General features: G+C 50.6%; 91 protein-coding genes, 1 tRNA gene and 2 pseudogenes (2 of these 94 only partly in view). 52 read left to right on the forward strand and 42 right to left on the reverse strand.

Going from position 1 to position 115343, the window contains the following annotated elements:
- The 4 genes from EKK48_20400 to EKK48_20415 all read left to right on the forward strand — a co-directional run.
- Positions 1 to 54 carry the 3' portion of a translation initiation factor IF-2 gene (locus tag EKK48_20400; protein ID RTL38798.1) on the forward strand. It extends 2595 nt beyond the left edge of the window, so the window shows 54 of its 2649 coding nt (coding positions 2596-2649); its start codon lies off the left edge, out of view; the stop codon is at positions 52 to 54.
- Between the two features lie 66 nt (positions 55 to 120).
- Positions 121 to 474 (forward strand): 30S ribosome-binding factor RbfA, encoded by a 354-nt coding sequence (gene rbfA, locus EKK48_20405; GenBank protein RTL38799.1) that lies wholly within the window; start codon positions 121 to 123, stop codon positions 472 to 474.
- Between the two features lie 22 nt (positions 475 to 496).
- Positions 497 to 1423: a tRNA pseudouridine(55) synthase TruB gene (gene truB / locus EKK48_20410; protein ID RTL38800.1), complete on the forward strand. Its 927-nt coding sequence runs from the start codon at positions 497 to 499 to the stop codon at positions 1421 to 1423.
- Positions 1404 to 1979, forward strand: coding sequence for a CPBP family intramembrane metalloprotease (locus EKK48_20415; GenBank protein RTL38801.1), 576 nt, complete (start codon positions 1404 to 1406; stop codon positions 1977 to 1979). Before truB ends, EKK48_20415 begins: the two co-directional genes overlap by 20 nt.
- Positions 1980 to 2258: 279 nt before the next feature.
- Here EKK48_20415 and EKK48_20420 read toward each other — a convergent pair.
- Positions 2259 to 2531, reverse strand: a pseudogene (locus EKK48_20420) (HU family DNA-binding protein).
- 196 nt (positions 2532 to 2727) lie between these two features.
- Here EKK48_20420 and mnmE point away from each other — a divergent pair.
- The 4 genes from mnmE (at position 2728) to EKK48_20440 (ending at position 7299) form a co-directional block, all read left to right on the forward strand.
- Complete coding sequence (gene mnmE, locus EKK48_20425; GenBank protein RTL38802.1) at positions 2728 to 4113, forward strand: tRNA uridine-5-carboxymethylaminomethyl(34) synthesis GTPase MnmE; 1386 nt, start codon at positions 2728 to 2730, stop codon at positions 4111 to 4113.
- A gap of 8 nt (positions 4114 to 4121) precedes the next feature.
- Positions 4122 to 4583 carry a hypothetical protein gene (locus EKK48_20430; protein RTL38803.1) on the forward strand — a complete coding sequence of 154 codons (462 nt, stop codon included), beginning with the start codon at positions 4122 to 4124 and terminating at the stop codon, positions 4581 to 4583.
- A 26-nt stretch (positions 4584 to 4609) separates the two neighbouring features.
- Complete coding sequence (thrS, locus tag EKK48_20435; GenBank protein ID RTL38804.1) at positions 4610 to 6598, forward strand: threonine--tRNA ligase; 1989 nt, start codon at positions 4610 to 4612, stop codon at positions 6596 to 6598.
- A gap of 92 nt (positions 6599 to 6690) precedes the next feature.
- On the forward strand, positions 6691 to 7299 hold the full coding sequence (locus EKK48_20440) for a hypothetical protein (protein ID RTL38805.1): 609 nt from the start codon (positions 6691 to 6693) through the stop codon (positions 7297 to 7299).
- 63 nt (positions 7300 to 7362) lie between these two features.
- On the opposite strand, the gene EKK48_20445 is transcribed toward EKK48_20440, so the two are convergent.
- From EKK48_20445 to EKK48_20460, 4 genes are all read right to left on the reverse strand, one after another.
- Complete coding sequence (locus EKK48_20445) at positions 7363 to 8394, reverse strand: tetratricopeptide repeat protein (protein RTL38806.1); 1032 nt, start codon at positions 8392 to 8394, stop codon at positions 7363 to 7365.
- 104 nt (positions 8395 to 8498) lie between these two features.
- Positions 8499 to 9425 (reverse strand): amidohydrolase, encoded by a 927-nt coding sequence (locus EKK48_20450; protein ID RTL38807.1) that lies wholly within the window; start codon positions 9423 to 9425, stop codon positions 8499 to 8501.
- Positions 9426 to 9467: 42 nt separating this feature from the next.
- Positions 9468 to 10358 (reverse strand): HEAT repeat domain-containing protein, encoded by an 891-nt coding sequence (locus tag EKK48_20455; GenBank protein RTL38808.1) that lies wholly within the window; start codon positions 10356 to 10358, stop codon positions 9468 to 9470.
- Between the two features lie 65 nt (positions 10359 to 10423).
- Positions 10424 to 11098, reverse strand: a complete 675-nt coding sequence (locus EKK48_20460; GenBank protein ID RTL38809.1) for a tetratricopeptide repeat protein — start codon at positions 11096 to 11098, stop codon at positions 10424 to 10426.
- A 441-nt stretch (positions 11099 to 11539) separates the two neighbouring features.
- Here EKK48_20460 and EKK48_20465 point away from each other — a divergent pair, with 441 nt between their 5' ends.
- Positions 11540 to 12094 (forward strand): hypothetical protein, encoded by a 555-nt coding sequence (locus tag EKK48_20465; protein RTL38810.1) that lies wholly within the window; start codon positions 11540 to 11542, stop codon positions 12092 to 12094.
- A 28-nt stretch (positions 12095 to 12122) separates the two neighbouring features.
- On the opposite strand, the gene EKK48_20470 is transcribed toward EKK48_20465, so the two are convergent.
- The gene (locus EKK48_20470) at positions 12123 to 13235 is read right to left on the reverse strand and encodes a serine/threonine-protein phosphatase (protein RTL38811.1); all 1113 of its coding nucleotides are present in this window, start codon (positions 13233 to 13235) and stop codon (positions 12123 to 12125) included.
- Between the two features lie 206 nt (positions 13236 to 13441).
- Here EKK48_20470 and EKK48_20475 point away from each other — a divergent pair, with 206 nt between their 5' ends.
- From EKK48_20475 to mtnC, 4 genes are read left to right on the forward strand one after another with little or no spacing between them, the layout of a single operon-like run.
- Entirely contained in the window at positions 13442 to 17302 is a 3861-nt protein-coding gene (locus tag EKK48_20475; protein ID RTL38812.1) for a hypothetical protein, read from the forward strand.
- Between the two features lie 53 nt (positions 17303 to 17355).
- A complete protein-coding gene (gene mtnB, locus EKK48_20480) occupies positions 17356 to 18018 on the forward strand; it encodes a methylthioribulose 1-phosphate dehydratase (GenBank protein ID RTL38813.1) in 663 nt (220 codons plus the stop codon).
- The gene (locus tag EKK48_20485; GenBank protein RTL38814.1) at positions 18018 to 18599 is read left to right on the forward strand and encodes a cupin domain-containing protein; all 582 of its coding nucleotides are present in this window, start codon (positions 18018 to 18020) and stop codon (positions 18597 to 18599) included. The genes mtnB and EKK48_20485 overlap by 1 nt, the downstream gene beginning before the upstream one ends.
- The gene (gene mtnC / locus EKK48_20490) at positions 18596 to 19441 is read left to right on the forward strand and encodes an acireductone synthase (GenBank protein RTL38815.1); all 846 of its coding nucleotides are present in this window, start codon (positions 18596 to 18598) and stop codon (positions 19439 to 19441) included. Before EKK48_20485 ends, mtnC begins: the two co-directional genes overlap by 4 nt.
- On the opposite strand, the gene EKK48_20495 is transcribed toward mtnC, so the two are convergent.
- Complete coding sequence (locus tag EKK48_20495) at positions 19420 to 20658, reverse strand: serine/threonine protein kinase (GenBank protein ID RTL38816.1); 1239 nt, start codon at positions 20656 to 20658, stop codon at positions 19420 to 19422. The two genes, mtnC and EKK48_20495, sit on opposite strands and share 22 nt — an antisense overlap.
- Before the next feature lie 376 nt (positions 20659 to 21034).
- Between EKK48_20495 and EKK48_20500 the strand changes: the two genes are divergently transcribed.
- Both EKK48_20500 and EKK48_20505 read left to right on the forward strand, forming a co-directional pair.
- A complete protein-coding gene (locus EKK48_20500) occupies positions 21035 to 22198 on the forward strand; it encodes a hypothetical protein (GenBank protein ID RTL38817.1) in 1164 nt (387 codons plus the stop codon).
- On the forward strand, positions 22198 to 23637 hold the full coding sequence (locus EKK48_20505) for an MBOAT family protein (protein RTL38818.1): 1440 nt from the start codon (positions 22198 to 22200) through the stop codon (positions 23635 to 23637). The genes EKK48_20500 and EKK48_20505 overlap by 1 nt, the downstream gene beginning before the upstream one ends.
- Positions 23638 to 23737: 100 nt before the next feature.
- Here the strand turns inward: EKK48_20505 and EKK48_20510 are convergent, their stop codons facing one another.
- The 3 genes and pseudogenes from EKK48_20510 to EKK48_20520 all read right to left on the reverse strand — a co-directional run bounded on the left by EKK48_20510 (position 23738) and on the right by EKK48_20520 (position 26020).
- On the reverse strand, positions 23738 to 24016 hold the full coding sequence (locus tag EKK48_20510; protein ID RTL38819.1) for a hypothetical protein: 279 nt from the start codon (positions 24014 to 24016) through the stop codon (positions 23738 to 23740).
- A gap of 52 nt (positions 24017 to 24068) precedes the next feature.
- Positions 24069 to 25541 carry an FAD-binding oxidoreductase gene (locus EKK48_20515; GenBank protein RTL38820.1) on the reverse strand — a complete coding sequence of 491 codons (1473 nt, stop codon included), beginning with the start codon at positions 25539 to 25541 and terminating at the stop codon, positions 24069 to 24071.
- Positions 25542 to 25627: 86 nt separating this feature from the next.
- Positions 25628 to 26020, reverse strand: a pseudogene (locus EKK48_20520) (hypothetical protein).
- Positions 26021 to 26312: 292 nt separating this feature from the next.
- Here EKK48_20520 and EKK48_20525 point away from each other — a divergent pair.
- From EKK48_20525 to EKK48_20540, 4 genes are all read left to right on the forward strand, one after another.
- A complete protein-coding gene (locus EKK48_20525; protein RTL38821.1) occupies positions 26313 to 27341 on the forward strand; it encodes a hypothetical protein in 1029 nt (342 codons plus the stop codon).
- Positions 27342 to 27393: 52 nt separating this feature from the next.
- On the forward strand, positions 27394 to 28578 hold the full coding sequence (locus EKK48_20530) for a 1-deoxy-D-xylulose-5-phosphate reductoisomerase (protein RTL38822.1): 1185 nt from the start codon (positions 27394 to 27396) through the stop codon (positions 28576 to 28578).
- Positions 28579 to 28605: 27 nt separating this feature from the next.
- Complete coding sequence (locus tag EKK48_20535; GenBank protein RTL38823.1) at positions 28606 to 29247, forward strand: uracil phosphoribosyltransferase; 642 nt, start codon at positions 28606 to 28608, stop codon at positions 29245 to 29247.
- 157 nt (positions 29248 to 29404) lie between these two features.
- Positions 29405 to 31102 carry a hypothetical protein gene (locus tag EKK48_20540; GenBank protein ID RTL38824.1) on the forward strand — a complete coding sequence of 566 codons (1698 nt, stop codon included), beginning with the start codon at positions 29405 to 29407 and terminating at the stop codon, positions 31100 to 31102.
- A 44-nt stretch (positions 31103 to 31146) separates the two neighbouring features.
- On the opposite strand, the gene EKK48_20545 is transcribed toward EKK48_20540, so the two are convergent.
- Positions 31147 to 31410, reverse strand: a complete 264-nt coding sequence (locus EKK48_20545; GenBank protein RTL38825.1) for a hypothetical protein — start codon at positions 31408 to 31410, stop codon at positions 31147 to 31149.
- 275 nt (positions 31411 to 31685) lie between these two features.
- Positions 31686 to 31895, reverse strand: coding sequence for a dodecin domain-containing protein (locus EKK48_20550; GenBank protein RTL38826.1), 210 nt, complete (start codon positions 31893 to 31895; stop codon positions 31686 to 31688).
- 414 nt (positions 31896 to 32309) lie between these two features.
- Between EKK48_20550 and EKK48_20555 the strand changes: the two genes are divergently transcribed.
- Positions 32310 to 32921: a hypothetical protein gene (locus tag EKK48_20555; protein RTL38827.1), complete on the forward strand. Its 612-nt coding sequence runs from the start codon at positions 32310 to 32312 to the stop codon at positions 32919 to 32921.
- Positions 32922 to 33173: 252 nt separating this feature from the next.
- A complete protein-coding gene (locus EKK48_20560; GenBank protein ID RTL38828.1) occupies positions 33174 to 34376 on the forward strand; it encodes a DUF1574 domain-containing protein in 1203 nt (400 codons plus the stop codon).
- 106 nt (positions 34377 to 34482) lie between these two features.
- Here the strand turns inward: EKK48_20560 and EKK48_20565 are convergent, their stop codons facing one another.
- From EKK48_20565 to EKK48_20615, 11 genes are all read right to left on the reverse strand, one after another.
- Positions 34483 to 35703, reverse strand: a complete 1221-nt coding sequence (locus EKK48_20565; GenBank protein ID RTL38829.1) for a butyryl-CoA dehydrogenase — start codon at positions 35701 to 35703, stop codon at positions 34483 to 34485.
- Positions 35704 to 35745: 42 nt separating this feature from the next.
- Entirely contained in the window at positions 35746 to 37317 is a 1572-nt protein-coding gene (locus tag EKK48_20570; GenBank protein ID RTL38830.1) for an aldehyde dehydrogenase family protein, read from the reverse strand.
- A 45-nt stretch (positions 37318 to 37362) separates the two neighbouring features.
- The gene (locus EKK48_20575) at positions 37363 to 38661 is read right to left on the reverse strand and encodes an aminotransferase class III-fold pyridoxal phosphate-dependent enzyme (protein RTL38831.1); all 1299 of its coding nucleotides are present in this window, start codon (positions 38659 to 38661) and stop codon (positions 37363 to 37365) included.
- 280 nt (positions 38662 to 38941) lie between these two features.
- Entirely contained in the window at positions 38942 to 41371 is a 2430-nt protein-coding gene (gene lon / locus EKK48_20580; GenBank protein ID RTL38832.1) for an endopeptidase La, read from the reverse strand.
- Between the two features lie 156 nt (positions 41372 to 41527).
- Positions 41528 to 42823 (reverse strand): ATP-dependent protease ATP-binding subunit ClpX, encoded by a 1296-nt coding sequence (gene clpX / locus EKK48_20585; protein ID RTL38833.1) that lies wholly within the window; start codon positions 42821 to 42823, stop codon positions 41528 to 41530.
- A gap of 75 nt (positions 42824 to 42898) precedes the next feature.
- On the reverse strand, positions 42899 to 43507 hold the full coding sequence (clpP, locus tag EKK48_20590; protein RTL38895.1) for an ATP-dependent Clp endopeptidase proteolytic subunit ClpP: 609 nt from the start codon (positions 43505 to 43507) through the stop codon (positions 42899 to 42901).
- 252 nt (positions 43508 to 43759) lie between these two features.
- A complete protein-coding gene (gene tig / locus EKK48_20595; protein RTL38834.1) occupies positions 43760 to 45163 on the reverse strand; it encodes a trigger factor in 1404 nt (467 codons plus the stop codon).
- A gap of 156 nt (positions 45164 to 45319) precedes the next feature.
- The gene (locus tag EKK48_20600; GenBank protein ID RTL38835.1) at positions 45320 to 46042 is read right to left on the reverse strand and encodes a hypothetical protein; all 723 of its coding nucleotides are present in this window, start codon (positions 46040 to 46042) and stop codon (positions 45320 to 45322) included.
- A 114-nt stretch (positions 46043 to 46156) separates the two neighbouring features.
- Positions 46157 to 46231: transfer RNA gene (locus tag EKK48_20605), tRNA-Gly, on the reverse strand.
- 119 nt (positions 46232 to 46350) lie between these two features.
- Positions 46351 to 47334: a Gfo/Idh/MocA family oxidoreductase gene (locus EKK48_20610; GenBank protein ID RTL38836.1), complete on the reverse strand. Its 984-nt coding sequence runs from the start codon at positions 47332 to 47334 to the stop codon at positions 46351 to 46353.
- A 3-nt stretch (positions 47335 to 47337) separates the two neighbouring features.
- The gene (locus EKK48_20615; GenBank protein ID RTL38837.1) at positions 47338 to 47619 is read right to left on the reverse strand and encodes an HU family DNA-binding protein; all 282 of its coding nucleotides are present in this window, start codon (positions 47617 to 47619) and stop codon (positions 47338 to 47340) included.
- A 261-nt stretch (positions 47620 to 47880) separates the two neighbouring features.
- On the opposite strand from EKK48_20615, the gene alr reads away from it, so the two are divergent.
- The 14 genes from alr to EKK48_20685 all read left to right on the forward strand — a co-directional run bounded on the left by alr (position 47881) and on the right by EKK48_20685 (position 71648).
- On the forward strand, positions 47881 to 49074 hold the full coding sequence (gene alr, locus EKK48_20620; GenBank protein RTL38838.1) for an alanine racemase: 1194 nt from the start codon (positions 47881 to 47883) through the stop codon (positions 49072 to 49074).
- Complete coding sequence (nadD, locus tag EKK48_20625) at positions 49046 to 49720, forward strand: nicotinate (nicotinamide) nucleotide adenylyltransferase (protein RTL38839.1); 675 nt, start codon at positions 49046 to 49048, stop codon at positions 49718 to 49720. Before alr ends, nadD begins: the two co-directional genes overlap by 29 nt.
- Positions 49721 to 50011: 291 nt before the next feature.
- Positions 50012 to 59164: a hypothetical protein gene (locus tag EKK48_20630; protein RTL38840.1), complete on the forward strand. Its 9153-nt coding sequence runs from the start codon at positions 50012 to 50014 to the stop codon at positions 59162 to 59164.
- Positions 59161 to 60339 (forward strand): leucine-rich repeat domain-containing protein, encoded by a 1179-nt coding sequence (locus tag EKK48_20635; protein ID RTL38841.1) that lies wholly within the window; start codon positions 59161 to 59163, stop codon positions 60337 to 60339. The genes EKK48_20630 and EKK48_20635 overlap by 4 nt, the downstream gene beginning before the upstream one ends.
- Positions 60340 to 60444: 105 nt before the next feature.
- Positions 60445 to 62751 carry a hypothetical protein gene (locus EKK48_20640; GenBank protein RTL38842.1) on the forward strand — a complete coding sequence of 769 codons (2307 nt, stop codon included), beginning with the start codon at positions 60445 to 60447 and terminating at the stop codon, positions 62749 to 62751.
- A gap of 7 nt (positions 62752 to 62758) precedes the next feature.
- A complete protein-coding gene (locus EKK48_20645; protein ID RTL38843.1) occupies positions 62759 to 63433 on the forward strand; it encodes an HD domain-containing protein in 675 nt (224 codons plus the stop codon).
- Between the two features lie 172 nt (positions 63434 to 63605).
- On the forward strand, positions 63606 to 64769 hold the full coding sequence (locus tag EKK48_20650) for an 8-amino-7-oxononanoate synthase (GenBank protein RTL38844.1): 1164 nt from the start codon (positions 63606 to 63608) through the stop codon (positions 64767 to 64769).
- Complete coding sequence (locus EKK48_20655) at positions 64762 to 65457, forward strand: alpha/beta hydrolase (protein ID RTL38845.1); 696 nt, start codon at positions 64762 to 64764, stop codon at positions 65455 to 65457. The genes EKK48_20650 and EKK48_20655 overlap by 8 nt, the downstream gene beginning before the upstream one ends.
- Positions 65412 to 66323, forward strand: coding sequence for a methyltransferase domain-containing protein (locus EKK48_20660; GenBank protein RTL38846.1), 912 nt, complete (start codon positions 65412 to 65414; stop codon positions 66321 to 66323). The genes EKK48_20655 and EKK48_20660 overlap by 46 nt, the downstream gene beginning before the upstream one ends.
- Positions 66320 to 66994, forward strand: a complete 675-nt coding sequence (gene bioD / locus EKK48_20665; protein ID RTL38847.1) for a dethiobiotin synthase — start codon at positions 66320 to 66322, stop codon at positions 66992 to 66994. The genes EKK48_20660 and bioD overlap by 4 nt, the downstream gene beginning before the upstream one ends.
- Positions 66987 to 68273, forward strand: coding sequence for an adenosylmethionine--8-amino-7-oxononanoate transaminase (gene bioA, locus EKK48_20670; GenBank protein RTL38848.1), 1287 nt, complete (start codon positions 66987 to 66989; stop codon positions 68271 to 68273). Before bioD ends, bioA begins: the two co-directional genes overlap by 8 nt.
- Positions 68274 to 68296: 23 nt before the next feature.
- Positions 68297 to 69316 carry a biotin synthase BioB gene (bioB, locus tag EKK48_20675; GenBank protein ID RTL38849.1) on the forward strand — a complete coding sequence of 340 codons (1020 nt, stop codon included), beginning with the start codon at positions 68297 to 68299 and terminating at the stop codon, positions 69314 to 69316.
- A gap of 26 nt (positions 69317 to 69342) precedes the next feature.
- The gene (locus EKK48_20680; GenBank protein RTL38850.1) at positions 69343 to 70320 is read left to right on the forward strand and encodes a hypothetical protein; all 978 of its coding nucleotides are present in this window, start codon (positions 69343 to 69345) and stop codon (positions 70318 to 70320) included.
- Between the two features lie 110 nt (positions 70321 to 70430).
- Positions 70431 to 71648, forward strand: a complete 1218-nt coding sequence (locus tag EKK48_20685) for a tetratricopeptide repeat protein (protein RTL38851.1) — start codon at positions 70431 to 70433, stop codon at positions 71646 to 71648.
- Between the two features lies 1 nt (position 71649).
- Here EKK48_20685 and EKK48_20690 read toward each other — a convergent pair whose 3' ends face one another.
- A complete protein-coding gene (locus EKK48_20690; GenBank protein ID RTL38852.1) occupies positions 71650 to 72261 on the reverse strand; it encodes a hypothetical protein in 612 nt (203 codons plus the stop codon).
- 170 nt (positions 72262 to 72431) lie between these two features.
- On the opposite strand from EKK48_20690, the gene EKK48_20695 reads away from it, so the two are divergent.
- Positions 72432 to 73769 (forward strand): ATP-binding protein, encoded by a 1338-nt coding sequence (locus tag EKK48_20695; protein RTL38853.1) that lies wholly within the window; start codon positions 72432 to 72434, stop codon positions 73767 to 73769.
- Positions 73770 to 73778: 9 nt separating this feature from the next.
- Positions 73779 to 75242 carry a TonB family protein gene (locus EKK48_20700; protein ID RTL38854.1) on the forward strand — a complete coding sequence of 488 codons (1464 nt, stop codon included), beginning with the start codon at positions 73779 to 73781 and terminating at the stop codon, positions 75240 to 75242.
- 17 nt (positions 75243 to 75259) lie between these two features.
- On the opposite strand, the gene EKK48_20705 is transcribed toward EKK48_20700, so the two are convergent.
- Genes EKK48_20705 through ssb form a run of 3 tightly spaced genes read right to left on the reverse strand, consistent with a single transcriptional unit; the run spans position 75260 to position 77446 of the window.
- The gene (locus EKK48_20705; GenBank protein ID RTL38855.1) at positions 75260 to 75463 is read right to left on the reverse strand and encodes a hypothetical protein; all 204 of its coding nucleotides are present in this window, start codon (positions 75461 to 75463) and stop codon (positions 75260 to 75262) included.
- Between the two features lie 4 nt (positions 75464 to 75467).
- The gene (locus EKK48_20710) at positions 75468 to 77081 is read right to left on the reverse strand and encodes a Na+/galactose cotransporter (protein ID RTL38856.1); all 1614 of its coding nucleotides are present in this window, start codon (positions 77079 to 77081) and stop codon (positions 75468 to 75470) included.
- 23 nt (positions 77082 to 77104) lie between these two features.
- The gene (gene ssb / locus EKK48_20715) at positions 77105 to 77446 is read right to left on the reverse strand and encodes a single-stranded DNA-binding protein (protein RTL38857.1); all 342 of its coding nucleotides are present in this window, start codon (positions 77444 to 77446) and stop codon (positions 77105 to 77107) included.
- A gap of 132 nt (positions 77447 to 77578) precedes the next feature.
- Here ssb and EKK48_20720 point away from each other — a divergent pair, with 132 nt between their 5' ends.
- Entirely contained in the window at positions 77579 to 78184 is a 606-nt protein-coding gene (locus tag EKK48_20720) for a hypothetical protein (GenBank protein RTL38858.1), read from the forward strand.
- Positions 78185 to 78268: 84 nt separating this feature from the next.
- On the opposite strand, the gene EKK48_20725 is transcribed toward EKK48_20720, so the two are convergent.
- Positions 78269 to 78856: a response regulator transcription factor gene (locus tag EKK48_20725; protein ID RTL38859.1), complete on the reverse strand. Its 588-nt coding sequence runs from the start codon at positions 78854 to 78856 to the stop codon at positions 78269 to 78271.
- Positions 78857 to 79088: 232 nt separating this feature from the next.
- On the opposite strand from EKK48_20725, the gene EKK48_20730 reads away from it, so the two are divergent.
- The 3 genes from EKK48_20730 (at position 79089) to EKK48_20740 (ending at position 82663) form a co-directional block, all read left to right on the forward strand.
- The gene (locus EKK48_20730; protein RTL38860.1) at positions 79089 to 79451 is read left to right on the forward strand and encodes an FKBP-type peptidyl-prolyl cis-trans isomerase; all 363 of its coding nucleotides are present in this window, start codon (positions 79089 to 79091) and stop codon (positions 79449 to 79451) included.
- Positions 79452 to 79958: 507 nt separating this feature from the next.
- Positions 79959 to 81017: a ligase-associated DNA damage response exonuclease gene (locus EKK48_20735; protein RTL38861.1), complete on the forward strand. Its 1059-nt coding sequence runs from the start codon at positions 79959 to 79961 to the stop codon at positions 81015 to 81017.
- The gene (locus tag EKK48_20740; GenBank protein RTL38862.1) at positions 81014 to 82663 is read left to right on the forward strand and encodes an ATP-dependent DNA ligase; all 1650 of its coding nucleotides are present in this window, start codon (positions 81014 to 81016) and stop codon (positions 82661 to 82663) included. The genes EKK48_20735 and EKK48_20740 overlap by 4 nt, the downstream gene beginning before the upstream one ends.
- Here EKK48_20740 and EKK48_20745 read toward each other — a convergent pair.
- From EKK48_20745 to EKK48_20780, 8 genes are all read right to left on the reverse strand, one after another.
- Positions 82648 to 85773, reverse strand: coding sequence for an efflux RND transporter permease subunit (locus EKK48_20745; GenBank protein RTL38863.1), 3126 nt, complete (start codon positions 85771 to 85773; stop codon positions 82648 to 82650). The two genes, EKK48_20740 and EKK48_20745, sit on opposite strands and share 16 nt — an antisense overlap.
- Positions 85773 to 88883 (reverse strand): efflux RND transporter permease subunit, encoded by a 3111-nt coding sequence (locus EKK48_20750; protein RTL38864.1) that lies wholly within the window; start codon positions 88881 to 88883, stop codon positions 85773 to 85775. Before EKK48_20750 ends, EKK48_20745 begins: the two co-directional genes overlap by 1 nt.
- 2 nt (positions 88884 to 88885) lie before the next feature.
- Positions 88886 to 90301, reverse strand: coding sequence for an efflux RND transporter periplasmic adaptor subunit (locus EKK48_20755; GenBank protein ID RTL38865.1), 1416 nt, complete (start codon positions 90299 to 90301; stop codon positions 88886 to 88888).
- Entirely contained in the window at positions 90301 to 90786 is a 486-nt protein-coding gene (locus EKK48_20760; GenBank protein ID RTL38866.1) for a MarR family transcriptional regulator, read from the reverse strand. The genes EKK48_20755 and EKK48_20760 overlap by 1 nt, the downstream gene beginning before the upstream one ends.
- Before the next feature lie 295 nt (positions 90787 to 91081).
- The gene (locus tag EKK48_20765; GenBank protein RTL38867.1) at positions 91082 to 91738 is read right to left on the reverse strand and encodes a TetR/AcrR family transcriptional regulator; all 657 of its coding nucleotides are present in this window, start codon (positions 91736 to 91738) and stop codon (positions 91082 to 91084) included.
- A gap of 482 nt (positions 91739 to 92220) precedes the next feature.
- Positions 92221 to 92910: a GGDEF domain-containing protein gene (locus EKK48_20770; GenBank protein ID RTL38868.1), complete on the reverse strand. Its 690-nt coding sequence runs from the start codon at positions 92908 to 92910 to the stop codon at positions 92221 to 92223.
- A 266-nt stretch (positions 92911 to 93176) separates the two neighbouring features.
- Positions 93177 to 94562: a hypothetical protein gene (locus tag EKK48_20775; GenBank protein RTL38869.1), complete on the reverse strand. Its 1386-nt coding sequence runs from the start codon at positions 94560 to 94562 to the stop codon at positions 93177 to 93179.
- A gap of 29 nt (positions 94563 to 94591) precedes the next feature.
- Positions 94592 to 95287: a tetratricopeptide repeat protein gene (locus tag EKK48_20780; GenBank protein RTL38870.1), complete on the reverse strand. Its 696-nt coding sequence runs from the start codon at positions 95285 to 95287 to the stop codon at positions 94592 to 94594.
- Positions 95288 to 95587: 300 nt separating this feature from the next.
- On the opposite strand from EKK48_20780, the gene clpB reads away from it, so the two are divergent.
- Positions 95588 to 98224, forward strand: a complete 2637-nt coding sequence (gene clpB, locus EKK48_20785; protein ID RTL38871.1) for an ATP-dependent chaperone ClpB — start codon at positions 95588 to 95590, stop codon at positions 98222 to 98224.
- 98 nt (positions 98225 to 98322) lie between these two features.
- On the opposite strand, the gene EKK48_20790 is transcribed toward clpB, so the two are convergent.
- Both EKK48_20790 and EKK48_20795 read right to left on the reverse strand, forming a co-directional pair.
- Positions 98323 to 98952 carry a carboxypeptidase regulatory-like domain-containing protein gene (locus tag EKK48_20790; GenBank protein ID RTL38872.1) on the reverse strand — a complete coding sequence of 210 codons (630 nt, stop codon included), beginning with the start codon at positions 98950 to 98952 and terminating at the stop codon, positions 98323 to 98325.
- Complete coding sequence (locus EKK48_20795; GenBank protein RTL38873.1) at positions 98949 to 100088, reverse strand: hypothetical protein; 1140 nt, start codon at positions 100086 to 100088, stop codon at positions 98949 to 98951. Before EKK48_20795 ends, EKK48_20790 begins: the two co-directional genes overlap by 4 nt.
- Before the next feature lie 104 nt (positions 100089 to 100192).
- On the opposite strand from EKK48_20795, the gene dusB reads away from it, so the two are divergent.
- Positions 100193 to 101308 carry a tRNA dihydrouridine synthase DusB gene (dusB, locus tag EKK48_20800; protein ID RTL38874.1) on the forward strand — a complete coding sequence of 372 codons (1116 nt, stop codon included), beginning with the start codon at positions 100193 to 100195 and terminating at the stop codon, positions 101306 to 101308.
- A gap of 320 nt (positions 101309 to 101628) precedes the next feature.
- Here dusB and EKK48_20805 read toward each other — a convergent pair whose 3' ends face one another.
- Positions 101629 to 101889, reverse strand: a complete 261-nt coding sequence (locus tag EKK48_20805; protein RTL38875.1) for a DNA-directed RNA polymerase subunit omega — start codon at positions 101887 to 101889, stop codon at positions 101629 to 101631.
- Positions 101828 to 102460, reverse strand: coding sequence for a guanylate kinase (locus tag EKK48_20810; protein RTL38896.1), 633 nt, complete (start codon positions 102458 to 102460; stop codon positions 101828 to 101830). The genes EKK48_20805 and EKK48_20810 overlap by 62 nt, the downstream gene beginning before the upstream one ends.
- A gap of 289 nt (positions 102461 to 102749) precedes the next feature.
- Here EKK48_20810 and EKK48_20815 point away from each other — a divergent pair, with 289 nt between their 5' ends.
- The gene (locus EKK48_20815) at positions 102750 to 104582 is read left to right on the forward strand and encodes a fibronectin/fibrinogen-binding protein (GenBank protein RTL38876.1); all 1833 of its coding nucleotides are present in this window, start codon (positions 102750 to 102752) and stop codon (positions 104580 to 104582) included.
- Positions 104583 to 104664: 82 nt separating this feature from the next.
- A complete protein-coding gene (locus tag EKK48_20820) occupies positions 104665 to 105660 on the forward strand; it encodes an NADPH:quinone reductase (protein ID RTL38877.1) in 996 nt (331 codons plus the stop codon).
- An 80-nt stretch (positions 105661 to 105740) separates the two neighbouring features.
- Here EKK48_20820 and EKK48_20825 read toward each other — a convergent pair whose 3' ends face one another.
- Positions 105741 to 106934, reverse strand: a complete 1194-nt coding sequence (locus tag EKK48_20825) for a hypothetical protein (protein RTL38878.1) — start codon at positions 106932 to 106934, stop codon at positions 105741 to 105743.
- Positions 106935 to 107159: 225 nt separating this feature from the next.
- On the opposite strand from EKK48_20825, the gene lexA reads away from it, so the two are divergent.
- On the forward strand, positions 107160 to 107864 hold the full coding sequence (lexA, locus tag EKK48_20830; protein RTL38879.1) for a transcriptional repressor LexA: 705 nt from the start codon (positions 107160 to 107162) through the stop codon (positions 107862 to 107864).
- 30 nt (positions 107865 to 107894) lie between these two features.
- On the opposite strand, the gene rocF is transcribed toward lexA, so the two are convergent.
- The gene (gene rocF, locus EKK48_20835; protein ID RTL38880.1) at positions 107895 to 108884 is read right to left on the reverse strand and encodes an arginase; all 990 of its coding nucleotides are present in this window, start codon (positions 108882 to 108884) and stop codon (positions 107895 to 107897) included.
- A 265-nt stretch (positions 108885 to 109149) separates the two neighbouring features.
- Here rocF and EKK48_20840 point away from each other — a divergent pair, with 265 nt between their 5' ends.
- The 6 genes in view from EKK48_20840 to EKK48_20865 are tightly spaced (at most 60 nt apart) and all read left to right on the forward strand, a layout consistent with a single transcriptional unit that may run on beyond the window.
- On the forward strand, positions 109150 to 109512 hold the full coding sequence (locus tag EKK48_20840) for a hypothetical protein (protein ID RTL38881.1): 363 nt from the start codon (positions 109150 to 109152) through the stop codon (positions 109510 to 109512).
- Positions 109513 to 109572: 60 nt separating this feature from the next.
- A complete protein-coding gene (locus EKK48_20845) occupies positions 109573 to 111477 on the forward strand; it encodes an AarF/ABC1/UbiB kinase family protein (GenBank protein ID RTL38882.1) in 1905 nt (634 codons plus the stop codon).
- A 3-nt stretch (positions 111478 to 111480) separates the two neighbouring features.
- Entirely contained in the window at positions 111481 to 112242 is a 762-nt protein-coding gene (locus EKK48_20850; GenBank protein ID RTL38883.1) for a Stp1/IreP family PP2C-type Ser/Thr phosphatase, read from the forward strand.
- A 6-nt stretch (positions 112243 to 112248) separates the two neighbouring features.
- Positions 112249 to 112752, forward strand: a complete 504-nt coding sequence (locus EKK48_20855; GenBank protein RTL38884.1) for an FHA domain-containing protein — start codon at positions 112249 to 112251, stop codon at positions 112750 to 112752.
- Between the two features lie 2 nt (positions 112753 to 112754).
- Entirely contained in the window at positions 112755 to 114740 is a 1986-nt protein-coding gene (locus tag EKK48_20860) for a 6-bladed beta-propeller (protein RTL38885.1), read from the forward strand.
- Positions 114737 to 115343, forward strand: partial view of a septum formation inhibitor Maf gene (locus tag EKK48_20865; protein RTL38886.1) — the 5' portion only. It continues 26 nt past the right edge of the window; the window shows 607 of its 633 coding nt (coding positions 1-607); its start codon is at positions 114737 to 114739; its stop codon lies off the right edge, out of view. The genes EKK48_20860 and EKK48_20865 overlap by 4 nt, the downstream gene beginning before the upstream one ends.

The raw sequence follows: 115343 nt of genomic DNA on the forward strand, positions 1-115343 counted from the left end.
GACAAAATCAACGCCTACGTCATTCAAGAATCCAAGGGCGAGATCACTCGTTAACTGAGTCGTGGTCTCAACTAAGCCTGGACTTTGTTGTCCAGCAAAATATCGCGGGAGGATTCTACTATGTCTACTCAACGGGCACTAAGAGTTTCCCAGTCAATCAAACGCGAACTCTCCGACATGATTCGCCGCGACCTGCAAGACGAGCGCATCAGCGGTCTCGTTTCTATTACCGACGTGGAATGTACTCAAGACTGCAGATCAGCCAGAGTATTCATTTCCATTTTTGGTGATGAAGAGGTTCGCGCGAAAACCATGGAAGCTCTCAACGCAAAAGTCGGTTTCATCCGCGGCGAATTATGTCGCCGGCTGGGACTGAGATTTGCTCCGGAGCTTCATCTCAAACTCGATGACTCGCTTGAACGCGGATCAAAAGTGACAGACTTGCTTGGCAAGATTTCGCGCGGTGAAGTTTAACGCAATCGCGAAAATTTGAAACGTGGCTGAGCAGAAAAAACCTTTTGGATTCATCAACGTCCATAAACCGACCGGGATCACTTCGCATGATGTGATCAACAAGCTGCGTCGCCTGCTCAACATCAAACAAATCGGACACGGCGGCACGCTCGATCCGCTCGCTGAAGGCGTCTTGCCTGTAGCAGCCGGAGCAGCGTGCCGCTTGCTACGCTTTCTGCCTCAAGACAAAACCTACGTAGCAGAAATACTGCTGGGGCTGAAAACAACCACTGATGATATCGAAGGCGATACCATTCGGTCGGACGACATCAGCACAATTACAAACGAGCAAATCGAAACCGCGCTCAAACAGTTCCATGGTGAGATCGATCAGGTGCCGCCCAACTACAGTGCCATACACGTAGACGGCAAGAGAGCCTACGATCTGGCACGAGCCGGCAACACAACGCTTGAAATAAAGCCGCGCCGCGTCAGCATCACCAGCCTGGAAGTGCTGAAGATTGAACTGCCCATAGTTAAGGTGAGAATTTCATGTTCCAGCGGCACCTACATCCGTTCGATTGCTCGAGATCTGGGTGAGACACTGGGATGCGGCGCGACGCTGAAGACTCTTTTGCGGGAGCAAGCAGGACTTTTCAGACTGGAAACGTCACTGACACTGGACGCTATTGCCGACAGAAGAAATTCAATTGACAGCGTCGTCACCGAACCGGTATCTATATTGAGTCAAACCAATTACTTCAATGTCTTGAAGGTAAGCAGCGAAATCGCAAAAAAGTTCTGTATGGGGCAAATCATTCCGATCAAACAATTCGACGGCGTTCATCTGGATCCGACAAAACGAGTTTTGATCGTACACGAGGGACAACTACTTGCTCTTTGCAATATATCTGACGACGAGTTACTCAAACCTGAAGTTGTAATTGCAGATGGACAGCATAAAAATTGACCGAGCCACCCTGGTCATATTCAATTCATTCTGCGAAGGCGGTCTACTTTTGCTCGCCACACTCTGGTGTTTCAACAGGGGCGTCAATCTGAGCGATGCATTGAAACCGGACTGGCTCGGAGTTTCATTGGGGGTTGGCGCGGGAGCAATAACGGCGTTGAGCGGGTTCTTATCGCTATTTCTAGCCGGCAAAACTGACAAAAATTCCAGTATCTATGAGCTACGAACACTTGTCTACAACCACATTGCGCCACTTTTTTCCCAATTGACTCTTGTGGACATATTGCTTATCGCAGCCTCGACCGGGTTTTGCGAGGAAATTTTCTTCCGCGGCGTTTTGCAGTCTGAACTGGGAATACTCGGGGCAAGCCTGCTTTTCGGCATGATCCACTGCGCTTCGCTTGTAATGCTGCCTTATGCAATGTGGACATTCGTTGCCGGAGTTTTTCTTGGCTACCTCTATCTCTGGACCGGCTCGTTGTGGGCACCAATCTGGGCGCACGCAATCAACAACTTCATCGTCATTGCTTATTTCAAATTCCGCAAACAGCAGTGAAATCGTATTGAAGATTCTCATGCAGCATCTCATCAGCAGACACAAAAAAGGCAGCAATTAAGCTGCCTTTTTCATATCCATATTAGATTTCGAGCCTCAAAAGATATACAGCAGAGCTGCCAGTCGCCTTTAGCGGCGACCTTTCTTCTTAGCTGATTTCTTCGCCGGTGCTGCTTTTTTCTTAGCTGCTGCTTTTGGTTTAGCGGCAGCTGCTTTTTTAGGAGCAGCGCTGGCTGATGCGGTCACAGCTTTAGGCAATGCAGCTTGTTTTGCTCTGCCATCGACAATGTCCTTCAATTCCTGACCAGCTCTGAAAACAGGCACACGTGCTGCTTCGATGCGGAGTTTTTGTTTTGGATTTTGTGGATTGACGCCAGTACGAGCTTGACGTTGTCTGCGTTCGAAAGTGCCAAATCCAACTAGGGTTACCCGGTCGCCTTTTGCAAGTGCTGCAGTCAGAGTGTGAAGCAGCGCGCCAACGGAGTTTTGAACATCTACTTTGGTTTGTCCGGTAGCTTTTGCAATTGAGTTAACTAATTCTGCTTTGTTCATGCGTTTTTTCCTAACGAAAAGGAGTAGAGAAAGCCGGTAGTGAAGCCCAAAAAACAATTGAGTGATACTACCACCGCATCGAGATCTTATTCAAGTAGTTACGCACTCAAAAAGTTTGTTCAATTTCGCCCGGCGAAAACAAAGCGAATGCCGCAATTGTGCTAGATTCAAGGCTTCTGCAAAAGACAAACGTGACATGAATTCGGAAGAAACTATCGCTGCAATTTCAACTGCACCGGGAACGGGTGCTATCGCAATTGTAAGAATGACGGGTCCGCAAGCCTGGACCATCACGGGAAAAATTTTCTGCTCAAAAAAGAACAAACCGCTCCTGGACTCATTTAAAAGTCACAGTGCAATCCACGGTTTTATCAGGGATGAAAGAACCGACCAGATTGTCGACGAAGTGGTGGTCATTCCTTACAAGGGACCAAATTCTTACACAGGAGAAGACCTGGTTGAAATCAATTGCCACGGAGGGCAGATTGTCACGAGTGAAATCCTGTCACTTTGCCTGGCCAATGGTGCAAGGCTGGCCAGGCAGGGAGAATTTACGCAACGTGCGTATTTGAATGGACGAATGGATCTCACACAAGCGGAAGCAGTTCTGGATGTCATTCAGGCTAAAACCGGGTTGCAGAGCAGGTTTGCAGTTTCCGCCCTTAAAGGCGAGTTAGGCGGTCAGATTGAAAAAGTACGAGTCAGTCTGGTTGAACTTCTTTCGCGAATTGTGGCCGGATTGGATTTTCCAGATGAAGTTGGCGACCTGCCCCTGGACGATCTGGAAAAAATCGTGCAAGAGGCGGTCAGTGAACTGAAGGTGCTTTTGAACACCGCACGCTCCGGACGATTTTTGCGAGAAGGGGTTCGGGTTGCTATAGCCGGCAAACCGAACGCAGGCAAATCGAGTTTGCTCAATCAGCTGCTCAAATTCGAAAGAGCCATAGTCACAGACGTACCCGGCACGACGCGAGACTCGCTGGAAGAACTGCTGGACATAAACGGCATTCCGGTCTTATTGATAGACACTGCAGGAATTCGCTCTACCGAAGATCAAGTTGAACAAATTGGCATCGAACGCACGCGAAAAGCAATCGCACAATCAGATCTCGTCCTCTTGGTTACCGACGTGCTCACAGGCTGGACTGAAGATGACCAGCTCGTGCTGGACATCGTAGATGACCGCCCCCACATCACTCTGGCCAATAAAGTAGATGCGCAGCCGAATTTTCAGGTTTCAGACCTATATAAAAGCAATGCTCAATGCCTTGGAAGAACTGCCATATCTGCTAAAACTGGCAGTGGCATCGAGACGCTCAATGAAATAATCGAAAAGTGGGTCTTCAATGATCAGCAGTTAAAAGATGCTGGAGGCTCATTGAATGCCCGACAGGGCGAACTTTGCGAGCGGGCCTTGCGTTCCCTTGCCCTCGTACAGGAAACGGCAGAGAACGACATGCCCCAGGATTGTCTGGCTACAGATTTAAAAATGGCCATCGACAGCCTTTACGAAATGAGCGGGGAAATGGTTTCAGAAGCGATAATAACGAACGTTTTCGCCAAGTTTTGCATAGGGAAATAATCTCGCTCATGGCAGTCCTCACTTCGGAAGATCAAGACTACAAAACCAGCCTGCGCATCGTGCCAGGCGACGCTAAGCTGATTCAAAATCAGATGTGGCAGCGTTATTCCCTGCATCTTCACAGCGGCGAATATGAAATCAAACTCGGCGGCAAATCATCAGGCTCGATGGAGAAGGATAGCTGTCTTTTCTGTCGCAAACCCAAAGATGAGATTCAGGACCTGATTGACAAACTGCGGCAGCTGGTAGATTTTGACCGCGACAAATTGCTTTTCGAGCCCGCAGAGCCTTCATTTGAGCTTTCAATCGCCCGATCCGGCGTTACAGGTATAAAAGTGGAAGTCTGGCTCGATCCTGGAAATGCTAAGACTGGTATCTATCGCTGGGATGGCGTCGGCATCAGGTTTTACACGCTGCAAGAGCATCTCATCTCATTTTTGAAGGAACTTGAGGACGAGTTTGCCTGTTAAAATGGGCTCCTTACGGCAGTTTGTCGATGCCGGCATCGAAAGGAGTAACTATGTCGCAGGTAGAAACGAAACAAGGGGAGATTACTGTAAACCTACCGGATGGGTCGCAAAAGACCATTCCACAGGGTTCTACAGGAGCAGATCTGGCCAAATCGATTGCCCAGGGTCTGTTTAAGAAAGCGGTCGGGCTGCAAATCAACGGTGAAACCCGGGACCTCTACACCCCACTCACAGACGGCGACACAGTCAAGATCCTCAAGGCTGACGATAGTGATTCAGTAGAACTGCTGCGTCACTCGACCGCTCACGTCATGGCACAAGCCGTACAAAAGCTTTTCCCGCAAGCCAAGATCGCCATTGGACCGACTATTGAAGACGGCTTCTATTACGATTTTGAAATTCCGGGTCATACCCTCTCAACTGATGATCTTTCCAAGATTGAAGCTGAGATGACTGCTATTGCCAACTCGAATCAAACGATCGAACGATACGCGATTCCTGACGTCGATAAGCAGCTTTCCGAATTCAAGACACAAGGCGAAAAGTTCAAAGCTGAACTTCTCGAAGAGCACAAAGATCACAATCCAACTCTGTACTTGATGAAAGACAAAGACGGAAAGACGATCTGGAACGACCTGTGTCGCGGGCCTCACTTGCCCAATACCGGCGTGATCAAGAACTTCAAACTCTTGAAGGTCTCTGGATCTTATTGGCGCGGTGATGAGAAGAAGGATCATCTGCAGCGCATTTATGCCACAGCTTTCTGGACTAAAGACGATCTCAATGCTTACTTGCTCCGCCTTGAAGAAGCAGAAAAGCGCGACCACAGAAGATTATCGAAACAACTGGATCTTTTCTCGACTCATGAAGAAGTCGGACCAGGTCTCGTCTTCTGGCATCCCAACCTTGCCACCGTGCGCAATACCATTGAGGATTTCTGGAGAGCAGAGCATCGCAAACGCGGATACGACTTCGTCTATACACCGCACATCGCCAGCGAAGAGCTGTACAAGATAAGCGGTCACCTGGAAAGCTACGGCGAAAATATGTACTCGGCGATGGATATCGACGGTCAGCCTTACCGCGCCAAACCGATGAATTGCCCGGGTCATATCATGATCTACAAGTCCAAGCTGAGAAGCTACCGAGACCTGCCACTGCGTTTTGCGGAGCTGGGAACGGTATATCGCTACGAGCGTTCAGGTGTGCTGCACGGCATGCTGCGTGTGCGCGGATTTACACAAGACGACTCGCACATCTTCTGCACGCCGGATCAATTGGAAAGCGAAATTAACGGCATTCTCGATTTGATCGACACTCTTATGACCACTTTCGGATACACATACAAAGCGTATCTGGCCACTCGCCCGGCCGACAGCAAACTGGGCACAGACGAAGAGTGGACTTTCGCGACCAACGCGCTCGAAGCGGCGATGAAAAAACGCAACCTCAAGTACGAAGTCGACGAAGGTGGCGGCGCCTTCTACGCACCGAAAATCGACATCAAGTTGTTTGATGCGATTGGACGTGAATGGCAGGGTCCAACCGTTCAGGTCGACTTGAATCTGCCTACCCGCTTTGACGTCAACTTCGTTGGAGAGGACGGCAATCGCCACAAAGTAATCATGGTGCACAGAGCTGTTCTAGGTTCAATGGAGCGCTTCTGCGGCGGCTTGATTGAGCACTACGCCGGAGTCTTCCCTGTGTGGCTGGCGCCTACACAGGTAACTATCTTGCCGATTGCAGACCGTCATGCAGAGCGCGCAGCCATGATTGCAAAAGAGTTGAAAGGCGACGACATTCGCGTTCATCTCGACGAACGCTCCGAGACACTCAAATATCGCATCCGCGAAGCGCAAGTGCAGCAGGTGCCGTATATGCTTGTTATCGGCGACAGCGAAGTAGCAACCGGTCAGGTGGCTGTAAGACACCGAAGACTGGATGACCTCGGCGCCATGCCGCTTGAAGATTTCATCAAGCGACTGAGAGCCGAGATCAAAACCAAAGAACACTAGGCTCGAACAGAAAAGCGCTCTCGTGAGAGGGCGCTTTTCGTATCGTAGGTCGAGTCCCGTCGACTCTCATTACATACCCAGAAGAGCAGGAAATGAACAAAACGCTATTATCTGCATTGGCAATTTCAATGACCATTCAACTGCCCAGCCAGGCAAAGCTTTTCGAGAAGGATGCCAACGGTGGAACGCATGTCAACTTGCCATTCATTCACGTCGACAAGACGTACGATGCACACGGCAATAAAAGAGTGAAAGTGCGCGCTCCTTTCGTGAAAGTAGACAATCCCGACGGTGACAACAACGTGCGTGTCTCTGCACCATTCACCAAAGTCGGGCATGACGGACCAAATTCAACACAAGTAAAAGCTCCTTTCACAAAAGTGAACAAGCGCGCCGACGGCACCACAACAGTAAAGGCGCCGTTCACCAAAACCACTGAGCAAGCCAATGGTGTCACTACGGTTAAGGCACCGTTCACCAAAGTCACTCAAAATCCAGATGGCTCCTCAACAGTGAAGGCGCCTTTTACCAAAACAACCAAACATGCCGATGGAACAACTACGGTAAAAGCGCCATTCACGAAAACCACGCAGCATGCCGATGAAACAACAACGGTGAAAGCACCTGCCACAAAAACTACGCAGCACGCAAATACAAAAACAACAACGACGACAACCGTGAAAGCTACTACGACCAAATAGTTGCGCCAAATTTCACAGACCCTGGCAGGGCTCAAATTTTACGCGTGCACATTTTATACGCGCTCAAATTCGGCCGCGCGCGTTCTTTACAAGATTGGCAGCGAACAAGAATATGCGGTCTCGCTTCCAAAATACGAAGAGCGAAGCCATCGAAATCGAGACGGGAATCAATGGGGATGAAATCGCGGATCTGGACTGAGTTTGCGATGACACCGGTCTGTCAGCGATAGACTTTTCCAACTGCACCGATTCTTGAATTCGACCTTCGGCTCGCAGCAATTGCACATAACAAGCGCGAGTCTCAGCAACTTTTTGACTGTCTGCTCCAAAAAGTTTCGTGCGAATTGCCAGAGCCTGTTTCACAGCGATCTCGGCATCACTGTAACGTCGGATCTTGGTATAGAGAGCCGCTAGTTTCGTCATCGGACTTCCATAACCTTGCGGCAACTGCAGGGTTTTAGCCAGTTCAATAGATTTCAAATAACAACTTTCTGCCTTCGAGTTTTCGTCTTCTTTTTCGTAAAGATCACCCAAATTCGCATAGATATCGGAAGCTAACTCACTTCGCGAACCTACAAGGGACTCCCTCAAATTTTTTGCTGCCAGAAAAATAGGTTCGGCTCTCGCGTATTGCCTGGACTCAATATAGGCGCCGGCAAGTAATTCCATCGAAAATCCGGGATGAATAGAGGGACTTGGCAAGAACGATATATGCCTATAAATAGCAGCCGCCAGATTCAAATTTCCACAACGAGCAGCCGATAGAGCCGTTAAATCAACTAGCAAATAGGCAGAAACAGTTGTTGAAATCGCAATCACACTGAAACGATAAGCATCCCGCAGTCGACCCAGGGGCTTGCAACTATTGTGCAGAGCCTCAATCTGAACCTGCACCTCTGATTTAGGTCGCCTGGCACGCCAGATTCGATAGCTGATCAAGGAGAGATAGAAGGCGAACTCAAAAGCAACCGCGCCTAAAAGAGTCGGCGTTGGACAGGCTGAAGCGTAAATGCTCAGATAACCGAGAAAAACGATATTAAGCGCATTGAGGGCGACCTGCATGAGAAAATCCAGATCGCAATTTTTGGCAACCAAATTTCAACTCCAAAAACGCAGGCGCCGACTGCCCGTCAAGGAGGATTATGGGCCCTGCACTGACGAATTCAAGCCTCAAAGGAGGTAGGTCAGTGGGGATTCCCCTAACCCAGCTTCAATAACCGCTGGGCATTCTCATAGCAGATCTGGGCTTTCACGCTTTCGCTGACCGGAGCGTTTTCTATAAATTCCGAAGCTATTCTGGCGTCTTCAAACGGATAATCCGTTGAGAACAAAACGTTTTCCGAACCAAGTGCTTCCAATGCACACAACAAGGGCGCGTTATCACAAACACCAGATGTGGTGACAACAAAATTGTCCTTGAGATACTGCGACAACAACTTGTTGAGACTTCTCGGTTGCTTACTTATCTTCCAGCGACTGTCCAATCTCCACAACAGAAATGGCAAGGTTTCGCCCATGTGACCGAGGATGACTTTCAGTTCGGGCAACCGATCGAACAACCCGCTGACAATCAAACGAAGAGCATGCGTGGCAGTTTCTACCGTCCATCCCCACGTCGCTCCAACCAGAACAGGATAGTCCTTGTACATGTGCGGTTCATCGAATGAACTGGCTGGGTGCAAGTAAACAGGCACACCCAGTTCAACTACCGCCTCCCAGAACGGAAAATATTTCTCGTGATCTAAATAAACCCCGTTGGTGTGCCCATTGATCATCGCCCCCTTGAAACCAAGTTCCCTGACACAGCGGGACAATTCGGCGGTCGCTGCAACAGGGTCATGCATGGCGAGATGTGCAAAGCCGGCAAAGCGCGACGGAAACTTCTGGATCTGAGCACACAAAAAGTCGTTCGCTTCCGTCGCCATCCTGATTGCAACCGCGGCATCCTTCTCAACTTGCAATCCCGGCGACGTCTGCGACAACACACAAACATCTATTCCAGTCTCGTTCATCATCTCGATTCGCAAGTCAGCGAAATCGGGCAGCCGACGCTCGAACTCCTGGTAGGATTTCGCGTCCATCATCTTGGCGACATCGCCTTCATACAGGTCGAATCCAGGAGCCATGAAGTGTTCTTCAAGAGCTATTTTTCTTATTGTTCGCCCCTCCTACTTTTTGTTCTTGATTTTATCAATTGCCGCTCTAGCTTCGAAACTAATCAGTGGGTCGTCTTTGACCGCTGCCTTCAAAGCGGGCAAGGCTTCGCGAGCGTCAGGACCGATTTCTCCCAAACCACTTGCCGCCATCGCTCTAACGTGTTCATTGTTATCTTTCAAAAGTGCAATCAGCTTGGGCACGGCACCGACCGCCTCAGAACCAGCTCCGCCTATAGACTTTGCCGCAGCTCCCCGTGCAGAATCGATTTCATCGCTTAGCAATTCGGTCAGCGCAGGCACATCTTTTGGCGAACAGGGAATTTGCTCGAGTCCGCAGGCAGCGGCTTCCCGCATCTCCTTTCCGCCGGTCTTGATGGATTCTATAAGTACCGGCACAGCCGACTTTGCATCGACACCAAAACTAGCTAAAGCACGAGCCGCCAATTGCCGCACAACAGGTTCAGAATCACCTTGAACAGTAGCGATTAGAACAGGCACAGCCTGCTCTGGCTGCTTGCCTATGTTCCCCAGGGCTGAAGCAGCATATGTCCGTTCATAACCACCATCAGCACTCTGCAGGAAAGCAATTATTGCAGGAATTGCCGGTGCGGCATCCGGACCGATGTGGCCAAGAGCGTTGCAAGTCTCGCCCTTTACATTTGCGGACGTGTCGTTTTGCAAAACTGCAATCAAAGCGGGCACCGCGTCTTTTGCCACAGCTCCCATTTCACTCAAATGGTAGGCAGCACTTTTACGGTCTGAGTCATCCCGACTCGACAAACCCTTAATCGCCGCTTGAACATCCGCAGCGCGAAACTGCTCTGCATTTGCAGCGCAACTCAGACCCAAACTTAACAGCATCGACAGCGAAAGGGCGATTTTCGCGCCTCTCTTTGCGTACATAGCCAGACCCCCTTATTGGTAGAACATCTGTTTAACGGGCGACAGAAAAAAAATAGGACGAGAGGTTACTTAGCGCAAACAGCCATTTTGTGGCGCACCCGTTCGACATTGCGAGCCAGAGTGGCAATCATCGGTCCACTCCCGATTCGCTGCTTCTCGGCCAGTGTTGCTTGCTTGAAATAATCCATAGCTTCAGGATACGCTTCCCGCTTCTCATAAGCTTCTCCAATCAGAAGCAGGGTGATTGGAATGTCGCGAGATTTCGGATCGACTCTTTTTCTAATTGCCAGGAGTCGTTTCAAATAAGGAATCGTGTCGTAGCAAGCGCCGGCAGCGCAGGTGACACGTACAACGTCGTTGAGAGGCTGAATCAGTTCGGGGGAATCTTTTCCATATTTAGCTTCTTTCCATCGCAATACTCGCATGAATAGTGGTCTGGCTTCATCAAACTTACGTTGCCGGAGATAGACTTGCCCGAGTGTTTCGGCACTTTCAATGATACGAACATCGTTATCTTTCATAGAACGAGTATCAACAAGCGCTTTCCTGGCCAGTCGCTCAGCCAAGGAAAAGTCGTTCGCCTTAAAAGCCGCTTGAGCGGCGACGCTATCTTTCTGCCAGAGCGCTGAAATCTGCTCCGCAGAAAGTTTGTGGGGCGAGTGCGTCTTACCTTCTGAAGCATCTGCAGGACTCTGAACAAGCATCAGGACCAGCAAGATGTAACAGGAACGGCGAATCATTTCTCTTTCTTCTCTTCCAGATTCAACGAGTCCGTGAGCGAACAATTGATTGCCTCAAGGCATCAGCGATTCCACTAAACCGATTCACCGGCTCGAATTTGGTGTGTGCTAAACCGACGTAACTGTCAGCTGCACCATAATACACCAGCCATGAGTTTCTCGAGCACAAACAGATCGAGTGTCGGTCCGCTTATCCATTCCATTGTGACTGGTTCGGTACACACTGTCTTGTAGGTTGCCCATGCCTTTTTACCTGCTAGCTCTGTTTTGTCTGCTGCCTGTTACATACAATGCTAAGATCTCACCGGATCTTCACGCCAACAATATAACTCGTCGAACGGTCTGAGACTGCTCCAGCGTAGAGTCGATCATTCCCGATGGCGCCAAGAATATGACGAGAAGACACCACCACTTCCGGTGCAATAACTGAGCGTTACCACAATGAAAAATAGCGACCCGATCTATGAAAGAAGCAACACTGGCGCAGCCCTGGCCGAAGGGGTGGTCAGCCTGTGGCTGATCATCACGGCAACAATATTGGCAATTGGCCTTCTTGTTAATACCGGAATGTCCACATTTTATAAAGAGAAGCTTGGCTTCGTAACAAATCAGGTTGCTGTCTCGCTGGCGGCTCAAAGCGATCCAGCTCAGGCCGAAGAACAGGCCAAGTCCATGACCAAGGCTCTCTTTAACGAGATGGGAATGTCGTTCAAGGACTGCATCGTCAAAGTCAAAGCGGAATCGATCGATTCTCAACCAGCCGTCGGCGTTACCGTGACGATCAAGGGACTGCCTTTGATGCTCATCGGCGAGTCCAACATCTTTCCAATCGGTATCGATCTCACCGACAAAACTGTTGTTTTGCTGCGCGCAAGAGCTCCAGATGCCTATTTGTGGATGTCGCGCACCCCCAGCCTCTCTTCATACGGCATCCCCCTCTATCGCCTTCCGCCCGGCGGAGCAAACGGGTTTGGTGTACCGGTCATTGCCAGGTAAGACACATTGTGATGTTAATGGAGAGCAGTCAAACTTCGGCTGTAGAAGCCATAGAGCGTGCGAGTCCGATCGCTCGCGTCTGAACGCTCAATTTTGGACCAGGCCAGCGAACAATGAACATGCTTGCATCATCTTCATAAGGAATCAATGGGTTCGTGAGCTGAGAATTGATCTCGAGCGGCGAACTGCCGTTCATCGCGGCTTTCTTTAGCAACTCGTCGAGCCCGCTTTTCCACATTCTGTTCTCATAGATTCCATCAGTCATCATTATGGCGGTATCACCCGGATGCAGTTGAAGTTTGCTGTTTAGCGTACCAAGCTCTCCATATCTAAAATACCGACCGCCCATCAACGGCGCACCACTTTCCAGTTCGACGACTGTTCCATCAGGATGCAGAACATAGGCTTCGCTGCCAGCCCCAGCATGTTCAAGCAAGCCTGTTTTGGGATCTAACATGAGATGACTGACCGAAAAGGTCTTCTCGTATGGATAGACAGTCTCGTCAATCACAGCCAGCCCATCGCTGGCCATCTCGTTAGAGGGGACTGCCAGCTTTTCCGTCAGATGGTTTGCCTCCAGCGCAGCGTGGGTTTTGACTGATTGAAAGGCTGCCGGCAATCCATGATTTTCAACGTCGCCCAGGATGTAATGAATCTTTCCATCGGCTCTTACCACCTTCATAAAATCGCCGCTGGGACCGGAAGGCACAACCGCACGTGAGAATGTAATCTGTTCAACATCACCACCAGTCGGCTCAATTAGTGCGGCTGCACTTTCAAACCGTTGCTGAAGCGCCTTCAAAGCTGCTCCCCCATCGCTCGATGCTGACGCAACCGCCACATCTGCCTGAGTTAGTGGATCCAATATCATAAGTTGCTTTGAGGAGGCGATTGAAGGTACCATCTTTGGCGCAGCCGTTGTAGCCAGCCATTCTTTAACTATCGCATTAGATGCGGCCGCGCTCTCTTCTACCAGCGCACTCCCCCCTCGAGCCAGCTCACCGACTTCTTCTGCAAGAGCAAGATAGTTGGGCATAGCCAGATCCTCGTTGTCCGACAGTTTCGTGGAAAGACTCTCCAGAATACTGCCAGCCAAGAGTGGCTGACTTGTGGCAATCGACATTCGTTTATCGACAACCATATTTGGTACCCCCTAGAGAATTGGCGGCGCGATCAACACACTGCTCGGCACCACATATGATACCAGCTCAAAAATACAGGGAAATAGGTGCGACACCAGCCCGGGTAGTCAAGCGCCACCCCCCGGCGGGGGCACGCCGGGGTTGAGAATCGGGCGGCACGGGTACAAAGGAACAGAACCTCAGGTAACCCCAAAAGCGCAGTTCCATGTCAAAGAACCTCTCCAATCCAGAGCAAAGCGGGCTGCAAATTCCGAGTAATGCGTCGGCTGACGCTCAGGCTACTCACGAAAGTTTCGTTCGTGAATTCGTTAACTCAGCTGTCTATTCTGCGCTCGAGCAGCCGGCCCTGGGCGTTTCACAATTCATAGGCAAAAACGCTACCAACAGTGTCAGCGGCTTTTTCAAAGAATTCGGTGTTGAGGCGCCTAAAGCAGACTCTTCGGTGAGCGGTTGGACTGCAAACACACTGGGTGGCGCTGTCGGGATGCTTTTGCCATTCGCCCTGACAAAAGGGGCGTTAAAGAAAGCTGGCGCTTTCGGTGAAGCAGCCGAGTCAGGATTGCTCTCGAATCGCTCCGCCCTTGGACTTTCCCTGAAAGAATCCGCCTACACGGGTTTCGCCTACGGCGCCATCCTCACGCCAAGTGGCGAGACAGACAGCACCGCCACGCTCCTGAAAGACCGTTTGGTAGGCGGCATCGGCAGCGCCGCCACATTCACGACGCTGACAGCAGGAAGCATAGGGCTGGGTCGCCTCGCCGAGACAAGCGCAGCCGGAAGATTGGGACTATCTGGCGCACTGAGAAATCCCATCATGTCAGGCGCACTTTCGGGACTGCCTGCCGGTCTGTTCAGCAGCGAATATGATTCACTGGCGCACAAGGGAACCTTCGCAAGCGCCTCGGAAGTCGGACAGTCTATGGCGGGTATGGCGCTGGTCGGTGGAGTGTTCGGAGCCAAAGCTCAACTAGAACCTCACATTACCAATGGCAAAACATACATTGCCGACACGTTGCGCAGTAAATTCAGCGTCAATTTGCAACCATATGAGGCTTCAAATCAATATGCTCTCGGCACCGGCCGCGATATCAATGAACCAATCCCGATAGTCCATAACGAAAGCAGCGCCAGGGCAACGAGCGTCGGGGAAACCAGCAACAAGCCTCCTCCAGTCGAACTTCTGCCGGAGGAACAGACTTTACTTTCGCAAATCGGTAACGTCAAAACAGCGACCGACTGGAATCAGCTGGCTTATCATGTTTCCGAAAATGTTCGCCTTGAAACAAGCAGCTGGTTCGACCACCAGATGGAACGCCAGGCCGCAGCTTTGCCTGAGGGCGAGTTGCAAACGGTCTGGTCAGGCATGCTCAGAAATGATCACACTCAGGCGTACAGAATCGCTAAAGAGCTAGGTCCGCAAAGGGCGCAAGAACTCTGGCAAAGCCAGCTCGAATCAGTGCAGAGATCATCTGACCCAGAGGTCGCCAGCGGTCTGTCGAGACTAATGGTCGCGCTAGAACCTTCACAGCAACTTCCGGCTCTGAAAGGGCTCTTGAATCTCGCCGAACCACCCACAAACGTCGATTTCACACCATCCACGCTGGCTCCGGAGAATCAGCTGCCTGCAGCCAAGATGCTGCTCGAAAAGGGCATCGTTCCAAGTATTGAACGCTCCAACGTCAGTACGACAGAATTATCGAACTGGATTTTCGACCAGCCACCAGGCTCAACGCGCGAACAATTGCTGTCGCAAATAGGTCGCAGAATAGCGGGATACTCCAGCTCGAAACCTGCAGAGCTGAACGAAATTTTCAAAGTTGCCGAAGAGAAAGCACAACCCACTGAAGCTGAATACGACGCCTTGAGAAATATGCTTCTCGGCGCAGACCATCGACATCAATCAGCCGAGAGTCCTGAAATTCGACGTGCTGCGCTGCAAGATCTCGACCCCAAGTTTGTCGGACGACTACTTTTCCATGAGCACAATTGGGATGCTAGCGACCGCATAGCGCAAACGCATCCCGACTTGATCGAAGCTTTAGCCGTAAATAGCCGCCTCGATGGAAAAATTCCCCGGAACGACTATCTCGCCTCTCTGTTAACGGCGGAGCCACCTTTGACTGCGGCACGCTTAGCCGACTCACTCAGCGAGCTGGCTCAAAGCGGCATGGAAAGAGGATATATCTTCCCTCTCAGCGAGGGAGATTTAAGGGCCCTAGCTGAACATGCCGTCAAAGTGCCACCAAAAGAGGTGGCACCGCTTCTGGAAAAATTGAGAGACGACGCGCTGCAAGCATTCGGAATGGACCAGAGCGGCGAACATAAGATATCGACGGCACGCCTCCTTTCAGATATGACCCTGGCGCGAGAATTCGGCAAGAACTCACCGGAAGTTTTTGAAAGGGAATTTTCCGCCCCCATCGAAGAGGCGATGTCTGATCCGAATCTTTCATACGACCGAAGACTGGAAGCTGCGCGCGCCCTTGGCGAATTACAACGAGCCGGATTTGAAGCAGCACAAAGCATTCATATGCCGGATCTGCGCATGGGCAAACTAGCCGAGCTGACACCGACAGAACAAACTGCTTTGAGAACACAAACGGAAAAAGCTCTGCTAGATCGAGCCACAATGGAGAGCTTGCTCGGCAACGGAACATTGGGACGCCTGATGCCTTCAGTGTTCGGCTTCTCGAGCGAGGGCGGCATCGTAGGTCGTGCGCAGCATCAGGTTCACGACAATACCGTCGATGTGCACTTGCTGGATGTGCTCGAAAAAGCCGGCAAAGATCCCAGATTCCAAAAACTCTTGCCGCAGGATCAAGTCAACACACTGTGGGCATCTTTCTTGCACGATGTAGCGAAGCGCGAAAACATGGTTGATCTAGATCATGGCTGGACATCCACCAGCACAGCATGGGGCGTGTTGAGAACGCTCGGCTATCCAGAAAGCCAGATTCAGCGCATTACGGACATCATGGGTCGGGACTTCGATTTAAGTTACGATCCAGACAACTTGAATTCGAAACGATTTGAAAATACTGACGTCCTTGACGATGTTGCCGCATCATACAGATTGCCAGGCGCACTGGATATGGTATCAATCCTGAACGCTTCAGACATTCAATCCGTCAAAGCGGACGGAAGCTGGTACACCCCTGAAGTCATCACAGAGCTGGAAAAGATCAGGGGCATGGCGCAAGAACGCGTCGACCACTTAAATCGCAATTCGTTACCGGTAATGACCAGTGAACTACCGAGAGGGTTCGGAGCTCATGAGCTATCCGATTACAACGTCATGGTGCATTCATCGCCGGATTTGACCGGACAATTGCTGCGACATCTCTCCACTGTAGAGTCTCCTCAATTCTCTATGTCTGTCTCCCTGCATACGCCTGAGCACCGAAACGTCTATACGGACATGCGCACCGTTGATTCACCTGCATTGCAGATAGTGGCAGTAGTCGAAGGTCCGTTCGAGCACATCGCACAAGCGCACCGTGGCAATCTTTCAACCGGCAAGTCTGTTGGCTGGGACGGTCATGTCGAGCTCGTGCGCCGATGGGCGTCTGATTTCCGGGCAGAAAGACTGGCTGACGAAGCTGAGTCGAAACTGGCAGCTCTGAACATTCCACCAGATCCCTCCATTGCCCCGGAAAACCACCCTCGCTTAGCTCAACTGCGGCGCATCCTTTCGCAGTTCAATAACTTAGATGACCTGACGAAAGCGGCTGGCAGAAACAACGAATATGTCAAAGCAGCTAACGAAATAAATCGCATACTGACCACCGAGCGAGATGGCACCCCGCTTGCAACCCATAATGAAATCAAGATCAACAACCCAATCGTGTCGAGTATAGGTCTGCTGCGGAAACCAAACCAGACCATCTACTTCGAAGGCGTATCAGATGCCGATCTGTTTGATCTCTGGCAGGGACATATTCCTGACTACGTTCGTAACGGAAATGCCGGGAATGCACCTCCAGGCTCACTCGTGGTCAATCAAGACGTGGTCAAATCAGCTAAGGACAATAATCTGCCACTGGTAGTTTTGAATCCGCGAAACTAGATGCCAGTGATTTATAATTGTGGCGCTCTTCGACGTCAACCTGGCACAAAATTATGATCAACACCAGCGACAGAATCCTCCAAGAGAAGCTGCAGAACGCAGCTTCCGATATGGTCCGCTACGGAAGAGCTTTTTACGGCAAGGGCTGGAATCTCGCCACAAGCAGCAACTACAGTGCTGTCGTAAGCAGAGAACCGCTGCGCGTTTTGATGACCGCAAGCGGGAAGCACAAGGGCGAACTAACGGTCGATGACTTTGTTCTGGTCGACCAGCAACTGAGCGTGATCGAACCGGACGGAAAGCCCTCGTCGACTGCGATGAAACCTTCAGCAGAGGCTGCTCTGCACCTCGCCATTGCAAAGCACGAAGGAGTCGGTGCAGTTCTGCACACCCACTCTGTCTGGGGCACTGTACTGTCAAACCGCTTCGCTGCCGACAATGCTGTTACACTGAGCGGCTACGAAATGTTGAAGGCACTAGCGGGGGTAAAGACTCACGAGACGACAATTCGCATACCCATTTTGGAAAATTCACAAGACATGGACGAAGTGGCTAAAATCGTCAGCAGACGCATAAACAGCGAAGAATTGAAACATGGATTTTTGCTTCGCGGGCATGGTTTATACACCTGGGCGGAGAGTTTAGCAGCTGCGCGAAACCAGGTGGAAGCGCTAGAGTTTCTGTTTGAAGTGGTTGGCCGAAGCGGAGATTTGTAATGGCAGTTCTCACAGTACCAGATCTAAACCTGCGCATAGAAGAACCTGCCGAAATCGCATCTTTCCTGGGAAAGCATGGACTCTGGTATGAACGTTGGGACCTCTCGAAACTTCCGCCTCTCGATGCATCACAGGAAGCGATCCTCGCATGCTACAAGGATGAAATAACTCGCCTGAACGAGCGGGGAGGCTACGTCACAGCCGATGTCATCAACGTCAATCCTTCCACACCGGGACTGGATGCGATGCTGCTGAAGTTTGCTCCGGAGCACACGCACAGCGAAGACGAAGTTCGATTTGTCGTACACGGGCGAGGCATCTTCCATATTAATCCAGAGAACGGCCCTGTTTTTGCAATCGAGATGGCATCAGGAGATTTGATCAACGTGCCGGCCGGCACTCGCCACTGGTTCAATCTATGCGACGAAAAGATGATCGTCACTATTCGCCTCTTTCAGGACACAACAGGTTGGTCGCCACACTACGTTGATGACTCAAAGCATCTCAACTATCAGCCGCTCTGTCTGGGTCCAAAACCACTCTTATCTCGAGTGAATGTTGAAACAGGAATTGATAGATGAGCACCAGTAAAAACGAGCAAGTGGACACATCACCGCTAGTACTGTCTAGAGCCCATTGCATTCTTCTGGACATTGAAGGCACCACATCTTCAATCAGTTTCGTTTACGATCAACTCTTTCCATTTGCAAGGAGAGAATTGCGTCCCTATCTGGATACGCACTGGTATTCCGATGATGTTCAAAAAGCAGTCACCTACCTTGCCGCAGACGCCGGTTACAAGACTGCAGAAGACTGGTTCAAATCAGCAAAACCTCTGGTCAGCGATCCCGATAGCGTCGGCGATCCAGACCGCGAAACTGACAAGCTGATTGCCAGAGCGCATCAAGAATTAGTGATCGCCGAAGTGGAACGTTTGATGGATGCAGATATCAAATCGACAGGATTGAAAGAGTTACAGGGTCTCATCTGGGCAGTGGGATACGAAAACAATCAACTCTCCTCGCATGTTTTTGATGATGTTAAGCCGGCTTTCGAAGACTGGAAAAATTCTGGCATTGACCTGCGGATTTTCTCATCAGGAAGCGTGAACGCGCAGAAAGTGTTTTTCCACCATACCAAATGTGGTGCGCTATCAAAATATCTCTCCGGCTACTATGACACCACGACAGGACCCAAGCGTGAAGCGGAAAGCTATAAATTGATCGCCGCTAATGCAGGGTTCGAACCAGCCGACATGCTATTCCTCAGCGACGTCGTACCCGAGTTGGATGCCGCACATCAAGCGGGACTGAAAGTTGCACTGGTCGTGCGCCCCGGCAATGCCACGACTGAGTCCGACGTCTACCCTGTCATCAACAGCTTCGACCAAATTTCAATAGTTCAACAAGCGACATCGAGCTGAGACTCAAGCGACCTCAAATCTTTCAACAAATCGCCTGCGCACTGATAGCGCTCCAGCGGTTCAGACGCCAGGCATCGCAACACCAATGGCTCTAAAATCTTGGCAGCACCACGTAGATGTGGAAACCCGATCACTTTATTACATCTGTTGAACTCTGGCTTAGAGCCAGTCAAGGTCTCGTACATGATGTACCCGAGCGAGTAAATGTCTGACCGAAAATCAGGATCTTGTCCATACCGCTCTTCGGGGCTAGCACTGCACCGAAGTGACTCAAAGCTGAACGGCAACTGAAGCCGCAAGGCTGAGCAGACCGAGAAATCAATAATCTTAAAGACGAATAAATCTTGCCGAACAGGCGATGCAATAATTTTACTTGCACTCAAGCGTCCGTGCAAAATGTTTTGAGAATGAGCAAATGCCAGCCCTTCGCAAATTTGAATAAAGAGGCTCGCGGGTTCCATTTGAACACGCCGGCTATTAAGATCAGACAAAGTAATGCCGGGAACGAATTGTGTAATTACAAACGGCACACCACTAGATGCAATACCATATTGAAACAGTGGAGCGATAGCGGGATGATTGATGTTCTCAAAAACTGCTGCCTCTTGTTCAAAGATTCTGCGTGCGAAACGGCTATCAAACAACGACGGGCGAAAGAACTTCAAAGCGACGTCACCGCAGAGCCAGTCAGCGCTTGCCCGAACAATTAAACTTGACTGTGTGATAGCGACCAACTCTATGCATTTGTATCCGCGTGCAGCAAGGTCCAACTGAAAAACACTCGAAACTAAATCCGGGAGGTGTCTCTGCTCGATGCTGAGCTTGTCGAAACTCCTGGCGTTGAGGTCGCCGAAATACTTGGTATTGAGTTCGATATTGGTATTGAATTCGATATCAGGCGCAAGTAATTTCTCGGCGTCGTCTGGTAACTGAATGACTGAGTCACCCGGCTCACTTTTCGAGTTACAACAGGGCTCAGTCGAAAGCCCTGAACGCATTCTGGAAGGTGCCCCGGCAAAGTCTGAAGAGGCAGCATTCGGGCGCACGCCAAAATGCATGTTGTTGTGTTCAGGCTTGTCTTTAACGACTACGAATTGCAGTCGTCCAACGCGACCCACAGAAGATTTTGCTGCACTCCGGCGACGGGCGCAATTGCCACAAAGCTCGGCTGGGCTGCAAGCGAGACAAGCGGTAGCGATAGGTTGAGAATTGGTCATAACGCGTGATTCCAGTGAACGAAAGCTCCATGCAATCGAGAGTATCTGTCGAGGTGGCGGTCTGTTTTCGGGGGCAATTGAGCCTACGAGTTTTTCGTGTCAAATTCGTGGCACGACTGCCGCGTAAACAAGCCGTCATAAGGATTTAAGATGCACCAAGCTTAAATTTGTTTCGCAAAAACTTTGACGTTTATGTCGTAGCAATTCTTCGAGCCCGCGCCATTCAGCCGCCCGACAAACATTAGACCCTGCTAACAAGAAAAACGGCTGGATAATCAATCAACCCAACCAATTTCAACCACTTGTCAAAATCATTTAATGGGCGCTGTTGCGGCTTTATGGTACTTTTGCGGCTGTGGGAAATCCGAAAAAATCATTGTCTTCAACCATCGCTGATTGGCGGCGCTTCGCTTCGAGCACATTTTTGCTTGTAGCTGCAGCTTTAGTCATCGGCTATGTCTCATTGTTCTTTGGATTGCAAAAGAGCACAGATCGCTCGGACCTGGCCACTCTCGAACTACCAAGCTGGATGCTGCAATTCACTCAGACACTGCCAAAGTATTTGGGCTCGCAGAAAAAACCCGACGTGCTGCTCATGGGTTCATCACTTGTTCTGAGTCCGGCGGCGCTAATTGAGAAGCAGCAAAACAGAACCGGATTCGCCTGCAAGTACTTCGAAGATGCACTCAAAGATCGATGCGGCAAAAGCATCTCTGTAGATAACGTCGGCGTTATAGCAGGAATGGTCTGCGATCAGTACGCAATATTGAAGGCCAGCCTTGAAGCTGGTAAAAAACCGAACTTTATCATTTACGGTATGGCGCCGCGCGACCTGGCAGACAACCTGACCAGCGCCGAGAACTCACCTACACAACAAGTCCTGGCATTTTGCCAATCGTCAAACAAATTTCTTCCGGAGTCTCTGAAAGCAGAAGATATAGAACTGTGCTGGAATGCGCATAAGCTCGGTGCTACGCGCTGGCTTAAAACTCTTCGGAATGCATCTTTGCACCTGGCCTGCGATATCTCCAAACACCCGGCTTCGCTCTCTGAAACAGTTCCTCAGAAAGTCGAACAACAAGCCCCCGTGCATACCAGACAGGTAGTTATTGCAGAAGACCTCGAGATCTACCGTCAGCGCTATAACCCACCCAACTACGACCGGCTGAAAAGCCAATCGGCATATCTCGACAGCCTCCTCGCTTTATGTGCCGAGCACAAGATACCAATCTTGCTGGTCAATATGCCTCTGCCAGACGTGAATCGCAACGTGATTCCGCCGCCGCTCCTGACTGCGTACAAACAAACCGTGAGGAAGATCGCAGACAAGTATTCTTGCGAAGTCTGGGATCTCGATGGCGACTCGGTTTTCGCTGAAAACGCCACCAACTTCAACGACTGCGTGCACCTGAACGCAAATGGTGGCAAGAAGTTCTTTAACATGCTTGCGGACCACCTGGTGAAAGACAAGCCATTCGATATTGCATACGGAATACAGACACCATCAGTCGCTGAAAGCAGCAAAGCTACGGTGTTCTAATGCTATTCAACAGCCTGCAATATCTCATTTTCCTTCCGATAGTGGTGACGTTATTTTGGGTACTGCCACCAAAATTCCGTATGCCCATGCTTCTGGTCGCGAGCTACATTTTTTACGCCAGCTGGATGCCCATTTTTCTGCTACTTATCCTCGGAATGACTGTCGCGACATGGTTCTTCGGCAAAGCGCTAGACAAGGCAACCGAGAACAAGAAACTCGTTCTAACGCTGGGCATTGCATTCAATTTGCTACTGCTTGCAATCTTCAAGTACGCGAATTTTTGCTACGGAACATTTGCACTTTTAGCCTGGCATAAAGCCGATGCTACGCTCAACATACTTTTGCCGCTAGGAATCTCGTTCTTTACGTTCGAGTTCATTCACTATTTGTTCGAGATCTACCGGGGCAAAGCACCGATCAATAATTTCGTTCTATTCGCATTGTTCGCCGCTTTTTTCCCAACCCAAATTGCAGGACCGATCAAACGCTATCCCGATTTCCTGGCGCAGATGCAGGAAGTACGTCCTTTCAAACTGGCTTACTTCGACGAAGCGCTCCCGATCATCGTCACCGGACTAGCCAAAAAAGTATTGTTCGCAGACAACCTGTCCATACTTGTGAGTATGGGTTACTCAAACCCTTCGACTTATGGAGCGCCTGAGCTCTGGCTGCTCGCGTACGCCTTTGCGTTCCAAATCTACTTTGATTTCTCCGGTTACACTGATATTGCCCGTGGTTCATCGATGCTATTCGGATACCATATTCCGCTCAACTTCAACATGCCATATATAGCCAAGAACATGAGTGATTTCTGGCACAGGTGGCACATTTCTCTTTCCACCTGGTTGCGCGATTACCTGTTCATTCCGCTGGGCGGATCTCGCAACGGCAGATGGAAAACCAACCTGAATCTTTTCTGGACGATGACACTCGGTGGACTGTGGCATGGTGCTTCATGGAATTTCCTTGTCTGGGGCGCCTATCACGGACTTGCGCTGATTGCGCACAGAGAATTCCAATTCCTGAAACAAAAGTTCGCGGCAATCGACAAAGTGCTCGCCACTGCTATGGGAAGATGGTTCTCAATCTTTCTGACGTTCAATGCAGTCTGTGTCGGCTGGGTATTTTTCCGCATTCAAGACATCGGTACGGCCTTCGCAGTAGCGAAAAAAATGGTGACATTCAGACCGATCACAACGTCGGTGGAAGCGCACCAATTCCTGCTGCTCAAGCATGATCTGCCCGTGATTGTGCCAATTACGCTGACAATGGTGGCGGTCCTAGTTCTCACAAACTTACCCTGGAGTCGTTTAAACGAAAAGGGATTTTTGACAGCCACGCCGGCATGGCTACGAGCAGTATATTGTTGCGTTGTCATAGTTGCTATGCTTGCCTTCATGCCGGACAACTCCGCACCATTTATCTACTTCCAATTTTAAGAACAAATTTGCTACACCTATTCTGCAAAAGACCTGCATCTACTTAAAGATGCAGGTCTTCTGAGCTATGACAGCTCACTGAGCTTACAGAGCGGGCGGTCTAGAATACTTTGACGACGCCCAAATTCAGCAAGTGGTGGTGATGTTTTTTCTTCACAACAACAACGTTGTTCGCTGGAGGAGTGACGATCACAGGTTGGGTCTCACGGATAACAACGGGACTTGACTCTGTAGTAGTCTGACGAGTCTCAACCACAGATGATGGCATCGAATCCAAAGATGTTGTTGTTGTTGTGTATGTGGTATCGGCTTTCGCGGCGGTTGCAGCCACACCGATAGTTACCAGAGCGCTCAATGTCAAAATAGCTTGTACCTTCATTTTAGTATCCCTCGCATCTCTAACCTTTGTCTGCAACTTCGACGTAGCACGCTCAAAAGTAGTTCCGCGAATTTCGTACATAGTTAAACCAATCGCTATTGAAACGAAAGGTGGGATCATATTGATGCTTCAGCTCTATAAATTGAGAAATCTGTGGATAGCAAGCCTGAAGCTGATTTGCAGCAGCATATTTGTTGTAAGTCAAATAATACTTACCGCCAAATTCAATTGCTAATTGGAACAATTTTCGGAAGGTACCGCTGATTGCTTGTATCTGTCCATTGTTGTGATCAACGTGAAGGTTGAAGATAATGCAGGCCCACGGCTGATTGGCCCAGGCGAGAAACGTCTCCTTGTCTTGTTCAATTAATCGAACTGTGCCATAAATCACGCTGGCTGCTTCAGCGCGCAACAGAGATGCCGCTCGCTTCATAAATTCATCCAATCGATGACGCGGAACATAAAGCTCAGTTATTGCCTCGCTACCGGCGCAGTTCTCACCCAGGCGATCGTCAATCATCTTGTGATAACCGTTTATGTATGTAGCTAACTGAAACGTGTCTGACAGATAAAGCTGTCTATCTGTAGCGAGGTAATGGTCCCGATATATTTCAAAGGCTCTCGACTTATCCGTATGGGCAAGGAAGAGGAGTTCCTGCCACTGATCTTCAGACAGCAGCTTCCGTTCGGATTCTCGATATTGCTCGCCTTGCGCGCCTACAGGACTATAGGTGCTGAGTATTCCGACTTGCAGAAAGTCGGCAGAGGCAGAGTCAATGGCAAACTGAAAATCACCATATGTAGCACCACAACGTTGTTGCGACTCCAGCAACTCGGCCGCCTGACTGGTTCTGCAAACCTGTACAGAGCGACGCAAAGTCACTCGCTGAACCAACCTGAGCGTAACACTGGCAATGATGCCGAATAAACCATAACCACCGATGGCAAGACTGAACAGTTCAGCATTTCGCTGTCTGCTGCACCGTTTGATTTTTCCATCATGCATGACAATCTTAAACTCTTCCACATCACATACAAGAGGCGCTTTACCCAGACCTCTTCCATGCACATTCGCAGCCAGTGCACCTCCGATAGTAAGCAGGTCGCATCCCGTTTGCTTCTGAGCAATCGTCCACTGACATGTGGAATGCCTTTGCGTCTCTCGAAGATAATTGATGAGAGCCGGCCACATCATTCCAGCCTCAACTTCAAGCAATCCGCGATTACGGTCGAATGCGACAATCTTATTGAACAAAGTCATATCGATGAGGATGCCATTGCTTAAAAACTGCTGCCCACCCATGGCGTGACGCCCACCGGCAATCGAGACTTGTTGCCCAGTTGCATGTGCATCTCTAACTATCGCAGTCAACTGGCGCAGTGAGTCCGGAGATTTGATTGAGGCAACTCGCGTAGGATTTAGCAAGGAATGATGGTCGTTCACGATCGTGTTCGTAGTTGTAGTCGACGGTTGGTCGAAGCCACATACTGGGGTTACAGCACGTCGCGATCTAGTACTATTCATTGTGTAATCCCTGCCTTTAAAAGCGCTGATGGGTTACTGGAAGCCAGACCCGAGAACTCCTGACAGTGATGTTTTGCGACCACGATCAGAAACGATGCCAAAACAAAATGGAAAAATATCGGAATGGTTCCACTGAACCACATATGGTGCTGAAACATTGTCGTCCAAATCAGCAGACGAATAGCAACCGAAACAAAATAAAGCAGCCCCACGCGCAGCAAAGGTTTTGCAAGCATTCTTTGCGGCACGTAAAAGAAGCCTGACAGCCTGTAGAAGTCAAAACAAATTCTTCCGTACAACGCAATGATCAAGAACTGAAAGAAAACAAGTACAGGATAAGGTAGCAGGCCAGACTGCCATTCACTCATGGGCGGCAGGAAAGGGACGTGGAAGACCGCTACCAGTAATTGCCCTGAGACTCTTAAACAGAACAGAACAAGTAATGCTGCAAGCAGAGCAAGGGTTTTGTCCGAGCGCAGGGTTTTGTCTGCGCGCGATGTTTCTTCTGTACGCGCTGTTTTGCTGCTGACCATAGTTCCTTTCTCCAAGTCACGCTTCGATTATGGAGCTCACGATCGGGAGAGAATGCATTGCGCCATCAGTTATTCAAGTGTTCAATGACGAGCCTAAATTTCTGCCGCGATACGTGTCAGCCCCACCAAGATTGCTCGGCAACTGCGGAGGGTTAGGCCGTCGCGCTACGTAGATCTCACATTGACACTGTCCTTGATTTTTAAGATAGTCAGTCTTGTCACTACAGGAAGCGTTCACGTGGGCGATTGGGACTCATTACAGTTGAGAGACAAACCGGGGCAACCGGTACAGATGCCCGGTGGAGCAGACTTCGGCTCGCTATGGACTCGACCTGACCAGCGCAATCTCGGCACGGGACTCCGTCCAACCACAGGGTTGGACCAGCAGCAGCCCGTATATCGTCCGACCGAGCAGCAATACCCATACGATGCAACCGTTCAGAACAATGTGCGTAATGGCACACTCGAGCTGAAATATGGCGATCCTAATATGGATAAGATCCTTTCTCAGGCTCGGAACTATCAGACCATCCATATAGACACTCCTCCCGGGGTCCAGTTGAAACACTGGGTCGACCAGGGCGGGCACTTCTTCTGGCTGCAAGGCGGCAATGACAACAACGCCAAGCACTACTATCCTGCTTTCTCCAAAGCAATGACCGTGAACGGGCAGACTTTCGATCTGGAAGCCCAACGCCTGAAAGTAGATGAGGCTTATGCTGCGTCTCAGGGAGGCGGTCAAGGCCCCGTATTCCAGAGCTTTACGGGTCGTACTGATGCAATGACGTATTTCAGCCGCATGTCCAACCTGTCAGGACAGGCTCTGGGAACGCTCGAGAGAAGCCTGACTGAGTCTGTCAAAACATCTAATAATCCATATTTCAAAATCTATTTGGCTGATGTATACACGGCTGAGGCGATGCAGCCCATCGTTCAACAAGTCTTGCGTGGCGGCACGGCGGATCTTAACAATCCTGACACTCTGCGACGCCTGGACAGCGCCATTCAACTCTTGCAAGCAGCACAGTCAGATTCGCGCTCGGGGCTGGGTAGGGTCAACATGAACCCTCCAGGCAATGTTGTCATGCCACTGGACCCATATGAAATTTATTCCAATCCAAGAGATACGCGCTACTACTATGGATTCTGGGGTGGCAGCCTGGATCAAGCCAGGCACAGGGAAGTCGGGTTGACTCTGCTGAGAAACCTGATCAGCTCCGGCGCCTTACCGAAAATAGAATTACCTCCGGCGCTGCCTCCGCGCTGAAATTCCGCCTCAAGAACAAGTAAAATTGTCCCCGGTTAATAACGAGGGACCTTTGAAACACATCAGCCTACTTGGTTCCACCGGCTCGATTGGAACGCAGACACTCGACATTGCAGAATCACATAAAGATTCGGTATCGATTGTTGCGCTTGCAGCTGGAAGCAAGAACATCGACTTGCTGGCAAAACAGGTCAGACAATTTCGACCGGAATTGGTATCGGTACCGACAAAAGCAGACATAGACAGCTTACGCGACAAATTGGGAGCCGATTGCAAAAGTACTTCCTTTGTCTGCGGTGATCAGGGTCTAATAGACGTGGCCACGCACGGAAAAGTAGATACGGTAGTCACCGGAGTGGTTGGCTTCCTCGGTCTGAAACCGACAGCAGCAGCCATTCAGAAAGGCAAGAGCATAGCCCTTGCCAATAAAGAAACGCTGGTTGCAGCAGGCGCAGCAATCATGCCAATGGTGCGCCAATACGACGCACGAATCGTTCCAGTTGACTCCGAGCACTCAGCCATCTTTCAAGCGCTTGGAGGCAAGAAGGCAGCAGAGTACAAGAAAGAACTGGACAAAATATGGCTCACCGCATCTGGTGGCCCGTTCCGCACCTGGACACTGGAACAAATTCGCAACGCCACCGTAGATGATGCCCTTAAGCATCCCAACTGGTCCATGGGTCCCAAAATAACGATCGACTCCTCAACCCTGATGAATAAAGGGCTGGAAGTGATCGAAGCGCGCTGGCTATTTGATGTGGATCCCGCTTCCATTCAGGTGGTCATTCATCCGCAATCTATTCTTCACTCTGCAGTTGAGTTCGTAGACGGATCCATCGTAGGACAAATGGGCGTGCCCGATATGCGCCTGCCCATTCACTATGCGCTCTTCTTCCCAGAAAGAATTCACTCCAGTCGCGTACCCCGACTCAACCTTCTCGAACTCAACCAGATGACTTTCGAAAAACCCGATACCAAGCGCTTTCCATGTCTGGCAATCGCTCAAAAAATCGCGGCAGAGAACAACACTATGCCCTGCGTCCTGAACGCCGTCAACGAAGTCGTCGTTGATTTCTTCCTCAAGGGATTTGTCAAGTTTAGCGACATGGCAACTCAAATCGAGCGAGTCTTGGAAAGACATAACCCGGTTGAGAAACCCAATTTGGAGGATATACTTGATGCTGATCAGTGGGCGAGGCGAGAAGCAGTTCAGTTGCTTTCGGCTGTGCGCAGCTGACTATTAGAGTGCTCTGGAGCTTTTGCAATGGTTCAAACTGAAACGTCGTCGGTCAAAGTGGCTAATCATCCACTTGTTCAACAAATTCTGACACGCATTCGCGACTACCAAACGCCAACAGGCGAGTTCCGGCAGAAAGCACTGCAACTGAGCAAATTTCTCGTTTACGAGGCGATGTCTGAGTTAAGCACGCGCGAAGTGGGTGTGCAGACACCGGTCGGAGCGGCCAAGGGCATCGCACTGACTGACTATCTGATTCTGGCACCAGTGTTGAGAGCTGGTCTGATTCTCGCCGAGGCGGCACAAGAACTCATGCCAAGCGCTCGCATCTACCATGTTGGGTTGCGGCGCGATGAGGCGACTCTACAGGCGATTTCCTATTACGCAAAGCTGCCCGAGGCGCTGCCTGCTGAAAGCCGCGTCTACGTACTTGATCCAATGTTGGCGACCGGGGGATCTGCCGTCGCAGCAATCTCGCTCTTTACAGATTTGAAGGTGCAGACAATTCACCTTGTTTCATTCGTGGCAGCGCCAGAGGGGATAAAACGAGTTCACTCGAAGTTTCCTCAAGTTAAAATCACGACCGCATCCGTCGACTCGAATTTGAACGAACACGGCTACATCGTGCCAGGGTTGGGCGATGCCGGAGATCGAATTTTCGGCACTTAGCCAAATAAGTTAATCTAAAATCGCAACATTGGCGCTCAGGATGGGAATTTTACGAATTTACTCTCATCTTGTCGCGCACTAATATCTCTGTACTGAGGAAGTGCCCGATCTGACTCAGACAATCACTGAAACGTCTCTTCGAGACGAAGGATGCATTATGGGCAATGGTTTTGATAACACGAATCAACAGCAACAGCAGCAAACCGGCTCCTACGGTTTGAACGCGACGGATGTTTATTTACCGCCACCAAGCTCGAATCAACCATGGCGCCCAAACTACGGGCAAGTAGCCCCGGCATACGGAAACACTGGCGACGGCAGCATCGGTAATCCCAACGGTCAACAAGGTCAGACTTACGAAGGCGGCGTACCTGTGCAACCACGGCCGGTGCAGCAACCAGGTGGCTATCAAACTCCGTACAACCAGTATCCAGGTCAGGACGTCAATCAAGGCGGTGCGGCGTACAATCCCAATGGCGGTGCAGCATACAATCCAGGCGGTGCATCGGCATACAACCCTGGTGGTGCAGCCTACAATCCTGGCGACCAGCAAATTCCACAACAAGCGCCTCCGCTCGGTAACAACGCGCAGAGCGGTCCAGTCTGGAATCAACCGAACCCCAGACAACAGTCATCAGACCTGAACAACACCAGCTACAACTACGAACCGGTCGTGAAACCAATCGGAGTATTCTCAGCTTCGGTCATGGGCGGACTGGGTGGTATCGTTGGCGGCAACCTCATTCCTAACTGGGGCAACAAGGCAGCTGATGCCATTCTTCGTGACGCGCCAAAAGTCACCGAAGGAGCGAAGCCAGGCTTCTTCGAATCAGGTGGAACCTTTGAGAAAATTGTCGGCAAAGACGCGGCCAGTAAAGTTTCGAAAGGAGCAGAAGATCTGAGCTCCAAGTTCGAGGGAGCAGATGCAGGCGGTCGCGTGCAACGCGCTGCCACAAGTTGGCAAAATCAATTCGACCCACGCTATCAAAACAGAACGGCGTTGCAGGATCTTCTCGACAAAAACAATGACGCATTGAAAGAGTTTGCCGGCAAAGACAAAGCCGCTCTGGCCGAAGCAGACGCAGCCAGACTAGCAGCTCTCGAACAGAAACAAGCCATCCTCTCAGCCGGTGAAGGTGCCGCTGCAAGCAAACTGAACCCGGCGTTATTCACAGCCGACGGCAAGGCGATGCTGGAGACAGTCAAAGGTTCGACTGCACTGACTGAAGCCGAAGCTAGTTTGCTCAAGAGTCAAGGGGCAAATCTCAGCAAAGCGTTCCCTTCCGCCGAACTGGCCAGCAAAGAAGTAGCCCTGCTTGAGCGTCCAATGGTCGGAAATTTCGCCAAAGGAGCTGCATTTGTTGGCGGCACCTTGCTCGCCGACAATATCGCCGGAAACTTCATCGGCAAAAATGGTGCCGGTCACTTGAGCGAAGTCGCGTTGCCTATGGCATTCGTTGCAGGCGGAAGCTGGAGAGAAAAAGCGATTTACTCAGCTGCAGCAATCGTTGGCAGCAAGACAATCGACGCACTCCTTCCTGCATCAGATCACACCACCATCAATCGCATCATGGCGCCAAACGGCGTTGATTCGCTGACCATGGGCGCAGCATTCCTGTTGCCTGCAGCCGATCCTAAGACTCGCATGGCGATGATTGGAACGGCATGGGGCTTCGGCCGCTTGCGCAATATGAACGACACTGAAAGCTTGCTCACAACCGGCGGCTTAATGGGTGCAACGGGTCTCGCTCTGAAAGTAGGCAAGATCAATCCTGAACTGGGTGTTGGCTTGCTGGCCGCAGAAGGCGGAGCATTCGTTCTCAGTCGAATCTTCAAAGGCAACACCGGCAAATAGGCGGTGAGCTCGAGAGTGAGGCAGTCGGGCTTTAAGATGACGATTTAGGTGTTGTTGATGATTTGACGCGCGTGACTGTAGTACGGCTCGGCCTTTTCAGCCATACCATTTGCTTCGAAAAAGTTCGTCAACTCGATTAAGACAGACTTGAGTACAAAACTAATTTGTTCGCTCTCAGCACCGAAAACACGTTCTGCTTCCGCTATGGCACGCCTGTACAACTGTTCGGCATCTGCATAGCTTCCGCTCTCGCGCGCCTTCTTGGCTTCATCGAGCAAAGTTTTCCAATTAGTTTCCTGCGAACCCATATTCACCTCAATACGGCTATCTTAACAGGCTTACTGTTCTCATTGCTCCCAAGCTGGACAATGACGATTCTACTGGACTGACAGGTCACTGAAAAGAGCAAAATTCAAGTCACTTTATCAGACGGAATACCCGGCAGATTTAGGAATCGGTCGCGACCGATCGGTCTAGTGGCAACTCAGAAAGATATAAGAGCGTAGACATAAAAAAAACAAGGCACCAGATGCGGTGCCCTGTCATACCGTCCATAATCGCACACCATATACGGTGCAAGAGACTAGTCGTCCAGTTTAAATCCAACTTTGATAGTCACCTGGAACTCAGCGACCTGGCCATCTTTGATCAAACCTCTTTGATCGACCACTTCGAACCAGCCCAGGTTACGAAGAGTCTTGCTGGCTCTCTTCACGCCTTCTTTTACTGCATCCGCAAAACTGTTAGGAGAGGTCCCGACGATCTCAGTCATCTTATATACGCCACCGGCCATAATTACTCCTTCGACTTTCGTCACTGAATATAATAACGACCTAATGTAAGCTACTGAAAACTATGACCGGCGGGCATTTTCGAAGCTATTACAATCCTTTACCCGCCTCAAAAAATAGACGCCAAACAGAATGAAACGACCGACATCCACCCCCAGAGCGATTTCTGTGGCTGAGTTGCACCATGCTCGTTCGGAAACCCTTACCAGGTAAGGAATCGCAGTGCTGCCTGCTTCCGTTGAGCGTGTACAGTCCAGTTAGAAATGCTGGTTAGCATTAACGGTTTGATAGGGTAACCCCAATCAGAGGAATTCTTGCAAGGGCATGAAAGAGATAAGCAGAGTTATGCAGGAATAACGGTAGGCAAGTTCGGCTGGTGTAAGCGAGCAAACAAGCAAGGATTCTAGGTGCCTGATATGACGACCAACACTTATGCAAAAGACAACTACGAGATCGACGAGAAGTTCCCTTATAGATTTCTCCTGAGATGGACGTGGCCCGATCACATCGACCGCTACATACGCAGACTGATGTGGGCATGGTTGAATGAACAGAGCAACGGTCAGCAACAAGATCTTTCAGCAACAGACTACGTGGCGGCACACTTGTTCTGGCTCATCGCCGTCAGTCCTGAGACACCAGGAGCGGTGCTTGATGCGCTGGCGGCAACTTGTTCGGTATCGTTCCAGGAACGCATAGCCGAAAACAAAAACACCTGGTCCAGCACACTGACAAAACTTGCTCAGAGCGAGTCTCCGCGTGTCAGAATCGCCGTTGCAGAGAATCCAAATACACCGGCTGCGACAATGCTGCAACTTTCACTAGATGAGAATGCTGACATTCGTTATGCAGTAGCCGACAACTGCAATCAAGCCGTAACGATATTAGAGTCACTGACAAATGACGAGAACGCACATGTAGCATCCCGCTCGCGGCGAAGTCTGGCTCAAATCAACAAAGTCGAGCCTGTGATCTTAAAACCGGCATCTCAATCTCAGTCCAGAAGACAAAAGACCGTGGCCGGGTAACAGCTGGCGTTACAAACTGAGACCCCAGCGGAGCGCGACCTGTTGTCTGCGCTCCGTCTCCGTGCCAGGTTTCTTTCAGACTCTCCGCAAAAATGACATTTTCAGCCCTTGAGAATCATTTAAAGCGCCAGCAGTTGCGCCTGAAGCCCTGCCAAGGCTGTGCTATTATTGGGCCTTTTCAAGAGTCTGGCATGGCCGGACTGTCCGGAAAAAACCGAAGCAGGGGTCTATTTGTCGACCGGGAATATAGCCATGAAAGGGTGGTCCGTGCTCAAACGCTTGAGCCGGAGCAGCTTTCTGTATATCTGCGTGTTGCTTGCGTGTACAGATGTAGTGCTGAGCGCCTACGTGCCACGCACCAACCAGATCTGGTACGAAAAGAGTGTTAACGGCAGCAACGAGCCATTTTGCCGCAAAATTTTCGAATATATATGCTCTCAACCTGATCCACACGTAGTGATGATGGGATCGTCACTACTGGCGGTGCCATCAATCTCTTGCGACGAAACTTTTGTTCGAGCCAGGAGTCCATACTCGACGTTGCCTGATATGTTCGCATTCAGTCATTACAAGCGCTGCGACTACTTCAAAATGCTGCTCTCTCAGAGCCTGGGAAAGAAAGTCGACGTAGTAAATCTTGGACTAGCCGGAATCGTTGCGTCGGACCAGAAATTGATTCTCGAAAAAGCGCTTGCATTCAACAAAAAACCTGGTCTTGTGGTCTGGACAGTTGCCCCGGCCGAGTTTATCTGGAATGACGGTCGCGGAGTAGACAACACCCGCATCGGTCAGGCTTTCAAGTCATATTCCTGGCCATTCGACGCGAGCGCTATAGCCCTGGCGGCAGACAGAGTGAGAAGAGAGTGCACGTGGCATTTCGACTTGCTGGAAAATGAGTTAGCCGCCTGTAAAGCGCCTATGAGCGAGTACGTCAATAAACTGTTGAATCGTCCCGCCCAGGAAGATAAAGCGCTTACCGCCGCCAAACAGGCTTTGGCAGCAAATCAAACAGACACGGTTGAATCTGCGATGGATGCCTACGGTCGAAAGAACAGACTGGAAGACATTCCGCACTTCAAAATGAACTACTCAAAAGTAGACAACAAGCTATTCGATAAACAGTTGGAATCTTTCACGCAAACGTTGGAGTTGTGCAATCAGCATAACGTTCCTGTAGTGATAGTAAATATGCCGCTGACGAAATACAACCGCGACTTGATTGATAGAAATGTCTACGAAAAGTACATCTCGTCAGTCAGCGAAATTGCTCAACGGCATCGCAGTCCATTTGTCGACATGGATAGCTCCAACGGTTTTGCACTATCGGATTTTTATGATTCGACACATCTGAACGAGACTGGCGGCAAGAAGCTCTTCACAGCTCTAGCCAATCGCATTCCAAAACTGGCAACCGATCACCCGCAACTTGCAGGCGTCCGCGAAACTGCGAACTAGAAACTGCGAACTATGAACCGCGAAATATAAAAATTGCGAACCAGGCTGCTCAAAAAAAAGCCGCTCAATGAATTTCACTGAGCGGCTTTAGATTTTTGCTATCGATTTACACGCCAGCCAATTGTGGTTCTGCTGCGGTTCCAGCAAGAGCGGTCATACGACCAGTGCTCTGTCCGTTCGCATTGCGGATACCGAGCGCATCTTGAGCGATGATCAAGCGTTGGATTTCGCGAGTTCCTTCGTAGATGTTCAGCACTTTAGCGTCGCGGAAGTAGCGCTCAACTGGATACTCATCTGAGAATCCATAGCCACCGAAGATTTGTACTGCGTTGTGACCAGCTTTGTTAGCCGCTTCTCCGCAGAACAATTTTGCAATTGAAGTTTCAAGCGTGTTGCGAACGCCTTTGTTCTTCAGATGGGCGGCACGCAAGTAGAGCAGTCGTCCGGCTTCTGCATCGGCAACCATGTCGGCAATCATGGCTTGCACCTGTTGATGCTCACCGATTGGCTTGCCAAATGTCTGCCTCTGCATTGCGTAGGTGGTGCAAGCATCGATACATCCCTGCACGAGACCTACGGCACCGGCGGCTACTGAGAAACGACCGTTATCCAGGGCTGACATAGCCACTTTGAAGCCTTCACCGAGTCCACCGAGCATGTTTGCAGCTGGTACACGCACCTGATCAAGGAACAAGGACGATGTGTCTGATGCGCGCAATCCCAACTTGCCTTTGATTGGCACAGCCGAGAAGCCTTTCGACTTGGTATCGACGATAAAGCAGGTGATGCCTTTGTGTCCCAACTTGGTGTCGACAGTTGCGAAGACAAGCGCGTGTGTAGCGATAGAACCGCATGAGATCCAGGTTTTCTGACCGGTCAACAGATAGTCGGAACCGTCCTTAACTGCTTTGGTCTGCTGGTTACCGGCGTCTGAACCTGCTTCTGGCTCAGTCAAACCGTAGCAACCGATGTATTCGCCGTTGCAAAGCTTAGGCAGCAATTCTTGCTTCTGAGCTTCGGTTCCCCACTTCAAAATCGTCAGAGCAACGAGAGATGTCTGCACTGAGAAAAGAGTTCGAGTGGAAGAGCAGACACGGTTGATTTCTTCGGTCATCAAACCGTAGGCCACATAGTCCATTCCCAGACCGCCGTATTTCTCAGGCACTGGGCAGCCTAGAAAACCTTCAGCGAAGATCTTTTTGGCGATATCCCAATCGAACTTGCATTCGCGATCGTTGTACGCAGCTTTAGGAGCAATTTCACGCTCGGCAAAGTCACGCATGTGCTTGCGCATTGCCATCTGCTCCGGTGTAAAGTCAAAATCCATAGTCCTTTTCTCCAATTAAGTAGCGTAGCGTTTTAACAGTGGTTACGGAGCAATTTTGCTTTCGTCGTCTTCAGTTCGAGCAGGATGATTATCAATCTGCGCTCTCTGCAGGCGTCCCGAGTAGTCGACATATACAGACTTCCACTCGGTGAATTGGTCGATTGCAGTGGTTCCGGCTTCACGGTGTCCGTTGCCGGTTTGTTTGACACCACCGAAAGGCAACTGAATTTCAGCACCAATCGTTGGAGCATTTATGTAGACGATGCCGGATTCGAGCTCTTCGATAGCTGCGAAGGCGCGGTTTACGTCTTTTGTATACATTGAAAGGGAGAGACCATATTCGGTGCCGTTAGCTACTTCAATAGCTTCATCGAAATCATTGACTTTGATGATGCTCACGACTGGTCCGAATATTTCTTCCTGAGCGATACGCATCGATGGCTTGACGTCACCGAAAACTGTAGGCTCATGGAACCAACCGTTTTCCATACCGTTATCCTTGACGATGTTGCCACCGCAAAGGAGGGTGGCACCTTCTTTCTGGCCTATCTCAACGTACTCGTGCACGCTGTGCAACTGAGACTTCGAAACTACCGGTCCGACGTGCACTTCAGGGTCCAGACCGTCACCGAGTTTGAGGGCTCTGGCGCGTGCAACGAATTTTTCAGTAAATTCTTTGTAGCGATCCTTGTGCACTATGACTCGGCTGGCAGCGGTGCAACGCTGTCCGGCAGTACCGAAACCGCCCCAAACAGCGCCTTCGACAGCCAGTTCGATATCGGCATCTTCCATGATGCAGATGGCATTCTTTCCACCCAATTCACAAGAGATGCGCTTCATCAATTCACCGCAACGTCCGGCAACTTTCTTGCCGACTACTGTTGAGCCGGTAATGGAAATTGCGCGAACACGTGGATCTTCAACGATCGCCTGACCTACTTTGCTGCCTTCGCCTGTAACCAGATTCAGTACTCCTGCAGGGAGTCCTGCTTCTACAAGCACTTCAACGAGCATGACTGCGCAAAGAGGAGTGTCTGTAGCTGGTTTGAAAACGACCGTGTTGCCCGCAACGATAGCCGGAAAAATTTTCCAGCTTGGTATAGCAACAGGGAAGTTCCACGGCGTGATCAGCCCGACCACGCCAATAGGTGCCCTCACGGACATGGCGAACTTGTTGGGCAGCTCAGACGGTACGGTTGTACCCATCAGGCGGCGTCCCTCGCCGGCCATGAACTTAGCCATGTCGATAGCTTCTTGCACATCGCCACGCGCTTCTTTGATCACTTTGCCCATTTCGCGAACCATGTTTCTCGCCATTTCTTCTTTGCGAGTTTCGAGCAAGTGAGCGACTCTGTAGAGAATCTCGGCGCGGTGAGGAGCTGGAACTTTTCTCCAGGTCTTCAGTGCTTCCTCGGCTGCATCAATAGCCTTTTTAACATCGTTGACCGTGGATGCTGCGAAGTGACCGATGATCTCTTTTTCATTGGCAGGATTAGTGCTGGTGAAAGTTTCACCATTTTCAGCCTTCACCCAACGACCACCGATGTAGTTATGGTAGACGCGAGGAGCGTCAGCCCTGGTCTTTGTTTGCAGACTCTGTGTACTAGTGCTCATAGATTTCTCCCGGCTTTTTCAACTGTCTTAACAGCGAACTTTCGCTTAAAACGTCATGGCCTTTTCGAGGATATCCAAAGCTTTTGCAGCATCGGCATCCGAAAGATTGAGCGGTGGAATCAAGCGAATAACCTGGCCGCGGATGCCGCAAGTGAGAACAATCAACTTGTTCTCGAGGCAACGCTCGGCCACCTTCTCAGCCAATTCTTTGCTTGGTTTGCCGTCTTTTTCATCAAACTCGATGCCGAGCATCATGCCCAGTCCACGCACTTCGCCGATGTATTGCTTGTCTTCGGCAAATTTTTGCAAACGCTTGAGCATTTCGCCGCCCAGTTTGGCTGCACGCTCCGGCAATTTCTCTTCCTGCAGCACGTCGATAACGGCAAGCGCAGCAGCGCAAGAAACCGGGTTGCCACCAAATGTGGAGCCGTGTCTTCCAGGCAACCATTTGCTTGTGATTTCGCGACGTGAGATAAATCCGGAAAGAGGCATGCCGCCTGCAATTCCCTTAGCCATCAACATGATGTCCGGCTCGACTGGTTCGTGTTCGCAAGCGAACATTTTTCCGGTTCTGCCGAATCCAGACTGCACTTCATCAATAATCAGCATGATGCCGTGCTTGTCGGCCAGCTTACGCAAGCGAGTCAGGAAGCCCTTCGGCGGAATGACATAACCACCTTCACCCTGCACAGGCTCAACGATAAAAGCAGCCACTTGCTCTGGGTGAATAAATTGATGGAAGAGGTTATCGAGTTCTTCAAATACGCTATCGACCACGGCTTCTGGATTGTCTTTCAGAGGTGAGCGATAGGTGTAAGGGAAAGGCACCGTGTAGATGCAGCTTGGCAGCGGCTCATACTTTTCACGGTAATAAAGTTTTGAAGTGGTGAGAGCCATCGTCAGCATCGTGCGACCGTGGAAGGAGCCGCGGAAGTTGATGATGCCCGGACGTCCTGTGACGTAGCGCGCCAGTTTGACGGCGCCTTCAACGGCTTCAGCACCGCTGTTTGCCAGAAAGACAGAATCGAGAGTCTTAGGAGTGATGTCGACGAGCTTTTGAGCCAGTTCGATGTAACGCTTGTGGTGCACGGTAACTGATGTGTGAATCAGCTCGGCTGCTTGCTTTTGAATGGCTGCGACGACTTTGGGATGGCAGTGTCCGACGTTATTTACCGCGATACCTGTTGCCAGATCGAGATAAGCATCGCCGTTCATGTCATAGATATAAGAGCCTTCTGCGCGCTCTGCGACAATACGAGCCGATCTCGAAAGAACCGGATTGACAAATTTGTCATCGAGTTCCAAGTACGCAAGATTTTTGTTCAACCTTTCAGCCATCACCATGACGAACTCCTTTTAACTTCACCCACAGCAGGTACTAAAGCAAAACAAAAATGTTTGCTTGTTTTTGATGAGCAAATCTCGGTTTTCAGACAATATTCAATTGCGCTGAAAGCAAACCAGAGCGACTATTGCTCAAATGTAAAGCATATCAACTTATTTGAAGATAAAGCGTCATATTTAGCATTTTGCCAGTATTGGCAAACGCTGAAGCGCAGCTATATCAAAAGTCTTGAGAGATCGTCACTGCGACATAGAGGCAGAAAGTGGTCGCCACTTCCGCCTACCGCTTGACAGTGCCCGCTGCGGAGCGGCGTGCAGCCTGACGATTGACAGGCTTGCTCTTCTTTCCTCGCACAGGTTTGACTGATTTCTTGCCGCTCGTTGGTTTTATCTTCTCTTTGAAAGCCACCGAGAACACCTCATCCAGGTGGCCGACCGGCACAAGTTGCAGTTGCTTCTTCACGTACTCAGGAATTTCTGCCAGATCTTTCTCGTTTGATTTGGGCAGAAAAACAGTCTTCACTCCAGCGCGAACTGCTGCCAGCACCTTCTCTTTGAGACCGCCGATGGCAAGAACTCGACCGCGCAAAGTGATTTCTCCGGTCATGGCAAGATTGGCTTGCACGGGCCGCTTACTGACAGCTGAAATTAGCGCCACAGCGAGAGCAACACCAGCTGATGGACCGTCTTTAGGAATAGCACCTTCGGGAATGTGCACATGAATATCCAGCTTGTCGCCAAAATCCGGATCGATACCGAGTTCTTTGGCATGCATGCGGATGTAGCTGAAAGCCGCTTGAGCTGACTCTTTCATGACATCACCAAGCTGACCGGTTAGTTGCAACTTACCTTTGCCGGGCATTGTGTTGACTTCGACAGAAAGCGTTTCGCCACCGGTCTCAGTCCACGCCAGTCCTGTAACGATACCGATTTGCGGACCACGAGGATCGGTCTCACGAATGATTTTGGGAGGACCGAGATACTTGGTCACCAAATTTGGTGCCAATTTGATTACGCTGCTGGGCGACTTCACGACCTGGGCCGCCACCTTGCGACAGATAGTGGCGATATTGCGCTCTAACTGACGCACCCCGGCTTCGCGCGTGTATTCCTGAATTACTTTGCGTACTGCTTCAGGTTGAAGCTTGAGATTCCTTTTGCTCAGCCCATGTTTCTCGAGAGTTTTTGGAATGATGTGCTGTTCTGCGATCGAGAGCTTCTCTTCTTCTGTATAGCCTGAAATGCGAATCACTTCCAGACGATCGTAAAGCGGGCGGGGCACATAATCTAGCGCATTGGCAGTGGCGACGAATACAACTTCCGACAGTGAGAACGGAGCATCCAGATAATGATCGGTGAATGAATCGTTTTGATCGGGATCGAGCACTTCCAGCATGGCCGCAGTCGGATCACCCATATAGCTGCGTGTCATCTTTTCAATTTCGTCAAGCAGGATGACTGGATTTTTCGTGCCTGATTGCTTGATTGCCTGGATGATGCGCCCCGGCATGGCGCCTATGTATGTGCGACGGTGCCCACGGATTTCAGCTTCATCGTTGACGCCACCAAGACTGATGCGGGCGAATTTTCTGTTCATGGCCTTGGCGATCGACTTGACGAGACTGGTTTTGCCGACGCCAGGAGGGCCTACAAGGCACAATATTGTGCCCTGGGGATGTTTAGAGAGCTTGCGCACGGCTAGATACTCGAGGATGCGCTCTTTGACTTTCTCGAGCCCATAGTGGTCTTCAGCGAGAATTTCTTCCGCCTCATCGAGATCGAGACTGTCGCGTGAACGCTTCGCCCACGGCAGCGAAACAAGCGTATCGAGATAGGTGCGAATAACGCCGGCTTCGGCACTTTGCGGCATCATTTTTTCAAGACGCCCCAGTTCCTTCTGAGCTTTTTCAAGCGGCACGCCAGTCATTTTTGCCTTGGCGATTTTTTGCTTGTACTCGGCTATCTCACCGGTCTGCTCACCGTCGGCGTTGAGCTCGTCCTGAATGATGCGCATCTTTTCGCGCAGGTAATATTCGCGCTGAGTTTTCTCCAGATTGAAACGCACGCGATCGTGAATTTGCTGTTCAAGATCTGCCAGTTCCAGTTCTCGTGAAAGCAGCAATCCGACGTATTCCAGGCGTTCGGTGCTGTCGACAATCTCGAGACACTTCTGCCGCTCCGCCACATCCAATCCTAGATAAGTGGCGATGATGTCAGCAAGACGACCGGGCTGACCGATACCAGAAACAGCGAGAAGACTTTCCGGGTTGATTTTCTTAGTAGATTTGACGTACTGCTCGAACTTCTCAACTGACAGGCGTATCAAAGTCTTGGTGCCCTGATCGTCTCTGACCGTTTCTTCCTGCTCTTTGACATTGGCTGTGAAGTGCGCAGATTCGTCAAAAACGTTCTCCAGGCTGACGCGGCTCGAACCTTCAACCAGCACCTTAACGGTGCCGTCAGGCAGTTTGAGCATCTGCATGACTTCAGCCAGAGTGCCGATTTGATAAATCTCGTCCTGAGTCGGCTCTTCGCACTCAGGGTCTTTCTGCGCGACAAGGACGACAAGGCGGTCGTCTCGCAACAGCGACTGTTCCAGAGCAGCGATTGATTTAGGACGACTGACGAATAAAGGCGTCACCATCTGCGGAAAGACAACAACGTCTCGCAGCGGAATGAGGGGAAATGTCGTTGCAGTCAAATCAGTCATTTATCGCGACCAAAGAATGTGAATCAACTCTCAGAGAGCCGGATGATCCTATCGTTGAATTCTCCATCAGCTGACGAAACACTCGCAAACAGCCAATCGCAGAATCGTCTGTGCATGACGCTACAGACATATAGTTTAGCCTGTATTTCGGCCGAATTAAGCTATTTCGCCTTTGAGTTTAGCTTTTGGCAATTGAAGTAACTCAGCCGTCGAACGCTTCTCGACCAGCTCTTTTGTGATGTGGCAGACCTTGATATCGGAGCGCGACGGCACTTCGTACATGATGTCGAGCATGATTTCTTCCACAATCGATCGCAGAGCTCGAGCACCGGTCTTGCGCTTCAAAGCCTCTTCAGCGATACCGGCAATGGCCTGCTCATCGAAGCGAAGCTCTACTCCGTCGAGTGCGAGCAGTTGCTGATACTGCTTGATGATGGCGTTCTTAGGCTCGACCAGAATGCGCACCAGCGCTTCCACATCGAGAGATTCAAGCACAGCCACAACCGGCATACGTCCGACAAATTCCGGAATCAATCCAAACTTGAGCAGGTCGTCTGGAGCAGTATCTTTCAAGATTTTGCTCGCTTTCAACTCCCGTTCCCAGGCTGTTGACGGTGTATCGGCACCAAATCCGATATTGCGGTTGGAAGAGGTTCTCTGTTCGACAATCTTGTCGAGACCGACGAATGCTCCACCACAAATGAAAAGGATGTTGGCTGTGTTGATTTGAATGAACTCTTGATGCGGATGCTTACGACCGCCTTGCGGAGGCACGTTTGCAAGAGTTCCTTCAATCATCTTGAGCAGTGCTTGTTGCACGCCTTCGCCGCTGACATCACGGGTGATACTAGTATTTTCAGACTTGCGGGAAATCTTGTCGATTTCGTCGATATATATGATGCCGCGCTCAGCCTTCTTGACGTCATAGTCTGCGGCTTGATAAAGGCGCAGGAGGATGTTTTCAACGTCTTCACCAACGTATCCGGCTTCTGTCAATGTCGTCGCGTCAGCCACTGCAAACGGCACGTCGAGCAATTTAGCCAGAGTCTGAGCAAGCAGAGTCTTGCCGCAGCCGGTCGGTCCAATCAGTAGAATGTTGGACTTCTGGATTTCAACTTGATCAGACAGTTCGCTGTTGTGGCTGATTCGCTTGTAGTGGTTGTAGACAGCTACAGAAAGAATCTTCTTGGCTGATGTCTGACCGATGATGTGTTGATCCAGAAATGACTTGATCTCTTGCGGCTTAGGAATATCGACCAGCTGCGGCAACGCTGTTTCAGTCGGGCTCGCAGCTGGACTTCCTTCAAAGAGCTCCTCGTCGAGGATCTCATTGCATAGGTCGACACACTCGTCGCATATGTAAACACCGGGCCCGGCAATCAGCTTCTTTACTTGGTCCTGACTCTTTCCGCAGAAGGAGCACTTAAGTCGATTATCCGGTTGCTTTGGCATGTTGTTTCCCTATCTCTATGGAATCATTCTGACAGAAGATTGTCAGATGCACGAGTTCACAAGTGAGCTGACTTTCTAAACCGCCGCCAGGTTGGGCTGAGCGTCCAATCTGACAATCACTTCGTCGACGAGACCATATTCTTTGGCTTCTTCGGCTGTCATGATGTTGTCGCGGTCAGTGTCCTTCTCGATTTGCTTGACGGATTGACCGGTGTGTTGTGCCATCAATTCATTTAGTTGTCTCTTAATTCGCAAGATCTCTCTGGCTTGAATTTCGATATCAGTTGCCTGTCCTTGTGCACCGCCCAGTGGTTGGTGAATGAGAATTCTTGAATGTGGAAGCGCAAGGCGTTTGCCTTTCTTACCAGCTGACAACAAGAATGCTCCCATGCTGGCCGCTTGCCCCAAACAGATTGTAGAAACATCAGATCTGATGTGCTGGATAGTGTCATAGATAGCTAATCCAGCAGTGACCGAGCCGCCTGGTGAATTAATGTAGAGACGAATATCTTTTTCTGGATCTTCGCCTTCGAGCAGCAACAGCTGAGCCACGATCAAGTTTGCAACTGTGTCGTCTACAGGAGTTCCTAAAAATACGATTCTTTCTCTGAGCAATCTCGAGAAGATATCGAAAGCTCTTTCGCCACGAGCGGTCGTCTCAATAACAGTCGGCGGATAATACATATTTGGAGACGCATAAGGCGTTATGCTCCAGATATCGAAAAGCTGACTTCTTGTTGGTGGGCACTGACGATCTAATGACATAGTCTTCCTTCCTGCTTTCCTTCTTGTATTACCTAACTAAACTTAGCACTAATTTTCAGCGTTTTACGAGCATTTGTGTAAGTTGCCATCAAGTTGCCGACTTTCGATGAAATTCACGCGTCTGGATATTATCTTACTCAAATACTGATAGCGCAGATTAAATCGAGCCGATCAACTCTTTTGAGCTGTTTTTTCGGAAGCTTTTTTACTGCTCTTCTTCGACTCGCCCTGTTCATGCTCACAAGCTTCGCCTTCTTTGTGATGGTGATGCTCGTGATCGTGTTCGTGTTCGGGTTCAGCCACAAATTGAATCTTGGCGCTGCCGACCAGGAATTGCACAACCTTGTTTGTCAGCACTTCTTCCATGACCTGGCGACGCAGTTCTTCATTGCGAGCCACTTGCTCGGCCTGCAAATCGTAGCGAGCCACAATTTCTGCAAGATAAGGAGCAATTTCGTCGTCGTCGACGCTCATTTTTTCAGCTCGAACAACAGCACCTAGAACGAGGCTGGTCAGCACTCTCTGGCGTGCTTCTTCCAACTTGTTTGCACGTACTTGTTCGAAATCAGGAGATTGCTGGAATTCTTCCCAGTTCTGATTATTCTGCTCGAGATAACGCTTTACTTGTTGCAACAGCAAGTCACGCTCACGTTCTACCATCGTCTCAGGAATGTCGACGGTGGCGGCATTGACTACAGCTTCAACAACGGCGCGCTGCGATCGCATTTCATTTTCCTGACGAACTTCTTCGCCAAGGCGCTCCTGCAGTGCATCTTTGAGAGCCTGCAAAGACGGCTGTCCGATTGAAACGGCCAGTTCGTCGTTCAATTCGGGAGTAACACGCTCACGAAGCTCTTTCAAATCAACTTTGAAATTAGCGTCTTGATTGGCTAATTCCTTGTTGCGATATTCTTCCGGGAATTTGACGTTAACTTCGAATTGCTGTCCTGGTTCTTTACCGATCAACTGATCGCAGAAACCTTCGATGAAAGTGCCTTCTTTGACTTCGAGAACCAGTCCCTCAGCCTTTCCACCCTCGACAAGCTTACCGTCGACATAGCACTCGAAATCGAGTAGAACGGTATCGCCCTTGGCCACAGGTCTCGCCGGCGCAGCTTTCAAGCTGGCTTTCGATTCAGCGATGCTGGCCAGGGCTCTGTCCATTGCATCCGCAGGAAGCGTTGCTTCCGGCACGTCGACTGAAACGCCTGTGTATGAGCCGAGAGTGACTTCCGGTCTAACTTCGAAATTAGCGTTCAGCTTCAGTGGTGAACCGAGTTCGAACTCGCATGAATCGATCTGCGGTTCTGTAATCACATCGAGACTTTCGTCCATAATGGCGCGGCTGAGCAACTCCGGCACTAGCTTTTCGAGAGCCTCGCGCTTGATGTATTCGACACCAAGTGTTTTTTCGATGATATTTCTAGGAGCTTTTCCTCGTCGGAATCCAGGAATATTTACCTGGTGGCTGAGACTGCGACAAGCCATTTCGTAGGCCTTGAGCGCTTTTTCTGATTCCAATTCCAAGCCCATGCGGACGAGGTTTTTGCCTTCCCTGTCAAGGGTGACCTTCATGTGATTTTTCCCTGTTTGAATGCATTAGACATCAGTTCAAGACGACCAATGTCCTGCTGAGACCGCGAACAGCCGCTGATTTTATCACGTCACAGGCGATCAGGCGGTCACTTAGGCGCCTTCTGAGCATGCATATTTACTTTTTTAGATGTTGAACTACTCAGTCGGTGCCTGACTGGATGGAGCCGGCGCTTGAGTAGATGGAACGGTCTCTGGCGAAGATGGAACGGGCGCCTGGGTCGACTGAACCGGCGCAGCCGTGCCGGTATTAACTCGTGTCTGGCTTGTTTGAGGACCAACCAGGATGTTCTGCCCGCCTGCATTTGAGACTTCAAGAGCGACCAGAAGAGCGAAATTGATAGTGAGAAAAATGCCCAGGAATGTTGCTCCCATCAACAGCTGCCAGGTCAATAGAGCCTGACGGGGACTGAGAGTGTTCAATATCCCGAATCTGTTGGCAACATAGAAAAGCAGCATTACGCCAACCAGCGCATCGCAAGCCAAAACGAGCGGCACTCGATGGGGAGCCAGTTGCGGCACGATCAACGAAACGACCGTGAAGATTGCACCGATAAGCAACGAGATACTGGTGGCACGGTCGCTGTCGCGAACGCGCACGTCATCATCTTTCGAGAGACTGTTGATATAGCGCAGAGCCGCCAGACTGCTGTACCAGCGCGAACGGCGTTGCACGATGCCGCCACCCGGATTGGCGTAGACGGGATTTCCGGCACCGGAAGTGTCTTTCTTATCCAGATCCGAAGAGGCAATCGTATTAGATTTCTGACTGTTTTCAGGAGCTGAACCGGCACCAACCACAAGCTCGGGGGCGTCTGAAGCGTCTTTTGCAGGCTTAGCTTTCTTGTCAGCTTCAGTCATCAAAATCGCCTCATCGCAAACTGCCAATCAGAGACGCACGACGACATCTCACAAGCCCTAATATAGCAGGGCTGCCTGACAGGCGGTCGCAAGACGTGCAATTTAGATTAAAAATGGAGCGGAAGACGAGGCTCGAACTCGCGACATTCTCCTTGGCAAGGAGACATTCTACCACTGAATTACTTCCGCACTCCGCGATAGAAACTCATTATACAGCGTGACGATGCGATGGCAACTTTTCTACATTCTCAGTTAACGATTGCTGCAAAAAGTTTTCCAAACAAACAAAGTCGATCAATTGTTGAGTCTCAGCGGCTCGCCACCGGGCGACTGGACAGGCGTTTTTCCACATCGGCAAGGATGCGCACTACTTGATAGGCGTTATTGGCATCAGTGCGTGGTCTCTTACCTGTAGTTATGCATTGCAGGAAGTGTTCGCATTCCAGTCGCAAAGGCTCGTATGAAGAGTACGATGGATACTCGATAATCATCCGGCCGTCTTTGGTCTGACTGTACAAACTGATCTTATTTTTGGTCTGAGTGTCATTGAGAACGGCAGTTTTCAAAGTGCCGTTAATTGTCAGCCGCACAAGCTTCTGGGGATCAATCCAGCTGTTTCGAATTTGCCCCTGGATGACTTTGCCATTGACTGGAAAATTCAAATCGAGATATGCAACGTCGACAAGCCCGTCGCCAAGCGTATCCCAACCACCGACCCGACTGACATCAGGCGCCTCACAATCAAGCAGATAACTCATCATGGAAATGTCGTGGGGAGCGAGATCCCACAAGACGCTCCAGTGTTGCCGATTGAGGTTGTAATTCATGCGGTCTGATTTGATGAAACGCAAATCGCCCAGTTCTCCTGAGGCAATCATCTCTTTCAGACAGTTGACGGCGGGATGATACAGCAAGAGGTGCCCAACCATGAGCACGAGATTCTCTCTTGTCGCAATCTCGTCGAGTTCTTCCGCTTCGCGAACGTCTCTTGCCAGTGGTTTTTCCACATAGACGTGCTTGCCGGCGAGCAGTGACTTTTTGGCAAGCTCGAAGTGAGTATCACTGGGAGTGGCGATGACGACGGCACTGACACCGGGGTGCTGCAGAACGCTTTCAAAGCTGTCAGTAAGTTCGACTTCGATGGGGCGGTTTTCGGACACGACTTTGTTCCGCGCTGCCGGACTGGCATCGCAAGCGATCGCTAAGGCACCTAACTGAGCAAAGTTGCGAACCAGGTTTTGTCCCCAAGCTCCACAACCAACGACTGCTACCTTCGGTGACTCCAACCCTATCCCCTATTTTTTCTTGTTAACCGCTTCGCTGAATTCCTTTCCTACTCTAAATCCAGGAACGCGCTTGGCGGGAATATGTAATGGTTCATTTGTCTTTGGATTACGTCCAGTGCGGGCTTTGCGCTGGCGTGCTTCAAAGGTGCCGAAGCCGACGAGAGTAACTTTCTCGCCAGTTGACACGTGCTTGATGATTGTTTCCATCATCTTATTGATGACCTGCTCGGCATCTTTTTTGGTAGTGCCGGCTTCTTTTGCGACTACGTCAACCAGTTCAGCTTTATTCAAGTCTTTCCACTCCTCAATCACCCTGACGAACTGACCGTGATTCCTGGGACGCCTGAACAGAACTCCACAGTTGCATCGCTTAAGATCTGGATGGATCGCTTTTGACAAGCTGACCTGAGATTGGTCTTAATGCCACCATCATCTGAAAGCGTTGTGCAGCTTGTGTAAAAGCCACATAGTGCCTACAACCTTGAAGCAATGCTAGCATATCCTCGCGGACTCACAAGCTCTTGATGCCGCTAGTGTTTAGAGAAATTACTAATGCTTGCGTCCCGCCAATCAACCGTTTCATCAAATCACAGAGATGCCTGGGTGGAAATTGATCTGGAAAAGATCGAGCAAAATGCCCGCACCATCAAGTCCTGGTTCACACGCCCCGACACGGGGCTGATGGCGGTTGTGAAGAGTGACGGATACGGTCACGGAGCCGTGGGCGTGGCGGCAGCGGCTGTGGGGGCTGGGGCGTCGCGCCTGGGCGTGGCGACGGTCGATGAGGGCATCGAACTGAGAACATCCGATCGTGTAACGCCGATCCTCATTCTCGGCCCGGTCCCAACAGGCGCGGTTCAAACAGCCGTAGAACACAATCTGGATTTAACCATAACCAGCCAGGCTGATTTGAATGCGGCTAAGGCGCTAGCCAGGCAAGTTAAGTTGGCCAATCAAATTAATAGGAACATCAAACTACACTTGAAAGTTGACACGGGCATGCACCGCCTTGGGGCAGCTCCTGACGACGTCGAAACCTTAGTGCAGCAGATTATCTCAGACCCCCAACTGGAGTTGATAAGCATTTTCAGCCATCTGGCCAAAGCAGATCAGCTGCCGTTCACAGAAAAACAAGATCAGTGCTTTCGAGCCGTATTGAAGAGACTGTCAGCCAAATTTCCCGGACTGCTCAAGGCTGACGGAGGTAAAGTGCTGGCTCACATCGCTTCTGGTGACGCGGCCAGACATAATCCTTTCACACAACATGATCTGGTGCGAGCCGGGCTCAACTTGTACGGGTTGGAAGCGCGCACCGTATCTGATGTCGTGAAACCGGCACTTTCAATAAGAGCCAAGATCAACTCGCTTCGTGAAATCGAAGCAGGAGAAACGGTTGGCTACAATATGACCTGGACAGCCCAGTCGAAGTCTCGCATCGCATCGGTGCCACTGGGGTACGCAGACGGAATCGACAGAGGACTGTCGAATCGCATGGAAGCACTGCTTCACGGCAAAAGAGTAAAACAGGTCGGATTGATCAGCATGGACCAAATGTTGTTTGATGTTACAGCAGTGCCGGAATCTGCGCTGGGCGACACTCTGACCTTGATTGGCACAGATCAAGACCTGTCCATTCAGCTGGCAGACTGGGCCAACATGCTCGATACGATTACATATGAGTTAGCATGTAGAATGCGTTTGAGATTGCCGCGGATTTATATGCACGGTTCAGTCGTGCAAACTTGATGGAGACACTTTGCGTAAGATCGGGCTTTTCTGCGGAACCTTCAACCCCATTCATTCCGGACATTTGCTGATTGCAGAGTGTGCACGCGATCAGTTCAACCTCGATCGCGTCTTTTTCATCACCAGCCCAAGCCCTCCCCACAGACAAGATCAGAGCTTGCTCGACGCGAGCGCCCGACACGATATGGTATCGGTTGCGGTGGCAGACAATCCTTACTTCGAAGCTTCCAGCGTGGAATTAGAACGCGATGGTCTGTCATACACTATCGATACCGTCGAACACTTTCAAAAACTTTATCCTAAAACGAAGATCTCGCTCGTAATCGGCGGCGACAACGTCAAATATCTAAAAGATTGGCACCGAGCCCAGGATCTTTTTAAACAATGCCATTTTTTAGTGGCACCGCGATTGATATCATTTGCACGCCAGGAGAGCAGTTCGGAAGTCTCGATGAAAACACTGGTCAAGAAAGAAACAGTTGAACTGAAGGGCATGCGCATCAGCGTCATAGACTTCCCCGGCATTGCCATTTCCGCCTCATACATTCGCGGTCGACTGGCACGCCGGCAAACGGTATTGTATATGGTGCCACCGGCCGTCAACAAAATACTTACCGACAACAAGTACTACCTGGACCCGAAATAATTAATCCCCGGACCGGCTCGGGTCAGCGCCCGGGGGTGTAGACGGCAGGCGTGACGGGTATGTGATATCCAGAACGGCTCTTTGCTTGCACATTAAATCTCGACCTCGGACAGCTTAAGCTGCCCGAATCTCGTTTGCTCACGACTCCGTCACGCCGAAGGTACACAATATTCATGACAACCCGGTAAGGTTCTCCAAGATAGTCTTTGCAGCAATATCAATCGGCGCGACTTATCTAAATTCACGGAAACACGGCATCCCGTTTACCATCCGATTCTAAAAACAAAAATAGTGACCTCACAGTCGTCAGAAGTTACCAACAAACCTGAAGCTAAGCCGCCTATCGAAGCCGCGGTTCATAAAGAGCATGATGCCGGCGAGCACGAAATCGAGCGTGAAGACCACGCCTCTGTCGAAGCAGTAAAGGCGTTCGAATCCGGTCAAACCATTCCCAAAACCCGCGGCAACGGAGAGCGGGTTTTACCCAGCGGCGACGCTCTTCTTGAACAGATCAAAAGCGTTGAAGCCGCCAAACCGGCGTCGACTGAAAACATTAAACGAACCAATGGCGATTCTGTATTCGTCGATAGAGACGCACGAGGCACTGTCGTGCGCATCGCCGAAACTGACGGCAGCGAATGGAAGCGCAGCCCTGACGGCAAATCTTTCGTTCTGGGCGGCTCGAACGAAAAAATCCCGGTCAAAGACATCAAAATCGGCGAGGACGGCAGCTACACCCTGGTGATGCCCAACGGCGACCAGCTCAGGCGTAACCCAGACCGCAGTGTAAGCTCGCTAGATGCCCAGGGGCACGAGCGTTCTCGCCAGAACAACGATGGCTCGAGAGTCAACTTCGACCACAACCACCGTGTCGTCTTGACGGTCGACGCCAGCGGCGCTCAGAGAGGTTACGGCTACGACAAAGATGGACGACTGGCAGCACTGGTCGAGCCGAACGGTTCGGTCTGGCGCAGCACCGACGGCAGAAACTGGCAACAAGAAGGGTCAAACCAACAACGCGCTGGAGAGATAACGGTTAATCCGGATGGCTCGCAGACAGTAAAAAACTCCCGCGGAGAAACCACAACGTTCCAGATAAACGGCGCCACTGTGTCGCGCGATAACCAGGGACGCGTTGCCGCAATCAAAGATGCCGAGGGAATTGAGCGACTCTTTGCTTATGACGCCCAGGGCAAACTCTCAGGCGTGAAAGAATCGAACGGCTCAATATGGGCAAGCAAAGACGGCGGAAAAACCTGGCAACACAATGGTCAGGAGTCAATAAAAGCAGAGTTAAGCGTTGATGCTAATGGAAATTTGCATCAGAAAACAGAAGACGGCAGAGAAGTCGTTAAGCGCACTGACGGTTGGACAGAAAGCAAAGATGGCAACCAGACGCGACTGGAGAGAGTTAACGCCGACGGCTCCAGGGTAGTAAAAAATTCCCAGGATCAAGTCGTCGAAATTAAAGACCTGACCGGCAAATCACGGCAGTTCGAATACAACGAACAAGGACAAATAGTCAAAGTCAGCGACGCGTCAGGCGTAAGAACAGCCAGTGACGGAGTTACATGGATCAATGCCGACGGCAAACCGGCATTCAAAGGTCGAGTCGACGTCAATCAGGACGGACTGTACAGAGAAGTCAGAGAAGACGGCAGCAAGTCCATCTATAAGCCGGACGGCTCAGTATTGAGCGTCGACACCAGTAACCGCATCTCGAAAGTGGAACAACCAGGCGGCGCCTGGCGAGCCTTCGAGTATAACAGCGCCAATCAAGTAGCGCGCATTACCGACAGCACTGGCAACAGCCTCAGCACCACTGATGGTTCCACATGGACGAGAGAGGGTGGCGGCGAGAAGCTCAGAATGAACGTCAATGTGCGACTGGATGGCACCTACGAAGAAGTTCGCGCCAACGGCGAGCGGATGATCAGCACAACTGACGGGCGCACCCTCACCTTCGACAAGCAGCAAAAGATTCAACTTGCTCAAGCTGCCGACGGCTCGCAGATGCGCTATCAATACGACGAAAGCGGCAGAGCAAAAGGCTTTGAGCTAACCAACAAAGACGGCAGCAAAGTCAGTTTCGATGCGGAAGGGCACGTCACACGCACACAAAGCAAAAACAATGAAGTACGTGACTACAAATATGCAAACGGCAAATTATCCGAAATCAAAGACACGGACGGCAAAGTCTGGACGAGCACAGACAGTGAAAACTGGACCTCAAGTAGCGGTGAAAAGAGCAAAGGCGCCAGATGGGTCTCAAACGACGGGCAGTACAACTACGCTGAAAATAACGGCATCGTCACAAAGCAGCTTGACGGCAATACGCTCTACCGAGAGCAATCTGGCGCCACAAGGCTGGAGAACAAATCTGGTCAGGTTATTGAAACGACCGATACGAAAGGAGTGAAAAGAACATACGAACGCAACGGGCAGGGCGACATCACAAGATTCACCGAAGGAGCGGACACCTGGGTAAAGACAGACCAGGACGGCTGGCGCAACACCAGGGATGGTGCCACATGGCAGGGTAAACTGGGTGTCGAGAAAGACGGAACTTACTATCAAGAAGACAAAGACGGCAACAAACAATGGCGAAAACCAGACGGTTCGCGCCAGAACGTCATCTATAAGAGCATGGAAGTAGCCGCTGACGCCATCGAATACGCCATGAACGGCGGACTGACCGGCTGGGGATGCGACAGAGCGACAATCAACGCAACGCTCGAAAATAAAACAGAAGCAGAAAGAAAACAAATAACCGAGATCTGGGAGAAAAAATACGGCACCAAGTACGGACAGACGCTGGAAGCGGCCTTCAAAGGCGAGATGAGCGGCTCAGATCTGGACAAAGCCATGGCGCTTCTGAAGCGCCCAGACGGCGCCGACAATGCCGGCACAATCCGCGTAGCGCTGACTGAGAGTGGCGAGTGGATGGGGCGCTCCAGAGGTGAACTCGAGAAGGTGGTTCGCAATACCCTCGAAACGATGAGTGCCGCAGACGTCGCCAAAACGGATCAGGAATACAGACGCCGCTACGGAACATCTCTGGCTGATGCTATCCAGAACGATGCCAATCTGTCAGCCGACACAAAAGCGGCTGCGGCTCTCTACATGAAGGGTTACGACAACAGAAAACCCGAGGAAACACTGGACCTTGCCAAAAAAGCAGCATCAGCCGGCAACGTAGATATGTTCGCAGAAGCGATGCGCCGGGCGCCCAAGGAAGTGCGCGACTACTTCGCCTCGCCCGAAGGTCAAAAGTTGATGTCGGACAACTTCGAGGGTCACTGGTATCACGCCCTCTCCCTCGGATTGACTGGCAACGTAAGCGACACCGATTACCGGCATGTTAAGGACTATGCTGAGTTTGGAAAACTCTCAGTCAGCACACAGACTACAGACAATACAAGTTGGCTCGGCGATAACGAAAAGGCTATCGAGCACTCACTTTCCACCATGAGTGACGCCGAACGCAAGTCGTACATGCTGGGGCGGCAAATTGCCAACAATGAAACAGTTGATTCGTCGATCACAGCCGAGCAGCGACAGAGGGCGCAAGATTACTATACGAAGACCAGTGCAGCATTGAAGGCCGCGGCAGGGCAATGGTATTCAGGCGATTCGCAAACCAACGAATTCGCCAAATGGGAAGACATGATCGCCCAGAAGAATGGTGGGCTCGTAACTCGGCTGGCTGATCACCGTGGCACCATATACGATTCTTCCATGCAAGATGTGATCGCCACCGTCGAGAACATGTCCAAAGACGACTGGGAAAAATTGCATGGCGATCCCAAGCAGCGCGAGCGCATAGAAACAGTGCTCAAGACTTATCTTTCAGACGACGAACTGAAACGCACCATGAACGTTGTCGATGCAAAAATGAGAGCCGGCTCTTTCGAGGCTAGTCAACAAAATCGCAGACCGGTGCTCGACGCCATTGAAGATAACCGTCGCTGGTACAACAATGATGAAGCGAAAATCTACGAAGCCCTGACTAACATGACAGACAGCGAGCGCGCCCTCTACAGAAAGGGCAGCGAGGCCGGCAGCACTGATGAAACGGCGAAAGCTTTCGCTCGCTCACTCGATCAAAAACTCAGAGACAGCCTCGATTCAAGCGAACTGACCGTAGCAAACGGGCTCCTGGAAAAGGTAAAACGCGGCGAAAAACCAAAGATGTCCGTCATAGACAAGATGAACGTGCAGGCATCTTACACATTCAGCGACAAAGCGCAGATAGTTCGAGACATTCAAGAAGCCTTCGACAAAGATCCCAAACTACAATCAAGAATTGCCAACCCGCAAACTGATGCAGATCGCGCCTATGCCGCTCAATTCAAAGAAGCCGCCGAAAGAGCGATGGGACACTCGAATTACAACACTTACGCCAGGCCGCTCATCGAAACCGGTCATCTACCGACGGAATTGCAGTTGGACCTCAATCGCGGCATATTCAACGATGACGAGCAGGGCGCCTATAAAGACATTCAACGAGCCAGTGCCGACGAGAAACAACGCATCCTTACCGACAAGGCTTTTCAAGATCGCGTCCTGGGATTCTTGAGTGCCGACGAAAGACAGGTTGCTCTTGCATCTATGCAGCAAGGCGAGATGAGGCCCGAAGACAAACTTCGCTCTTATCAGCTCGGGCTGGGCACCAGCGAAGACGAGATCAAACAAACTCTGTCAGAGCTGAACGACCGTTCGCAACTGAAAAAAGACGGCAAGTCTGAAGACGAGATCGATGCCATTATTCAGCAGCGACTGCAACGTGTTCGCGATGAATATGCTCGCAAGTACGGGGCAGACCTTTCGGCTGATCTCGTCTCGGAGCTGGGCGGCAAAGATCAGCGCGAAGCACTGCGGGCGGTGAACGGGCGTGACTCCCGCTCCGAATATCTTTACGCACTGAACGAAGCCGCGACGACGCGATCGGGATGGGGCAGCGGATTCGTCGACAGAGCCTGGGATGGCACTGGCTACCAGCTCGATAACGAAATCAATCAACTGGCCGCTGCGACGGTGCAAGACCCGGCAAAAATGCGCGAATACGTTGAAAATGTCTACAAGATGGTCGACATGCATTCCTCATCGAAAGAAGCTCTTGCCGATGCAATTGTCGACACGACAGTGGCAGCTGTTGCTGTGGGCGGAGCATTTGTTTCGGGTGGACTGAGCCTGTCACTGCTTGCCTACACCGGCGCCGGCGCGGCAATATTTAAAGTGGGATTGAAAGCTGGCATCATGGGCGGTGACTATGATGCAATGAGCAGCCAACTGGCAGTGGATGCAGGCACTGGTTTTGCAGACGGTTTTACAGCCTTCCTGGGTGCCGGAGTGGGCAAATCTGCGGCTGAGAAGGTGCTGGCTCAAGCAGGCAAGAACATGTTGAGAGAAGGCTCGGAAACAGCTCTTAAAGAAGGGGCCGAGGCGCTCGTCAAACAAGGACTCAAAGACGGAGCAAAAGTTAGTGACGAGGCAATTCTGGCACTGGCCAGACAGGTAGCGAAGGACGGAGATCAACAAGCCGTCGCTGCGCTGTTAAAGAAAAGCATCGGCGACGCTATGGAAGAGCAAAGCCGTTCGGTTCTGAAACAACTGGTAATGAGCACTCCGCAAAATGCTCTGGCTGGATTTGCCGGCGCGACAGGTTCCGGCAGCATTCGTGCCGCGAACGACGCCAGAGATTTCGGCGAATTTGTAAGAATGACAGCCACATCAGCGGCGTTTGGAACGTTCGGCGGCACAGTCGGTCCATTCGTCCTTGTCCCTGGTGCGATGGCCGCAGGCAAAGCCTGGAACGGTCTGCGCAATGCCATGACACATGAAGCAACTGCAGTCGACGCCGTGGCAGCCCGCGCTGCCAACGCCGCCGAGAGAAAAGTGCCGGCAGAGATGACGCCGCAGGCACATTCGCCAGCCGAAAGTGGCGCCGTCACTGCTCCGGCCCATGCCACCGACACGCCTCCTCGGGCTGACCTGGCAGGCAACACCGAGACACACCCGCGCACCGATAGTGCTCCTGAAACCTACGTCCGAACGAGCAGCGATAAGCCCGTCCCGACCAACGAAACAACGGAACCTTACAGGGTCATGGAATACAAACCACAATCTGGTAAACCAGATGTGGTGGCAAAACCAGAAGCCGTTGCTCAGTCAAATGCTTATAAAGACTCGGGCGAAATTCGTGGCAAGTTAGAAGACGGATTCCAGGTTGTCGGCGGCGAAACACGCATCGGCAGCGATGGCAACTTCCACGATCCGAATCGCCCCGCTATAGTGCTTGATCGCTCGCAAGACCAGGTGTTGCGAGACACTATTGCCGAAGCCCACGCACGTTTCGACAGATACAAAAACGATCCGCAAAAACTGGCTGAAGAACTGGCGGCGTATTCAAAAGAAAAAATGCAGCCTGCCGATTGGACCAACAAACAAGTCGACGACGCAGATGCGATGTTCCGCAGCCAGAATGGCAACAAGAGAATTCTACTGGGAGACTACATCGAGAGAGCCAGACTGGGTGAAGGAGCAGGAGCCTGCCAGCCCCAGACACTGCTCATGAAAGTGCTCGGCGATGATTTCGGGCTTTACATATCGATGAGCAAAGGCTACCTGGGTAAAGTGCCACCAGGAGGAATACCACCGGGTTACTCACCAAACCACGCCTTCACCGAACTCCATTTAAAAGACCAAAGCTTAGTATTCGACCCTCGCAACAACATCACCGGCACCTCGATCGACCGCTTACCACACCTCACACCAGCAAGAGATTTCAGAGTCGGCGATGCAGTAACACCAGAAGCATTCCAGATCAAACCGGGCGACACTGTTGCCCACGACTCGACACAGTGGAGAATTTCAGACGAGGCGCCCACAAATCAGGGCGACCTGGTTCTGCGTCGCGATGGACAGGTTTCGCTCACAGCCAGGGAAATAGCCGCCACCAATCCGAACCAGCCCATCAAAATCGGCAGCGAACTCGAGATCAACGTCAACGGCAAGAGAGAAGGTGGCTGGATTGTCCAGGGCACCAATGGCGATGGCACAGTGCGTCTCAGCAAAGCTGATGCCGTCAAAATCGAAGTCTCTCCGGCACAGTTGGCTGTCGAAAATGCTCAGATCGCACGAGCGCTCGGGCGAGATAACCAGGTGCTGGGCGCTGTCAACGACCTGAAGCTCGTCAATCGAGAGCTCACACAGATTCAGAACAACCTGAGCCGCTCACGATTGACTCCGCGAGAAAAGGGAGAAATATTCGACGCCATAAAGGCCCACCTGCAAACAGCAGAGGCAAAAGAATTGCCGGCTCTTGCGCACCAACTGGCCAGTCTCGACATGGGAAGCCGCGGTCCAGCGATCAAAGAGTTGCTCAACTTATCTGCAAAATATCCGGAAATCGATCTCAAGTTCGCACTTAGAGGCGACATCGATGTTCACGATTTGCAAGCCTACACGAAGCTCGCCAGAGCCCATGAGCAGCTGCAGGATGTTCCTGCAGCAGTGCGAGATCGCGTCGAGTCGGCGCTCAGAGATCGCTTCGAAATTTACAGCCGCGTTTCTCAGCCGCGAGCAATTGAGGGTCTGCGCAGGCAGTCAGAAAATATCGCTGATGCTTTAGACGGCTTCAGTCGCAACAAGACAATAGATCCAAAAATTGCTCAAAACGTCGCCGAACTGCTCGACATGGGCGCAGACAGACCAATTCGCATCGGCTTCAAACAGATCATGGACCCGGCTGCTGATGCCGGTGCTGTAAAAATGTACACGGAACTGACTCGCCAGGGTCTGAACATCGACATTCCAGCGAGCGCAGCGGGCGGTCATGTTCAAGAATTCAACGCATTCACAAGATTGCGCGACCTGGCCGGCGAAGGAAAGCTTGGAGACAGTTGGGTATTCGTTCCTTCCGCTAATGCATCTGCGGCTGATACTGCCAACATCGACGGTGCCTTCCTGAACATGAAAACCAAGCAGTGGGTGCCGGTTGACATTGCCCTCGACGCCTCGACTGTCGCCAAAAAGGTAGGCGAAGGCAAAGGCGATTGGGCCTTCGCGCTGCGAGACCCTCACACACGCAGGTTGATGACTGGTGATGACCTGGCCCTGGCGGCGAGAGAATTCATTGCTGACCGCACAGTTCCACACTTGAGCATTGAAAAATTACAACCACCATATGGCACAGGCAACTTGCCGTTCCCAGAATTCCGGCGCATCCTCACTGCCGTAGAAGGAGACGCCAACGGCAGGGTTGGTACAACCGCACGACAGATGGAAGCAATCAGAAATTTCGTAAACCATAACCGCAATCAGATCAGCGAGCCGGAACGTTCTTTCTACGAACATATGGAGCATCAACTCTCGGTATCGATGAAGCCGCGCAAACTGGAAACCGAGCTGGCCGGAGATCTGATTCCAAACATCGGCAACGCTGTAGATGTGAGACTTTACCCTAACAACAATGCGCCCCTGAAACCTTTGCACCCTCGCCTCGACTACGATACGTCCGTTGATCCCAGAGGCGTCAGATACATCGAGTTCCCCAGAACAAACCCAACCAGTTCAAAAGACATCAAAGCAATCAGAGTCTACGAAGACGGAAACGTTGTTGGTATCGATGTCGGCGGACACAACTTGAAGATGAGTTCGCTTAAAAACACAATGGAACGAGCCGCACTGCACACCCAACAATCGGAGCCAGGCGTACTCAGAAAAGTTGTCAAAACCACACCGGCACAATTCGACTTCAACGGAAAGACAGCAGAGCAAATTCTGCATGACTACCCTGCTATACAAATGCTTGGAGATGCAGTCGAAAACCCAGCCGCGCTCAAACAAGCTGCTTCCAACAACGCGGCTCTCGACAAAGTCAGAAAAGCAGTCAACGCCGATACAAAACTGCCGGTCATGCCGGACAGCGAAAAGTTGGATCTAGCAAAAGCCGTTCTAGAGGCGCGAAATGCCCTCAACAATCAGAAATTGGCACCATCTGAGGTGCTGGCGCTCGATCAAGTAAAGAAAGCTTTGCCGAACACCGCCACCTGGCAAGAGGCAATGGAGGCGCGAGCAGCTCTCGACAGACTGCAATTGCCGCTTTCCGATGCCAACAAAGCACTTACTGCCGCTCGCATACAAAAAGCTTCCGAAAATAAAGTGAGCAACGATGCTGTAAAAACCATTCTGGAATATATGGAATTAGATGGGTCCGATCTCTCTGACAAAAATCTTCTCGAATTCATCGGCAAGCGTTATACAAATGTAAAGCCAGCCGACGTCGAAAAGGACATCGTCGATGTTCTCGAGTTCTATAAGCAAGCCAAACAAGTAAAGAACTATTCACCAGAGACGCTTAACACCAGATATGCGAAAATGCTCCAGTTACTCGAATACAACTGGCCAGTGAGCATGGCTGTAGCAGAGGCGCTCAAGTGACGGAAGCCCCAATATTCGAACTGGTTTCAAATTACGATTTTGTCAGCGGTGCCTCGAGAATTTATCGCAAAAACGGTGTTGCGGTAATAATTCCCGATGCGCTAGCCGCCGATCTCGAGAACTGGAGAAAAGAATACGACGGCGGTAAACTGCCGACACATTTGAAAAGTGAACCTCATGACACTATATTCGGTGTGCTAAGTTTACTTCCCAACCCTGGACTTGTAAGCGAAATAATTCTGGGCAATATACAAACAGGCGAGCCGGTCGAGACTCTATTCTATGCGCCGACAGCCAGGGCCATGGAGCCGGGGCGACTTATACTGCCCGATGTGCTGCCACTCTCGGAAGTATCAAGAGCCGTAGTCGAAGGTTGGGCGAGAATGGTCTGGCTTACCTACACCGTTGAAACGCATTTCTTCCGATATGCAGCCTTTCTCGAGAATACAGAAATCAGAGAGGACTCGCCAGCCACCTATGATTTTGAATACTTTGCACTGTATACGGTGCGAGACTTTTTCCTCGCCGACGAGAAAGAATTCAAGCAATTCCTGTCGACATTGCCACTGCAGGCAGTGACATTGGGGAGAGCACTAAAACGAGCCTGCGATGAAGACGCCAGTCATGCAAGCAAGCACATTCACCACTGCATCGATGCAGTCGAGAGCGAAGCGCTGCCAGTGGCACAGCAAAAACTCCTCGAAATCGTAAAGACCGAGCCTGGTGAAAGTGAAGAATTTGCCGCAGCCCTTAAACTGCTCATCACTATGGCGAGCCCCGAGCAACTAGCGACACTGCCTTTATCTGACATTGACCTGTCGCATGAACCGCACCAACCCGACGATCTTTCCAAACTGGGAAAAATCACCTCTCTAGAAAGATTAAATTTGAGCCAGAGCGCTATTACGCGAGAAGGTACCGGTTTCCTGAAAGACCTCGTCAATCTCAAACAGCTTGACCTGTCCAACACCAGAATCATGAGTACCTCTCTCAACCCTTTGCGCGGAGCACCCAACCTGGAAGAGCTGGACATTTCAAACACAGCCGTCAATGATTCGATTCTCTCGATATTGCCCAAACTACCGGCGCTAAAGCGGGTCAACGTTGTCGGCACAGACCTGTCAAATGTCGATGACCTGAGAGCCGCCCTGCCGGGCTGCACGGTCACCGGCTGACGGTCCTGGGGTATATAGCTGGTGGCATGGTGACTTCCCCATTGAAAACGGATTAATGGACCAATAGACTGCCCCTATCAGCGAATTTCTTCAGCACACGGGACCATGGACCGCACTAACGTCAGCGACAATTCGGCAACACAGCCAAATGGAGCCCTGGATAAGCTCCAGAACGAAGCTGTGCCCGCAAAACCAGTGCCGGAGCAAGCCTCGAAGGGAGTTAAGGACTACATAGCTGAAGCAGTTCATTCCGCGGTCTACACGGGTATCCAGGAACCTATTAGCGGCATCAGCCAGATAGTCGACGAATTCGCCGGGACCAAACTGCAACCAAAAATGCAATTTATGAGCGCACCCGAGAAGGTTTCATTCGGTGGCGCTGACTGGCATGCACAACAGATAGGCGGCGCAGTCGGCACTTTGCTGCCATTTCTTCTAGTCCGCAAAGGTGTGCGAGGAGCCCTTGGAGCCACCGCAGAAGAAGCCGGTTTAATGTCTGCCAGGACCGCCTTCAACATGAACTTGAAAGAAGCCGCCCTGACAGGCTTCGCCTACGACGCACTGCTGCGACCATCACAACCGAGCCAGGGCGACTTGAGCCAGTTCCTCCTCGATAGAGGCACGCAAGGAGCGATTGGCGCAGGCACGTTCGCGACCATGACAGCAGCTGGTCTGGGGCTGAAACAACTGTCAGGCACCGCTGCCGTCGAACGTTCCGCACTGCTTCCTATCCTGAAAAACCCGATTGCCACGGGTGCTTTGTCCGGCATTCCCGCAGGATTGTTCAACGCAGAAGCAAATTCGCTCGCCAAAAACCACCAGTTCGCATCCACATCTGAACTGGCTCAGTCTGCCTACGGCATGACTTTGATCGGCGGTGGATTCGGATTAGCTCACTCACTCAAAGGCACTGAATCTGGTGCCAGAAATAATGTCGAAAGCAGAGATACAAGAACCGTAACCTCCGGAGACAGATTGGGCTTGAAACTTGCTGGTGGCGACAATGTCGGACCCGAGGGAGCGAAATTCTCGATTGCGCCCGAGTCGCTTCAGGTGACAGTCAAACCAACGAGCTTTACCGAGTTAGCCCAACGCATATCAGGCTACGAATCGACAACTGAACCACTTCTGGTATCAAAGCCAGGAGCCCCGTCAAAATTCGAATCGACCGCAGACTTTATGCGAGATAACGTCACCCAGGTCGATACGCCGGTGCGGGTTTACTCCCTTGAGGGACTGAGCACCAAGGTCGTCGTACCGGAGACCTATGCAAAGCAGCTTGAGGCCATCCGCCAGTTCCGCTTAGGACTGGAAGGAGCGCCGCCGGAAGGAACGCAACCTATTGAGCCAGGGCTGCTGCGCCGCGCACTGCCGGAAGATTTCATTCCACATCTCGATGCGTTGCCTAACTCCCGCCTGATTGAAAAACTCTACCTTGTCAATGAACCCAATCCGCTCGACCCTCTGCACAAGCGTGCCAGCGGCGACCCGCAGTTCGAGTCACAGGCCGCAGCACAGGACAACTCAGTAACCTTCTTCAGGAAGAATGTCGATGCATCGCTGGGTGACGAAGTCCGCCACGAATGGTCGCACATAGCTCGAGAGACCATGCCCACGGAAAGCGCGGGGTTTGACCTCAGTGCCCAGCACGAAGGTAAGACATATGTAGCCAGGCCTCGCGCCATGGCGGACAATCCGGAGTGGTGGTCGGTCAATCTGGGTGAAGAGATGCTGGCGCCACAGGCATCCAGATTCATCGAACTGACTAATAAAGCACCACTGCAGAGCGTCATGCTGGCCGAAGGACTGAAAAGAACAATGACGGAAGCACCAGAATCTGCCGCCCGCAATCAAAACGTCCTCGAAATACAAAACCGCATTCGCTACGTAGACGAGATGGTCCGACCCAAAGTCATCGAACAACTTGTGAATGATGTGCGCGAGCCGAGACAGTCCGGCGCCGATACATCTGCCGCTAAGCTCCTGATGAGACTGGGAGAAGGTCAGCGCCTGAACGACATTCCATCGGTAAAAACCCTCGATTTATCGAGAGAGCCGATCAACAATGATAATTTGAATCAACTGGCAAACAACCGCAATCTAGAAAACCTCGATTTGAGTTCGACCCAGGTAGGCGGCTACAGCGGTGGTTTCACAGTACTGGAAACCATGCCGCTCAAGAGACTCGGCTTAGCCGGCACACAAACTACCGGGTCAATGCTGCGCCCACTGGAACGCATTAAAACTCTCGAAAGTTTGGATCTAAGTGGCACCAATGTCGGTGACAATGGATTGTCGAGCTTGAGCAGAATGCGCAATCTCAAACAGCTTGACTTGCGCGGCACCGAAGTCTCCAATGAAGGACTGCAATGGCTGCAAGAGCAACTACCGCAGACAGAGATCAAGCACTAGGTAACCAATGTTGACACATAAGACATACGAAGGCATTCCGGCTGACTTTACGCTGGAAAAAGCAGCTGAATGGATACGTCCGCGACTTTCTGAAAAACGTTTTTCACACGTCAAAGGCGTTGCTAAGGTGGCCCGGGAACTAGCTGCAGAAGCTGAATGCGATGTATTCCTGGCTGAACTGGCAGGCTGGCTGCACGATTGCTGCAAAGAAACAAAAGACCGTGACCTCGTCATTGAGGCTTTGCAATTCGGCTTGCAACTCACACCGTTAGACAGAGTAAGCGGCAGTCTATGGCATGGACCGGTCGGAGCGGAAACGATCAAGCGCGATTTAGAGATCACGAATGAAGCACTTCTCGATGCAATTCGCGAGCACACTCTGGGCGCCGTCGGCATGTCGGAGTTGTCGAAAGTCGTCTTTCTGGCAGATTGCCTTGAGGCAAGCCGACCGGCAGACTACACGGATCCGATCTGGCAGGCGTTACGCGGCGGTGATGCCAAAAAGACCGGCAAAAAATCAAAAAAACGTCAGGAACTGGACCTGGATATGGCCATGCTGGTTGCTTGCGACCTCGGTCTGGCCCAGCTGATCGAATCTAGACGCGTTATTCATCCCAAAACTGTTGAAGTGCGAAATTATTACCTGGATTTGATTCGCAGTCGCCCGGTCGAAACGCCCTGAGCACCATGCCAAGTGCATGTTCACGACACAGTTGTTAATAGACAACAGGCAGCTCAATCACCCACCAGCGCAACTGCTGCGTGTTGTGCCATTGTCAAAGATCTGATGAATAAAATTTCGATAAAAGCCGATCAGCCCGGGTGTCAGGCGACAACAAATTCGCGTACCATAGCTGACCATGAGCACCCAACAAATATATCAGTTGGCAACCGAAGAGCGGAAGCAGCAGAATCGGTTGCGCGAATTGAGATCGCTTGCCACTACTGGCGGTGCAAAAATTCTTCTCGAAGACGGGCGCGAACTAATTAACTTCGCATCGAATGATTATCTGGGTTTGACCCAACATCCTCAACTGAAAAAGCGCGCCATCGAATACACCGAAAAGTATGGTGCTGGGTTAGGCTCTTCCCGGCTGGTCTCCGGCAATCTCGATTTATATGAACGAATCGAGCGAAAGCTGGCGAATTTCAAAGGCACCGAAGCAGCCTTATTGCTGGCCAGCGGATATCAGACCAACTCGACAGTTCTGGCGGCTCTCGGGCGCAAGCAGACGCTGATTGCAAGCGACCACGAAAATCACAACAGCATCATGCTCGGTATGCAACTCAGCCAGGGGCGATGGCATCGCTATGAGCATAATGACCTGGACCATCTCGAATCACTGCTGGCCAAAGATGATGACCTGTCAAAGTGGATCGTTTCAGAATCTGTGTTCAGCATGGATGGTGACATCAGCGATATTGAGGCATTATCCCGACTTGCCACCAGATACGATGCAGCAATGTATATTGATGAAGCTCATGCGACGGGAGTGCTCGGACCACAAGGACGAGGACTCAGTTATGGCGTGGACGGCGTCACCATAGCCATGGGCACTTTCAGCAAAGCAATGGGCAGCTTCGGTGCCTACATAGCCTGTAGCCATGTGATGAAGCAGTATCTGGTCAATTTCTGCTCGGGATTGATTTACTCCACAGCGCTGCCACCATCCGTACTTGGGGCAATCGACGCATCCCTGGACGTCATAGGTGACATGGAGAGAGAACGCGCCGAATTGCTTGAAAGAAGCAGCAATTTACGACAGGCTCTGAACAGTTTAGGCTTGAGCACCGGCAAGTCGAGCACCCAAATAATTCCCATCATCACAGGCTCAGATAAAGACGCAATCAGCCTCTCACGGCATCTGGAGCAAAACGGAATACTGGCGCCTGCAATTCGCCCACCGACTGTACCGGACGGCGCAGCGAGAGTAAGACTGTCTCTGACGGCAGCTCACGAGGATGAACACATCCAACACTTGCTTGAGTGCCTGAAACGCTGGAGAACACATGGCTAGCGTAGAATTAGTTCTGTTGCACGGATGGGCCCTGGACGCTTCCTTTTGGAGCGAATGGTCCCATGTTGCAGAAGCAATCGCCCCCAACACCAGACTGACCACACTAGAACGCGGTTACTTCGGCTCAGCACAGACAGATCCTAGATTCTCTCAGTCGGCAAACACCAGAGTAATGGTCACGCATTCATTTGGTCTGCACCTGGCGCCGGAAGAATTGTTTGAGAAAGCAGACTTGCTTGTGATTATCAGCGGTTTTGCGCACTTCCACTTTGGTTCCGACAAAGAAACGAGAGTATCACAAATAGCGATTCGAAAGATGCTTCAAAAACTCGACCAGGAACCGACTCAAGTTTTGAAAGACTTCTATCGCAACTGTGCGCTTCCAGATGGCTATGGCGTTGACCAGATTTCCCAGCCGAAAAGAATTCAAACAGAGTTACTGCGAGCCGATCTGGAGCTATTAAACAGCTCGACTGTCAATTCCGAGTGGCTGAGCCGACCTCGCGACGTTTTACTTCTGCACGGTCAGCGAGACAAAATCGCACCAGCTCAGCATGTCGAAAAACTGAAAAACATCAGACCAGAAGCTCGTGTCTCAATACACGCAGATGCGAGCCATGCGCTGCCTTACGAGAATCCGCAATGGTGCCTGCAGCAGATTCACTCAAACTTGCTGGTGAACTGCTGATGAATATGACGATGCTCAAACAAGCGATAAACAAATCATTCTCGCAACAAGCGCCCTCCTACGCCTTGCATGCTGATGCGCAAAAGAGAAGCGCTGATCTTTTAGCTCAATTCATCAGAGAAAGAATGTCCGACCTCCCGCACGGCGAGATCCTCGAGATAGGCTGCGGCACGGGAATATTCACCACCCACCTGCTGTCACTATTTGGAGAGGAAAACATAGCCGTCAGCGATGCATCCGCAGCAATGCTTCGCCAGTGCGAAGAGGCTATAGCGCCAGTACCAGCACGAGTCAAATTGCTGACGCTGGATGCCGAGAATGCAGCAGTCGGCACGAGAAATTACTCCTTGATAGTATCGTCATTTAGCTTGCAATGGATGTCTGACTTCTTCGCCGCATTGCAACACCTGCTTGCACAACTGAAACCAGATGGCGAGCTGATCTTTTCGATTCCCCTGAATGGTAGCTTCAGAGAGTGGCGAGAGCAGTGCGCCCAAGCTGGTATTCCCTTCACCGCAAACAGATTACCGGACAGGATTGAGTTGACCGACTGGTGCAGAAGACAGGCTCTGACGCTCGACTGGGAGCAACACCCCGTTGTCTGCAAATACAACTCCAGTCTGGAATTTTTCCGCTCTTTGAAGAGAGTCGGAGCATCGGTAAACACAAACGGCGATTTACTGAAACCAAGCCAATTGAGAGAACTGATACGTACCTGGGACGAAGCGAACCAGGTCTGTTCAGGTTCAGCTTCAGCTTCAGCTTCAGGTTCTGCTTCAAGTTCTGATTCAGGTTCTGATGCGGATCGCATCGCTATCACCTATCAAGTGCTCTGCGCGCGAATCAGCCGGAGGTACGACAGATGATTTCACTGCCGGATGCTTTCTTTATCACCGGAACGGGAACTGATGTCGGCAAAACCGTAGTCTCGGGCGTCTTGCTAACGGGTCTGGAAGCGAAATACTGGAAGCCTATTCAGTCAGGGGAACCAACCGACACCAACTTCCTCAAACAAATCACCGAACTTCCGGAAGGAAGTTTCTACGTCGAGCGGCACAAGTTCAGTCAACCCGTGTCACCACATCTGGCATCAAGCTTGAGTGGCACAAGAATCGAATTGACCGATTTCGAATTGCCGCAGCACGAGGATTGTCACTTGATTGTGGAGGGAGCAGGCGGTCTTCTCGTTCCCATCAACGACAAAGATTTGATGATCGACCTGATCGAATATCTGAAACTGCCGGTTGTACTCGTTGCGCTGAGCGGACTCGGAACAATCAACCACACACTCTTGTCCATTAACGCATTGAATGCCCGCCGGATACCTATCCTCGGAGTCGTCATGAATGGCGAGGCCAATCAATCTAATCGTGAAGCGATAGAAAATTTTGGCAGAGTTCCAGTTATCGCCCAGTGCGAACGCCTGCCTGAGCTAAACAAAGCCGGTCTAACAAAAGCATTTCGAGAATATTTCTCGCCTCGAACATGCCGCCATCTATGGAGAAGAAGAACCCTGGTGCACCGCTCTGATGACTAACTATTCGCCAATCTGGCGACCATTCACTCAAATGAAAACGGCACCCGAGCCCTTGAAAGTAGTGCGCGGGCACGGCGCGATTTTGAAACTCGAAGATGGAACAGAAATTATCGATTGCATATCAAGCTGGTGGGTGAACATCCACGGACACAGCAATCCCGATATAGCAAAAGCGATTTACGAACAGGCTATCCACCTGGAACACGTCATGTTTGCCGGATTCACGCATGATGCCGCCGAGGTGCTGGCAGCCAGGTTGCTTCCCCACTTCCCCGCGTCACTGCGCAAAATCTTCTACTCAGATAATGGCTCAACAGCAGTCGAAGTAGCTCTAAAAATGGCTTACCAGTACTGGTACAACAAAGGACAAGCAGATCGCGACAGATTCATCGGCTTTGAAGGCGGCTATCACGGCGACACTGTTGGTGCCATGTCGATTGCCGGAAGCTCTCCATTCTGGCAAAGATATAAGCGCATGATGCCTGAATTCGATGCGGTTTCGTACCCATTGCGTTGCGACGACAAAGCAAAAACCGAAGAGAATGAAGCCGATACCATCAAGCAATTGAAAAAACTGGTCAGCTCAAAGAAGAAGAAATATGCGGCAATTTGTATAGAGCCGCTTGTACAGGGCGCTGGCGGTATGCGAATGTGTTCTGAGGAATTTCTCGTCAAGTTGCAAAAATTCTGCCGCGAGAACGACCTGCTTTTGATATTTGATGAAGTGATGACCGGTTTCGGACGCACAGGCGATTGGTTCGCCGCCAAGAAAGCCAATGTAGAACCGGATATCATGTGCGTTTCCAAGGGAATCACAGGAGGGTTCTTGCCTCTTGCCGTGACCGCTTGCGCAGAACGAATTTACGAATCATTCCTCTCAGACGATCCTCAAGACATGTTTGCCCACGGACACTCGTACACGGCCAATCCTATCGCCTGCGCAGCCGCAATAAAATCGCTCGAACTGCTCGAAGCCGACACCCGTCCCTTTACAGAAATGGAAAGTAAGCACAGAGGTTATGCCGGCGAATTTCTCAGCAGCATCAAAACGATCAGTAACTTGAGATATTGCGGCACAATCGTCGCATTCGAAGTGGAGGGAGGCGGCAAAAACAACTATTACAACGAATTAGGTCCATTGCTAAAGCAGAAGTTTCTCGAAGAAGGTCTTCTAATTCGCCCACTCGGCAACACAGTTTATCTGATGCCACCATATTGCATAACGGAAAATCTCAGTTTCATTTACTACAAAATCGCCAAAGTAATCAATTCGCTATAGCCACGCACAGGAAAGGAAAGAAAATGTCAGAAGCATGCTGCTCAACGACCGCAACACTAGAGCCGAAAAGCCAGATCGACCTGGCCGTCAAAGCGCCAGTTCGAATGGATTGGACGCGCGAGGAGATTGCAGAAATCTATAACCGCCCGCTTCTGGACCTGGTCTTCACAGGCGCCACTGTGCACCGTCAATATCACCAGGCCGACAAGATACAGCAGTGCACCCTGCTTTCCATCAAGACAGGGGCATGCCCTGAAGACTGCTCATACTGCCCCCAGTCTGCTCGTTACAAAACCGGAGTAGAAGCGCAAGCTTTGATGGACCCGAAAGAGGTGTACGAGGCAGCCTTGAAAGCCAAGACCGCAGGCAGTTCTCGCTTCTGCATGGGCGCTGCCTGGCGTGATGTAAAAGACAACGAGCAATTCGACTCAGTACTAGATATGGTGCGGTCGGTGAGCTCATTGGGCATGGAGGTGTGCTGCACCCTGGGGATGCTGAATGCTTCACAGGCAGAGCGCTTGAAAGAAGCAGGGCTGACTGCATACAACCACAACCTGGATACCGGGCCGGAATACTACGATTCAATCATCACGACACGCACTTACGAAGAGCGGCTGACCACTTTGAAGAATGTGCGCGAAGCCGGGCTGAACGTCTGTTGTGGGGGAATCATCGGCATGGGAGAGAGCCCTGAAGACCGAGTCGGACTGCTTCACACGCTCGCGACCCTGCCTGAACATCCTGAATCGGTACCAGTCAACGCACTCGTCGCCAGTCAGGGCACCCCACTTGCGGACCGACCTCCAGTCGAAATCTGGGAAATGCTTCGCATGATTGCAACCGCTCGCATCACAATGCCAAAAGCCATGGTAAGGCTTTCAGCCGGTCGCGTCAGTATGACAGAAGCAGAGCAGGCGCTCTGTTTCCTTGCCGGAGCCAATTCAATTTTCACCGGAGAAAAACTGCTCACGACCCCGAACTGCGATCACGATCAAGATCGGTCCATGATGGAAACCCTGGGTCTACAGCCACTGGTCGTCTAACACGACTGAACGATGGAGAATCCGAGTTGGTTACCTGGGTCGGATCGCAAGTCGGCGACTACTTAATCGACATGCAGTTGGGAGAAGGAAACTTCTCCTGGGTATATCGTGGCATTCACGAAGACTCAGGCCACTACTCAGCTTTCAAGGTCGCAAAACCGACCGGTACAGCCTTCTCAGAAGGGCAAGCCATAGCCGCTATGCCCACAAAGGCAGTTGCCACCATTACCGGAGGCATCATGGAGGTCACACCCAGGGCCTCCATGCTGCTTCAGAAGCAACATGAACAATTGGCGCAACACAACTTGCCCGGGCTGATTCAAGTCAAGCATTTTGTCGATAAGCCGGAACTGACATATCTAGAGATGGAATATATCAGTGGCCCGACGCTGCGCGAGCTCATGGAGAAAGGTCCCGTTTCCATCGACAAAATGATAGAAGTAGCGCGATGTCTCGATAAGCTTAGCAAAACACGCAAATTCGCTTACCACGGTGATCTAAAGCCCGAAAACATCATGTTTTCGCAGTCTGGTGCAGTAGTCATAGATCCTGGTTTCTTCGGCAAACTCGAGCTCGAAAACGGCAGCACCATGAGTCAATGTGCCGTCACTACGCCGGCATACTATCCAATGCTCGAGCCAGATGATGTGCTCGCCTTCGGCTTGCTGCTCTGGGAAGTCGTTATGGGAGAGCAGCCCTTAAATAAAAACACTTCTTCGGATGCCAGCGAGCTGACACGCGTCGGCCCACAACTATTGGAACTCGTACAATTGCAAGAAGCCGTAGGAAGATATCTGCTTTCACCAATTCTGGACATTCAGCGCCCATCCATACGGTACCCGAACATAGATCGAAACGTAGAGAATCTTCTCTTAAAAGGACTTCGTTTGCACCATCTCGGTCAGGGCATCGAAGTTGACCCTGGGTTTCGCAGCTTCGCCGCAATTTCCGGCGCCCTTGCCACTCTGCGCTTAAAAGGAAAAGAACAGTTTCTGGATCAATGACGTTGTAAAATTCTAAGATTCGTCACCGCATCCGGTGCGGCAGAGGCTGTCATTTAATACAGAATCAGATAGAATTGGACATAAGTGTCAGCGAAAAGAAAGCGGGAAAAATGGTCAAGTCGAAAAACAGCTCAGCAGTGACAGCTGGTCTCACGGGAGCATTGCTCGCTTTGCTCGCCTTTTCCAGCCCAGGACTGGCTGCACCATCGATTGCGATAGCTCAATCTCCTGACACATGGGACCAACTGCAAACTCGAGGCAGTCAGGCATTTTACTTGTGCCAGTACGGCATAGCTGAGCGACTTCTCAAACAAGCCGTGGAAAAAGCACGCACATTCGGACCCGGCGACTTGCGACTGTCAAAAAGCGAAGATGAACTCGGTCGCCTGCTCACTATCCGTGGGCGCTTCTCCGAAGCAGAACCGATCTTGGAAGAGTCATTGCGCGTCAAAGAAACCGCCGTAGGAAATGAAGACGGTCAACTGATTCCCGCTATGGGATCACTGGTGCGCTTTTACCTGACAGGCGGCACAGAAGCCAAGGCCGAACCTCTGGCAAACAAAATGTTGGAATTCATCAATGGCACCATCGCCAGTGCCCGAGGACCGTCACTGAAGATGAAGCCGGGCCAGCCACTGCAGGGCTGGGCTGCCACGGCTTCAACTAAAGTTCGCGACCCGCTCATCGAATGGGCAATCAGCTGCGACGACATCGCCAATCTGTTTCAAGCCAAAAAGAACTACGAGCCCGCGGAAAAGCTATTCAAAGCTGCTCTGGAAGTAAAAACGACTGTGCTGGGACGCGATCATCTTTCGCTGGCAAACAGCTACGACAGCCTGGGAAGCCTCTGCCTGGCACGAAAAGAGTATCTTGATGCAGAGTCTTATTTCAGAGATTCATACGAGATGACGGCGAAGATTCAGCCACCCGAACATTGGCAAGTTTACGGCAGGTTAGACAAACTGGCGAAGTGCTACATTCTTGAAGGCAAGCTGCCGGAAGCCACAGCTCTTTACGAAAAGGTAAACGAAACATTCAAAACCAATCCACCAAAAGACGGTAATGCAGCGCGCGCCCTGTTTGCGCTGGGAAATCTCTATCTCGAACAGAAAAACTTCGAAGCCGCTGAACCAGTACTAGAACAAGCCCTGGAGATGTCGGAACAGTACCACGGAGCCGACTCGATAGCTGTCGTGCCATACCTGGACCGGCTCGCCTACGATCTCTACTATCTGGGACGAAAGAAAGAGTATGACGATTTGCACGCACGCGTGAATGAAATTACAGCTGCCGACCCGCAACCTGCAGCACCAGCTAATTCACAGTAGCTTACTTCGCCCCGCCTGACTTTTCGGACTCGAGCCGCCTTCGCTGCTTTTCCAGTTCCAGACGCTGTAAATCGCTCAGGCGCCACTGCTCATCCAGCTCCAGACGCTGTTGCTCATAAGGCATTTTCTCAGCATCGAGCTTACGCCATTCACTTTCAAGCTCGTGGCGGCGCTTCTCCAGAGCCAGACGGCGCTGATTCAAAGGCTGTTTTTCAGTGTCGAGCTTGTGATACTCCTGGTCCAACTCAAGGCGCCTTTGATCGAGTGACTGCCGCCTTTCATCCAGCTTGCTGAATTCGTCTTGTAGCTGGGCTGATTCCTGGTCGAGCAAAATCCGCTTCTGCTGCAGAGGAAAGCGGCGCGTCTCGATTTCATGACGTGGTTGATCGAGAGTCAGGCGCTTTTCTTCCAACTCATGCCGCTGCCCATCTAGAATACGGCGACGCTCTTCGATAGACTGAGCTTTCTGCTCAATAGACATTTTCTCCCAATCCACAGGCTGGGACCCAGCACCTAATTTGCCAGAACTCGACGTAGAAACGTCCAGCGCTTTCGCACTGGTCACCGAAGCCAGCAAAAGCAACATTGTTAACGGACCTGCAATTTTTCGCATGACGACCCAACTCCAACAACTGAGCAGCTTTATGAGACTCCCGGACAGGATATATTAACGCACCTGGCAGCCGGGCGTTGTATAACCATCAGTGGAGGTTTACTTCCATGCCTGATGCGGCATGAAATTACGGAATCCACTTAGTTTTTGGCTTAAATTGAAGGGACCATATGACCAATAACGACGCCGTCAATACTCTCAAACAAGCCGTCGAGGTCTCGCCGGATAATGTTCCATTGAGAATTCATCTGGCGAATACGTTGTACGGATTAAGCCGCTACGAAGAAGCACAGAAAGAATTCACGACGGCACTGGCTCTTGCGCCCGACAATAAACAAATCAAAGCCGGTCTCGCCGGCACCTTCTACCAACTCGGCAAATATATGCAAGCGCTGGTGATTATCGAAGATCTGGTCGCAAGTGCCGATACACCGCCATCCGCCTACTTATTGCATGCGCGAATCTTATTAAACGACGGGAAGATAGAACAAGCCGTTCGAGAATACAAACGCGCCATAGAACTCGACCCGTCCCTGATAGACGAAAGTCTTTCAGAACGTCTTGGCGTTGGTGCCACCCAAGACGGCGAAGTTGTAGACGGCAGAATCCGTTCGCAAGTGGATTCCGACGATGGCGAATACGACGCTGACATTGAACGCTCCAAAACTAAATTCACCGATATCGGTGGCATGGAAGACGTCAAAGAACAGATTCGGTTGAAGATCATTTATCCACTTACGAATCCCGATGTCTACAAAGCCTACGGGAAGAAGACTGGTGGCGGAATTCTCATGTATGGACCTCCGGGCTGTGGAAAAACACATTTAGCTCGTGCCACCGCCGGTGAAATCAATGCCGGTTTTATCAGTGTTGGAATCAACGAAGTTCTGGAATGCTGGATCGGCAGCAGCGAACGCAATTTGCACGATATTTTCGAAAGCGCACGCAGAAACAAGCCTGTTGTACTGTTCTTCGATGAAGTAGACGCGCTCGCAGCCAGTCGAAGCACCATGAAAAACAACGGTGGTCGTCAGGTCATCAATCAGTTCTTAGCAGAACTAGACGGTGTCAACAGCGATAACGAGGGTGTCTTGATTCTCGCCGCCACGAATGCGCCCTGGCACCTGGACAGCGCCTTCAGACGACCTGGTCGTTTCGACCGGATCATCTTCGTACCACCACCGGACAAACCAGCGCGCGTCGAAATCCTGCGCATCATGCTGCAAGGCAAGCCGACTGAAAACATCGACTATGAATATCTAGGCAAGAAGACCGAGAACTTCTCTGGAGCAGATTTGCATTCGTTGGTTGACCACACGCTTGAAAAGAAAATCGACCAGGCCATGAAAGAAGGCAAACCCAAGCCGATAACAACCAAAGATCTCGATTCCAACATCAAGGAAGTCAAACCTTCAACGACTGAGTGGTTTGCGACCGCAAAAAATTATGCGCTCTATTCAAACGAAGGTGGCGCCTACGACGAAATCCGCAAATACCTGAAGTTATAGCGGTAACTTATGGGTCAACATTACGATCGTGGAATTATTTGTTATCAAAACAAACAATATAAACACGCGGAAAAAGAGTTTCGGGAAGAACTAGCAAGCGCTCCAGACTCTGCTGCGGCCCACGCGATGCTTGGAATGACGCTCGTTGCCTTACGCAAAGGCGAGCAGGGACACAAAGAGGCGCTGGAGGCAGTGCGCTTATTTCCTGATTACGCCTATGGGCATTACACCTTGAGCTACTCTTTCGCAGCAATCAACAAGCCGAAAGAATCCGAAAAAGCAATAGTCGAAGCGATTCGTATCCAGCCGGAAGAGGCTTATCTCTTCGGACGAGCTGCGCAAATTTATATGAATCAGAAGAAATACCAGAGAGCGCTCGAGATGGCGGACATTGGGCTGTCATTCGAGCCCGACAACGAAGAGTGCTTGATCAACAGAGGCGGAGCACTGCTTGAATTAAACAAGTTACCGGAAGCAGAAGTAACGTTGCAGCAGGCTTTAGCAGTTGATCCAGAAAGCTACACCGCTCACATAAATATGGGCGCAACTCAACTCAGGTTGATGAAACATGCAGAGGCATTTACTCACTACAGAGAAGCGTTGCGCCTCAACCCCAACTCGGAACAAGCAAGATTAGGCGTGCTCGAATCGCTCAAAGCCAAAAACCCGCTCTATCATGGAATGCTGCGATTTTCGATCTTCTGCCGCACTCTGCCACCACCAGTGGTGGTCTGCGCACTTTTACTTCTAATTTTTCCGCCGACACGCTTGATCATCGTCGCCATATTCGGCGCATATGCCGTTGCCAATTATATGTTCGAATTGGCTCTGCACCTTGATCCGGTCGGTCGTGACTTTGTTTCAGACAGAAAAGAGAAGACACTTAAAAGACTGAAAGAACTCACCGTTCCGCTCCTGATGATCGTCTGCGGACTGGGGATAGCAATTGGTGCCGCACTTGCTCCCACTACCGACAAGAACTACCGCCACAGGCACAGAGCGGCAGTAAAAGAAGAGCCGGTCCAGTCAATGAAGTTCGACAGTTTCGTGCCTTATATGGCTTACGTCGAGACCCGTATAAAGAGGAACTGGCATCCTCCCTCAATGACGAAATCGATGTCTGTGCTTGTCCACTTCAACCTCGATAAGAACGGAAACATGTCCAATGAGAAAGTTGTGGAATCAAGCGGCGACGAGCAAATGGACAAAGCGGCGATTGCAGCCTTAAAGGCAGCAGCACCGTTCCCCAAACTCCCTCCTGGCAATGAGAAGCCCGTGGAAGTGCAGTTTCGTTTCCAATACAACGTTTCTAATTCCGCGACAGAAAAGAACGCACCTGATCAATCCGCCACGGATAAGAAGTCGACTGCCAGTCCACAATCCGCTACGGATAAGAAGTCGGTCCTCAGTCCACAACCCGCAACCGAGCAGAAATCGATTACCAATCCACAATCCGGAAAGACCAAGGAATAATTATCGCGAGGCAAGCCCTAAGCCTTAGATTTGTCCGTGTAAACCAAAACGATCATGAGGATACCGAAAGCCAGCATCAGCGCACCCCAAATCAAGTTCAAGTTGAATGAGATGTCGTGTCCCTCGATATGGGTTATCTGAGGTTGTACCATCCCCCAAACCACCAGCATGACACCATATATAGTGAAGAGCCAACCGATCGGTTTTCTTACGTCTAACATGGTATCACCAGAAATAGATGTTGCAGATTACTGTAAAAACCAGCACAATCACCCCGAGAATTTTAGGATTTTTGTACCAGACAAGAGTCACCGGCGCCGGTCTGGGCGTCGTGCTCCAACACAAGCCAACCAGCTCGCTCTCAGGCTTAGGTTTGGTAAACATGGATATAGCGATAGTGGCAAGAAAACAAATTGTCCAGGAGATACTGGCTCGCCAAAAATTCCCTGCCATAACAGAAGAAAAATGTATGGTGCCATTATTTGTGAAGTAGAAATGCACGGCTGAACCGCAAGTGCCGAGCACAAGCCCCCAGAAAGCCCCCCAGGGCGTTGCACGCTTCCAGAACATACCAAGCAAGAAGGTGGCAAAGAGCGGAGCATTGAAGAAAGTGAAAATGAGCTGCATGTAGTCCATTATGCTGGGAAAACCCATCACAAGATATGCGGTAAAGACGCTGATCAAAATTCCAGCAGCGGTTGCGACCTTGCCCATCCACAAATAGTGAGCATCAGACTTGTTTTTAGCGATGTAGCTTTGATAAAGGTCATAAGTCCAAACGGTATTGAATGCGGTGACATTCCCCGCCATTCCGGACATAAAACTAGCCATCATTGCAGTCAACCCAATACCCAGCATTCCAGTCGGATAGAGCTTTACAAGCATGAGCGGCAATGCCATATCCCAGCGGTAAGTGGTGTTGTTTGATCCCAATTCAGGAATAACTACAAGCGCAATTAATCCAGGCAAAACCGTGAGCAACGGGAAGAACACTTTGGGAAACGCAGCAATGAGCGGGGTTCTCTGCGCCGCAGCCAGGTCTTCTGCGGCAAGAGCGCGTTGAATAACGAGAAAGTCGGTACACCAATATCCAAATGAAAGTACAAATCCAAGTCCGGAAATCAAACCGAGCCAGTCAACTCCCATGGGGTTCGCAGCAGTAGCTGTCTGCGTCCAGAGATGAGCAAAACCAGGATTGGCAAACTTAGAGACAAGACCGCTCCAGCCGTCAAACTGCATGAGCCCGATGATGGAAACCGGCAGCAAGCCAAAAACAATCAAGAAAAACTGCAGCACTTCGTTGTAGATTGAGGAGGTGAGACCGCCTAAAGCCGTGTAAGCGAGCACAACCAGTGCCGAGACAAGAATAGACGCCGTCATATTCCACCCCAGCAACAACTGAAATACCAGCGCCATCGCGTACAAATTTATCCCAGACATGAGCACAGTCATGACTGCAAACGAGATTGCATTCAATGCCCGAGTCGCTTCGTTGAAGCGCATCTTCAAATACTCGGGAACACTGCGCACTTTTGAGCCGTAATAAAACGGCATCATAAAAATTGCCAGAAAAACCATAGCCGGAATGGCACCAAGCCAATAGAAGTGCGCCGTCATGATGCCGTATTGAGCAGCATTGGCCGCCATTCCCATCACTTCAATGGCACCGAGATTAGCAGAAAGGAATGCCAACCCCGTCACCCAACTGGGAATGCGATGACCGGCAAGGAAGAAATCTTCGCTGCTGACCATGCGCTTTTTCAGCAATACGCCTACGCCAATGACAAATACGAAGTAGATGCCAATGATCGCGTAATCGATGGGCCCGATACTATGCATCACTTGTAAGGGAGACGATCGGCTCAGCCGCTAAATTCTTCGCCGCCCATGTTGTCCTTCTTGCTGCCTAGCAAGCGCAATCCTGTCGCATGAATGTAAGGTTTAACGTTCTTGTTACCAGCATCGTCAGTCCATCGGCTGAAGTCCAATCGTCCTTCAATGCCGATCAAGCTGCCTTTGCGCACATATTCGCCTGCGATTTCCGCCTGACGACCCCAAATTTCAATATCGAACCAATCAGTCTCTTTTTCTTTCGTAGGACGATTGACTGCAACCGAGAATGTTGTTTTGACGCGACCAGACTCGAAGTAGCGCATTTCCGGATCGCGACCAGCTCTACCAACAAGAATTACAGAATTGACCATTTCATCCCCCAGACGTTCAGGACGCGAGCGCATAATCTAAGATAGTTTTGCAGCCGACTGCCTATCTAACCAAATAGAATTATCTATGAACGGACAGGCATAATCTTACTACCTGATGCTTTTCTCACCATAATGTCTCCCTCAAGTACGGCAACAAAATCTGGTTCACCACTGGGCGATTTCGTCGAATCCAAGGCGCAGCCGCTCTGGCATGTCGTGGTCCTGAACGTTGTGACGATGAGCGCGTACTCAATCGTCTGGTTCTGGAAAACATGGAGAGACCTGGCAGATCATGCAAATGCCATAGACATGGACCTGCCCGCCAATCCGGCGCTTCTGAAGTTGCGCAATACAAGCCCAATCTTGCGGACGATGGGGGTTCTGGTGCCGATCTGGCAGCTTTACTTGACCTCGACTCTGTTCAGTGCAATCGCTCAGCTATATCCTGCTCCAGATACTTTTGCGCATAAGAACCCAATTGCTACGGGCATGATCATGACTCTCGTAATGTTCGGTTGTATGTCGCTTTACAGACTTCCCGGCGCTTTCATGCTTTTGTTTCTGCTCTACGTCACCCCACTTGTCATTGCGCAGAAGTGGCTGAACGATTACTGGAAAACACAGGAGCCGCCCAACACCCTTGTAAGGCAAGCATTCTCGGCTGGTGAGCTGGCATCCTTAATTCTTGGGGCTGTGCTGCTTGGCTTGATCGTCACCCATTTTGCGATCATGCATTAGAGTCGCTTCCCAACAAAAGCCGACTTCATAGGCGTTCCGCGAGAAAAACCGCAGACTCAAGAGTCGCCTGCATGCTCTTCTCAACTAAAAGCCCTGTTTCTTAGCCCACTTAACAAGCTGTTCCGGCTTTTCCAGTTCAAGTTTGGCCATCAACCCTTCCACGACTTCCATCAACTCAGCTTCGGAAATTCCCAGTCGTTCAGCGGCTTTACCGAGTTTTCCGCGCATTGTGATGCTGCGCAGAACATTACGTTCATCTTGAGACAGCCTTGTGATGTGTCGGGGCAAGGAAGGCGACACAACCCCTTTAGAACCACGCATCACCATCAACAGCGCCATTCGGATCAGCGCTGGAGGATCCGTCTTGAGAACGTAACCAACAGCCCCGGCGTCGAGCAGATCTTGCACGTCTGAGGGTTTGCCCTGACTGGCAAACATGACAACGCGAACATTTCGCAGCGCCGTCAAGCGTTTAATCAAATCTATCGTGCCGATTAATCCAGGCAAGTGAAGGTCCAGCAGGACAACATCAGGCAACAAATCTTTTGCCACCTTGAGTGCCTGGTCAGATGTTTCTGCCTCGCCAACAATTTCGATAACCCCGCCGGTGCTCAGTTCACGCACGATTTCTTGTCGAGTTGGAATGTGATCGTCGACAACGAGGAGGCGCATTAAGTAAAGTCCCGAAAGTCACCAGTTGACTGGTTAATAGTACATGGTCAATTGGCAGACGCGAATGATAAGGATTTTGCACGACTAAGTAGATATAATGCTCTGCTATATCTAAGCGCGTGGCGTAGGACATATGAAAATCAAAACATTATCAATCGCTCTTTGTTCGATAGTTTGCCTTTCCGGCAATCTTCTTTCTTTTGCAAAGCCCCAAAAAGGAGATCTAGTTAAGATGGCACAAGCAAACTCCGGAGTAGTAACAAGCCCAACCGGACTCAAATACCAAGACGAGAAGGTCGGCTCAGGTGCTTCTCCCCGTCAAGGGCAAACGGTTTCCGTTCACTACACAGGCTGGCTCACAAACGGCAAGAAGTTTGACAGCTCAGTCGACCGGGGCACTCCTTTCGAGTTTGTACTCGGTGCAGGTCAGGTAATCAAAGGTTGGGACGAAGGCGTTGCCAGCATGAAAGTCGGCGGCAAGCGCAAGCTGACCATTCCAGCAAATCTTGCTTATGGCAGCAGAGATGTAGGTGGCGGCTTGATTCCACCGAATTCAACCTTGGTATTCGACGTTGAATTGCTCGGTGTTAGATAATTTAAGCGCTGTGCGTTAAGGCGCCAACGAGAAATTCTGAGAAGGTAGGAACCGTATTCGGTGCCTACCTTTTTTGCACTAAATTCCGCCAAGTCACATTAAGTCTTCGATTTATCCACGCAACGCAAAAGAAGACGCAACTCATCTATAGAGCCCGCACCAGCATTAATTACAAACTTCGAATGGCGATTTTACGTGCGCTTTAACTTTGGCCCGTAAGCTACTAGTTGAGCACTGTATTACAACAGGTTCTTTTTATAGAGGTCTGATAATGATCAGAATGATGGTAGCGCTTGCGAGCGCTGTGGCTCTATACGCGTTGCAGGCATTCGCCTGAGACATTTGCTGAGGCTCCATTCAGGGATTCGGCTACGACTGTGAATCCAACTGATGCTTCTGAGTGCCGCATCCGACTGACGCCTCTGACTGCCGGTCGTTGCAATTACCAAAATTTGCAGTCGCGTCGAATCTGCGAAAAACAGACTTTAATTACGATATAACATCAGTGTGAGCAAACCTGATCTCGTAAAACTAACTGACGCTGGACTCTACTGCGAACAAGGCGATTTTTACATCGATCCATGGCGCCCCGTTGGTCACGCCATCATTACGCATGCACACGCAGACCATGCACGCCCGGGTAATACAAAATACCTCGCGGCAAGAAGCGGCGAGCGGCTGCTCAGAAGCCGTCTCGAACCAACCGCCTCTATCCAGACAGTAGAGTACGGCGAAACATTAGACATTAACGGAGTCCGCGTCTCCCTGCACCCGGCTGGTCACGTTCTCGGATCAGCTCAAGTGCGCCTGGAAAAAGATGGGGAAGTATGGGTCATTTCGGGCGACTATAAGACAGAAGACGAAATGACCTGCGCATCCTTCGAACTCGTGCCCTGCCACACCTTCATCACAGAATCAACTTTTGGATTGCCGATATTTCGATGGAACGGACAAGCAACAGTATTCGACGAGATCAACAGGTGGTGGAAAGCAAATCAGGAAGCAGGTAAAGCCAGCTTGCTCTTTGGATACGCGTTGGGCAAGGCGCAGCGCATTTTAAGCGGAGTCGACGCCGGCATAGGTCCAATTTATACGCATGGCGCGGTAGAGAAAATCACACAGGCTTATCGAGAGTCGGGCATTTCACTTGCAAACACAACCTACGTAGGCGCTCTGGCAAAAGGCACCAAGTTTGGTGGCAGCTTGATTATCGCTCCACCGTCTGCGCAAGCGACGCCATGGACTCGCGTGTTTGGAACAGTATCGACAGCGTTTGCATCAGGGTGGATGCGCATTCGAGGCACCAGGCGCAGGAAATCTGTGGACCGCGGATTTGTTCTGTCTGACCACGCTGATTGGGTCGAGCTCAACCAGGTGATCAAAGAAACCGGAGCAGAACGGGTGATTGTCACCCACGGATATTCGGGCGAAATGGTGCGCTGGCTCAAAGAAATAGGCGTCAACGCCAGCTCTTTCTCCACTGAATTCGAAGGAGAGAGAGACGAGCTTCAGCCGTCTCAGACGGAAGCTGACAGCGAATCTGAACCTGAAGGTGCCGATCAATGAAAGCCTTCACAGATTTGTACACCGCTTTAGACGAAACAACTAAGACCAATGAGAAAGTGGCAGCGATGAAAAGCTACTTTCAGTCCGCCAGCCCGGAGGATTCGGCCTGGGCAATTTACTTTCTTACTGGTAGAAAACCAAAACAACTGATGCAAATCCCGAAGCTGGTAGCACTGGCAGTTGCTTGTGCGGGTGTGCCGGAGTGGATGTTTTCCGAGTGCTACGATGCCGTTGGCGACACGGCGGAGACAATCGCCTTGCTTCTTCCGTCGAGTTCGAAATCCAGCGAACTTTCTCTGACGCAATGGGTGCAGGAGCGCATTTTGACTTTGCGGGGCGCCAGCGAACAAGACCAGGTCGAAAGTGTTGTCAAAGCATGGCAGGAACTCAACGATTCGCAGCGCTTCATCTACAACAAACTCCTGACCGGAGCCTTCAGAGTCGGCGTCTCCCAGCAACTGGTAATAAGAGCACTAAGCCTGGTCAGTAATATTGAACCATCTGTAGTGGCACACAGGTTGATGGGAACCTGGGAACCGACTGCCGAATTTTATCAACGATTAATGGCGCCGGATACTCAAGACACGGATATCAGCCGCCCTTACCCATTCTACCTGGCGTATCCATTTGAAAATGATCTGCCCTCTTTAGGTGACGTCAGCGAATGGCAAGCGGAGTGGAAGTGGGATGGCATCCGCTCGCAACTGATCAGACGCGGTGGACAATCATTCATCTGGTCGAGGGGAGAGGAATTGATCTCGGATCGCTTTCCTGAACTGATAGAAGAGTCGGTGCTACTGCCAAACGGAACCGTTATAGACGGGGAAATTTTGCCGTGGAAGGAAGCGAACGTACTGCCCTTTTCGCAACTCCAGCTGCGCATCGGCAGAAAGAATGTCTCAAAAAAAATGTTAGAAGACGTTCCCGTCATCATCATGGCTTACGACCTGCTGGAATTCGATGGAGTCGACATTCGCGATCGCCCGCTGGCAGAGCGCCGAGAGCTGCTTGAGCGTTTACTGCGAGGGCTTTCGTGCAGCACAAATCCGACTCAACTCACGCTCACAGCGGCCGACATTGCAGCTCCAAGTTGTCAGCGATTAAGTGAACGACTGCGCATTTCGCCGAAAGTTGAGACGCTAAGTTGGGAAGAATTGAGCGAAGCTCGCAACACGGCTCGCTCACTCAATGTCGAAGGTTTGATGCTGAAGCGACTTTCGTCACCATACAAAGTCGGACGTCAGCGCGGCGATTGGTGGAAGTGGAAAGTCAATCCATTCACAATGGATGCGGTGCTCATTTATGCTCAACGCGGCAGCGGCAAGCGCGCCAGTCTCTACACTGACTATACATTCGGATTGTGGGACAACGGCAAACTTGTCCCCGTTGCAAAAGCCTACTCAGGCTTAACCGACGAAGAGATCAGACAGGTTGATTTATTCGTGCGCCAAAACACTCTCGAAAAATTTGGACCGGTCCGCACAGTGAAACCAGAGCTGGTTTTCGAATTAGCCTTTGAAGGCATTGCCAGATCAACAAGGCACAAATCCGGAATCGCCGTACGCTTTCCGAGAATGGTCAGATGGCGAATCGACAAGCCCGCGAACGAAGCCGACACACTCGAAACCGTTCAGGCACTTCTCTGAGTGCCCCTCAGTTGCGCTTTATTCTGATCAGTATTAAATACACGGCGTTGGAAGCGATCCAGATAAATGTAAAAGACTGGAGTGATATACAAAGTCACCAGCTGCGATACCAGCAAACCGCCCACTACAGTTAAACCGAGCGGTTGCCGAGCCTCTGAACCAGCTCCGAACGCGATAGCGATCGGAATACCACCCATCAGAGCTGCCATTGTTGTCATCATAATCGGGCGGAACCTGGTCAGACAAGCTTCATAAATAGCATCTTCAGCTGATTTATGACCGCCGCGTTCTGCTTCTACAGCAAAGTCGATCATCATAATGGCGTTCTTCTTGACGATACCAATCAGCATAATCAGTCCAAGAAAGCCGTAGATATTCAAGTCGACATGACAAATCATCAGAATCAGCAAAGCCCCTAAACCTGCTGACGGTAAGCCGGACAAGATGGTTATGGGGTGAATGAAGCTTTCATACAAAATGCCCAGCACGATGTAGATCACGACTACAGCCAGAAGCAAAAGCACCCACAGATTTTGCAGCGAGTCTTCGAACGCAGCAGCAGTGCCCTGGAAACTCGTTGTCACCGAAGCTGGAACGATTTCGGTGTCTTTTGCATAAGCCTTAATTGCATTGGTGACATTGCCCAGTGAAGCTTCCGGCTTGAGATTGAATGAAATCGTCACCGATGGGAATTGACTGAGGTGATTGACCAGGAGCGGTCCCACCCCGTTCTCTACCGTGCAAAGCGATTCCAGCGGAACCAGTTGCCCATTTGAGCTGTGCAAATAAAGATCAGCCAGTTTGGTCGGGTCACGATAAAAGCGCGGCAGCACTTCGATAATCACCCAATATTGATTCGTGGAAGTGTACATAGTGGAAATCTGACGGGCCGCATAGGCACTGTTGAGCGCATCCTCGACCTGCTGCATGCTGACTCCGAAACGGGCGCATTTATCGCGGTTTACGGTCAAATGCACTTCAGGATTACTAACCTGGAGATCCGAAGTAACATCAACAACACCGTCGATGCCTTTGATTTTTTCCTGCAGTTTCTTAGCGGCAGCGTAAAGCTCGTCCATATTGGGGCTGGACAGAGTGAACTGATAGAGACTCTTCGTTACCTGACCGCCAATTGTAATTGTGGGCGGGTTTTGAACAAAGGCATTGATACCGGGTACAGTGGCAAGCTTGGGTGCGATTTCTTGAATGAGCTGGTCGGCAGTCTCCTTGCGCTGCGCTCGGGGCTTAAGCACAATCAGCAGCCTTCCTTGATTGAGAGCAATGTTCGGGCTGCTGTTACCGACGCCAAGGCTGGACATGACGGATTCCACATTCGGATCCTTCATAATAATGTCAGCCAGTTGGGTATGCAGCCGCGTCATCTCCTGGAAGGATGCGCCCTGATCAGCCTCGGTCATGACCACAAGTTGACCGGTGTCTTCATTTGGCATAAAGCCTTTGGGCACGCTGGAAAACAGAACGCCCGTCAAGACAAGCATGACACTGAATCCAACCATGACCAGCGGTTTTGCCGAAAGAGCCATGTGCAGTGTGGATTTATAGAAACTCAGGAATATATCAAAAACACGATCCGATATTGCCGCCACAGCTCCCTTGCTATGACCCTCTTTGCTGGGACGCAGGAATCGGCTGCACAACATCGGTGTGAAGCTCAGCGAAATAAAGCCCGAGATCAAGATCGCAATACTTATGGTCACACCGAACTCATTGAACAGGCGACCAACCACCCCGGGCAATAGCAGAACGGGAAGAAATACTGCCACCAGTGACAATGTCATGGACAAAATCGTAAATCCGATTTCCGCAGAACCATCATACGCCGCCTGCATTGGCGATTTGCCCATTTCCATGTGCCTGACTATGTTTTCGAGCATAACGATAGCGTCGTCTACAACAAAACCAACCGAGAGAGACAGAGCCATCAAAGACAAATTGTCCAGACTGAAATTAAGCAGCCGCATCGCCGCAAACGTACCGACAATAGAAATCGGTAGTGCAAGACTGGGAATCAAGGTTGCCGACAGATTACCGAGAAATATGAATATCACCAGTACAACCAGCCCAACGGTCAGTAACAAGGTGAACTGAACATCATCGACAGAGTTTCTGATCGATGTCGATTGGTCGTATAACACATCCAGATTAACCGAAGCTGGAACAACGCTACGGAAATTCGGCATCAGCTTTTTGATGCTATCGACGACTTGAATCGTGTTGGCGCCAGGTTGCCGCAACACAGCAAGAATGACTGCCGGCTTGCCGTTATACCAACCGCCGGCGCGGTCATTTTGAACACTGTCGAGCACTCTGGCAACGTCACTGAGATGAATCGGTGCACCGTTACGATTGGCTATGACGATCGGTTTATAGGCATCGGCATTGAGGAGCTGGCCATTCGACTGAATCGTGAATGCCTGCGATTTGCCCCACAACGTTCCGGTCGGTTGGTTTTGGTTGGCAGCGGAAACGGCATTCATGACGTCGTCCATGCCAAGCCCGTATGAAGCCAGTCGCTGAGGGTTCAGTTGAATACGCACCGCAAACGGCTGGGCGCCGTTTACCTGTACTTGAGCGACGCCGTTAACGCGCGAAATTTGCTGAGCGATAATTGTCTCGGCATAATAATCCACTTTGTGCATCGGCAGAGTGTCAGAACTCACAGCCAGATAGATAACAGGTTGCATCGCCGGGTTGACCTTAGCAAAGGTCGGCGGTGTGGTCATCTGCGGTGGCAACTGTTTGGAGGCAGCCGTGATGCACGCCTGAACATCGAGCGAAGCGCCATCCATATTTCTAGATGGGTCGAACTGCAAAGTAATTTGCGACTGACTGAGTGTGCTGGTTGAAGTCATCTGACTCAAGCCGGCGATTGTCGCGAACTGCTTTTCCAATGGAATTGAAACTGCAGATGCCATCGTCTCCGCACTTGCACCCGGCAAGTTGCTGGTCACTTGCAACGTAGGAAAATCCACGTTCGGAAGATTGCTCAAAGGCAACGACTTGTAGCCGATCGCACCAAACAACAAAATGGCAAACATGACGAGCGTAGTCATTACAGGTCTGTCTATAAATATCTTGCTGATGCTCATTAGACTCCCCCGTGCACTGTGGTCGGCTTGACGCTACGCTGCTTTCTATGAGCCAGGCGTTTCTGCAACCTATCCAAATAAATGTAGAAGACGGGAGTGATGTAGAGTGTCACCAGCTGTGACACCAAAAGCCCTCCCACAATCGTCAAACCAAGTGGACGCCGCGCTTCAGAGCCTGTTCCGAGAGCCACGGCAATGGGCAAACTGCCAAGCAGGGCGCACATTGTAGTCATAACAATGGGGCGAAATCGGGTAATACAGGCTTTGAAAATCGCATCTTCTGCGCTCGCGTTTTCGGTGCGCTCATAATCTACAGCGAAATCTACCATCATAATGGCGTTCTTTTTAACGATACCGATCAACAAAACCAATCCGAGGAACCCGTATATATCGAGCACCATGTGGAAGGCCAGGAGGATCAATACTGCGCCCAATCCCGCTGAAGGCAGCCCCGAGAGGATGGTGAATGGATGAATAAAGCTCTCGTAGAGAATACCAAGGACGATGTAAATGACAAGAATCGAGACGATCAAAAGCAGTCCAAGGTTGCCCATTGAACTCTCGAACATTTGCGCATTTCCCTGGAATTTATAGGTTACGTCTTCGGGGCACAGCTGCCGCGCAATCTCCTTGACCTTATCTACAGCTTCGCTCAACGATACTTCCGGTTTCAAATTGAAAGACAGGGTAACCGCCGTGAACTGCCCCAGGTGATTAACCTGCATAGGCCCAACGCCTCTATCGACGGTGGCAACTGTGCTGATCGGCACGAGTTCTCCAGAGCTGGTTCGCACCTTCAGCCATTCGAGCATGGATGCATCCTGATTGAACTCAGGAGAGACTTCCAAAATCACCCAGTATTGATTAGTCGGCGTGTAAATGACCGACACTTGCCGTTGCGAATAAGCGCTATTCAAAGCGTCCTGAACCTGGTCCATGCTCAGACCCAATTTGGACATTTTGTCGCGGTCAATTTTTATATTGAGTTGCAGATTCTTGACCTGCAAATCACTATTCACGTCTTGCAACTCTGGAACGTCGCGGAGTTTATCGAGCAACGCGGTCGCCGTCTTGTACAGCTCGTCGGTATTTGAGGACGAAAGCGTGAGTTGATACATGGCTTTCGTTTGCATACCGCCGATGCGAATCGATGGCGTATTCTGCATGAAAAACTTTATGCCGGGAATGCGCGAAGTCTTCTTGCGCAAATCTTGAATGATTTCATCAACCGTCATATGTCTTTCATTCATCGGCTTCAAGACCATCATGATGCGACCTTGATTAGCCGATGGCGTCGGTCCACTTGCCCCAACGCTAGACATAAATGCAGAAACTGCGCTTTCCTTTTGTACGATTTTGGCAATTTCTTGCTGATGCCGCACCATCTCGGTAAACGAAATTCCTTGAATCGCCTCGGTGGTGGCCATGATTTGCCCCTGGTCTTCTGTGGGCAGAAAACCCTTTGGCATAATAGAAATCAGCTGCCCGGTCGCAATTACCATGACGACGAAAAGCGCCGTTACGATCAGCTTGTGATTGAGCGCGATGCGCAACGTGTGTTCATAGACGTAAAGCAATACTCCAAAAATTCGATCGGATATTGCGATGAGAAGATTTTTTTGTTGCTCCTTCTGTGGGCTGAGAAAGCGGCTGCAGAGCATCGGCGTCAGGGTCAGTGCGACAAAGCCGGAGATCAAAATGGCGACACTCATCGTAACGCCAAATTCAAAGAAAAGTCGCCCTATGATTCCACCCATGAGCAAAACAGGAATGAATACTGCAATTAGAGAAACAGTCATTGAAACGACAGTGAATCCGATTTCGCGAGAACCGTTCAGAGCCGCTTCCATCGGCGTTTCACCCATCTCAACGTGACGAACGATATTTTCCATGACAACGATTGCATCGTCGACAACAAAACCAACGCACAAGGTGAGCGCCATCAATGAAATATTATTGAGTGTAAAACCAAACAACTTCATTGCCGCAAACGTGCCCAGAATGGAAATTGGCAAAGACAGACTGGCTATTAGCGTTGTGGGAATGCTTCCCAGAAAAAAGAAAATCACGAGGATGACGAGCGCGATTGTTATCAGCAATGTCCGCTGCACATCATCGACAGATCTGCGAATTCCCTGGGAACGGTCAAAGAGGATATTCAAATCAACCGATTTTGGCAATATTGCGCGAAAATTCGGCAGCAACTCACGAATATGATCGACAATTTGAATCGTGTTGGTGCCGGGCTGACGCTGAACAGCAAGCACAACGGCGCGCGTATCCTTATACCAGGTCGCCACCTTATCCGTCTGTGTACTGTCCACCACGGTGCCTAAATCTTGCAAACGCACTGGAGATCCATTACGGTAGGTCACTATTAGTGGTGCGAAGGCTTTGGCGTTATACAACTGCCCGTTGACGCGAATATTGGGTGCCTGTTTAGGTCCAGACAGAGTCCCGGTCGGCAAGTTGACGTTACTGGTGCGAATAGCGTTGGCGACTTCATCGATTCCGATTCCATAACTGGCCAGTTTGCGAGGGTCGACCTGCACGTGCGGTGAATAGATTTGCGAGCCGAAAACCTGTACCTGGGCAACCCCGCTCGTCATGGAGATACGGGGGGCAAGAATGTTTTCAGCATACTCGTCAACCGTATAAAGTGGCAGGGTCGGCGAACTCAAGGCGATAAACAAAATCGGTGCATCAGCCGGATTCACCTTTCTAAAAGTAGGCGGTGTCGGCATGCTGGTTGGAAGCAGCGGGCGTGCGGCGATAATGGCTGCTTGAACGTCTTCGGCAGCACCGTCGATGTTGCGCGTCAAATTGAACTGCAGTGAAATTTGAGTCGAACCCATAGAGTTGGTCGAGCTCATGTTGTCCAATCCAGCGATGCTGCTGAACTGCTTCTCTAGCGGTGTAGCTACGGCAGAAGCCATGGTGTCGGCGTTTGCGCCCGGCAAATTGGCGGAAACTGAGATTGTGGGGAAGTCTACTGCCGGTAAATCATTAACAGCCAGAGAAAAGTATGCGAATGTACCGAAGATCAGCAACGCCACCATAAGCAGTGTCGTCATGACCGGACGAACGATAAATATTCGAGAAAAATTCACCGTTATTTACCGGGAGCATCGCTCCGTCCCAAATCGACAGTCGGCTGCTTGACGATATCAACGTGGGCACCTGGAGTCAGTTGCAGCTGACCGTCTGTTACAACAACATCGCCCGCCTTCAGACCATTGCCGATTGCAGCGAGATCTCCATAGGTGCGTTTAAGTTCAACAGGCACAAAATCAACCGTTTTGTCGGGTTTAACAACATAGACTGAGTTGCCCTGCTGACTGGTTTGCACCGCACTCGATGGCACGACTGTCGTTTGTCCATCAGGCGGCATGGTCACTATTACATCTACAAATTGTCCGGGGAAAAGCTTGCTATCCTCATTGGGGAAAGTTGCCCTCAAAGTGACTGTACCGCTTGTGGTATTAACGGTGCTCTCAAGGAAAGTGACAGCTCCGATAAACTTCTCTTTCCGCTTGCCTTCAATCAATGCCTGCACTGTCAGAGATTTATCAACCATACACTTGCGAACCTGATCCAAATTTTGCTCAGGCACGGTGAAGGTGACGTAAATTGGCTGAACTTGATTGATGCTAACCAGCGGCGTCGCAGAATTTGCGGTGACGACGTTGCCCTCGTAGACATTCAGACTGCCCGTGCGACCAGTGATAGGCGACCGAATCTGACAAAAACCAAGCTGAATTCTCGCATTCTCGACCATAGCCTGATCGGCTTTCAATGTGCCTTGTGCCGTCTGAATCGCGGCGCGATCGGCATTTAAAACTTCTTTTGCATTTTCTACAGCCTTCTTATCGGCTTCAATTGCGGCTTCGGCTGTAGCGGCGTTCGTCGTCATCTGGTCTGATTGCTCATGCGAGACGGCACCTTCCAGGACAAGCTTGTCGTAACGGCTCATTTGCGTTTTTGCCAATCTCGCCAGCGAGTAATCTCGGCTGACGTTAGCTTCCAGGGTACCTACGGTGGCCTGATCTTTGGCTAGATTAGCCTGGGCAGACCTGATCTGCGCTTCGTCTCTGGCAACATTCCCCAGAGCCTGATCCAATGCGGCTTGATAAGTACGTGGATCAATTTGAAAAAGCAGATCGCCCTTTTTGACACTTTGTCCCTGCGTAAAAAATACCTTTTGAAGCTGACCGCTTACTTGAGGAACAATATTGACGACGGAGTAGGGAAGAACATTACCAATCGTTCTTACCTCGATGGGCACGTCCTGGATGCGCGCAGTGGCTACGTTTACAGGCGCAGAACGCTGTTTCTTGACCTCGCCCTTTTTGTCATTCGATGTCTTTTGACCACCCCAGAAAAAGTACGCAGCACCAGCCAATATCAGAATCAGCACCGTCAGTAGTATCGGCCGGACGAGCCCAGACTTATTTTGCTTATCAACGCTTACCGTCTCATCGGCGGTCGTATGCGTGGTCACGATTGAGTCCTCTGCATCCCTGATCATTACAAAGACATTCCTTTTACGGCTTCGGCTAGAACTGCCAGTCCTTCGTTGATTTTCGACAACTGTTCAGGACTTTGCGTTTTCAGCACCTGTGCCACCATCAACTGAGCTTTGCTTCGCGCGTCCTCCAAAACCTCTGCGCCCTTGTCGGTAATAGTGAGGAGAGTTCGACGACGTTCACTTGGATCTTCCTGACGAACCAGCAAACTCTTTTTGACGAGACGATCTACCAGAACAGACGCCGTCGGGTTGGTAACGTCCAAATGCGCTGCCACATCAGATACACCAGCGCCGGGATTTCGAGAAACGAAACCAAGAACTCGCAATTGTGGCAGGGAAATACTGCCGCCTTTTCTAACACCTGAGCGGATCAAGCGCATGATCGCAGGGACTGATTCAACGACTTGCCTGGCTGATGCCATGGCAGATGCTTCGTCAGGAGCGAATGCTCTTGCCTCGGTTAACCTTGTGGTATTCAAAGCCATCACCTCTCAAGGGATCGATAGTTAGCTGTACTTACTAATAGCTTGACATATAGTTAGTGATCTTCATACTACGACGAACCCATTGCTCGAGTGTTCCGAAAGCAGAATGGCTGTTGAGTTATACCAGGAAGGGGTGCGCCCCCAAGAGTAACGACTAGAACGCGGTTCAAACAAAGACCAAAGTCTAATGTTTTTCAGTCAATTTTACTTGAAAGAAGCCGAATCATAAGCGGAAACGCCCAAACCAATCTTGTCGGCAAGACAAATCGGAACTTCAAAGCGAACGAAAACCACCTTAAACCGAAGCAGTAGGAGCCCCTAGGCCATCTAAAAGCATGTCCAACCACCGCAAAACCGAAGGCTCAAGAGTCCCGGGGGTGCGAGCGTTAAGCCAACAACGCTTAGCGTGGATATAAAACCCGAAAATCATCTCAGTCAACTCATCAGGATTAACGTCAGCGCGTAACTGCCCTGCTTGTTGTGCAGCCTCCACAACCGTCGAGACTGGACGGCGAAGCGCCCCCCGCAGGCGCGAAGGCGGCGTATCCGGGTTTTTTAGAGAGGCGGCCCGATTCATATAGATCTGCGAAACGAAGATCACGGACAGTTCTTCATTCTGTTCTGTCCAGCGAGCATCCTTGATCATAAGCGCCCTCAAAATATCCAGAGGGCTATTTCCTGAATCCAGCTCGGACGCAACAAACTCTTCAAGCTGTTCGGTCATCTCACGTCGTAGCTCGATGACCAGATCTTCTTTGGATTTGAAATGATAGTAAAAGGTACCCTTAACGACGTCAGCCGCCTGACAGATCTCATCGATGGAAGTTGCATCAAAGCCGTTGACCGAAAAGAGCTTCCCTGCCGCATCGATGATTGTCTGTCGCGTCAGAGCCTTTTTCTTTTCCCGTCTACCAAGTTGCTCTGCTACAACAGCAGTTGAAGAGTTCTCCATAATAGTTATACCGTGACCTCAGAAAGCGGCTCTAGACGCAGGCAATGATTATACCGTCAGACAGGTATTGTGTCAGTAGGACACATTTATTGGAGATAAAACCGGCGATCGGCGAAAGGTCTATGAAAGGTCGCTGAAAGGTCATTGAAAGGATCGTCCATTCGAAGCTTGAATCCGTCGTGCACCACCAATGGTGTCATCACGCCGATCGATTGTTCTGCGATGTCAGCTTGGATATCGCTCTGGATAACAGATTGGATAACAAGTTGGATAACAAGTTGGATAACAAGTTGGATAACAAGTTGGATAACAAGTTGGACAACAACCTGGGCAACAAGTTTGGATATCAATCCGTACAACAGATTGAATATCAATATGGATATCAATTTGGATATCAATCTAGATATCAATCTAGATTGGGACAGCGAAACCAAGACGCCGTTTTAGACGCCAACTCCGAAACAACGAAGCGAGAACTCCTATTACCGATTGGCGACAATCACTGCGTTACAGCCTTTGTCTTTTGCTGTAATAAGCGCTTCGCAGGCTGCTTCCAACAAGCCCTGTGGCTCGTTGCTGTGAGCCGGATAACTGGCAACAGCAAGAGTCGCGGTGACTTTGATCGGCTTTTTCGTCTTAGGATCTTCAATTTCCAGCATCGAAACCCTGCGTCGGACACGCTCTGCAACAACAGCTGCACCTTCGGCGTCAGTCTCGTGCAATACGGTCACTAGTTCCTCACCGCCCCATCGAGCAGGCATGTCGATTTCACGCACAGAACTCTTGAGAATTTTTGCCACCTCGATCAACACGAGGTCACCAACTTCATGACCGTATCGCAAGTTGATATCGCGCAGATGATCGATATCGATCAACATCAGGGACAGCGAATATCCAAGTCTCAAAGCGCGCTTGAGAGAATGAGTCAGGTGTTCTTTGAAGATATGACGATTTGGTAGGTCCGTGAGAACGTCTGTTCCCATCAATTCTTGCAATCGAGCTTCCGAATTGGACAGCTGATGGCGAAGGCGGTCGATTTCACGATCTTTTTCTCGAAGCGCCCGTTCGAGCATTGTATTTTGAGTCTGTAGTTTTCGAATATTTCCTTCGCCCTGGCGATGGCGTGTCTGACCATGAAAGTTCTGCAGCATTTGTGTGAACTGAGCCTTCATTTATCTCCCCCATTGCCGCCAGTGGTGGCGACTTTTCCGCACGATTTCTATAAGCCGACTATCATTAACGAATCGCTATCCAGCAAATATCTTATTCAGACTTAAGGACTGGAGCATTCTTCTAGAAACGTGCTGGCAAGCCAGCTATCCTTCAATTTATAGACGACAGATATATCGTTTTCACTCGAAAGATCTTATGATCGACGGGTTTATATTAGCTCAAATTAGGATTTAAGACCAGAAAGCAGTGGGGGAAACCGCAAGGTTTAATTTATCGGGACGCGATTTAACTCTTTCTGATTAGCACGGTCTAATAAGACAAGCCAGTATTTATGCCGCTTTCCGTCGACGTTAAAAGCTACGACGGCGTTTCCGGAACTGTTCGGTTTGACTTTTTTCGTTACGAAACTTGTGCCTCCATTGTGCAAAGGATCCGGGTAATAGACCTCGTCACGGTCTGATACGACGGCTAGATTCGAGAAACCGTATTCGTGAGCAGTGCCATTTTTCAACGTCACATCAACGGTGAGCATCTTGGAGCGATTGTCACCCCATGGGTCTTTCGAGAAGGCAAGCTTGTTTATCTGCACTTCAAAATTTTCCAGGTGCGCAACTGGTTTTGCTGATGGAATCAGATCGGCATTGAATCCTGGCAGAGTGATAGGCTGATTGACGACCAGTTTCATCTCTTCGCCTGGAACGATGGCGGAAATAGAACCTTTTCTCTTCGCCGCACCAATCAGTCCGATAGTGGCACCAATGCCGGCACCAACTCCGACTGAAATTCCGTGTGTGGCGATAGCAGTACCGATGCCACCAAATTGCACCGCCATAATCGCTCCACCGGCAGCGCCAAGACTTACGTGTCCGCTATCTATGAGCAAATGCTTGGCGATCGCTTTCGGTGCAGATTTCTTGCTCGTAATTTGTGCATCAATCGGCACTTCAAGCTGACGATCCGGACTGACTAGTTTGTCGAATTGAACGGTGACGTAACCATCTCTGCCACCACGTCGTTGCGGAGCAGAATCAGTAACAAGACCATGCATGTACCAACCACCCGGCACTGCCACTTCGCTCGGACCATGCACGTTTGATCCGACTCTAACCCAAACTTCATCGCCCTTTCTATTGATCTCAGAATTGATGTTAGCCAGACTTACCAGACTGATTGTGGTGCCTTTCGGTAATTCTTGCGGTTTGTCGTACATCAGCGGCGACTTAGAAAAGGAATGCGTGACACTACCTTTTAAGAGATGTGCTTCTTTTTGCGCACGAGCGGAATCTGCCGCTGTAACTACAGGTGCTTGAGCGGCTGAATCTGCAGAATCTGTTTTGCTTGTATGTACGACTCCGGCTGAACCTGCAGCGCCGCTACCACCGGCGGAAGGATGCTCCGATTGAGTTTGAACTTCGGCAACATTAGTGCCTGCGGCTGCTTTGTTGTCGTGTGACTCGTTCGAGACCGTTGAAGAAGCAGTCCTGGCACCGACTAGCGAGGCTTTCAGCTCAGCAGCGTTGACACCTCTGACTGCAGTTTTCGAGGACTTCCCGTCTGCGGCGATAGCTGGAGACATTCCCCAGAGCAAGCTGTTCAGCAAAGATACTGCGAGGATTTTTCGCGACAACGGCGCGGCAGAAATCAGAAACACGAACCCAAACCTCATGAGCCAATGCGATTTTAGCTCTTCTTCTTGGAAAATAGATTTTTCACTTGCGTTAAAAAACTGCTCTTCGTCTTTGATTGTTCGGCAGTCTTAGTCAGTGCCCGTATCTTCGCCTCTAATATTTTTGCTTCATTATCTTTAGGATTAGCCCTTAATGCCGCTTGCACTTCGGTCATGGCCAGAGTCTTCCAACCACGCGCTATGTAAATTTCAGCAAGCTTATTATGATACCTGGGTTCCTGAGGCAAGAGTCGAATCGCCTCTTTCATGGCTGTTTCAGCCTCTTGATACTTTTTGCGACGGAACAAATCATCGGCGCGGCTGACATGCTTGTTCGCCCACTTAACATTGATATTCTCGTCTTCAACAGCTGCATCCCGACTCGGCATCATCCTTGTCGTATCTTTGCGCTGCTTTGCAGTGAGCTCAGCAGGATCGTCTGCTGCGTCAGTATGCACAGGCGTGCGATTCTTCTTCAATTCGCGCAATGTGTCGTATTCTGAGCGGCGCTGAGCGTCACCGACGATATCATGCGCCCTGGTTACTTTGGCGAACTCTCTCTGAGCCGTCGCACGCTGCTCCGGATCATTGGGAAACCGGTCAGGATGGAGTTTTTTAGCCAGACGCAAGTAAGCCTTACGAATTTCCTCAGGCGGCGCCTCCTGCTCAACCCCTAATATGGCGTAAAAGTCTTCGTCAAACTCCTGCATAGATTCTCGTAGGTAGCGCCAGTTCAGAGACCTGAACTTGTAATCTCATCTGGTAACAGATCATATCTTACGGCTCTTCCGTCCAGAACGATATGGATGTAGACGACAAAAACAGGTTTTATCCTTCCTGAGGAATGCCCAAAAACGGTCAAAAAATCGAACCTATAAATAAATTGTGGAAATTATGAAGGGGCTATCACAACTGCCCCATAATAAATTCTGTGAGGGGCTAAAAGCGCCCACAATTTGGGTGCTTAACCCGATACAGAACCGAGTATTCCATAGTGAAGATGGTGACAAATGAACCTAGATAAATTCACGCACAAAGCGCAAGAAGCCATAACAAATTGCCGCAGTATCCTGGGGCGGTTTGGTCAGAGTCAGGTAACGCCTGAAATCGTGCTCCTGGCGATTTTGGAGCAAGAAGAAGGCGTTGCCAGCAAAATTTTAGAGCGGTTGGACATCAAACCTGCCGTCGTAATTGAAGAAGTAAGCCAATACCTGCAAATGCAGCCGAAAGGCTCTGCAGTCAATATGAGCAAGGACGAAATCCATGTATCAAACAAATTGATGCAGGTTTTGGAAGTTGCAACCAAAGAAGCTGAGCGGCTCAAAGATGATTTCATCAGTGTTGAGCACTTGCTGCTGGCCCTTTCTGATGAAACCAAAAATCAATCCGGAACCATCCTGAAATCGCATGGAGCCACTCGTGATCGCATTCTCAAGGTGCTTACTTCGATCCGCGGTAAGCAGCGCGTCACCAGTCAGGACCCAGAAGCCACATATGAAGCCCTTTCTCGCTACGGCAAAGATTTGACCGAGATGGCGATGAAGGGAAAACTCGACCCGGTCATCGGTCGAGACGATGAAATTCGTCGGGTCATGCAGGTGCTGTCGCGGCGCACGAAAAACAACCCGGTTTTGGTCGGAGAGCCCGGTGTGGGTAAAACTGCGATTGCCGAAGGTCTGGCGCAGCGAATCACCAAAGGCGATGTGCCCGAGGGTCTGAAAGACAAGAAACTGATAGCGCTGGATATGGGCTCTTTGATTGCAGGGGCTAAATACCGGGGAGAATTCGAAGAAAGGCTGAAAGCCGTACTCAAAGAAGTAACCGAGGCACAGGGTCAAATCATTCTTTTCATCGACGAATTGCACACCGTAGTGGGAGCAGGTTCGAGCGGTGAAGGTTCGATGGATGCAGGCAACTTGCTCAAACCGCCACTGGCGCGCGGTGAGTTGCACTGTATTGGTGCCACCACCCTCGATGAGTATCGCAAGCACGTCGAAAAAGACCCGGCGCTGGAGCGGCGTTTCCAGACCGTGTTAGTCGATGAACCATCAGTCGAGGAATCAATCTCGATTCTGCGCGGCTTGAAAGAACGATACGAAGTTCATCACGGAGTTCGCATCAAAGACTCTGCACTGGTGGGCGCAGCCGTTCTGTCTGACCGCTACATCACCGACCGCTCTCTGCCCGATAAAGCAATCGACCTGGTCGACGAAGCAGCAGCCCGTATGCGAATCGAAATTGATTCGATGCCTACAGAGCTGGATGAACTGGAACGCAGACGCGTACAGCTCGAAATCGAACGCGAAGCGCTCAAGAAAGAATCTGATGTAGCTTCGAAAGATCGGCTGGAGCGCCTGGAAAAGGAGCTAGCCGACTTGAAAGAGCGAGCTGACATGCTGCGAGCTCAATGGCAGACTGAGAAAGAAGCCCTCAACCGGGTGCAAGCTCTGAAAGCTGACATCGAGCAGACCAACTTCGAAATCGAACGCGCCGAGCGTGAAACCGACCTGCAGAAAGCAGCCGAGCTCAAGTACGGCAAATTGATCGAACTCGATAAGCAGTTGAAAAAGGAAGAAGAAGTCTTCAACCACAAAAAGGGAAGCAGGCTTCTTAAGGAAGAAATCGACGAAGAAGACATTGCTGAAATCGTCTCAAAATGGACGGGTATCCCTGTAACCAAGCTGCTCGAAGGCGAAGTACAAAAATTGCTTCACCTGGAAGAGCACTTGCACCAGCGTGTTATCGGACAAAACGAAGCCATCGAAGTAGTGTCAAATGCGGTGCGCAGAGCGCGAGCCGGATTAAAAGACCCGAATCGCCCGATCGGCAGTTTCCTCTTCCTTGGACCAACCGGGGTAGGAAAAACGGAGCTTGCCAAAGCCCTGGCCGAATACCTCTTCGATGACGAAAATGCGATGGTTCGCATCGACATGTCTGAGTATCAAGAGCGCCATACAGTCGCCCGATTGATAGGTGCGCCTCCTGGATATATCGGATTCGATGAAGGCGGTCAGTTGACCGAAGCGGTGCGAAGACGGGCATACTCATGTGTGCTTTTTGATGAAATTGAAAAGGCTCACAGTGACGTATTCAACGTCTTGCTGCAAGTTTTGGATGAAGGTCATTTGACCGACTCGAAAGGTCGCCACGTCGACTTCAAGAATACGGTTCTGGTGATGACTTCGAACATAGGCAGCCAGCACATTCTCGACTATCAGTTGAAAGCGGCGGTGCAGGGCGATGAATGTTATCCTGAGATGAAAGATAAGGTTATGGGTGCTTTACGCGAGCACTTCAAGCCTGAGTTCTTGAATAGAATCGATGAGACAGTCGTTTTCCACGCTCTCACACCGGAAGAACTGAAGCAGATAGTCAACATCCAGTTGAAGATACTGAACAAGAGATTGGTCGACCGCAAGATCATATTGGAACCGACCGATGCCGCCTGCGATTGGCTGGCACGCACCGGCTACGATCCTATATATGGTGCGCGACCGTTGAAGCGATTGATTCAGAAAGACATCGAGAACCCGCTCGCGCTGCGTATGCTGCAAGGCGATTTCATGGATGGCGATCGCATTCAGATCGACTCGAACGGCGACGGGCTGACATTCAGCAAGCAACCATCTCTGGTGGCTGTTGGATGATCACCGAGGCTGACCGTAGCGCAAAAGGCTGACCGTAGCGCAAAAGGTTGACGTTGAACACGAGAAGGTGGTTGTTTCGCAAAGAAACAACCACCTTTTTAATCGCGATGGTCCGATTCAGGCATCTCTATATCGGGAATCTGAGCATCTCCCGTAACATCCCAGGTCATTTCAGTGACCTCCTCAAGCTCGGGATAGCGCTTGTTAGTGAGCTCGATTTTCTTGTGCCCGGGCGTGAGAATCATTGTAAAGGCGCCGTTTTTGCCGGTTATAGCCAGACCACCGTCATAGACTTTCTTACCTTCTGCATTGGTATCAACAGAGTAGGCGCGCATTCCAATTCCTTTTAGTCCACGCTTCCCGGAAGTCACCCTTCCCGTGATCGTAAAGCCACGCTGCAGGTTGAGAATAAAGTTGCGGTTGGAATCACCCGGAATATTCTCAATGACGGCACAAGCGTAGTGCGTGTCCAAATTAGGCAAAACCTGCAGAATACACTTTCGACACTGCGTATGTTTGAAACTGAATCCGCCGCGTTCGCCGGTCACGCCCTGCGCCAGCTGAACACCAGTCTGATTCAAAAGAATCACCTGAACACCAGGCATAGGCTTCTTACCGTTGGCGGTGCTGACCGTACCGGAAATAATCGGCGTCGGTTCGTCTTCCGAGAGAGCAGGCGCCGTTGTAAGCAGCCCTAAAAACAAGAGTGGTATCAATACGTTTTTCAAGTTGATCGTTCACCAATTGCTCGAAGAACATCCATTGTACTTAAATTTTGCAGCTGCTTCACGACATTGATGAAATGCTGCACAGTACGGTCCTCCACCCCTCTCTCGAGAAACCACGTCAGGCAGATTGCGGCAGCTACTTTCATATAAGGAATCAATAGGTCAGGTCGAAAAGGCAAAGCATCAAATCGCGGCAGGACATCCATCAGATATCCCTTCAAAAATGACTGCATTTTTGCCAGGTCGATCGCACCATCGGTATTAACGATTTGAGACTCAGCAGCGGGTTGGGTTTGCGGCCACTGCGTACAAAACATAATCAATGCATAGGCCAGATCGTACAACGGAGGCTCAACACTGAGATACTCAAAATCGATAACAGCCACTGCTTTTCCGGCAGAGAAAAGAATATTGCCTGGATGAAAATCACCATGTATCAATTGGTACTCTGCAAGGTAATCATTTGGTTTGCGCTCAGCAAGACGATCAGTTAGTTTGCCCTCAATTGAAAAATCAAGCGAGCCTCCGCCCCTGCAAATTTGCGCCACTGCATCTGATACCAGAGCAACGACATTATCTGCATCCCTGGCAACCCCCTGGTTGCCCGACAACGCCTGAGCGAAACGCTCTACGAGACCAGCACAAACAGAATTTTCAAAGGTTTTCGATGCGATTGACAATGAAATTGTCGAGCTTTGCCCTCCAAATTGCTTCAGCGCACAATGAAGTTGATAAAGAGCGACGCCTGCTTGCTCACACGCCTGCACTGACCAGGTCGGTTTCGTCCATTCAAATGCCGGCTCAGCCTCGATATAGGAAGAAAGCCACCATTTGCCCTCTTCAGTTTGATAAAAGCTTTCACCGTTCTTTGTTTTGATGATTCGCTGAGTGAAAGAAATATTGCGCTGTTCAGACCAGCTCAGGAACTGATTATGTAAATTGATCGCGGCACTTGCGTCCGTGCGAAAAGGTCTTAAAACGTAGGAGTCGTGTGCCGTAACGAGGCGGTAGACGCTATCGGAACCAGCAGCATGCGATCGCACCGACGGCATCAGGTAGACATTCAATATTTCCGGCAACTCATAATGCTGCTTGATTGTGTCAACTAGTGTGCCGAAGAGAGAGATTGTTGACATTCCTTGCCGCCGTTCTTGTAATATAAAATGAGCGCTTCCGGCGCTCGACTGACTCGCGCAAAACGCAACTGCTCGTCAATTGCGTCTCCAGGACCGGCCACATTATGACACTCAAAATCGGTTCCATGACTTTGAAGAGTCGTGTCTACGTGCCTCCAATGGCTGGAGTCACTGACATCGTCTTTCGCGACATCGTCAGGAGCGTTGACAGTGAGTGCATGTTATCGACCGAAATGGTCTCCAGCCGCGCTTTAATGAATCGCCCCGAGTGCAGAATAATGGATCTGTGCGACGACGAGCGACCGATCGGCATTCAAATTTTTGGACACGAACCAGACGTGATGGCGAGCGCAGCGCGTATGGCGGAGGCGAAAGGCGCAGATTTCGTCGACATCAACATGGGCTGCCCTGTGCCCAAAATCACAAAAGGTAAGGACGGCTGCGCCCTCATGCGCGAGCCCGATCTGGCCAGAGAAATCGTTCAAACTGTGCGATCAGCTATTTCGATTCCCGTATCAGTCAAATTCAGACTGGGATGGGATGATGATTCACGCAATGCGGTTGAATTTGGCGAGATGCTGGAAGGCGCTGGAGCCTGTGCTGTCACAGTACACGGCAGAACACGCCAACAGCTTTACTCCGGAAAGGCAGATTGGTCGTGGATAGGCAAAGTAAAACAAGCTCTGTCGATTCCGGTTTTCGGAAACGGCGATGTGTTCGAACCTGAAGATGCTGTCAGACTGCTGGAAATCACAGGTTGCGACGGTGTGGCTGTGGCGCGCGGCACACTTGGTAATCCATGGCTGATCGCACGAATCACCAAGTACCTGGAGACAGGCAAGCTTGATGAAGCCCCTGAAGAAGTCGATAAATTGATGGTCGCCTACAGCCATTGCCTGGGTCTGATCAACTATAAAGGTCCACGCATAGGCGCTAATGAATCACGCCGACACATGACGCACTACACCAAAGGCATCGTCGGTAGTGCGCCATTCCGAGCCCGGCTAACTCAAATTGCAAACGCCGCCGAAGCCGCTGTCATCCTTGCTGAACTGGCGGAAATGGTGGCAGGAACTGATGGTAAAAAACGATTTCTACTTCATGTAGAGCAGGCAAATTTCCAGCAACGAGAACATCCACGCAAATGGAACGGCGATGGCGAAAGCAGTGTCGAGACCCCAGTTGATGGGCGCTCCCTCTCTCCAGTCGCAGTACCATAGAATTCCGTTCACGAAAGGTGTCGTAATCCAGCCCATGACGCCGGATAGAAGTGCAAGCATAAGTAAGATAAGCCAGGGATCCATCTTATTCTCAGCCGTTGCGGGAACCAGTCAGCCTTTTCCAGGCTTCAGAGAAAATATAAGACAGCTTCACTCGTTTGACAACGGGATTTCTCCCACGGTGAACAGACTGAGATTATTTAAAGCTATTACGAGACCCTCACTGGGCGAGGCACAGCGTCGAGGGTAACAGGGAAATCAGACAACAACAGCCCGAATTCCTTGTGGGGCAATGATTTGCGGAGATACTGAAGTCGCGACTAGTAGATCGCGTAACCAGACGGTGAAATCAAGATGTTGCCGTCGTTTTCAGCAGCAACCATTTGCAAGGCTTGAATCACGGCATTCGTCGCTTTGTGCTGATCGCGAGTTTCGTTCTTGATCTGCTTGGCGCGCTGTGCCACCTTGAGAACCAGTTCATAACGGTTCGTGTCTTTGTCCAGGAGTTGATCCAAAATTCTAGTAGTGCTCATCTGAAGCCCCAGGTGCCTTTGTTTCTCGTATACGACACCTTTCAGCATACACTATATGCGTCAGATTTTTGACAGCTTCATCAATGTTGTCATTTACAACTTCATAATGGAACAGCCCCCGCTCGCGCATTTCCTGCCTTGCTTTGTGCAGGCGAAGCTGTATTTTGGCGGGGCTTTCAGTGCCTCGCCCCTTCAAACGACTTTTCAATTCATCAAATGACGGCGGTGACAAAAAGATAAGTACAGCCTGGGGAAAGCGATCGCAAATCTGTTTTGCGCCGTCCACTTCGATTTCAAGAATTACGTCAGTACCGGCATGATCGCCTTCTTCACTTCTCTTGACGCGAAGTTGTTCTTCCACCCACTTGCGAGGCGTGCCGTAAAAATTGCCCGAATACTCAGCCCACTCCATGAACTCGTGATTCTCAAGCATCTCGGCAAACTTCTCGTCGGTGACGAAGAAGTAATCAATACCGTCCTGTTCCCCGGGTCTCATAGCACGTGTCGTTGCCGAAACCGATTTAGCCAGGTTCGGTACGTCGTCGAGCAAACGCTGCACGACTGTCCCCTTTCCAACTCCGGAAGGTCCGGTTATGACAATCAAATTTCCCTTTGGCAGTCGTTTCACTGGTCCAGCTCCAAAACCCGCATCTCTGGCGACTCGAGGAGCCTGGCCAGTCTCTGAAGGGGAGTCTTTTTTAGAACTATGCGTTTTGTTTGGAATAACTCGTGGGTTCATAGTTTGCGGTTTCTATTTTTTCTGAATTAGGCTATATTTATGCGCTAGCGCAGTTTCTAGACCTTTAGCTCTACTACGCTGGTTCTGAATTTGCGCATGTACGGCGCAGTTCGTGCTATTCGCTTCGTCCGATTTCTCCTGCTCTAATTAAACCCGACCAAGAGAAGCCATGCAACCATTCGACGCCCTGACAATGAGGGCTGTTCTCAGCGAAGCTAAACCGCTATTGATAGGGCGCAAGGTAGACAAAGTCTATCAAAACGCCAGAGATGAAATTGTGTTTTCCATGCGCGCAAAAGCAGGGATGACGAACTTATTGTTGTCAGCCCAGTCTGCTTACGGTCGCATTTGCCTGGTGCGCCAGGCGCAACTTAATCAGAGCGACAAACCAAAACCGAACCATTCACAATCCCAATTCCTGCTTCTACTACGGCGACATCTGACAAGCTCCACACTGGTAGGCATTGAACAACCCACTGGCGAGCGCACGGCTGATCTGATTTTCTCGTGTACAGATGAAGTCGGAGGTACGTCCCTGAAGATTCTCACCGCTGAAGTAATGGGGCGACACAGCAACTTGATCTTCTGGGATAAGAATACGGAAAAAATTCTGACGGCTTCGCATGTGGTGACACAAGAAATGAGTCGCCAGAGAGAAGTGGCAGCCGGACTGAGATTTGTTCGTCCACCAAAACAAGACAAGCCCAATATTTTCACCGTGTCAAAAGAAGACTTCTTCGCCAGGGCAGATGACTTGATTGAGAAAGTTCAACAAGATGTGGGCGCCCCTTTGATTGCGCCCACAGTAGAACAGTGGCTAATCACAACATTTACCGGATTGGGACGCCAGCTTTCGGAAGAATTAGTAGCCAGCACAGGTCTGAAGAGTTCTATTCAAGAAGCCGTAAAAGACAGTAACTTCAAGACTATTTTGTGGGAAAAATCTCTGGCGCTGCAGACGACTGATCACTTCAAACCGGCAATGAGACTCGACTTAAGCCGCTACACAGTACTGTCGTGGTGGGCAGGAGTTGAAGACGAATCGGTCTGGCGTCCGTTTCCCAGCGCCAACGACATGGTTGATGAATACTATAAATCAGTGGAAAACCGAGAGCAGTTTCAACAATTACGCGAACGCCTGCGCTCAGAGCTGAAAAATGAAATTGAGAAACTAGAGAACCGCATCTCTGCAGCATCTCAACACGTTACAGCAGCAGAAGATCTGGATCAGCTGAAACGCTCCGGTGATTTGATTTTGGCCCATCTAAACGAAATAAAGCCTGGTCAGGAAACACTGCAATGCGCAAATTTGTACGGCGAGAACGGTGCCACACAAACAATCAAATTGAATCCCAATCTGAACGGATCGCAGAACGCGCAATTTTTCTATCGGCAGTTTGCCAAAAGCAGATCGAGGTTGACTGCCGCCTCAGCGGCGTGCGCAGAAGCAACAAAGCGCCTGGAAACAGTGCGCGGTCAATCTGAAGCTGTAGAGCGTGCTGCAGACAGCGAGGAATTACGCCGGCTAAAAGACAATTTGATCGGGCGAAAACAGAGTGAGCTCCCCAAAACCGCCCCTGCAAAACCAAACGATAAGAAAAAATCGAAAGCGAAAATATTGAGTTTGACGTCATCAGACGGATGGACAATCTATGTCGGACGCAACCGACATGAGAACGACCAGCTTCTGAGCAGACTGGCACAGCCAAACGACCTCTGGCTTCACGTGCTTGGACAGGGGGGCGCTCATGTTCTGATTAAGGTACCCGCATCCAAGCAGGAGCCGCCCTTGAACACTATCAAAGAGGCAGCTCAAGTAGCGGCGCGTCTATCGAAAGCCTCGACCGGCAGCAAAGTTCGAGTGGTTTACACACAATGTAAACATGTAAAAAAGCTCGGCAAAGACAAACCCGGTCTGGTCAGATACGAAAACGAAAAGACGCTTGAAATCGATACTTCCACGCCCATGCCGAAGTGTATGAAGACGCTCTTCAGCAATTAACTCGCGCGTTACGAATCAGTACCGCTGACAGTTCATTGTGCAATAATCGCCACATCTCAAATTTTGCAAAAGGAACTTAGGCATGCCTCGTGTCGTGCGTTTTCATAATTTCGGCGGACCGGAAGTACTCAAAATAGAAAATATTGAGATTGACGAACCCGGCGAAAATGAAGTCAAAATCAAAGTAGAAGCAATTGGTCTGAACCGTGCTGAAATTGTATTTCGAGAAGGTAAGTATCTCGAACGCGACGTCGACTTCCCAAGCAGAATTGGTTACGAAGCAGCTGGAGTTGTCGAAGCAGTCGGCGCAAAAGTGACCAACTGTAAGGTGGGAGACAAGGTCAGTACGATTCCATCGTTCTCGATGGCCAAATATGGCGTCTATGGAGATACGGCAGTCGTTCCCGCAACAGCAGTAGCACACTATCCAGACCATCTCAGTACACACGAAGCAACGTCCATCTGGATGCAATACCTGACCGCTTACGGAGCACTGATTGAATTCGGGAATACCCAACCAGGCGACTTTGTAGTAATCACAGCAGCCAGCAGTAGTGTCGGGTTCGCTGCAATTCAACTTGTCAAAGAGATAGGCGCCACTTCAATTGCCACCACGCGCAGTGCGGCAAAAAAGCAAGCGCTGCTCGATGCCGGAGCCGATCACGTAGTCGTTACAGACGAAGAAGATCTGGAAAGACGGGTTCATCAAATCACCAAAGGGAAAGGCTCGCGCGTAATCTTCGATGCGGTTGCCGGTACATTTTTGAAAGATCTTGCAGACCTGGCTGCACCGGAAGCCACGATCTTTATTTACGGAGCCCTGAGCATGATGCCAACACCATTCCCGCTCATGATGGCTTTGAAGAAAGGACTGGTAATCCGCGGCTATACACTGTTTCAAATAACGGGCAGACCGGACCGACTTGAGCGGGCGAAAAAATATGTTATTGACGGTCTCACATCAGGCAAGCTCAAACCTGTGCTGGATAAGACTTTTACACTAGACCAGATCGCCGAAGCGCACCGGCATATGCAGTCGAACGAACAGATCGGCAAAATAATCGTCTCTGTCAATTAACCAGCAAACATAATAAGAGAGCCGACATTTCTGCCAGCTCCTTACTTGCCCAAACTTGCGGGACCAGCCCGAAATGCTTTCTATGGTCCGTATAAATTGCGGAAATAAAAGTGGTTGGAGAGACTGTCAACCGTCTGACGCACCATATTAGGTGCTACAGCCTGCTCTCGCAGTGTGCCGGAATTACCGTCGCGCCAGATTTTATGCGCTCCGTTTGAATCGAACTCAACACCTACCTCAGGCACGTTGGGGTTGATGTAATCAAACTTGCGCACGCTCAACATCTGATTTCGATCATTGGAAACATACTCTGTAGTTCCCTCATAGACGTTGACGCTCGAGCCGATTACGGCACGCGGACCAATGGCGCCGGGCTGATCCGCTTTATAGTGATCGATGCGACTGTGCATCAAACCGTAGTTGTCTTTCGAATAACTGATTTGATACTGTCCGGCGTAAATCATCTGTTTGTCGCCCCAGTAATACTCGAGGACGTTGATCGGATTACCTTCTTTATTGACACCAACCGCGAACACATTTCCTTTCTGCTCAGGACCGGGTCTCAAGTTGCGATTGCCGTACTCCGCTCTGGGCTGGCTCATGTCGCTGTCACCCATGAGCATCCAGTGATCGATTTTTGCAAGCGCTTGTGGTGCCACTTCAACTAATGGAAGTTGACCTGGCAATACATTCTCTTTCGCTCTGCTGTTGTATGTTCTAGTGAACATCTCCCACAAGACCCGCGGACCGCCGCCCATGGAACTGATCACTGCACCGGTCATGCGCGCATCCGGACCGATGCCACCTGGATACTCGGGAGCAGGGCGAGAAGGATCGCCGCGCAAAACCGGAACATCGGGTCGACGAAGCTCAGGTTGTGTTTGAAGTCGAGGCTGTGTTTGAAGTTGAGGCAGAGTCTGAACTTGAGGCCCGAACTGCCGTTGCGGCGCAAATTGGCCGGTCTGATTGTGACCGGTAATTTCAGTAAATGGTCGAACCCCTTTCGTCCCGTCAAAGGCACCAAAATTGGTACTATGAAACTGCGAATTTTGAGTTGCCGATCCTGGCGCCCCGACATTGTCAAAAGCCGCTGCCGACTGATTGGCTGCAGCTTGCCGTCGCTGCTCTGCAAGTCTGTCGGACGGGCTGGGTGCTGACGCAATCTGATCTATGAACTTGTAAGAAAGTTCTTCTTGCAGCCTAGTCCATTGTGATTGTTTTTGGTCGTGGCTTCCGAAACCATCGGAAGGACCACGCCAAGCAGGATCGCCCATGAGCGGTACCTAGATTTGCGGGGGAAGAGATTATGTCGCTGAAGTCGACACCATAGTATGACCGCGCTAGCGATTTCACAATCGTGTTTCCACGCATAAGAGCGGCCATTTTCTGGCAAATCAGACCAGGCCGCTTAAAAGAAGAACTGGTGGCACCTGGAAAAAAAATGCTGGACACATTAATTGCCTGGTACTATACTTACGTATGTGCCTTGAGGAGATTTTATGTCTGACTTTGATGGAAACGCTGTCCTGGCCGGTCTGCCGCCCAGACAGAGGGATGTTGTCCACCACATTATTAACCTCACAGAAGAACACGGTTATCCACCAACTCTGGCGGAGCTTGCAGCGGCATTAGGGTTAAAAAATCGGATGACTGTGCACCAGCACGTCGCCGCCTTGAAGAAAAAGGGACTTGTTCACTGGGAGCCAGGACTGAACCGTTCGTTAAAAGTGGTTGGTGAAGCGCAACAATTTCTACAGAAAGAGCGTTCCTCCCATTCCAGCTCCCGCTCGAACTCAAGCTCAGTTATCGACCTGGACTCCAAACGTCCGGCCGGTCTACCTCTGGCTGGCACGATCGCTGCCGGTCGACCAATCGATGCAGTGCAGTCAGACGAATATCTGGAAATCGACCAGAAATATAGTGATGACGGCTGTTACGCGCTGAAAGTCAAAGGCGATTCAATGATTGAAGACGGCATATACGACGGTGATTACGTCATCATCAAACCAAATCCATCCCCGCGAAATGGCGAAGTTGTAGTCGCTTTGCTGGAAGATGGATCTGCCACGTTGAAGCGCTTCTTCAAAGAAAAGAATGGCTATCGATTACAACCAGCCAATAGCGAGATGGAACCAATTTTTGTTGATTCGGCAAGCGAGCTGCAAATACAGGGAAGCGTCGTCGGGCTCTTCAGAAAACTTTAGTTCAAAGAAAACTGCTAAGTCGAGGCGATCCTAGAGGATGTTTTGACCTAAAGCTGACAGAATCAGCCCTGTGGCCAGATCAGCCGTCTTATTGCGGGTGTCTTTGGCTGGATTCAGCTCAACGATGTCGATTGAACGAATCAAACCAGTTTCAGCAAGCAATTCCAGGGCCAGATGACTTTCTCTGTAACTCAAGCCGCCGCTCGAAGGAGTGCTTACGCCAGGGGCGACTTGCGGGTCGATAGCGTCAATATCAAACGATACGTGCAAGCCGGCAATGTCGTTTCCGACTGCACTCAGAGCTAAGTCTGTTACTTTGCCCAGACCGAGGTGATCGATGTCGCGCATCGTAAACGCTGTGACACCAGTTTTGGTGATAATTTCGCGCTCCGGTGCGTCAATAGCGCGAATTCCTACGAGTACGGACTTATCACTTTCTACCTTGGGCGAAAAACCACACAAATTGACGAGACGAGGGTCACCCTGTCCAAGTGACACCGCAAAAGGCATACCGTGGACATTGCCACTGTCACTGGTGTCAGGCGTGTTAATGTCACCATGAGCATCAAACCAGATCAGACCGAATTTCTGGTTCGATTTACGGAAGTGATTGGAAACACCGGCAATACTACCGATAGCTAAGCTGTGGTCGCCCCCGATTGTTATCGGAATAGTTCCGGCTACTAGAGCCTCTTCAACCGCATCGGCCACAGCTTGACTGACTTCAGCGATCTCAGGCACACACTTGGCAGTGCTGTTTTTGTCCCACCAGCAAACTGAATGGGGCACGTTGATATCAACTTCTCTGGCCACTCTGAACCCGATTTTTTCAATCTTTGCAGCGACATCGGCGACCTTCATGGCAGCCGGTCCCATGCTCACGCCCCTGTGAGAACCACCAAGATGGAGCGGCACATAGATCAAAGTCACGGCCGTAGCCAGATTTGGTCCACTCTGCCTATGCCTGTGAAGTTCCTTACTCGTTGTAACCGCTGGTGCAGACTTGATTTCAGGTGTCACTGTTTATTCCTTTCGTCGACTATGGTGCTACCGGTTGGTAAATCACCGACGGGCCAATCGAGAGCTCGCATTACACATTGTGTGCTTGCTTCGAATGTGAGCCTCTGTCAGATGCCTACTAGTGTATAATCTTCGGATACATTTTGTCTTTGCCAGCGCGACAGAATGCCGAAGTAAAAGAGTTTTCTGATTATTCAGACTCAAACGCTTGGCAGCATGCAACTTGGTGCAAATTCTTGACCTGGTGCTAATGGAGGTTATCGACGTGTTTCGGCCACTCATCAAAGTCCTTTTTCTGGGTCGGGCAGCTTTCGAAGTCGGACGTGAACGCATAGAAGATGCGCTCGACTCAGTCACCGCAAGAGCCGGCGAAGTCAAGTCGAAAGAAACTGACAGAGTCGAGGAAGCAAAAGAGAAAATCAAAGAAGTCGTTGGTGAAGTTTCGCAGCATATCTGGCAGCGCTCAGAAGTTATCGAAAACCAGATGAAGGAAAAAATCCGCCGGCAAGTTGCCGACTTCTCGCTCGGCGCCCTCGGCGACACCACCGAAATCAACGAGTTGCGTGCTGAAATCGCGACACTACGTGCTGAAATAGCTGAGTTAAAAACAACCAGAACGCCCGTCTAGTCTGGATAATGGGCACCCCAAGACCTGCAGAATTACCCAACTCAGACCAATGAAAGTGTAGTGGCAACTGAGATCCGCGCCCAAGTCCCGTACATGACCGACAGCACTCCACCAGAACTGAACCCAGAACTGGAATCGGCTGTGCCGCTTTCACCGCTCGTGCTGGACAGCTCGACTAACCTTACTGCAGCAAAATCAACCGACTCCAAAAACAAATTTTCCACGTCGTCGAGCGGTGGGCTGCAGTACGATTCGAGCCTCGCTGACGCCTCCGTGAGATTTCGCAATCTCGTCACGGACAAGCGCTTCTGGAAGATGGCGAAAACGCTTGCAAGCTTCAGCTTCGAAGCCTTCTCAGACCGCATCAAACCCAAATTCAGCAAGTCTGAATTGAAGCGGCGGCGGGCTGTCAGATTGAGAGAAGCCCTGGTAGAACTGGGTCCAACCTTCGTTAAATTAGGTCAGTTTTTATCAGTTCGCCGCGACTGCTTGCCACTCGAAATTGCCGATGAACTCTCGCTCCTTCAAGACAAGGTGCCGCCATTTCCTATCGATCTGGTGCGCAGCACAATAGAAAGCGATCTGGGAGCGTCGCCGGAACAGGTTTTCGTCAGCTTCGATCCTCAACCAATCGCTTCGGCGAGCATCGGACAGGTGCATCGCGCCACTTTAAAAGATGGGCATTCGGTGGTCGTCAAAGTTCAACGCCCCGATCTTTCTCAACTCTTCTACAAAGACCTCGGTTATATGCGCCGCCTGGCCAGATGGGGACTTTTGATCCGCCCTCAAGGTCAGTGGGATTCATGGCTTGCATTATCAGACGAATTTGGCAAAACGCTCTTCCAGGAAATCAATTACATCCAGGAAGGAAGAAACGCCGACCGCATCAGACATGTCTTGCGCAACCATCAGTCGATGATTGTGCCGAGGGTGTTCTGGAAGTTTACGGGTCGGCGAGTACTTACCCTGGAATATCTTCCCGGCACCAAAATCGACAAAGTCGCTGAGCTTGAACAGAAAGGGATCAACCTGGGCAAACTTGGCAACGAGCTAGTCAATGGATATCTCGAGCAAGTCTTGATGCATGGATTTTTCCACGCTGACCCACATGCAGGAAATCTCTCGGTAAACGATGAGGGCAAAGTCATCATTTATGACTTCGGCATGATGGGCGAAATAAGTGAAGCTCAAAGAGAAGCAATCACCGGGTGCATCGCAGCGGTGATAAAACGAGACACCCCCGAACTGATAAAGCATCTGACCGCCCTGGGCATCATCAAACCAGAGGCTAAGAGCGGTCCAGTGACAAGAGCTCTGGAACCGTTTCTCGAATACTATTCAGGCAAAGAGCTTCGCGATCTTGACTTCAGTGCGATCGAACACGATATCGATCAGATAGCTACTGATAAAGCCCTGACAATGCCACCAAATCTCGCCTACCTGCTGCGCTCAGGTACGACAATTGAAGGCATAGCCCGTACTTTGCGCCCTAATTTCAGCTTCGTCGAAGCGGCTAAGCCTGCTTTGAAGAAGTGGATTCTCAGCCGTCCGGCCAATGCCGCAACTTTGCTGAAAGTTATTTTCAATATCTCGGATGACAAGCTGCTCAAGCTAACTGCCGGAAAAAATAAAAACGGTGCTCGCGCCGAGGCAGAAGAAGTTAAATTTGCTGCAGCGAATCTTCAAGAAGTTAGTGATTTGAAGGCTAAAGTTTACTTACTGGAAACGCAAATAAAAGCGCAGGAGCATAAAACACGGCAGCTGATCAGCTTTTCCCTCTGGCTCTTGGCGTTTCCGCTGATCATTGCGACTTTTGCCAATATTCCAGAATATAGGAGTTATGCCAACTATTTTTTGATTGGAAATGGTGTAATGGGGGCAATAATAATGTGGCATTTGGTAGCACCGGAAAGCTTGGTAAGACGCTCCAAGAATTCCGGTCAATCAAGGGGGCAACGGAGATAAACGATGCTGAAATGGCGTGCGGCTGCACGGACTGATGCGGGTTGCCAGCGTCAGAGGAACGAAGATAATTACTACGTAAGCCCAGATAATCGGGTTTTTGCGGTTGCTGACGGTATGGGCGGCGCGGTTGGTGGCGCGAAGGCAAGCAAGCTTGCTGTCGAAGCCATTGAAAAGCGCTGGAAAGAGACGCCACCGCCTTCTTCTGATCGCGAATCCATTCAAAAATGGTTACTTGAAACCGTCACCCAGGCCAACCAATCTGTTTGGCACGAAGCCGAGGAAGACTCGACTGTAAGGGGTATGGGAACCACCGTGGTAGTAGCGGTGCAGGGCGATGACAATTACCTCGAAATCGCGCATGTGGGCGATTCCCGAGCTTATCTATTGAGAGACGGCAAACCGACCCTCCTCACCAACGATCACTCGGTCGTACAGGAGATGGTTAGAGCCGGACGCTTGACAGAAGAGCAGGCCAGAATCAACCCTTACAAAAACTTAATCACGCGCTGCCTGGGTCATGAGGAAAAGGTCGAAGTCGATCAAACTCCTGTTGAGCTGAAGCGCGGTGATTGGATCGTTCTCTGTTCTGACGGCTTGCCGACGGTGCTTAGAGACGAGCAGATCTGCGACGTTGTCAGCACGACGCATGAACCTGATGGGGTTTGCGAAGAGCTGGTCAAACTAACGCTGGACGGCGGTGCGCCGGACAACGTTACAGTCGTTGTAGTGAACTATTTCGACGATTCTGACAACGGAAACAAGTAGAAGTTCATGTCAATGAGCGGCAAACAATGCGCACGTTGCGGTGGGGCGATCGACCCTGATGGCAGGTGCACCGTTTGCGGCATCACGCAACCGGTGGGCGTCGGTTCGAATCCTGGTCAGGGACCGGGCAACGATTTGAACGGCGCTCAGGGTCAGAGTCAAGGTGGCGCTGAACTCTACGGGATGCAAGGAGGCGGCGCTCGACGCGAGTCGAAACAGTCGCGACCAGCATTCTTGTTCAATAAACTGACTAATGACCGCTTTGCCCTGACTCAATCAGTCAGTAAAATCGGACGCGACCAAACCAACAATATCTCGCTCACAGCCGACCACTATATATCTCGCCACCACGCCTGGGTGCTGCAAATGCAGGGCGGTTTCTGGGTGGAGGACCTGGGCAGTACCAACGGTACGCTTCTAAACGGTGAGATTCTTACCGAGCGTAGACAAATTTTCCCAGGCGATCGAATTACATTCGGCAAAACCGAAATGATCTTCGTACTGGAATAGCAATGACTGGCGATTTTGGTCGGTACAAAATTCTCGCTGAAATTGGGCGAGGAGGAATGGGCATCGTCTACCAGGCGCTCGATCAGCGTGACAACACGCTGGTGGCTATCAAGCAGCTGGTCATGACAAATATCGACCCGGCCAAAGAACAAGAGTTTCGCGACCGTTTCAAACGCGAGGCGGCTACGGCGTCTCGATTGAAACATCCCAACATTGTCACCGTATATGATGTCTCGACTGATTCCGGCACATATTTTTATGTCATGGAGTATCTGGAAGGACACAGCTTGAGAAAAGAGCTTGAACTCAAAGGCGGGCGCCTGACACCGCAACAATACTGGCCCATTTTTGCTCAGGTCGTGGAAGGACTGTCCTTTGCCCACAGTATGAATGTAGTGCATCGCGATGTGAAGCCAGACAACATCTTTCTGCTCAACGATGGGCGAGTAAAAATAACCGACTTCGGCATCGCTCGCTCTGCTGATGACTTTGAACAGACAAACTTGACGAAAACCGGCGTCATGATGGGCACTCTGGCTTACGTCTCGCCTGAGCAACTGCAAGACGCAAAAAACGTCGATCATCGCGCCGACATTTTTTCTCTCGGTGTTGTCAGTTACGAGTCATTGTCAGGAGTGGTACCATTCACCGGCGATGGTATCGCCCAGACAATCGTCAAAATCGTTTCACAAGAAGAAAAGCCGCTCCACATCTTGATTCCATACATCAATCTGGAAACCTCCGCAGCGGTGACAAAAGCACTGCGAAAGCGAGCAAGAGAAAGATTTCGTTCGGTTAAAGAATTCGCCAGGGACTTTCAAAAATCACTTGGCGATCAAGCCGCTGACATTTCCTCGATCGCACCGGTCTCAATGCCGGCACCCGGCTCAGGAGGCGGACATAACACTGACCCGGGCGGGTACCAGCTGCCTGAAAGCATTCGTCAGTTGCGTAATCAGAGTGCTCAAACAGATCACAATACTCCCACTGATTTCGGTCAAAGAACCAACTATGTCGGTGAAATTGACACAGCCCAAACGATTGCACCAACATCTGCTCTCAATTTCAAGGCTCCGGAAATTTCGCTCAAAAGCCGCGCTGCACCAGCTCCGCAAGAATCGCGGCCAAGCAAACCAATCCACATTTTTGATACTCATGGCAAGAACCAGGCCAAACTCGTAGAACCGTCTGTGGTTTGCTACAGATCTGGACGTGTCATCGTCGGCGATACCGCAACTCGTAAAGTGCACGTCTATTCATTCGAAGGACGCTGGGTTGGAGACCTGGTCGTCACAGATACCGACACTAAAACACGTGGCGGCTCTCTCACCAAACCTAGTGGCATAGCGATCGACTTGAAGGGGCGAGTATATGTCGTCGACAGCAGCGATCCATACGTGCGTGTATTCGACAGCAAGGGCGTATTCGTCAAAGAATTTTGCAACATTCAGGGCAAAGAGGGCGGATTACAAGGGATTGCCGTAGACTCGACCGGTCTGATTTATCTTTCAGATATAACCAACGCTTGCATTCAGGTTTTTCAATCTGAACTGGGTCTGTGGATGCGCAAAATCGATTGTAAAGGCAAAACCGAGTCCGATTTGCAACTGCCGTCAGGCATCGCCATTGATCGCGCCAACCAACTGTACTGTGCTGACTACGGTGCCTCCCGGATTTTCGTATTCAATAAGTCAGGCAGCTTGCTGCGCTCATTTGGCAGCAAAGGCAACGGGCCAGGCCAGTTCAACGTTCCAAGAAGCGTCGCCGTCGATAAAAACGATAAAATTTATGTGCTTGATTCACTTAATCATCGCATTCAAGTCTTTGGCCCGACCGGGAATTTGTTCTATATTTTTGGCGGCAGAGGAAGCGAGCCAGGTAAATTCATCGGACCGTCAGATATAAGCATCGACCCCGAAAATAGCTTTCTCTACGTGGCAGACAAGGGTAACCAGCGCATCCAAGTGTTTGAGCTTTCACAAAATTGAAACAGACTGCACAGCCAAACGGCAAGTTAGTGCTTGCCTCTACATCGCCACGCCGAAAAGACTTACTGACGGCGCTCGGATTGACCTTTCAAGTGCTGCCGAGCACCATCGACGAGATTATGGATCCAGCATTGGCGCCCGAGGAACTGGTGCTAAATTTAGCTCAGCAAAAAACTGCTGATGTTTTCAAAAGCCTTTCAGCTAAGTCGAGAGATGAGCGACTCCTTGTTTTGGGCGCAGATACTATCGTAGTTTTAGACGGAAATTTTCTCGGAAAACCCACCGATCGAGCCGAAGCAATAGATATGCTAAAAAGACTTTCAGGGCGAGCTCACGAAGTCTACACGGGCGTCTGGCTCATTGTTCGCGAAGAGGACGGACGGGTAATCGAAAGTCATAGTTGCGAACGATCAAAAGTCTTTTTCAGGTCGCTGGATGAGCGTGAGCTGGAAGCCTATGTCGATACGGGCGAACCTATGGACAAAGCCGGCGCCTATGCTCTGCAAGGTATAGGCGCAGCCTTGATCGAAAAAATTGAGGGCTCGCATACCAACATCGTCGGCTTGCCAATACCAAATGTGGTATCACTGCTGCGCGATAGTG

The organism is Candidatus Melainabacteria bacterium (assembly GCA_003963305.1).
Taxonomy (GTDB): domain Bacteria; phylum Cyanobacteriota; class Vampirovibrionia; order Obscuribacterales; family Obscuribacteraceae; genus PALSA-1081.

Coding starts and splice junctions, on each gene's coding strand:
- EKK48_20745 (RTL38863.1), bottom strand. CDS start 85,773: ATGAGCATCAGCAAGATATTTATAGACAGACCTGTAATGACTACGCTC.
- EKK48_20855 (RTL38884.1), top strand. CDS start 112,249: ATGTCAATGAGCGGCAAACAATGCGCACGTTGCGGTGGGGCGATCGAC.
- EKK48_20535 (RTL38823.1), top strand. CDS start 28,606: ATGGTTCAAACTGAAACGTCGTCGGTCAAAGTGGCTAATCATCCACTT.
- EKK48_20695 (RTL38853.1), top strand. CDS start 72,432: ATGACCAATAACGACGCCGTCAATACTCTCAAACAAGCCGTCGAGGTC.
- rbfA (RTL38799.1), top strand. CDS start 121: ATGTCTACTCAACGGGCACTAAGAGTTTCCCAGTCAATCAAACGCGAA.
- EKK48_20505 (RTL38818.1), top strand. CDS start 22,198: ATGCTATTCAACAGCCTGCAATATCTCATTTTCCTTCCGATAGTGGTG.
- mnmE (RTL38802.1), top strand. CDS start 2,728: ATGAATTCGGAAGAAACTATCGCTGCAATTTCAACTGCACCGGGAACG.
- bioB (RTL38849.1), top strand. CDS start 68,297: ATGTCAGAAGCATGCTGCTCAACGACCGCAACACTAGAGCCGAAAAGC.
- EKK48_20475 (RTL38812.1), top strand. CDS start 13,442: ATGTCAAAGAACCTCTCCAATCCAGAGCAAAGCGGGCTGCAAATTCCG.
- EKK48_20825 (RTL38878.1), bottom strand. CDS start 106,934: ATGGGCGATCCTGCTTGGCGTGGTCCTTCCGATGGTTTCGGAAGCCAC.
- EKK48_20460 (RTL38809.1), bottom strand. CDS start 11,098: ATGATTCGCCGTTCCTGTTACATCTTGCTGGTCCTGATGCTTGTTCAG.
- EKK48_20770 (RTL38868.1), bottom strand. CDS start 92,910: ATGAAGGCTCAGTTCACACAAATGCTGCAGAACTTTCATGGTCAGACA.
- EKK48_20730 (RTL38860.1), top strand. CDS start 79,089: ATGGCACAAGCAAACTCCGGAGTAGTAACAAGCCCAACCGGACTCAAA.
- EKK48_20795 (RTL38873.1), bottom strand. CDS start 100,088: ATGTCAACAATCTCTCTCTTCGGCACACTAGTTGACACAATCAAGCAG.
- EKK48_20740 (RTL38862.1), top strand. CDS start 81,014: ATGAAAGCCTTCACAGATTTGTACACCGCTTTAGACGAAACAACTAAG.
- EKK48_20440 (RTL38805.1), top strand. CDS start 6,691: ATGAACAAAACGCTATTATCTGCATTGGCAATTTCAATGACCATTCAA.
- EKK48_20685 (RTL38851.1), top strand. CDS start 70,431: ATGGTCAAGTCGAAAAACAGCTCAGCAGTGACAGCTGGTCTCACGGGA.
- EKK48_20495 (RTL38816.1), bottom strand. CDS start 20,658: ATGACCAATTCTCAACCTATCGCTACCGCTTGTCTCGCTTGCAGCCCA.
- EKK48_20820 (RTL38877.1), top strand. CDS start 104,665: ATGCCTCGTGTCGTGCGTTTTCATAATTTCGGCGGACCGGAAGTACTC.
- bioA (RTL38848.1), top strand. CDS start 66,987: ATGACTAACTATTCGCCAATCTGGCGACCATTCACTCAAATGAAAACG.
- EKK48_20705 (RTL38855.1), bottom strand. CDS start 75,463: ATGTTAGACGTAAGAAAACCGATCGGTTGGCTCTTCACTATATATGGT.
- EKK48_20645 (RTL38843.1), top strand. CDS start 62,759: ATGTTGACACATAAGACATACGAAGGCATTCCGGCTGACTTTACGCTG.
- tig (RTL38834.1), bottom strand. CDS start 45,163: ATGAAGGTCACCCTTGACAGGGAAGGCAAAAACCTCGTCCGCATGGGC.
- EKK48_20860 (RTL38885.1), top strand. CDS start 112,755: ATGACTGGCGATTTTGGTCGGTACAAAATTCTCGCTGAAATTGGGCGA.
- EKK48_20805 (RTL38875.1), bottom strand. CDS start 101,889: ATGCTGAAAGGTGTCGTATACGAGAAACAAAGGCACCTGGGGCTTCAG.
- EKK48_20430 (RTL38803.1), top strand. CDS start 4,122: ATGGCAGTCCTCACTTCGGAAGATCAAGACTACAAAACCAGCCTGCGC.
- EKK48_20415 (RTL38801.1), top strand. CDS start 1,404: ATGGACAGCATAAAAATTGACCGAGCCACCCTGGTCATATTCAATTCA.
- mtnC (RTL38815.1), top strand. CDS start 18,596: ATGAGCACCAGTAAAAACGAGCAAGTGGACACATCACCGCTAGTACTG.
- bioD (RTL38847.1), top strand. CDS start 66,320: ATGATTTCACTGCCGGATGCTTTCTTTATCACCGGAACGGGAACTGAT.
- EKK48_20765 (RTL38867.1), bottom strand. CDS start 91,738: ATGGAGAACTCTTCAACTGCTGTTGTAGCAGAGCAACTTGGTAGACGG.
- EKK48_20565 (RTL38829.1), bottom strand. CDS start 35,703: ATGGATTTTGACTTTACACCGGAGCAGATGGCAATGCGCAAGCACATG.
- EKK48_20545 (RTL38825.1), bottom strand. CDS start 31,410: ATGGGTTCGCAGGAAACTAATTGGAAAACTTTGCTCGATGAAGCCAAG.
- clpP (RTL38895.1), bottom strand. CDS start 43,507: ATGTATTATCCGCCGACTGTTATTGAGACGACCGCTCGTGGCGAAAGA.
- EKK48_20570 (RTL38830.1), bottom strand. CDS start 37,317: ATGAGCACTAGTACACAGAGTCTGCAAACAAAGACCAGGGCTGACGCT.
- lon (RTL38832.1), bottom strand. CDS start 41,371: ATGACTGATTTGACTGCAACGACATTTCCCCTCATTCCGCTGCGAGAC.
- lexA (RTL38879.1), top strand. CDS start 107,160: ATGTCTGACTTTGATGGAAACGCTGTCCTGGCCGGTCTGCCGCCCAGA.
- mtnB (RTL38813.1), top strand. CDS start 17,356: ATGATCAACACCAGCGACAGAATCCTCCAAGAGAAGCTGCAGAACGCA.
- EKK48_20555 (RTL38827.1), top strand. CDS start 32,310: ATGACGACCAACACTTATGCAAAAGACAACTACGAGATCGACGAGAAG.
- ssb (RTL38857.1), bottom strand. CDS start 77,446: ATGGTCAATTCTGTAATTCTTGTTGGTAGAGCTGGTCGCGATCCGGAA.
- EKK48_20515 (RTL38820.1), bottom strand. CDS start 25,541: ATGAATAGTACTAGATCGCGACGTGCTGTAACCCCAGTATGTGGCTTC.
- EKK48_20690 (RTL38852.1), bottom strand. CDS start 72,261: ATGCGAAAAATTGCAGGTCCGTTAACAATGTTGCTTTTGCTGGCTTCG.
- dusB (RTL38874.1), top strand. CDS start 100,193: ATGACACTCAAAATCGGTTCCATGACTTTGAAGAGTCGTGTCTACGTG.
- EKK48_20725 (RTL38859.1), bottom strand. CDS start 78,856: ATGCGCCTCCTCGTTGTCGACGATCACATTCCAACTCGACAAGAAATC.
- EKK48_20455 (RTL38808.1), bottom strand. CDS start 10,358: ATGTACGCAAAGAGAGGCGCGAAAATCGCCCTTTCGCTGTCGATGCTG.
- EKK48_20760 (RTL38866.1), bottom strand. CDS start 90,786: ATGGCTTTGAATACCACAAGGTTAACCGAGGCAAGAGCATTCGCTCCT.
- EKK48_20540 (RTL38824.1), top strand. CDS start 29,405: ATGGGCAATGGTTTTGATAACACGAATCAACAGCAACAGCAGCAAACC.
- EKK48_20755 (RTL38865.1), bottom strand. CDS start 90,301: ATGATCAGGGATGCAGAGGACTCAATCGTGACCACGCATACGACCGCC.
- EKK48_20600 (RTL38835.1), bottom strand. CDS start 46,042: ATGACTGAAGCTGACAAGAAAGCTAAGCCTGCAAAAGACGCTTCAGAC.
- EKK48_20780 (RTL38870.1), bottom strand. CDS start 95,287: ATGCAGGAGTTTGACGAAGACTTTTACGCCATATTAGGGGTTGAGCAG.
- EKK48_20640 (RTL38842.1), top strand. CDS start 60,445: ATGGACCGCACTAACGTCAGCGACAATTCGGCAACACAGCCAAATGGA.
- EKK48_20720 (RTL38858.1), top strand. CDS start 77,579: ATGTCTCCCTCAAGTACGGCAACAAAATCTGGTTCACCACTGGGCGAT.
- EKK48_20470 (RTL38811.1), bottom strand. CDS start 13,235: ATGGTTGTCGATAAACGAATGTCGATTGCCACAAGTCAGCCACTCTTG.
- thrS (RTL38804.1), top strand. CDS start 4,610: ATGCCGGCATCGAAAGGAGTAACTATGTCGCAGGTAGAAACGAAACAA.
- EKK48_20510 (RTL38819.1), bottom strand. CDS start 24,016: ATGAAGGTACAAGCTATTTTGACATTGAGCGCTCTGGTAACTATCGGT.
- EKK48_20700 (RTL38854.1), top strand. CDS start 73,779: ATGGGTCAACATTACGATCGTGGAATTATTTGTTATCAAAACAAACAA.
- EKK48_20850 (RTL38883.1), top strand. CDS start 111,481: ATGCTGAAATGGCGTGCGGCTGCACGGACTGATGCGGGTTGCCAGCGT.
- EKK48_20450 (RTL38807.1), bottom strand. CDS start 9,425: ATGGCTCCTGGATTCGACCTGTATGAAGGCGATGTCGCCAAGATGATG.
- EKK48_20710 (RTL38856.1), bottom strand. CDS start 77,081: ATGCATAGTATCGGGCCCATCGATTACGCGATCATTGGCATCTACTTC.
- EKK48_20815 (RTL38876.1), top strand. CDS start 102,750: ATGCAACCATTCGACGCCCTGACAATGAGGGCTGTTCTCAGCGAAGCT.
- EKK48_20660 (RTL38846.1), top strand. CDS start 65,412: ATGGTGCCTGCAGCAGATTCACTCAAACTTGCTGGTGAACTGCTGATG.
- EKK48_20485 (RTL38814.1), top strand. CDS start 18,018: ATGGCAGTTCTCACAGTACCAGATCTAAACCTGCGCATAGAAGAACCT.
- EKK48_20465 (RTL38810.1), top strand. CDS start 11,540: ATGAAAAATAGCGACCCGATCTATGAAAGAAGCAACACTGGCGCAGCC.
- alr (RTL38838.1), top strand. CDS start 47,881: ATGCTTGCGTCCCGCCAATCAACCGTTTCATCAAATCACAGAGATGCC.
- EKK48_20575 (RTL38831.1), bottom strand. CDS start 38,661: ATGGTGATGGCTGAAAGGTTGAACAAAAATCTTGCGTACTTGGAACTC.
- clpX (RTL38833.1), bottom strand. CDS start 42,823: ATGCCAAAGCAACCGGATAATCGACTTAAGTGCTCCTTCTGCGGAAAG.
- clpB (RTL38871.1), top strand. CDS start 95,588: ATGAACCTAGATAAATTCACGCACAAAGCGCAAGAAGCCATAACAAAT.
- EKK48_20560 (RTL38828.1), top strand. CDS start 33,174: ATGAAAGGGTGGTCCGTGCTCAAACGCTTGAGCCGGAGCAGCTTTCTG.
- EKK48_20550 (RTL38826.1), bottom strand. CDS start 31,895: ATGGCCGGTGGCGTATATAAGATGACTGAGATCGTCGGGACCTCTCCT.
- EKK48_20655 (RTL38845.1), top strand. CDS start 64,762: ATGGCTAGCGTAGAATTAGTTCTGTTGCACGGATGGGCCCTGGACGCT.